Origin of the sequence: Altererythrobacter litoralis, assembly GCF_036324225.1 — a bacterium.
Classification (GTDB): Bacteria; Pseudomonadota; Alphaproteobacteria; order Sphingomonadales; family Sphingomonadaceae; genus Erythrobacter; species Erythrobacter litoralis_A.
Genome location: NZ_JAZDQV010000001.1, coordinates 55,926 through 168,698, shown reverse-complemented (window position 1 = coordinate 168,698; position 112,773 = coordinate 55,926). Strand labels below are relative to the sequence as shown.

Below are 112,773 nucleotides of genomic sequence, written 5' to 3'. Positions count from 1 at the left end.
GGGCTATCTCGCCGACATCAACGTGATCGACATGAATCGGCTCAAGCTCGGCAAGCCCTGGCTCGCTTTCGACCTGCCCGCAGGCGGCAAACGCCTGCTGCAGAAAGCCGACGGCTATGTCGCCACGATCAAGAACGGCAAGGTCACCTTCCGCGAAGGCCAATGGACCGGCGAAACGCCCGGCGGGCTGATCCGCGGGCCGCAACGGGCAGAACTGGCTGAGGCAGCCGAATGAAGGCGATCCGCACGGGCGCGACGCCCTCTACGCTCGAAGCGCTTGAACTGGTCGAACTGGACGATGCGTCGGCGCCCGGCCCCGGCGAGATCAAAGTCGCGCTCAAGGCCAGCTCGCTCAACTATCACGACTATGCCGTCGTAGTGGGCATGATCCCGTCCGCGCTGGGGCGCATCCCGATGTCGGACGGCGCCGGCGAAGTCGTGGCGGTTGGCGCTGGAGTGACAGAGTACAAGGTCGGCGACGCCGTCGTCAGCACCTTCTTCCCCGATTGGCTGGATGGAGGCCCGCCGCAGACCGCCTTTACCCGAGTTCCCGGCGACGGGATCGACGGATATGCGCGGCAGGCGGTCACAGCCCCCACCCACTGGTTCACGCGTGTCCCCAAGGGCTACAGCCATGCGGAGGCCGCTACGCTGACCTGCGCTGGGCTCACTGCATGGCGCGCCTTGTTCGTCGACAATGCAATCAAGCCCGGCGACACCGTGCTGGTACAAGGCAGCGGCGGGGTTTCGATCTTCGCCCTGCAATTCGCCAAGGCGGCCGGGGCGACTGTGATCGCAACCAGCTCGTCCGGCGAGAAGCTCGAAAGGCTGAAAGACCTCGGGGCGGATCACCTGATCAACTACAAGGAAATCCAGGCCTGGGGCGTCAAGGCGCTGGAACTGACCGGTGGCAAGGGTGTCGACTGCGTTGTGGAGATCGGCGGAGCGGGCACGCTCGACCAGTCGATGGTGGCAACCCGGGTGGGTGGCCATGTCGCATTGATCGGCGTGCTGGCGGGCTTCGCCGGGCCGGTGCAGACCGCCCTGCTGATGGCCAAGAACCTGCGCGTGCAGGGTCTGACCGTGGGAAGCCGGGCACAGCAGCTGGACATGATTGCAGGTATCGAAGCCAACGGGATCAGGCCGGTGATTTCCGATCACTTCCCGCTTGAGCGCCTTGCCGATGCTTTCCGCCACCAGGCGGCGAACAAGCATTTCGGCAAGATCTGCGTCGATATCTAGGGTTCGATCACGATCCCCTTGGCGGGATCGACCTGACCGCCAACCATATCGAGATAGGTCTGGCGCGCGGCCTCAAGCCCGTGGTGGCGCTCGACCGCGACCGACCCTGCAACGCTTGAAAGGAAGCCGTGCCAGGCCGCGGCCATGCGCTTGCCCGCCTCTTGCGGCCCCAGTTCCTTGAACAGCGCCACCGCGTGATCCGGCGCGAAGAACAGCGTCGGGGGCGGCCCCGGCAAGTCGGTCTGCGAGCCAATCCCGCCGCGCTCATCGATATGGGTCACGCCGACGAGGCAGGAGTATTTGAGGCTGTCGCCAAGATATTCATGGATCTGCCGGAGCAATCCCGCATTGCCCGCGAAATCGACCGAGACGCTGGGCGCCTTTGCGATCGAGCCAAGGTCGCCATAGGCCACGACTTCGTCATAGAGCCCGGTGCCCTTCACGAAGTCCACATTCCCTGCGGAGGTCAGCCCGATGCGCTTGATCCCCGGCGAATTCTGCCTGGCAACGCTGGCAAGCCCCATCGCGGTCTTCGACGAGGCGCTGGTGAGGATCACTTGCGAAGCGCCGAACCAGTCCTGCCCGCGCATGAAATACTCGATCAGGAAGCCGGTCTTGAACAGCGGGCCGAAGATCATCCGCTCCGCCTCATGCGCCGGATCATGCTCGGGATCGGCGGCGAGCCGCGCATACTGGTTATAGATCGGGCTCATCGGCTGGCGATAATCGGTCATGTCGGTGAAGCCGCTGGCCGAGATCTTGCCGGGGATCACATCAAGCTGCGTCCCCATCGGCAGATAGCCATAGACGCGTTCCCCCACTGCGATGTCGGGGCATTTGCTTTCGATCACGCGCGCATGCCCCCACATCGGCACGATGCCGAGGCCTGAGGGGGCCGGGAAGAAGTTCCAATAGCCAACCATCTCGCCCACCACCGCATAGGTGATGTTGTTCGAAGTGACGGAGAAACTCTCTACCGCGAGCCGCACCGCGCCATCGGCGAGCGGCCCCGGCTCGATCGAGGCCATTTCGGCCTTGCTCAGATCATCGCGGCGGACATGGACTTGCTGAACGGTCATCGGCGGCTCTCCCTTGAAAGCTGCCTAGCACCGCTATCACGGCAATGCCATCCGGTCAGGCCGGATGGCCTAGACGCGCATTGGCATCAGCACGTAGAGCGCCGGGCTCTTCTCATCCTTGCGGATCAGCGTCGGCGCACCGGCATCGGCAAGGTGCAATTCCACCATGTCGCTGTCGATCTGGCTAAGGATGTCCTTGAGGTAATTGGCGTTGAACCCGATCTCGAGGTCTCCCGAATTGTAATCCGCAGCCAGTTCTTCGGCTGCCGTACCGTTGTCGGGCGAAGTGACCGAAAGCGTCACCTTGTCCGCTTCGAGGCTCATCTTCACCGCACGGGTCTTTTCGGTGGCGATTGTCGCCACGCGGTCCACGCCTTCATAGAAGCTCTTGGGATCGAGCTTGAGCAGCTTGTCGTTGGCGGTCGGGATCACGCGGCTGTAATCGGGGAAGGTCCCGTCGATCAGCTTGCTGGTGAGAACCACGCCGCCTTCGCCGCCCAGCGTGAAGCGGATCTTGCTGGCCGAAAGGTCAACCTGGACGTTCCCGTCCATCGATTCTTCCAGCAGCTTGCGCAGTTCGGCCACGGCTTTGCGGGGCACGATCACGTCGGGCATGCCCTCTGCGCCATCGGGGCGCGGCAGGGTGAAGCGCGCAAGGCGGTGGCCGTCGGTCGCGGCAGCCTTCAGCACCGGCGTGTCGTCATCAGTCACATGCAGGAAGATGCCGTTGAGGTAATAACGGGTTTCCTCGGTCGAAATCGCGAAGCGCGTGCGGTCGATCAGTTCGGCGAGCTGCTTGGCAGGCAGTTCGAAGCTGGTCGGCAGGTCGCCTTCGACGATCACCGGGAAATCGTCTCGCGGCAAGGTCGGCAGCTTGAAGCGGCTGCGCCCGGCCTTCACGTCCATGCGGTTGTCCGCAGTCTCGAGGCTGACCTGGCTGCCTTCGGGAAGCTTGCGGGCGATGTCGAACAGCAGGTGCGCCGACACAGTGATGGCGCCCGGCTGCTCAACCGAAGCGGCCGCCATGTTCTCGACCACCTGAAGGTCGAGGTCGGTCGCCATGACCCGTAGGGTGCCGCCATCGCTGGCATCAATCAGCACGTTGGAGAGGATCGGAATGGTGTTGCGCCGCTCCACCACCGACTGAACGTGTGACAGGCAGCGCAGCAGCGTCGCGCGTTCGATTGTGGCCTTCATAGGTCCTTCTCAATCCCCTTTGGTGCGCGCTCGGGGCCGGAATCGCCCCACAGCGCCGGAATGTGGCTTTAGACCTTAGCGCAAGCGGCAGTAGCGGCAAGTTCGGGCCCGTCCCTTCCCCGATTCCTTGGGGAAAACGCAGCAATTTTCGCCATGCAGCTTGCCGCAGCGGGTCAGAGCATCGCCATGCCGCCGTTCACATGCAGCGTCGCGCCGGTGATGTAGCTGGCTTCGCGGCTTGCAAGGAAAGCGACGGCGGCACCGATATCTTCGCCTTCGCCCATGCGGCCCATCGGGATACGCGCATTGAGCGCGTCCTTCTGCGCGTCGGGCAATTGGTCGGTCATTGCGGTGCGAATGAAGCCCGGCGCCACACAATTGGCGGTGATCCCGCGGCTTGCCACTTCCTGTGCGAAGCTCTTGGTCATGCCGACAATGCCTGCCTTGGCCGCGGCATAGTTCATCTGGCCCGGATTGCCGGTCGCTCCGACCACGCTGGTGATCGAGACGATGCGGCCGAAACGGTTCTTCATCATCGGCCGCGCCGCTGCGCGCATCAGGCGGAAGGTCGATTCGAGGTTGATGCGGATCACATCTTCCCACTCTTCGTCCTTCATGCGCATCGCAAGATTGTCACGCGTGATGCCAGCGTTGTTGACGAGGATGTCGATGCCGCCCAGCGTGTCGACCGTGGCGGGGATCAGTTCCTCGACCTGAGTGGTGTTGGACAGATCGCAGGTGATCTCGACATGCGCGCCATTGTCATGCGCGAAGCTGTCGTTGAGTTCCTCACGGAAGGCCCGCAGCTTGGCGCTGTTCGAGCCCGAAATCGCGAGCCGCGCACCCTGGGCCGCCAGCGCCTTGCTGATCGACGAGCCGATCCCGCCACTTGCGCCGGTGACCAGCGCATTCATCCCCTTGAGTGAGAACATCAGCCGATCTCCTTCGCGAAATTCTCGATATCTTCCATGGTTACGAGGCTGGTAGTGCTCGCTTCGGGCGCAATGCGGCCGACCATCGGGCACAGCACCTTGCCGCCCAGCTCAACGAAATGTTCGATGCCGTCTCCGAACATCGCCAGCACGCTTTCACGCCAGCGCACCCGGCCGGTGACCTGTTCGACCAGCAGGCGCTGCTCCTCGGCCGGATCGGTCACGCGCGCGGCGGTGACATTGGCATAGACCGGCAGGGCAAATTGCCCCGGCGGCGTCGCTGCCAGCGCTTCGGCCATGTGATCGGCCGCGGGCTGCATAAGCGAACAATGGAACGGAGCCGACACTGGCAGCAATACGCCGCGCTTGATGCCATGATCCTTCACCAGTTCGACGGCGCGCTCGATCGCGCTCCTCTGGCCTGAAATCACCACCTGCGACGGGTCATTGTCATTGGCGACTTCGCAGACTTCGCCTTGCGCCGCCGCGGCAGCCAGCGCGCTCGCCTTGTCGATATCGGCCCCGAGCAGCGCCGCCATGGCACCCTCGCCCACCGGCACCGCCGCCTGCATCGCCTGCCCGCGCAGCTTCAGCAAGCGCGCAGTGTCCGCCAGGGAGAAAGCGCCGACCGCGCAAAGCGCCGAATATTCGCCAAGCGAATGCCCCGCGACGCAAGTGCCCTTTGCAGCGAGCGAAACGCCGAAATCCTGTTCCAGAACGCGCAGAGTGGCGATGGCATTGGCCATGATCGCGGGCTGGGCGTTCTCGGTCAGGGTCAGCTGGTCTTCCGGCCCGTCGCGCATGATTGCCGAAAGCTTCTGCGACAGCGCATCGTCGACTTCCTGCAACACCGCGCGTGCAGCGGCGCTGGCATCGGCCAATTCAGCCCCCATGCCGACTTTCTGGCTACCCTGCCCGGGAAAGATGAATGCCCGCATTGAATTCTCCTCTTTGGAGCCGCGCGGTTAGCCAGCGGTCGACGGACTCGCAAGGCCGAAGGGAACAATCCTGTTCTCTGGCGTGTGGCCGATCTCGGCCCGGCCGAGGTAGGGTATGCCGGCGCGCGCGCACCAGAACTTCGCGATATCCTCCACCGACTGGCCGAATTCACGGTCGTTCTCGGGCACATCGGTAACACTGCCGAGTCGCAGGCCGGCGACGCGCGGCAGCACATTGGCAAGGTGGAAGAACAGCCGGTCGACCGAATAGATATGCTCGCTGACTTCCTCGACCATCACGATATGGCCGGAAAGGTCAGGCATGAGCGGCGTGTTCGCAATCATCGCCAGCGTGATGAGGTTGAACGCCACAGCGGGCGTTTTGCCATCGAGGCTGGGCTCGAGCCCGCTGCCATCGCCCGAAAACCAGCGCAGCACGCGGCGCAAAGCCTCTCGACCGCGCTCCGAACGTGCGCTGACCGGCATCGAACCATGCACCGGCTGGCCGATGCCATTGCGATAAAGTGCGGCGAGCAGGTATCCGATGTCGGAATAGCCGACATAGGTTTTCGACCGCGCAACATGGTTCATGCGCGCCACCGCAGCTTCGGCGATCCGGTTCGAGCCATAGCCGCCCTTGGCGAACCAAATCGCGTCGAAGGCAGGATCGTTGGCAAGTTCGACAAGCGCTTCCAGCCGCTGAATATCGGTCCCGGCGAAGTGCCCCGCATTCATGAAGCACTGATCGTGGAAGGTGATGCTGTGTTCGGGGAACTCGTCAGCCACGAGCTGTTGCGCGGCATCGGCCTGCTCGCGCGTGATCGGGGTGGCGGGGGCGGAGACGGCAATACGTGTCATGGCCCCAATTAGCCGCCTTGTGCTCCAACGCACAACTCAATACCGAGCGCGCATGAGCGAATTCCCCACCTATGACGAATTGCTGGCCCGTCCTTTCTTCTTTTGCGGCATCGGCGGATCGGGCATGCTGCCGCTTGCGCAGATCCTGGCCGGGCGCGGAGCAAGCGTCAGCGGGTCGGACCGCTCCAACGACCAGGGCCGCACGCCGGAGAAGTTCGCCGCGCTTCAAGCGCAGGCTTTCACACTTTTCCCGCAGGATGGCAGCGGGATCACCTCGAAAGACCAGATCCTCGTCGCATCCGCTGCAGTCGAAGAGACCGTGCCCGAGATGGTTCGTGCGACGGAACTTGGCTGCCTAAAGCTCACCCGGGCAGAGCTGAATTCGATCCTGTTCAACACCAGCGGCGCCGGAATTGCTGTCGCCGGAACCAGCGGCAAGTCGACCGTCACCGGCATGCTGGGCTGGATCATGCAATATGCGGGGCGCGAGCCCACCATCATGAACGGGGCGGTGATGAAGAACTTCGTCACGCCGGATCGCCCGATCGCCAGCGCCGTGGTCGGTTCGCGCAGCATCTTCGTCAGCGAAGTGGATGAGAGCGACGGCTCGATCGCGCTTTATCGCCCGGCGGTGGGCGTGCTGCTGAATGTCAGCCTCGATCACAAGAGCATGGACGAATTGCGCCAGCTATTCGCCGACTACCTTGGGCGCAGCCGGATTGCCGCGATTAATGCCGACGATGCGGAGGCGCTGGCCCAGCTCCCCCATGCGAAGGAAGTGGTCACTTTCGGGATCGAGCAGCCAAAGGCGCAGATCGGGATCGTTCCGGGAAGCATAGCCAGCGGGCCGGTGCACCAGGCCGCCACGGTGATCGACCGGCACGATGGCAGCGAGCACGCGCTGGTGCTGGGCATGCCGGGCAGGCACAATCTTTCGAACGCGCTCGCGGCGATTGCGGGCGCGGCCTGCGCTGGTGTGCCGGTGAGCGTCGCGGTAGAGGCGCTGGCGAGTTTTGCGGGGCTTGCGCGGCGCTTCGACATCGTCGGAACCTCGCCGGGCGGCATCACCGTGATCGACGATTTCGGCCACAACCCCGAAAAATGCGCCGCGACGCTGCGCACGCTCAAGGCATCGCCCGGCCGGGTGATCGCTTTCTTCCAGCCGCATGGCTACGGGCCGCTGAGGCAAATGGGCCATGAACTGGCGGAAACCTTTGCGCGCGAGCTGGGCGCAGGCGACATCACAATCATGTGCGACCCGGTCTATTTCGGCGGCACGGTCGACCGCAGCGAAGGGACCGAGCGGATCATCGCCATGATCGCCGAGGCTCGCGGCATTGCGGAATATGTCCCCTCACGAGAGGATTGCGGCGACCGGATCGTGGAACTGGCTCAGCCGGGCGACAGGATCGTGGTGATGGGCGCGCGCGATGACACTCTGACGGGTTTTGCGAAGTCCATCCTGGATAGGCTTTCGTAACTAGCCTCCCGCTTGCAGCGCCTTGAGGCCGGCATCCTCGCGCGCCACGGCTCGCCGGTAGGCTTCGCGCCCGGTCAGCCGAGAGCGATAGGCCTTGAGGCTATCGGGCACGCCCTCGTCCAGCCCCACACTCTCCGCCAATATCAGTGCAAAGCCGCAGCAAATATCCGCGACGGTGAAGCGATCGGCGCAGAGAAACTCGCGGTCCTCAAGCCTTTGCTCCAGCTTGACCAGCCGCTTCCAGAACCACTTGGCATAGGCATGCCCGGCTTCCTCCAGCCCGCGCTCCTTCTCGAACAGGGCGAAGCGCATATAGACCGTCTGCGGGAAAGTGATCGTCGCGTCGGCGTGATAGGTGAAGTCGCAATAGGCGGCGTAATCGGGCTCTCCCGGTGCAATTACCAACTCGCTTGGACCGCCTTTCGACGCGAGGTAGTGCGCGATGGCGCAGCTTTCGGTCATCCGCGCGCCACCGTCTTCTGGGCCATCGACCAGCATGGGTACAGTGCCAAGCGGGTTCAGCTCGAGATATTCTGGCGCAAGGTAACGCGGCGGGAACGGCAATATCTTGAGATCGATATCAACCCCGGCTTCCTCCGCCGCCCAGGTGGCGCGCAAGCCGCGCGAACGAGCGCAGGTGTAAAGGATCGGGCGTGCGTTCATTTCAATGCGCCTCCGCATGCGCGCCGAGCTTCAACACATGGTGCAGCACGAACACGATGATTCCGCCCAATACCAGGCCAAACAGCGCGGAAATTCCGGCATAGCTCGCCCAGCCCGGCACGCCCGACAAGGCGCCGGTGGCATGCTCAACCGCGTGCTGCACGCCGTGCGCCCAGTCTGTAGGCGCGTGGAGCCCGATCTCCTCAAGCCCGTGCAGGATGATCCCGCCGCCGACCCAGAGCATTGCCACTGTGCCGATCGCCGAAAGCGCAACAAGCAGGCGCGGCATGGCATGGAGCAGCATTCGCCCGACGCGCTTCGCCAGCCCGTTGTCGCGCTCGGCAAGGTGCAGCCCGACATCGTCCATCTTCACGATCAGCGCGACCGCGCCATAGACCGCGAAGGTGATCGCGATGCCGACCGCCGCCAGCGCAGCGGCACGGATCCAGAAACTGTCTGAAATCGTCGCAATCTCGTTCAGCGAGATCGCCATGATCTCCGCGGAAAGGATCATGTCGGTGCGGATCGCGCCCTTGATCCGGTCTTTCTCGAACTCGGCCAGATCTTCGATCGGATCCTGCAAGGTCTGCCCGTGCTTGGGCTCGCCAAACTTCTCCAGCACCTTCTCCGCGCCTTCATAGCTCAAATAGCAACCGCCCAGCATCAGCAAGAAGATGATCGCCTGCGGCAGCAGCCAACTGAGCAGCAGCGCGCCCGGCAGCAGGACCAGCAGCTTGTTCCTGAGGCTACCTTTGGTGATGTTCCAGATGATCGGCAGTTCGCGCGCCGGGCTGAGGCCGGTGACATAGCCCGGGGTAACCGCGGCATCGTCGATCACGACGCCCGCCGCCTTGGTGCCGGCCTTGCCGGCTGCCACGCTGACATCGTCGATCGATGCGGCTGCGGCGCGCGCGATTACCGACACATCGTCAAGCAGGGCCATCAATCCGCCGGGCACCGCGCATCTCCATTGCTGTTGTTCGCGCAGCACTGCCCTCGCCCGCGGCGCCACGCAAGCCCCGCATTGGCCTTGCATTCTGCACCAATCCCGCTATGTGCGCGCATCCCTTGCGCCGGAACACCTGCAATTGGGGTACGAAGAAAGCCGGAGGGGCCCCCGCGATCCGCGCGGAACGGTCAGCGATCGGCAGGAAGTGAAAGGACCAAGCACATGCCGCTTTACGAGCATGTATTCTTGGCGCGTCAGGACCTTAGCCAGGCCCAGGTTGACGCGCTCGCGGCGCAAGCCACCGAAATCATCGAATCCAACAGCGGCAAGGTCACCAAGACCGAGACTTGGGGTCTCAAGTCGCTCGCGTACAAGATCGATCGCAATCGCAAGGCGCATTTCGTGCTGCTCAACATCGAAGCCCCCGGCTCGGTGGTCGAAGAGCTCGAACGCCAGACCCGTATCAACGAAGACGTCATCCGCTATATGACGATCCGCGTCGACGAGCACGAAGACGGCCCGTCGGTGATGATGCGCAAGCAGGATCGCGAGCGCAAGCGTCGCACTGACCGTGAGGAGCGTGACTGATGGCCCGCCCGTTTTTCCGCCGCCGCAAGTCGTGCCCGTTCGCAGCCAAGAACGCGCCGAAGATCGACTATAAGGACGTACGTCTGCTGCAGGGCTTCATGTCCGAGCGTGGCAAGATCGTGCCGTCGCGTATCACCGCAGTTTCGGCCAAGAAGCAGCGCGACCTCGCCAAGGCGATCAAGCGCGCTCGCCACATCGGCTTGCTGCCCTACATCGTGAAGTAAGAGGAGAAGAGACATGGATATCATCCTCCTCGAACGTATCGAGAAGCTGGGCACGATCGGCGATGTCGTGACCGTCAAGGACGGCTACGCCCGCAACTTCCTGCTCCCGCAGAAGAAGGCGCTGCGCGCCAATGAAGCGAACAAGAAGGTGTTCGAAGCCAATCGCGAACGTCTCGAAGCCGAAAACGCCGAGAAGCGCGTTGTGGCCGAGAAGCAGGGCGAAAAGGTCGCTGGCGCCGAAGTGGTGCTGATCCGCGCTTCGTCGAATGCCGGCCAGCTTTACGGCTCGGTCAGCGTCCGTGACATCGTTTCCGGCCTGGCCCAACAGGGCCACACGGTTGACAAGAAGCAGGTGATCATGGGCAGCCCGATCAAGACGATCGGCATGCACGACGTCACCATCGCGCTGCACCCCGAAGTTCACGTGACGGTGAAGGCCAATGTCGCTCGCAGCGACGACGAAGCCGAACTGCAGAGCCAGGGCGTCGACGTGCTCGCGCAGATGTTCGAAGACGAACAGCGCGAGATCGAGGAAGCCGCTGCGGAAACCCGCATCGAGCCGAATCTCGAACCCGGCGAAATCCCGGCCGAACTGCTGGAAGAGCGCAGCGAAGACGAAGCCTGAGGCTCTTCTTCAGGCTAACGCCAGAAACAAGGGGCGCGACCGCAAGGCCGCGCCCCTTCTCGTTCAGCTCAGCGCGTTATTCGGGCTTGCGCCTGAAATCGAGAACCTGCAGCTCCATCGACGTAATCGGGGCACGCTGCACCCTGCCCGCCACTGTGCCGCGCTCGCAGCTCCACTCGAAAGTGCCTTCCATCGCCGAAATCGGGCTGATGGCAGCCGAAGTGTCGCATGCGCCGACATCCCGCTTGAGCGCGGCGAGGTCCGCCCGGCGATCCGCGATGTCCCGGTCAAGCGCCACGTTCACTGCCAGCGGCGCAGACTCAGGCTCGCCGCTTGCCCACGCCGCACGAGCGAAACCATATGCTGTCGCAAGACCGGGCGAGACTGCGATCGCGCGATCCGGAGCGAGCCCGTTGTTGCGCAGCAGGTGCAGCGCCTGCCGCACTCCGCCAGAATTGCTGAAATAGGTCCGCGCGTTGAATGAAAACATGCCGATCCCCGCATCGGGGATGAACTGCATGGTGGAGCCATAGCCCGGATAGCCGCCATTGTGCTGCACCACCCGGCCAAGGTCGCAATCGTCGTAAACCACCAGCCCCATGCCATAACCCTGCCCTATCCGGCACGGCGGCCCCAGTTCGGCGGGCCTCATCATGCCCTGCCGCATGGTCACCCATTTGACCATCTCGCGGACCGATGAACGGCGCAGCGGCCCCGTTTCCGGAGCATCCGAAGGCGGCCATGCCGAAAGCAGGAAGGCCATCCATTTGGCATAATCGTTCGCGGTCGTCTCGACCCCGCCCATCGCCCCGAACGCGCCATCGGGCATGTCCGGCTCGCGGCGGAACCCGTTGTTTTCCCAGCGATAGCCGATGGCGCGGCTTTCCTTCGGGCTCTGCAGAACGTCATAGCCGGTGCTGGTCATGCCCAGCGGCAGCATGATCTCTTCGCGGATATAATCCTGATAGCGGCGCCCCGACACATTGCTCACGATCCGCCCGAGCAAGGCGAAGCCATAGTTCGAATATTCGTAGCGAATGCCGGGCGTAGTCGCGAAATCCATGCCGCTCGCGATCATCTGGCTGAACGCCTCTTCCGGAAGATATTGCTGGCGGTCGCCCCACGGGTTGTCCTCCACCAAGCCGCCGGAGTGGTGCAGCAGGTCGCCAATGGTGATCTCGGGGGCGTCGGCAGTCGGCTTCCTCCAATGCGCCATCTCCGGAACATATTTCACCGCGGGATCGCTCAAGGCGAACTTGCCTTCGTCGCGCAGCTTCAGGATCGCCGCGGCGGTGAACGCCTTCGACATCGAAGCGATGCGGAAACGGGTGTCCGCCGTGATCGGATCGACTTGTGCCGTGCCGATGTCGCGGTCGCCCATGGACCTGAACAGCACCAGTTCGCCATCCTTGACGATCCCGTAGACCAGCCCCGGAATATGGGCATCCGCCTTGGCCTGGGCGAAGATCGCATCGATCTGCGGCGCCAGATCGTCGATCGAGCCGGCCTGAGCCTTGTCCTCCGCATGTGCCGGCGCGAGCCCTGCGCAAGCCAATGCAACCAGTCCCGCGACCTCGATAACCCTGCGTGCCATCCATTCCTCCCTGCTCGATCCAATCCGCAGCATTGATCGCGCCATGCGCGCCCGTTGGCAAGGACTGCCGCATGCCCTGTCCTTGAAATGTTGCGCGAAATCGTTAGACGCCGCTCATGCAGACCTTTTCCAGAATCATTGAAGAAATTTCCGCGATCTACGACACCGCAGTGGCTACGCTGCGCGAAGACGTGCTCGAATATGCTCGCTCAGGCGCAATTCCGCCCGATCGCAAGCGCAATGACGGCAGCTATGCCTATCCCGAACTGCGGGTCCATTATTCGGGCAAAGGCACTCCAAGCGATCGCACGCGCGCTTTCGGGCGGCTCGAGGAGCAAGGCGTCTACGCCACCACCATCACCCGCCCGGCGCTGTTCGAAGAATATCTGAAGGAACAGCTTGAGCTGATCACCCGTGACCATGACGTGCGTCTCGAAGTCTCGCCCTCGCGCCAGGAAATCCCCTTCCCCTATGTGCTCGACGGTGAAGCGGGCGCGCTTATGGCGGGCATTGCCCCGCAGGAACTGGCGAAGCATTTCCCCTCGACCGACCTTGCGCTGATCGGGGACGAGCTGGCGGACGGGAGCGACCTCAGGCCCAACCTTCCCATGCCGCTCTCGCTGTTCGACGGGCTGCGGACCGATTATTCGCTGGCGCGCCTCGCGCACTATACCGGCACACGGCCGGAAGACTTCCAGGACTTCATCCTGTTCACCAACTATCATCGCTATGTCGATGAATTCGTTGACTGGGCGGCCCAGCAGGTTGGCACCGACAATTACCTTTCGCTGACCGGTGCAGGCGGGCTCGACATCAGCGAACGGACGACTGACGGGCGCGCGCAGCTTTCGGACACGGCATGGCGCAAGCACCAGATGCCCGCATATCACCTCACCCGCGCAGACAAGAGCGGGATCACGCTGGTCAATATCGGCGTCGGCCCTTCGAACGCCAAGACGATCTGCGACCATCTGGCCGTGCTGCGCCCGCACTCATGGCTGATGATCGGGCATTGCGGCGGCTTGCGCTCGACCCAGCGGATCGGTGACTTCGTGCTCGCTCACGCCTATCTGCGCGACGATCATGTGCTCGATGGTGTGTTGCCGCCGGAAATCCCAATCCCGCCGATCGCCGAAGTGCAGCAGGCACTGGCCGGGGCCGCCGAGGAAGTTTCGGGAACGCAGGGCGCCAACCTCAAGCAGCGGATGCGCACCGGCACGGTCGTCACGACCGACGATCGCAATTGGGAATTGCTCTATTCGCTAAGCGCCAAGCGCTTCTCCCAAAGCCGCGCGATCGCGATCGACATGGAAAGCGCGACCATCGCCGCGCAGGGTTATCGCTTCCGTGTGCCGTATGGCACGCTGCTGTGCGTCAGCGACAAGCCGCTCCATGGCGAGATCAAGCTGCCGGGTCAGGCAAACCAGTTCTATGAGGAAGCGATCGCAGCTCACCTCCAGATGGGGATCGTCGCTTGCAGGAAACTTCGCGACGAGGGTGACCGTTTGCACTCGCGCAAGCTGCGCGCCTTTAACGAGCCGCCGTTCAGGTGAGCGACCACACGGCACTATCGCGCTCCGTCGCGGGCCGCGTCGCCATCGTCACCGGCGCTGCCAGTGGCATGGGCAAGGCGACCGCCAAGCTGCTGGCCAGCGAAGGCGCGAAAGTGGCTGTGACCGACCTTAACCTTGCCGCCTGCGAAGCGGTGGCGCGCGAATGCGGGCTCAATGCGCGGCCCTACGCTCTCGACGTTGCAGATGCCGAAGCGATCAAGCGCGTGGTCGCACAGGTCGCGCAGGATTTCGGCGCGATCGATATTCTCGTCAACAATGCCGGGGTCTCGAGCTTCTGCGCACTGGATGACGAGGCTTATGAAGACATCTGGCACCGCGCGCTGGCGGTGATGCTGACCGCGCAGCAGCGCATGGTCCGCGCCGCCCTGCCCTGGCTGCGCCAGAGCGACGCCGCGCGCATCGTCAACATCGCCTCGACCGAAGGCCTTGGCGCTACGCCGGGCGATACGCCCTATGTCGCCGCCAAAACGGGGGTGACGGGGCTCACGCGCGGGCTGGCGGTCGATCTCGGCCCCGAAGGCATCACGGTCAATTGCATCTGCCCCGGCCCGATCCGCACCGCGATGACCGACAAGGTACCGGAGGAGCACAAGGCGATCTTCGCCAAGCGCCGCACCGCGCTGAGGCGCTATGGCGAGCCCGAGGAAGTGGCGCACATCACCCTGTCACTGGTGCTGCCCGCCGCGAGCTATATCACCGGCGCAGTGATCCCGGTCGATGGCGGGTTGATGGCGCGCAACGCGTAGTCGAGCGCTGTCCGCACAAACTGTGCGAACGGGCCAACAGTTATTGTTGCGCCAACCGAATCATGGTCAACAGTACCTGTCCGGCGTAGAACAAGGGCGAAAATGGATCGTTCCCTTCAACGAGTGCCTGCTCCGGCCTTGCCGTGCCAAAAACTCCAGCGGGCGTCGTTACATAGAAGGTCATCTCGCCTTCCGCCGGGAGAGGATAGTCGGAAACCAACTCCATCGCTTCGACATGGGATTCTGCAGTGGCCACGAACTGCCTGGCAGCGGCTGCGACCTCTGGTGACGCCGCTCCCGCACCGATGATGCCGCCACCCGTGGAGAAATAAAGGCTCGCATCTCCGGATGCGAATGCCACCATGGTCGCCGTCGCCCTTCCCCTGGGCATGTCCATGACGATACCCAAGGGTTCCTTTGACCCGGATTGCTCCAGCCCGATCTGCGCAGCATCCACTTCAAGGGCCAGGTTCCTCAAGTCGACATAGATTTCGTTTGGTTCGACGGATCCCTTGGGTTCTTCTTGCGCGGCCGCTGGCGTTGCTCCTGCAAATGCGACTGCCAAAATCATCTTGATCGCCGATACGAGCTTCGACTTCATTATGCCTCTCCCTGATACCTGCGACGCCGTTAGTGCGCCGCCCGTGATCAGCAAGAGATAGCTTGCACTAGTCCTCCACCGCGCGCCCTTTGGACTCGACCGCCATGGCGCAGTGATCCCGGTCGATGGCGGGTTGATGGCGCGCAACGCGTAGTGGCGGGAATCGGGTAAAAAGCGGGTGTAGGCGGAAAGCTTCTCAGCCGCGCCGAACCTTGCGAAAGCGCCCCAGTTTATCCCGCCGGTAGTCGAGCCTCTGCGTGGGCTTGTTCAGCCATCGAAAGAAACGCCTGAAGACGGACTGGCCGCCCTGCATGCGATCGTTCTGGGACTGTTCGTCTGCGAAATCGGCACTCAGCCAGTACACAAGCGCGCAAATGCCGAGAACGCCGACAATCGGCACCAGCCCAATCACGATCAGGAATATTGTGAGCATAGCTCGGCCCCCAACTCGAATACGAGCCTAGCCGATTTGGAGCGGTGCATCAAAGCGCAAGAGAAACGGTTCGGCCCAGCACCTGTAGTCGGGTAGTTCGCAGACACTTGCCCACCTTCGTCATCCCCATGGTTGCAAAGCACAGCCGGTGGCCGAACGCGGGGATGAAGAGTTTTAGGTCGCCAGCCGCCATTCCGGTTTTCCTACAGCGCCGCGTTCTGGCAAGAACACTCTGTTCTTTGCCATCGTTGTATCGTCGCTCAAGCCAGCCTTTTCGGTAAAATCCGGGAGGAAGGTTTTTCTCTCTAAGACCCTGTCGCATGTGTCGCATCGGTTGGGGGAAGGCCCGGAGGCCCGGCGTCTATCCCTTGCCCTTCGTCTTGGTCTTCCCAGCCCTGGCGTTCTCTTCGATGAACTTGATGATCATCCCGGCCACGTCCTTGCCGGTCGCCACTTCGATCCCTTCGAGGCCGGGCGAGGAGTTGACCTCCATGATCACCGGGCCGTGATTTGACCGCAGCATGTCGACCCCGCAGACGTTGAGGCCCATCCAGCGTGCCGCGCGCACTGCGGTGGAGCGTTCCTCGGGAGTGATCTTGATAACTTCGGCGCTGCCGCCGCGATGCAGGTTCGAACGGAACTCGTCGGGCGCGCCGCTACGTTTCATCGCCGCAACCACCTTGCCGCCGACCACCAGCGCGCGAATATCCGTGCCGCCGGCTTCCTTGATGAACTCCTGCACCAATATGTTCACATTGGCGCCGCGGAAGGCCTCGATCACCGATTTGGCGCTGGACATCGTCTCGGCCAGCACCACGCCGATCCCCTGCGTGCCCTCAAGCAGCTTGATCACCACCGGCGGTCCCTTCACCGCCTTGATGATCTCCTCCGCCTGCTTGGGATCGTTGGCATAGGCGGTGAGCGGAAGCCCGATGCCGTGCTTTGCCAGTATCTGCATCGAACGCAGCTTGTCGCGGCTGCGCCCGATCGCCACGCTTTCATTGAGCGGCCACACCCCGCCCATCTCGAACTGGCGCAGCACCGCCAGGCCGTAATGCGTGATCGAGGCCCCGATACGCGGAATGACCGCGTCGTAGCGCGCCAGCGTCTCGCCATTATAGGTCACGGTGGGGCGATGGCTGGCGATGTTCACCGTGCAGCGCAGCGTGTTGAGCACATCGATAGTATGGCCGCGCGCCTCCGCCGCCTCGACCAGCCGCTTGTGCGAATAGAGCCCGGGATTGCGGGCCAGCATGGCGATCTTCATCTGTCTATCCTTGGCTCTTCAACAGCTTGCGCTCTTGCCGGGTAGATTGGAGATAGGACCGGCCCGGATCGACCAGGAAGCGGCTTTTCAGCGCCGTCCGGCCGATCAGGATCGGGAATTTCATGTCGGACCGGTCAGCCAGGCTGAACTCGGCCCGGAAAGCATAATCGCCCAGCACCAGCCGCGTCCGGATGATGAAGCGATCCTGCGCTTCGCCGTTCGAACTGGTGATGATGCGCCGGTCGGCCCTTGGCACTTCGCAGGTTACCGCCTCGTTACGCCCCTGCCCCAGGTCGAGCAGGAAGCGGACCCAGCGCTGCCCGTCGCGGTCGAACCGCTCGATATCGGTGGCATGGAGCGAGGATGTGCGCGCGCCGGTGTCGATCTTGGCCGGGATCCGCACGGAAGCGAGGTCGGGCAAGCCGACCATTTCCCGCCAACCGACCAGTGCCGGAGGTGACTTGGCTGTCGCCACTCAGCGTGCGCCCAGGATGGCCATGCCGTCGCCACCCTCGCCCGTCGAAAGCCGGCGCAGCACCTTGCCGCTAGCAAAATCGACTTCGGCAACGGTGTCGGTGCCGGTTTCGGCAGCGTAGATCCGCTTGCCATCGTCCGACCAGATGATCGTGACCTGCTGGCGGGTTGCGGCTTCGCCAGCACCGGACAAGGCGATGCTGCGGACAAGCGTGGCGGTCCGCGTGTCGATGACCGACAGTCCGCCATCCTCGAGATCGCCGGTGACCGCGAAATCGCCCTGCGGGCGCACTGCGATGCGCAGCGGGAAGCGACCGGTCGCAACTTCATGTCGGACTTCCATCGTCACGGGATCTAGCGCGAAAGCCTTGTCGGATTCGCGGGCGGAAACCCACAGGGTCGAACCATCCGGCGCGAGCGCGATCCCTTCGGGTTCCTCGCCAACCGTCACCGAGATCGGTGCGCGGCGGGTGAGCAGGTCCACGCGCGTGACCGTCTTCGAGCCGAGGTCGGTGGTCCATGCAGTACGTCCGTCGGGAGCGACCGCGAGCATATGGCTGCCGCGCTTGCCGGTTCCGAACTCGAAAGTCTCGCCCTTGCCCAGCGGATCGCGGATCCAGAAGACCGACTGCCGCCCCTCGGCGGTCGAATAGAGGTCGCCATTGGCATGCCACACGATCCCGTGCGGGCGGGCATTCTCGCCAAGATTGATGCTGGCAACCCGGCCAAGGTCGGAAGTGCGGAATATGTCGACACTCGTGCCGCCATAGCAGGCAAGCGCGACGTGCTGGCCGTCGGGCGAAGTCGCCAATTCATGCGGGTTGGCGCAGCTTTCGACGCGCTTGGTCTCGGTGCCACTAGCAAGGTCGATCAGCGACAGCGAATTCCCGCGCTTGTTGGCGACGAACAATGTGCCATGCGTGGCGCTTGCGCCTGTCGCCGCACCATAGGTCCCGCCATTCGTTGACGCGCAGGCGGACAGCGCAAGGGTTGCACAGGCAATGCCGATCACTTGCTTCACGCATTCTCTCCCGCTTGTATCGCGTCGGTATTTGCGCCGCCTTACTGCAAGCTTGGCCACGCGCCAAAGGGCTTTCGCCTGCCGATAATATAATTTCATCTGAAACCGGAACCGATCACTCGATGCGAAGTTTCAGCAGCACGGGCCGGGCCCCTCTGGCGTGCAACATGAAAATGCACGCGATGTCGGACCGTATCGGCTCTGGTCGAGTTACGGTCCGGCACATGGCCGCCGCTCACCCAGCGTCACCCTTGTTCATCAATCGCCGTTCCCACTGAAGGGGCGGACGAATTCGTTGGAGTATTCAATGCGCAAGAATGTGATGCTTCCCGCAATCGCAGCCGCCAGCCTGGCGCTCGCGGCTTGCGGCGAAACCGCTACCGATTCCGCTGAAACCACTGAAACCGCAGTCGCGCCGATCACTTTGGAAGAAGTTGCCGCCGCCCAGCAGGCATGGGGCGAAGGTATCGTCAACATCGGCAAGGTGTTCACCGACGGTGGCGACGTGAAGGCCGCCGCCGAAGAACACATCAACAAGTTCTATGCCTATGAAGACGGCAAGGACGTGCTGTTCAAGCCCACGCTGGCCGCCGAAGACCAGTTCCGCGGTACGTTCGATGAAGCGCTGAGCTATTTCATCGGCACCGAAGGCACCGAGGACAAGGGCTTTGCGATCAAGCCCTGGACCAATGTCCGCTGGGAAAACGAAGGCACCGTGACCGATGGCGACAGCGCCATGGCGATGGGCAATTACTATTTCACCGACACCGACGGCAATGACACCAAGGTGGAATACACCTTCGGCTACATTCGTGACGGCGAGGGCAATCTGAAGATCAATCTGCACCACTCTTCGGTGCCCTTCAGCGCCAACTGAGCTCCAGTCAGCGGCCCGCCCCCGTGGCGGTATGGAACCCCCGCCGCAGCGCTTGCGGCGGGGGTTTTCAATTGTCGCGGGCGCTTACCAGCCCTTCGGCTTGCCCTTGTTCTGCTTGTCGAGCCACTTCATCAGCGGAGCGAAATATTCCATCATCGCCTTGCCGCTGATCTGCCGCTCGCCGGTGAAGGCTTCGAGGGCATCAGGCCAGGGCTTGGATGCGCCCATTTCGAGCATCGCGTTGAGGTTCTTGCCGACTTCCTCATTGCCGTAGAAGCTGCAACGGTGCAGCGGGCCCTTCCAGCCCGCCTGGTCGCATGCGGCCTTGTAGAACTGGAACTGCAGGATCCGCGCGAGGAAATAGCGGGTATAGGGAACATTGCCCGGGACGTGATATTTCGCGCCCGGATCGAAGGCATCGGGGCGACGTTCGACCGGAGGCACGATCCCCTGGTAGTCGCGGCGCAACTTGGTCCATGCCTCATTATAATCGCCCGGCTGCACAGAGCCGTCGAACAGGCTCCAGCGATAGCGGTCGACCAGCAGGCCGAACGGCAGGAAGGCAACCTTGTCCATCGCCTGGCGGAGGAGCAAGCCGATGTCCTTGTCGGCGCTCGGCACATCGTTCTTGTCGAGCATGCCGATCTGCACGAGGTATTCGGGCGTGATCGACAGCGCGATCATGTCGCCGATCGCTTCGTGGAAGCCGTCATTCGCGCCGTTGAGGTAGAGGTAGTCCTGCTTGTTGTAGGCGCGCTGGTAGTAATTGTGGCCAAGCTCGTGGTGGATGGTGATGAAGTCATCTGCCTTGGGCTTGATGCACATCTTGATCCGCAGGTCCTCGACATTGTCGATGTCCCATGCGCTGGCGTGGCAGATGACTTCGCGGTCGCGCGGCTTCACGAACTGGCTGCGTTCCCAGAAGGTTTCCGGCAGCGGAGCAAAGCCGAGCGAGGAGAAGAACTGTTCGCCCACGCGCACCATGTCGGTTTCGCTGAGGCCCTTCTGCGCGATCAAATCGGTCAGGTCATAGCCGATGTCGCCCGCGCCTTCAGGCGCGACGAGCGGGTAGATGTTGCCCCATTCCTGCGCCCACATATTGCCAAGCAGGTCGGCGCGGATCGGACCCTTCGCGGGTTGGACCGCATCGCCGTACTTCTCGTTCAGCTTCGAGCGGACATAGGTGTGCAGCGCGACGTAAAGCGGCTTCACTTCCTGCCACATCCGCTCGGTCTCGGCGGCGAACTGGTCAGGGTCCATGTCGTAGTTCGAACGCCACATCGCACCCAGATCGGCAAAGCCGAGGTCCTTCGCGCCATCATTGGCTATCGAGATCATGCGGGTGTAGTCATCGCGCATCGGCGCACCGACATTATCGTGCCAGCTGGCCCACATTTCGGCCAGCTCGGCCGGAGTGCGGTCGAGATTGCCCATTTCGGCTTCGATGTCGGAGCCGTTGATTTCCTGGCCGTTGAGCGTGCCGCGGCCCTTGCCGTACATCGAGCCCAGCTTGGTGGCGATTTCGTTCAGTTCGGTCGCCGCGTCTTCACGCACCGGGGCGGGCATGACGATGCCGTTGCGCAGGATGTCGAGCTTGCGCGCAACTTCCGGGTCGAGCCCTTTGACGCGGGCATAGCGCGCCGCTTCATTGGCATAGGCAACCGATTTTTCGGTGGCGATCGCGCCGTACTTCGCCGCCAGCGTATCGCTGTCATGGTTGATGTAGGTCGCGTTGATCCACGACACATGGCCGAACTCGACCGAGAAGCCGAAAAGGTCCTTTTCGACCATTGCGATCCACGCCGCGGCGCCTTCGGGCGTCAACGGATAGGCGTCAGTAGAAGCGGCCGACGGCGTTGTGCCCGCATCGTCTGCAAGAACGGGGGTGGTGGTGGCAGCCAGCGAAATCGCCAGCGCCGAAAGCGCGACCTTCGAAAATTTCATGGGTGCGATCCCTAAAATGTCAGCAAGAATTTTGCGCCAAAGCGACTGGCTGCGTAGCAGCGGTTAATCAAGCGGCACCGAGGGATTTTCGACGAACAGCGATCGAAGGCGGATCAACCGAGCAGAAAGGTGACAATCGCTTCGCCCATTTCGGGCTTGGTGGCAGAGATCAGGTGATTACCCGGAGTCTCGACATAGGTCGCATTGGGCAGCAAATCCGCAAGATCGCGAGCCGAGCCATTGTCCCGATCCTCGTCTCCGCACACCACCAATGTCGGCATGGTGACATTGGCAAGGAGGTCCAGCGAAAGGTCGGGCATCGTGTCGAGCAGCATTCGCGCCGCAAGCCGGTCGACACCCTGCGATTTGAGGAACTGGCGCGAGTAATAGGCTGGATCGCCTGGCCCGATCGCATCGAATTCGTCGATCACGCGGCGGAAATGGCTCGCGCGCTTCTGCCACTCGCCCAGGCCGGCAGTGCCCATGCCCCCGACAATGAGGCGCGAAGGCGCAAGCACTCCTTTCGCCACAGCATGGAGCGAGGTACGCGCGCCCAGCGAAAAGCCACCCAGGTCGTATTCGTCGAGACCCAGATGCACGACCAGCGCCACGACATCGCGCACCAGCACGTTGGTCGGGTATTTCGCCGGATCGGTCGGGCTCTCGCTTTGGCCATGAACACGGAAATCGAGCATGATCGCTTCGAATCCTGCATCGGCGATCCGCTGGGCATGGCCCCATTTGATCCAGTTCATCTCAGCGCTGGAAAACAGGCCGTGCAACAGCACGACCGGTCGACCTTCGCCGCAGCGATGCACCGCCAGCCGCGTACCGTCGAAGCTGGCGAAGAATTCGGTCCTGACTTCGCTCACCGCTCGGCCAGCCCTTTTTGCTCCATGCGCCACTTGGCCGTTTCGATCCGGTCCTGCCCGAAGAACGGCTCTCCTTCGAAGACGAGCGTAGGGACGCCCCAATGACCTGCAGCGGTGAGCGCGTCCTGGTTTTCAGAGATTTCGGCATCCAGCGCGTCAGCCTGGGCTGTCACCTCGGCATCCAGTTCCGCCAGGTCAAGCCCGGCACGGCTGACCGCCTCCGCGAGGTGCTCACCTTCATGCCAATCGTCAACTGCGCCTGACCAGATGACTTTCGAAACCTCGTCGGCAAATGCAAGACCCTTGCCTCGCTTCTGCGCGGCCTGACCCATCCGCGTCAGCCGATGAATGTAAGGCTGATCTTCCGACACCTTGCGCGTCATCATGTCCTGCACAACCGGATCAGGTCGCGGCCAGCGATAGGGAATGCCAAGCATTTGCGCCGAACGCGCCGCATCGATGAAGATGTAGCGTCCTTGCAGCGCATTGGTGAACAATATGTCCGGGTCGCGAATCGCAATCGGATAGACCGGCCTCAGTGCGATATCGACCGTGTGCGTTTCCGAGAGCTCGCGATATCGCCCGATGGCGAGGTAGCTGTAGGGCGAACGGAAGCTGAAATAGAGATCTGCGTTAAGTGCCATTAAACCAAGCTAGTCGCGATTTCTCCGGACCGCCAGAGCCTGCTTGCACATAGTAAGTGTGCTTATTATATGCTCGCGTATGATTCCCGAGCTTGGCTACCGAATGTCCGACAACTCGCGCCTTTTGCGACGCCTCTTCGACGAGCGCGTGCGCGACCTTGGCCTGACTGCAGCACAGGCCCGGCTGCTATTGTCGCTCGACCATTTCCCCGACCAGAACCAGTGCTTCCACGCCGACCGGCTGGAGATCGAACCGATCACCCTCACACGGATCGCCGACAGGATGGAAGAAGCCGGCTGGCTCGAACGGCGCAGCGATCCGGCTGACCGGCGCGCGCGCATTCTTCACCTGACGGGCAAGAGCCGTGACATCGTCGACAAATTGCAATCGACGGTCGAGCATTTGTTCGAGGATACGCTGCGAGGATTGAGCGCGACCGAACGCGATACGTTGGGCAAGCTGCTCGATCGTATCGGCGAAAATCTGGCACGCGCACGCGAGCAGGAGCCCGTCCATGGCTGATATCGACGCACAGTTCGAAACGTCCAACGGGACCGAACCGCCTGCCGCGAACGAAGTGAACGCACGCCCGCGCCGCAACTGGCGGCGGCTTGCGCTGATGCTCTCCGTTCCGTTCCTGCTGCTGGTCGGCGCGGGGATCTACTGGATCGGCCTGATCGGCAAGGTCTCGACCGACAATGCCTATGTGCAGGCGGACAAGGTCTCCGTAAGCGCCGAAGTCGGTGGCCGCATCGTCGAGACTTACGTCAAGGAAGGCGATTTGGTGACGGCGGGGCAATTGCTGTTCCGGATCGATCCCGAGCCCTACCAGCTGGCGCTCGACGAAGCCCAGGCCGACCTCGCCCTGGCACAAGCCAATGTGATTGCACTGTCCAATTCCAGCGATCTCGCCGGGGTCGATATCTCTGCCGCGCGCGAGGACATCGCCTTCGCCCAATCGCGGTTAGAACGCGTGAGTACTCTGCGTGACAGAGGGTTCAGCACCAAGGCCGATTTCGAAGCGGCCGAGCATGCCGTGACTCAAGCGCGCGAAGGGCTGCGCCAGGCCGAAGCGAAACAGCGTGAGGCCCGTGCCAAGCTTGCCACAGCTCCGGCGGTCCCCGGCGAGAACCCGCAGGTCGCCCGCGCCCGCGCGCGAATTGCCGATGCCGAACTGGCGCTGCGCCGCACCGAGGTTCGTGCGCCCGCACCCGGACAGATTGCACAGGCCGATCGCCTTCTCGTTGGGCAACAGGTGGTCGCAAACCTGCCGGTGGTCACGCTGGTCAAATCCGATGCCAGCTATGTCGAGGCCAATTTCAAGGAAACCGACCTCACCGACATGCGCGAGGGCCAGCGCGCCAAGGTCACGCTCGATGCCTATCCGGGTCTTGAACTGAAAGGCAAAGTCACTTCGATCGGCGCAGGCACCGGCTCCGAATTCTCGGTCCTGCCCGCGCAAAACGCCACCGGCAATTGGGTCAAGGTAACCCAGCGCGTGCCAGTGAAGATCGAGATCGAAGGGAAGAGCCCACGGCGGCTGATCGCGGGGCTTTCCGCCGACGTAACGGTCTATACCGCCGACCGCGACGAATAGGCATGGCAAGCGCGGCACAACCGGCCGGAAGTGCTGCCGGTCACCCGCACCAGAGCGACGAAGCGCACCTGCACGCCGACAATTACTGGCTGCTGATTGTCGGGATCATGGCGGCGTCGCTGCTGCAGATCCTTGACACCACCATCGCCAATGTAGCCATCCCGCACATGCAGGCTTCGCTCGGAGCGACCATCGACAGCGTCACCTGGGTACTCACCAGTTATATCATCGCTTCGGCAGTGGCCCTGCCCATCACCGGCTGGCTGGCCGATCGGATCGGTGCCCGGCGGTTGTTCATAGGTTCGGTAGCGGGCTTCATTTTCACATCGATGTTGTGCGGCATGGCGCAGAACCTCGAAGAGATGGTGATCTTCCGCGCGATGCAGGGCGTGGCCGGCGCCTTCATCGCTCCGCTCAGCCAAGCCTTCATGCTCGATATCACCCGCCCCAGTCGCCATCCGCAGGTGATGGCGATCTGGAGCATGGGGATCATGATCGGCCCGATCCTCGGCCCAATTCTTGGCGGGTGGCTGACGGAGAGCGCTAACTGGCGGTGGGTCTTCTACGTCAATTTGCCGATCGGCATACTCTCGCTCGCTGCGTTGATCGCCTACCTGCCCCAGCCAGAGCAGCGTCGCCGCCCGTTCGACCTTACCGGTTTCATACTTCTGGCGATCGCCCTGTCGGGGCTTCAGCTGATGCTCGACCGTGGCGGGCATCTCGACTGGTTCGACGCGACTGAAATCTGGATCTACGCACTGCTGGCACTTTCCGCGGGCTGGATGGTGGTGATTCACCTCTCCACAGCCAAGCATCCCATGTTCGACACCGCACTGTTCCGCGATCGCAATTTCGCTTTCGCCATGCTGTTCATGCTGGTGATCGGTGTAGTGATGTTCGCCACCATGGCGCTGTTGCCGCCGATGCTCCAAAATCTCTTCGGCTATGGCGTGATCGACACCGGCATCGTGCTGATGCCGCGCGGCATAGGTATCCTTATCAGCATGCAGGTTTCTAGCTGGCTGATGCGCCGCGGCTGGGATGCAAGGCCAGTAGTGGCGATGGGCTTCCTGATCTGCGGATTCTCATTATGGCAAATGGCACACTGGTCGCTCGCGGTTGACCAGTTCCACATCATCGCGACCGGCCTTACGCAGGGCCTTGGCATGGGGCTGGTGTTCATCCCGCTCCAGGTTAGCGCCTTCGCCACGCTTGCGCCGCGCCTGCGGACCGAAGGGTCAAGCCTGCTCAACCTCTTCCGCTCGCTTGGGGCCTCGGTCGGCATTGCCCTCATGACCGTGCTGCTGGGCAGTAACATCCAGACAAGCCACAGCGTCCTTGCCGGGCATATTACCGCTGCAACCGGTAGCGTGATCGACGTCTCGACTATCGACCGGTTCCAGGCGCTGGGCGACATGGCGCTGCGCATCATGGATGCCGAAGTCAACCGGCAGGCTACGATGATCGCTTACATCAACGATTTCTGGCTGATGATGTGGATCACCATCGCAGCAGCGCCACTCGCCTTCTTCATGCGCAGCAATCCGCACATGCAAGGCAAGCTGCCTCCGCCAAGCGAATAGGCTGGATCAGCCCTTCTTGAGGTGTCGACGGCCGAGCAGTTCGGCAATTTGCACCGCATTGAGGGCTGCGCCCTTCCTGAGGTTGTCAGACACGCACCACAGGTTGAGCCCGTTCTCCACGGTCGGGTCGTCACGCACGCGGCTGATATAGGTCGCCCCGTCGCCCACGCATTCGATCGGGGTGATGTAGCCACCGTCCTCGCGCTTATCGACGAGCATGACGCCGGGCGCTTCGCGCAGGATATCCTGCGCTTCGGCTGCCGACAGTTCCTTTTCGAACTCGATGGTCACCGCTTCGGAATGGCCGACGAACACCGGCACGCGAACGCAAGTTGCGGTGAGCTTGATCTTCGGATCGAGGATCTTCTTGGTCTCGACCGTCATCTTCCATTCTTCCTTGGTGTAGCCATCGTCCAGGAAGACATCGATATGCGGGATCAGGTTGAAGGCGATCTGCTTGGTGAACTTCTTCGCTTCCACCGGGTCACCGACGAAAATCGCACGGCTCTGTTCGAACAACTCGTCCATCCCGGCTTTGCCTGCGCCCGAAACTGACTGATAGGTCGATACGACCACGCGCTTGATCGTCGCGGCATCATGCAGCGGCTTCAGCGCCACCACCAGCTGCGCAGTCGAGCAGTTGGGATTGGCGATGATGTTCTTCTTCGAATAGCCGTCGATCGCATCCGGGTTCACCTCGGGCACGATCAGCGGCACGTCCGGGTCCATCCGCCAGTACGAGCTGTTATCGATCACCACGCAGCCCTGCGCCGCCGCCTTGGGTGCGTATTCCTTGGCCGGGCCACCGCCTGCAGAAAACAGCGCTATATCGTAGCCGGTGAAATCGAAATGCTCGATGTTCTTGCATTTGAGCATGCGGCCCGTGTCGCCGAATTCCACTTCGGTTCCAGTGGAGCGCGACGAAGCAACCGCTGCGACTTCGTCACAGGGGAACTCGCGCTCGGCAAGGATCTGCATCATCTCGCGCCCGACATTTCCGGTCGCGCCGACAACGGCAACACGATAGCCCATCAAACCAGCCTTTCTCACGGCGTCAGGGACGCCTCGGAGCCGGCCAGTTAGCCGCCCTGAGCCATTAGCGCAACGTCATACAAAACCGGCAAGGTAGAGCACCAGCATCACCGCGCCGCCGAGCGATCCGGCGAGGCCGAACATCGCGATTGCGCGGGCACCCGCGCGGCAATGGATCGCCAGCCCGTTCACCAGGGCAAAGATCAACAGGAACACGAGACTGGCTGATTCAACGAGGCCCGAAATGGTCCCGAACAGGACAAAGATCGCCGCCACGCCCGAGATCACCAGCGTGCCAAACCAGGGGACATCGCGCGCGCCGCGACGAGCGAAAAGTTCAGGCAATTCCCCGTCACGGGCGGCGCTTTCGGCAAGGCGCGCGGTGGCGAAGACTGTGGCGTTGATCGCGGAACTCGCGGAGAAGGTCGCAGCGATCGAAACGGCGATGAAACCGAACGTGCCGAGCGCATCGCGGCCGGCAATTGCGAGCGCGATCTCCTCCTGCTCGACGATGGACTTTGCGCCCGCCAGCATTGTCGCACCCAATGCGACCAGCACATAGGTAGCCATGGTCACAAGGATGGCGGCAGGCATCGCAATATGGATCGTACGCGGTGCGTCGCGCATTTCCTCATAATCGTAACTCAGCAGCTGGAAGCCCTCATAGGCCATGAAGACCACGCCCATCCCCACCAGCGCCGCGCCCAGGCCCAGCGGCTGAGCGGTGTCGAGCACAAGCCTCTCCGGCGCCCAGTGCCACAGGCCAAGCCCGGCGAGCCCCAGCAGGATGACCAGCTTGCCCCACACTGCGACCTCTTCGAGCAAGGTGGCCTGCACCGCGCCCAGTAAATTGACCCCGGCCAGAACCACGATCGCCGCAATCGCCGCGAACAGCGCAACCCATTGCGGCGCGCCGAAGGCGTTTGCGGCATAGGCTCCGAAGGTCACGGCATAGACCGATACAGTCAGCGTATATCCGGCGATGAGTATCCACACGACCGCCAGTGCCAGCCGGTTCCAGCCGAGATAGCGTAGATAGGCATAAGACCCGCCCGATTTGCCGATCTTTCGCGTCATGGCCGAATAGCTGTGGCCCGAAGCGAGCGCGACGATCCCGCCAAGCAGGAAGCTTAGCCAGGCCCATTCGCCCGCGACGGCAATCACCACTCCCAGCGTCGAGAAAATCCCGCCGCCGATCATACCCCCGACCGCCATGGCCCAGGCGCCTGCCAGGCCAAGTGCATGGCGGTGTTCGTGGGTATCCTGGGTCATGTCACTCCGGTGGCGTTACACCATGCCGCTCGAGGAAATTGAAGATCGTGTTCCACAGATGCGGCGACACTTGCTCTCCGGCGACGCGGTGGGTGTAGCCAGGATATAGCATCATTTCGAACGGTACGTTGTTGCCCTGCAGCTTGGCGATCAGTTCGGATGAATTCTCGAACACGACGTTGTCGTCGGCCATGCCGTGGATCAGCAGCAGAGGATCGGTCATCTTCGTCGCATCCTCCATCGCATTGGCCTTGGTATAGGCTTCCGGCACTTGCCGGGGATCGCCCATGAAACGCTCGGTATAGTGGGTGTCGTAGAGTTCCCACTTGGTCACTGGTGCGCCGGAAATCCCGGCCGCATAGGTGCCGGGTTCGGCCTGCAGCCGCTTGAGCGTCATGTAGCCGCCATAGGACCAGCCGTAGATCGCGATCTTGTCCGGATCGACGAAATCCAGCGTCTTGAGGAACTCGGTGCCCTTGGCCTGGTCCACAACTTCGACCCCGCCCATGGCATGGTAGAGCGGCTGTTCGAATTCGACCCCGCGATTGGCCGAGCCGCGATTGTCGAGCACGAACCAGATGTAGCCCTTATCAACAACCGCTTGCGCCAGTGCACCTTCCCATGCCCGGTCGACCATTTGAGGGCCCGGCCCGCCATAATGCATCACGAACACGGGGTATTTCTTGCCCGCTTCCATCTGGGGCTTGAGCATCATCCAGTGCAGCGGCGTGCCGTCATCTGCAGCGACCGTGCCGAACTCCGGCGAAGCGTGGCCAGCTAGATAGGGCGCGTAAGGATGGCTGGTGTCCAGTGCATTTTCCTCGACCCAAGCGATACGGTTGCCCGCCGTGTCGGCAAGGTACGCCTGCGCCGGCTGCACCGGCGAAGAACGCGTCACCAGCAGCGATTGCGCTTTCTTGTCCATGACCGAGGCATTGACGTAGCCGGGCTCGGTCAGCCTCTGCCACTCACCGGGCTTGGCCAAGTCCAGCGCATAGACATGCCGTTCAAGCACGCCTTCGGCATTGCCTTCGAAATAGACCCGGCCAAGCTCTTCATCGACCCCGGCGAGGCGGGTGACGACCCACTCCCCGCTGGTCAGCTGAGTCCATTCGCCGTCCTTGAAATGGTAGAGATGGCCGAAGCCATCGCGCTCGCTCCACCAGATGAGCGAGCCATCCTCCATGAAGCGATAGTCATTGCCGAGATTGATCCAGTAGTTCTCGCGCGCGGCCCGCTCGGTGAACCAGACTTCGCTCTTGCCGGTCTCCGGATCGACCCTGAGCATGTCCAGCACGGTCTGTTCGCGGTTCTGCCGCTGGACATAGATCGCGCTGCCATCGGGCGCCCAGTCGACCCGGGCTAGGTAGATGTCGGTCTCAGGCCCCAGATCGACCTTCACGCGACGCTTCCCGTCGGGATCCATCACATACAGCTCGACAATCGCATTGTCGGTGCCAGCCGCCGGATAGCGTTGCTCGAACACCTTGGTTCCGGTGGCGCCGATCGCCGCGCGGGTGACGATGCCGACCGGGCTTTCGTCCGTGCGCTGCACCACGATCCGGCTCTCGTCGGGCGACCACCAGAAGCCGTCCATCCGCGCCATTTCCTCTTGCGCGACGAATTCGGCTTCACCCCAGCGAATGGTATCCGCTTCCCTGGGAGTGATGGGCTTGGCCTCTTGCCCGACCTTGCCAACCCAAAGCTGGCGGTCGCGCACGAATGAGATGAAACTGCCCTCGCCGCTCAGCGTCGGGTTGAGCTCGGTTTCCTCAGTATCGGTGAGCCGCTGGACAGTGCCGTCGAGTCCCGCGAGGTAGAGGTCACCATCGAGGGGAACCAGCACCGCCTTGCCGTCGCTGGCCCATTGATAGCTGATGATGCCGCGCAGATTTCCGACCCGCATGCGCTCGCGCTGCATCTTCTCGTCTTCGCTCAGCTCGCGGCCCGTACCGAGCTTCGCCGAATCGACCAGCATGGTCCACTCGCCGCTCTCGCGGTCGAAGCCCCACAGATCGTAGCGGTCGCGTTCGTCCTCGCGGTTGCGCAGCAATGTCAGGTAGCGCCCGTCGGGCGAAAGCTTGGGTTGGCGCGGGCTCGGCCCGTCGAGCGAAGGCGAGGCAAAGACCCGCTCGAAAGTGAGTTGGGGCGCTTCGTTCACCGAAGGGTCCTCGGCAAGGGCCGGAGCGGAAAGTGAAAGCAGGGCGGCGGCGGTTGAAAGAAGAAGGCTGCGCATGACAATGACGAATTTCCCGAATTGATTGCGACCAAAGAAAAAGGGCGCCCCGGCATATCGCCGAGACGCCCTTCGTCAAAACTTTTCAGGCGAAAGCCTTACGCGTCGGCCTTCACATTGTCGCGACGTTCGGCAATGCGAGCGCTCTTGCCGGTGCGGCCACGCAGGTAATAGAGCTTGGCGCGACGCACCACGCCGCGGCGAACCACGGTGATGCTGTCGACGATCGGCGAGTAGAGCGGGAACACGCGTTCCACGCCTTCGCCGAAGCTCATCTTGCGGACGGTGAAGTTCGAGCCCATGCCACGGTTCGAGCGGGCAATCACAACACCTTCGTAATTCTGGATGCGCTCGCGGTTGCCTTCGACAACCTTCACGCCAACGCGCACGGTGTCACCGGCACGGAATTCGGGAATGGCCTTGCCAGCCTTGGCAATTTCTTCCGCTTCGATCTGCTGGATCAGGTTCACTGGTCCAAGTCCTTCTTCTTTCGCCGCGCGCCAGAGGCAGGCTGGGCCCGAGCGCCACTATAGCGCTCCCAAAGGTCCGGCCTGCGTAACCGAGTGTCGTCTTCGCTACGCGACTTGCGCCATGCAGCGATTTTCGCATGATCCCCCGATCGCAGCACTTCAGGGATCGTGCGCCCTTCCCATTCCTGAGGTCGGGTATATTGCGGATATTCCAGCAGCCCTTCCTCGAAGGACTCCTCGTGCCCGCTATCGGGCGCGCCCATTACGCCGGGAAGCAGGCGAATGCAAGCGTCAAGTATGGCGAGAGCGGCGGGCTCTCCCCCCGAGAGAACGATGTCGGCGAGCGATATTTGCTCGATATCCGGCCGCGCTTCGAAGAGTCGCTCGTCAAAGCCCTCGAACCGGCCGCAGATGATGGTGACACCGGGGCCGGATGCGATCTCGCGAATGCGCTCCTGCGTGATCGGTTTTCCGCGCGGGGTCATGGCGAGGATCGGGATCGCTCCGCTCCCCATTCGTGCTGAGTTTGTAGAAGCATGAACTGGCCGTTCGTGAGACCCTTCGACAGGCTCAGGGCGAACGGCCTCCCTTGTATCGCCTGCTTTTGTATCCGTTCCTGCTGAGCCGGTCGAAGTACCAACGGATTGCTTCTGGACGACGTAATCCAAAGCAGCCGCCAGCACATCTGGCTTGAGTACCATTCCCGCCCCGCCGCCTGCTGGCGTATCGTCGACCGTGCGATGCTTGTCGGTGGCGAAATCGCGGATCTGCACAGTCTGGCAGGACCAGTCGCCACGTTCGAGCGCCTTGCCCGCGAGCGAAACACCCAGCGGCCCTGGGAACATCTCCGGATAGAGCGTGAGGATGGTAGCAGAGAAGGTCATTGGGATTTAGCGCCCAAAATGCGCGAGTTGATCCGGAATCCAATTGGCCAAGCGACAAATAGCAGTCCCGCCAAGACGACGACTAAAAAAAGTAGGCCTTGCGCTTCCGGCCCAGAATCGCAGCACCCATCCGGAACGAAACCGGCAACGGTCCACAGAGTGAGAAGAATCGGAAGTACGCCCGAAGTTGCCAAGGCTATTTTGGCGTGAGAAACATCGCGAACCAGTCGACTACCAATCCATGCAAGGCCCGCAGAGAATCCTAGCGCAATTGCCCCAGCCAAGAGAGCGACCAAGAAGGCAGCTAATATTAGCGCTCCCATATGACGCCACCTTTGTTCTGCGTGTCGACATGAAGCTGAAACACGTCAGGCCGCGAATAATGGCCATCGGTGTCGAGGCTCGCTAGCCCCTCGCCAATCGCTGCCAGGTCAAACTCGGCATGGAGAGTTTCTTCACCCTCGCCCGCCTGCGCGATCACACCGGCATCGGGCGCGGCGATCAGCGATCCACCTCGATTGAGCTTCTCGCCCTCGATCGCATTGAGAAGCCCCAGCGCGTCAGCATTGCCGCCCACGCGCTCCAACCCATCGAACAGGTCGTCGCGGCTTTGCACCAGCCCTGCTGCAAGGACGAAACAGCGCCCCTCCATCGCATAGTGCCGCGATGCGATGGCATATTGCTCGCGCACGGTCGGCCAGGCGGCCACATGCACGCACTCACCCAGATTATGCATCGCCGCGCGGGCAAGCGGCATCCAGTGTTCCCAGCATATCAGCGAGCCGAGATTGCCCCACTCCGCCTCATGCACATTGAGCGTCGAGCCGTCACCGCGCGCCCACACCAGCCGCTCGCCATGCGTCGGCACGAGCTTGCGGTGCGGCAGCGGCCTGGCGCCGGGGCGAATGGTGAACTGCGTGTTGGTGAGGCTGCGACGCACGCGCTCATGGGCGCCGATAGAGATGATCGCGCCAGTGGCGTCGACAAGCTTCTGCAAGGGAGCAAGCCGCTCGTCATTCTCGACCAGCGCCTGTTCGAGCAGGATGTTGTGCAGCGCGCGCGTGCCGGGATGATCCCACAATGCCGCTCCGGGCGCTTCGTCGAGCCACAGCGGATAGCCGCCAAGGAAGGTTTCGCCGAATGCAACGACCTGCGCCCCGCCTTCGATCGCTTCGCGCGCGAGGCGCGCGGCCTTGGCTATCCCGTCTGCAAAATGCAGCGGAACCGGTGCAGCCTGGCAAATGGCGACGTGAAGCGTGCTCATGCGCTCACTCGTCGGCGAAATCGGCCGATATCACAAGCCGTTCGCCATTCCATTCGGGCACGGCGGCCTCGATCATCGGCACCATGAAGGTCTTGGCGCCCTTCTCGGGCGCGGGGAGCTTCTCGATCTCGATGATGTCGGTGGCACCAAAATTGTGGACCGCAATCGTGCGACCCACCGGTTCGCCTGCATCGGTGACCACTGGCAGACCGATGATGTCGGCGTGGTAAAACTCGCCTTCGTCCAATGACGGGAACTGGTCGCGCTCGACGGTAAGTGCAGTGCCGCGCAATTTCTCGGCATCGCCGCGGCCCGACACCTCGGCAAATCGGGCGATCGCACCACCCTTGTTGTCAGGGCGGATTTTCTTGAGGGTCAGCGTACCCCCATTGAAGCTGGTGAAACGGGAGAGCGCATCAGCGCCTTCTCCAAACAGCTTCAGGCGGACCTCGCCCGTCACACCGTGCGCGCCGGTGATGGCCGCAAGCGTGACGGGCTTGTCCGACATGGAAAGGCTTACTCGGCCTTTTCTTCGGCAGCTTCTTCAGCCGGAGCTTCTTCAGCTGCTGCTTCTTCAGCCGGAGCTTCTTCAGCTGCTGCTTCTTCGGCCGGTGCTTCCTCGGCAGCAACTTCTTCAGCCGACGCTTCTTCAGCAGCGGCTTCTTCGGTCACGGCTTCGACTTCAACGGCTTCGGCAGCTGCTGCGGCTTCTTCAGCCTCGGCCAGCTTGGCAGCCTTTTCCTCTGCGCGTTCCTTGGCGGCATCGCCCGGTTCGCCCTTCTTCGGGTTGTTGCGCGGCGCACGCTCGAGGATGCCGGCGGCATCGAAGAAGCGATGGACGCGGTCGGTCGGCTTGGCACCAACCGAAAGCCAGTGACGCGCACGGTCTTCGTTGAGCTTCACGCGCTCGCCGCTGTCCTTGGGCAGCATCGGATTATAGGTGCCGATCTGCTCGAGATACTTGCCGTCACGCGGGCTGCGCGTGTCCGACACGACGATGCGGTAGTAAGGGCGCTTCTTCGCGCCACCGCGCGAGAGACGGATTGCAACTGCCATTGTACTTTACCTTTCCAGTCTAAATTCTTGAAATCACTTCTTGTTCAATAAATCGCGAAGTTCGGGTGGGAGCGTGTCCGGATCGACGGTGGGGCCTTTCGGGCCGCCTAGGCCGGGCATTCCTGCACCGGGGCCACCGAGCCCCGGCATGGCTGCACCCAAACCGCCACCGCCGAACAGGGCGCCAAGGCCCTTGAGCCCGCCCATCTTCTTGATCTGCTTCATCGCGCGGGACATTTCCTGGTGCATCTTCAGCACCTTGTTCACTTCCTGCACTTCGGTCCCGCTGCCCGCCGCAACACGTTTCTTGCGCTTGGCGTTCAGCAATTCGGGGCGCGCGCGTTCCTTCGGCGTCATCGAGCCGATGATCGCGTCCATATGGACCAGGACCTTGTCGTCCATGCCGCTTGCAGCGAGCGCGGCCTTGGCCTTCTTCATGCCCGGCATCATGCCCGCGAGCATGCCCAGCCCGCCCATGCTCTGCATCTGGCGCAGTTGGGTGCGCAGGTCGTTGAGGTCGAACTGGCCCTTTGCCATGCGCTTGGCGAGCGCTTCGGCATCTTCTTCCTTGATCGTCGCCGCGGCTTTTTCGACCAGGCTGACGACATCGCCCATGCCCAGGATCCGGCCGGCAACGCGCTTGGGATCGAATGCCTCAATCGCGTCGAGCTTTTCGCCCGTACCCGCAAACTTGATCGGCTTGCCGGTGACATGCCGCATCGAAAGCGCCGCACCGCCACGGGCATCGCCGTCCATGCGGGTCAAGACCACGCCGGTCAGCGGCACTTCGCCACTGAAGCTTTGGGCCACGTTGACCGCATCCTGGCCCGTAAGGCTGTCGACGACCAGCAGCACTTCCTCCGGCGCCGAAACGCCTGCCACAGCCTTCATTTCGGCCATCAGCGCTTCGTCGACATGCAGGCGGCCCGCGGTGTCGAGCAGCAGGACATCGACCGCCTGAAGCCGTGCGGCTTCCATCGCGCGGCGAGCGATATCGACCGGCTGCTGGCCAGGGACGATCGGCAGCGTTGCGACTTCGACCTGCTCGCCCAGCACCTTGAGCTGTTCCTGCGCGGCGGGCCGCTGCACGTCGAGCGACGCCATCAGCGCCTTCTTGCCGTGCTTTTCCTTGATCAGCTTGCCGAGCTTGGCGGTGGTGGTCGTCTTACCCGAGCCCTGCAGGCCGACCATCATGATCACGACCGGCGGCTTGGCGTCGAGTTGGAGACCCTCCACCTCGGCACCGCCGAGCATCTCGACCAGTTCGTCATTGACGATCTTGACGACTTGCTGGCCCGGCGTGATCGAGCGCAACACGTCCTGGCCCACGGCCTTTTCGGTAACGTTGTCGATGAAACGGCGGGCAACCGGCAGGGCGACATCGGCTTCAAGCAGCGCAACGCGCACTTCGCGCATCGCATCGCGCACGTCCTGCTCGGACAGCGCGCCGCGCCCGCGCAAGCGGTCGAACACATTGCCAAGGCGATCTGACAGATTGTCAAACATGCCTGCCCGTCACTCCTTCCGCCGGCCAAAACCGGCTAAACGCGAAAAACGCCGGCGGACGAAACCTCGTCGGCCAGCGTGCGGAATTGTTTATCTGGTCGCTTCCCGAGCCGAAAAAGTGATGCCCACTTTTTCTGAGAAACTCCCGGATCGAAATCCGACTTTGTTCAGTCTCGAGTGGTGGAGCCTAGCGGGATCGAACCGCTGACCTCTACAATGCCATTGTAGCGCTCTCCCAGCTGAGCTAAGGCCCCGAGCACTCGATATATGCAGGCGTTCCGGCCTGCGGGAAGCGCCCTTTATAAAGCGCGCCTCCCCTTTGCAACAGCTAAATCAGCTATCGTCTTCGTCATCGTCGCCCGCGCCCGTGCTCACGCCCAGGTCGTCGTCGCCGCCAAGGTCGACGTCGTTGTCCGGCGAATCATCATCTTCGTCGATGTTCTCCAGATCCTCCAGATCGTCGTCGCCGCCCAGATCGGCGTCGGCATCGGCTTCTTTCTTCTTCTCTTCTTCCTCGAACGGAATCGGCTGCTTCGGCTTGAGCACCGGCTCAGGATACCATTCTTCGCCGCATTCGATGCAGGCGACGGGCTCGGACTTGCCCAGATCGTAAAAGCGTTCCCCACATTTGGGGCAGGAACGCTTGGTGCCCCATTCTGGCTTTGCCATGATTTCGTATTCCTTCGGTCGGGCCCGGTTTGGACGGTCGCGGGCCACGCAAAAAATTCTCTTTCTTGATGGGTAGCAAATCAGCCCGAATCAAGAGCGCGGCGCGCCTTGCCATAGGGGCATGGCGCTGTCAAAAGCCCCGCACATCCATTCTGCTCCAGACATACCGGATCAAAGCTTGACCAGCCATCGTTTCCAGCCTCAGGGCCCGCTCTCCGGCCGCCTGCGCGTGCCCGGCGACAAGTCGATCAGCCACCGCTCGATCATGTTCGGCGCACTTGCCGTGGGTGAGACGTGCGTGACAGGCCTGCTCGAAGGCGAAGACGTGATGGCCACCGCAGCGGCGATGCGCGCGATGGGCGCGACGATCACAAAGCAGGGCGACGAATGGCGTATCCATGGCGTTGGCGTCGGTGGCCTGCTCCAGCCCACCGGCGCACTCGACATGGGCAATAGCGGCACTTCAACCCGCCTGCTGATGGGCCTCGTTGCGAGCCATGCCATCACGGCGGCCTTCACAGGAGATGCCAGCCTGTCGAAGCGCCCGATGGGCCGGGTGATCGAGCCCCTCAGCCGGATGGGTGCGAGTTTCGAGGCGAGCCCCGGCGGGACATTGCCGCTGCTGATGCGCGGAGCCCAGCCTGCAGTTCCGATCGAATACCGCCTGCCCGTGGCCAGCGCGCAGGTGAAGAGCGCGGTGCTGCTGGCGGGGCTCAACACGCCCGGCATCACCACTGTAATCGAACCCGTGCCGACCCGCGACCATTCCGAACGGATGCTGCGCGGTTTCGGCGCGGAACTGGATGTCGAAGAGATCGGTGGCGAGCGCATTATTCGCATTCACGGCGAAGCGGAACTGAAGCCACAGCAGGTCGTGGTGCCAGGCGACCCCTCTTCGGCCGCCTTCTTCATCGTTGCCGCGCTGATCACGGAAGGCAGCGACCTTGTGATCGACAACATCGGATTGAACCCGACCCGGGCCGGCCTGATCGAAGTGCTGCGCCAAATGGGCGGCAACATCGAGGAACTGGACCGGCGCGAAGTGGGCGGTGAGCCTGTGGCGGATCTTCGTGTGAAGCACTCAGCGCTAACGGGCATTGAAGTCGATCCGGCAATCGCGCCTTCGATGATCGACGAATTCCCTGTGTTGTTCGTGGCTGCCGCATTGGCGCAAGGCACAACCGTGACCAGCGGTCTCGACGAATTGCGCGTGAAGGAATCGGACCGCCTGTCCGCCATGGCCGCCGCTCTCACGCTGGCCGGCGCAAGGGTCACGGAATGCGAGGATGGACTAGTTATCGAAGGCACCGGCGGCGAACCTTTGGCGGGCACGACGGGCGAACCCGTCACCACCCATCTCGACCATCGCATCGCAATGAGCATGGCCGTCGCCGGACTCGCGAGCCGAGGCGGGGTCGAGGTCGACGACACATCCCCCATCGCAACCAGCTTCCCCAATTTCATGGCGCTGCTTGAGGGGGCTTCGCAATGATCATTGCAGTCGATGGCCCCACCGCCTCAGGCAAAGGCACGATCGCCAAGGCGCTCGCTGCGCACTTCGGATTGCCGCATCTCGACACCGGCCTGCTCTATCGCGCGGTCGGCTACCAATGCGGCGAAAGCGGCGGCAATCCTGACGATCCCGCCGATGCGCTGGCAGCCTGCGGATTTCCCGACAGCCTGCTCGACAATCGCGAACTGCGCTCCGAAGCGACCGGCGGCTTCGCCAGCCGCGTCTCGACCCATCCTGAAGTGAGGAAGGCGCTGTACGAACGCCAGCGAGCATTCGCCACGCAGCCCGGCGGTGCAGTGCTCGACGGGCGCGACATCGGCACGGTGATCGCGCCTGAAGCCGAAGTGAAGCTGTTCGTCACCGCCAGCGTGCAGGAACGCGCGCGGCGGCGCTGGCTCGAGATGCAGGATCGGGAGATCGAACTCCCGCTCTCCGCAATCGAGCGCAACATTATCGAGCGAGACGCACGCGACATCAATCGCAAGGACGCCCCGCTTCGCGCAGCGCGGGATGCGCTTGTGATCGACACCACCAGCATGGGCCGCGATCAGGCGATCGCAGCCGCTATCGAAGCGGTAGATACTGCGCTGGAACGCTAAAACCGCTGTCCTACATCGGCGGCTTTCGCCAGATTGGCCGCATGTTCCAGGCCCCGGTACTTACCCCTGAGGATTCTAGTCATTGGACTGTGTCGCATGTGTCGCATCGAGCCGGGCCAGGACAGCAACGCCGCATCGCATTTCCCTTGCTTTTGAGCCTGCTTTCCCCTAGGCGCCCGCCCGTCCCGGACATCCCCGGATTGAAAGGACCTTCGCGACGGCGTCCGGCCACGCGGAGATGTCGGCCTCTTGCCCCGCCAGCCTGCGCAATGGTGCACAGGAAGCGGTAAAAGACCCCGGAAAAACCGGTGGCCGGTAGCAAACATGTGAACAGGATACCCTGAACTATGGCAACTTCTGCCAATCCCACGCGCGCCGATTTCGAGGCGCTGCTTAACGAACAGCTCGGCGGCGCCGGCGAAGAAGGCTTCGAAGGCCGCGTCGTCAAGGGCACCGTTACCGCCATCGAAAACGGCATGGCGATGATCGATGTTGGCCTGAAGAGCGAAGGCCGCATCCCCCTCAAGGAATTTGCACGCGGCGAAGACGAGCATGGCCTGACGGTCGGCTCGGAAGTCGAAGTGTTCGTGGACCGCGTCGAAAACGCTGACGGCGAAGCGATGCTGAGCCACGACCGCGCCCGCCGCGAAGCCGCCTGGGACAAGCTGGAAAGCGAATTCGGCGAAGGCAAGCGCGTCGATGGCCGCATCTTCGGCCGCGTGAAGGGCGGCTTCACCGTCGATCTCGACGGCGCCGTGGCCTTCCTGCCCGGCTCGCAGGTCGATATCCGCCCTGTGCGCGACGTCACTCCGCTGATGGACGTGCCGCAGCCCTTCCAGATCCTCAAGATGGACCGTCGCCGCGGCAACATCGTCGTTTCGCGTCGCGCAGTGCTGGAAGAAACCCGCGCCGAGCAGCGCAGCGAACTGATCGACAAGCTGACCGAAGGCCAGGTGATCGACGGCGTCGTGAAGAACATCACCGACTACGGTGCCTTCGTCGACCTCGGCGGCATCGACGGCCTGCTCCATGTCACCGACATGAGCTACAAGCGCGTCAACCACCCGAGCGAAGTCATCAATATCGGTGACGTCGTGACCGTGCAGATCGTTCGCATCAACGAAGATACGCAGCGCATCAGCCTGGGCATGAAGCAGCTCGAAAGCGACCCGTGGGATGGCGTGGCGGCGAAGTATCCGGTGGGCCTGAAGCTCAGCGGCACTGTCACCAACATCACCGAATACGGCGCATTCGTCGAACTCGAGCCGGGCATCGAAGGCCTGGTCCACGTGTCCGAAATGAGCTGGACCAAGAAGAACGTCCACCCGGGCAAGATCGTTTCGACCTCGCAGGAAGTCGAAGTGATGGTACTGGAAGTCGACAGCGACAAGCGCCGCATCTCGCTCGGCCTCAAGCAGGCACAGCGCAACCCGTGGGAAGAGTTCGCCGAAAAGCACCCGGTCGGCAGCGAAGTCGAAGGCGAAGTCAAGAACGCCACCGAATTCGGCCTGTTCATCGGCCTCGACGGCGATGTGGACGGCATGGTGCACATGTCGGACATCGCTTGGGGCATCTCTGGCGAAGACGCGCTGGCGCTTCACCGCAAGGGTGAAATGGTCAAGGCTGTCGTGCTCGATGTCGACGTCGACAAGGAACGCATCAGCCTGGGCATGAAGCAGCTCGAAAAGGGTGCTCCTTCGGCTGCTGGCGCAGACTCGGGCTCGCTCCGCAAGAACCAGACCGTCACCGTCACCGTGCTCGAAGTGCGCGACGGTGGCCTCGAAGTCCAGGTTGGCGACGATGGCGCTACCGGCTTCATCAAGCGTTCGGACCTCGGCCGCGACCGCGACGAGCAGCGTCCTGACCGCTTCCAGGTCGGCTCGAAGGTCGACGCCATGGTGACCGGCTTCGACCGTTCGAAGAAGCCGAACTTCTCGATCAAGGCGCGTCAGATCGCCGAAGAGAAGGAAGCGGTGGCACAGTTCGGTTCGTCCGACTCGGGAGCATCGCTCGGCGACATCCTGGGCGAAGCGCTAAAGAAGAAGGATTGATCCTACGGCACCGACTGCGTGAGGGCGTGATAACAATCGTCCTCAAGCAGTGAAGCGTTAGGACAGAAAAGAAGGCCCGCCCTCCAATCGAGTGGCGGGCCTTTCCTATTCAGCCTGCTGTCCCTAAGTAGGCTGCATGCTCGAAATCCATCAGTTCCCCTGCCTGTCCGACAATTACGGATACCTCGTCCACAACCCTGCCAGCGGCGAGACCGCTGCAATCGATACGCCTGACGGCAATGAGTATTTGCGCCAGGCCGAGGCGAAGGGATGGCGCATTAGCCAGATCTGGAACACCCATTGGCATCCCGATCATGCCGGGGGCAACGCGGCGATCGTCGAAGCGACCGGCGCGAAGGTGATCGCGCCGCAAGAGGTCGAGCGAATTTCACCGATCGATCGTATGGTGTCGCAAGACGACACGGTACAGCTGGGCGATTTTACTGCCGAAGTGATCGATGTAAGCGGCCACACCAACGGCCACATCGCCTATTACCTGCCCGCAGCCGGTGTCGCTTTCGTTGGCGACAGCGTGTTCGCGCTCGGCTGTGGCCGCATGTTCGAAGGCGAGCCGAAGCAGTTCTGGAGCAGCCTTGAGCGGATCAAGGCGCTGCCGCCCGAAACCACGCTCTATTGCGCGCATGAATACACCCAGTCGAACGCCAAGTTCGCGCTGCATGCCGATCCCGAAAATGTCGCGCTGCAGGATTATGCAGCGGAGATCGACGCGAAGCGCGCCAAGGGCGAATGGACCGTGCCGATGGGCCTGGCACGCGAGCTTGCCACCAACCCCTTCCTGCGAGCTGACGATCCCGCCATGCAGGCGCGCTGGGGCGGAACCAGCCCGAGCGATACCTTTGCAGCACTGCGGGCTGCGAAGGACAATTTCTGAACTCTATGCAGGCACTGCGCGTCGAAAACCTGTCGGATGATTTGTCAGGCGTAAGCCTTGTCGACATGGCTGTGCCCGAGCGAGCGGAAGGCGAAGTGCTCGTTCGCGTGCGCGCGGCATCGCTCAACTTCCCTGACCTGCTGATGACGCAGGGCAAATACCAGTTCAAGCCCGAGCCTCCTTTCACCAGCGGCCTTGAGCTCGCGGGTGAAGTGGTCGAGGCTGCCCCTGACAGCGGTTTCAAGCCCGGCGACAGAGTGATCGGCGGCAACAAAACGGGGGCTTTCGCCGAATTCATCAGCCTCCCGACCCGCGTACTCAGCCCCCTTCCCTCAGGCCTGAGCTTTGCAGAAGGGGCATCGATGGGGGCGGCCTATGTCACGGCCTACACCGGCCTCGTCGAGCTGTGCGGGCTGACGCCGGGCCAATGGGTGCTGGTCACTGGGGCGAGCGGCGGCGTGGGCCTCGCGGCAGCCGACCTCGCCCGAACGCTGGGCGCAAAGGTGATTGCCGCAACCGGTGTGAGTTCCAAATGTGCCCGCATCGAGGAATTGTGCCATCCCGACGCTGTAATGGTGAGCGAAGGTCGCTTCCGCGAGCAGGTGGCGGAAATCACCGGCGGCAAATTGTGCGACATCGTGTTCGATCCGGTGGGTGGCGACGTATTCGACGAATGCACGCGCTGCGTTGCCTTCGGCGGCAAACTGGTAGTGGTGGGCTTCACCTCGGGCCGGATCGCAGGGATCGCCACCAATATTCCGTTGATCAAGGGCTTCTCGATCGTTGGACTGCGCGCGGGCGAATATGCCCGACATTTCCCCGAGCGAGGCGCCGCGATTCGTGCAGCCGTAGCGGAGCTGGCCGAGGCAGGCCGGATAAGCCCGGCGATCGATCGTGCCCTGCCACTATCGCGCTGGCGCGAAGGCTTCGAGGCAATGGCCAATCGCGAACTGGTGGGCAAAGTGGTGTTCGAGCCGGGCAGTTAGCCCATCAGCACGAAACCGAGGAACGCCACGACACCAGCGACACCACTCCCAATTGTCAGGCGCCGGAACGGCTTGACCTGAAGCCCCAATATCACGCCGCTTGCCACAAGCACAAAGAGCACGAACGCAAGGAATGTCGCGTAGACCTTGAAGATGGTGCTGCCCTTGGCCTTGTGCAGCTGCACCAGCCAGCGATGGAAGGACGCCTCTTTGATCGTGACTTCCGCCAGGCGCGGATCGTCCGTGGCCTTGACGGTCGCCTCGCTCCGCGCGCCCGTCCAGGAAAGCGCGATGTCAGCCCCTTCACCACTCACGCTCGCCTCGCCGCTTGGCGCGGGCAGACCGCGCTTCGCCAGTTCGGCAAGCGCGATAATTTCGAGTCCCCGCTGATCCGCAGCCAGCGGCTGGTCGAGCACAACGCTCACCGTCTCTTCGTGCCACTCCCCTTTGCTGCCCCACGTGTAGAGCGCCCCGGTCGCGAGAAACATGAGCATGGCGGGGAACATGAAACCGGCCAGGATGAGATGGAGCTTGGTCAGGAAGAGTCTATTCACGTGATTGAAAACCTTGACTTGATACTTGCGAGTGCCTCGCATTAGCGGGTTTTAAGTTCCTGCCAAGCCCCTTTCTCGACACAAAAAAGGCGGCCCACCTGGACCGCCCTCTTTATCGCTTGGCCAAAGCCGGGATCAGATCGAGGCGATGACCTCGTCCGCAAGCTTGCGGTCAGCATCGGCACCGTGCTTGTCGGCAATCAGCTTCCGCGCAGCACTTGCTGCAGCAGCGACTGCAGCCGCCTTGACCTGGTCGATCGCTTCGCGCTCGGCAGCGGAGATCTTGTCTTCCGCCATGCGCTTGCGGCGTTCGACCATCAGCTTGCTGTCGGCTTCTGCCTTTTCAAGGATCGCATCCGCATCACGCTGGGCGTTTTCCATCATGGCTTCCGCATGCTTTTCAGCTTCGGTCATCTTGGCGGCATATTCGTCGCGCAGTGCTTCGGCTTCGGCGCGCAGTTCCTTGGCTTCGTCAAGCTGTTCGCGGATCGCCTGGATCTTGGCGTCGAGACCGCCGGTGATGAGGCCGGGGACCTTCTTCCACACGATGATGCCGATCAGGATCAGCATCGCCACCGAAACCCACTGGTAGTCTTGCAACCACAGCGCTTCGGGCCCGGCGTGTCCGCCCTCTTCGGCAGCTCCGGCGAGGATCGAAAGGATGTCAGCCATGAGCCAGAGCCTCCTTCACGGCAGCCTTGGCTGCAGCAGCATCGACCTTGGCACCGGCGAGCCGGGCCACGATGTCCTGCGCCGCTTCGGCAGCAACAGTCTCAACTTCGGACATTGCCGCCGAACGCGCTTCGGCGATGCGGCTTTCGGCCTCGGCGAGCTTGGTGTCGAGCCGCTTCTGCGCAGCAGCCACCTTCTTGTCGGTCTTGGCCGCGGCATCCGCCTTGGCCTTGGCGATCACCGCCTGAGCCGTGGCATGGTTGGCGTTTTCACGCTGGCGCCAGATTTCTTCCTGCTCGTTCGCAGTGTCACGCGCAGCCTGTGCGGCCGCGAGATCGTCTGCGATCTGCTTGTCGCGCATCGCCACGGTATCCATCACCTTGGGCACCATCCCGCGCCCGATGACGAAAAAGGTGAAGCCGAAGAAAATCAGCAGCCAGAAGACCTGGCTGGCATAGGTATCGGCAAGCTGCGCTATCTGAGGCATGCGTCGGGTCCGAAGTTCAAATCAGCAAAGACATTGCCCGGCCGGCCTTTAGGCCGACCGGATAATGCAAAACGTCGTTAGGCGACGAAGATCAGGATCATCGCGACGACGAAGGCCAGCAGGCCCAGAAGTTCCGCCGCGGCGAAGCCGATGAACAGGCGGCCCTGCTGGCCGTCGGCTGCACCCGGGTTGCGCAGTGCCGATTCAAGGAACGAACCGAACACGTTGCCCACGCCGATGGCGGCCATGCCGGCACCGATCGCTGCGAGGCCAGCACCGACGAGCTTGGCTGCTTCTGCTTCCATTTGAAAAACTCCTTTAGGTAGAAACTGTTGAATGAACGGATGAGATTAGTGAAGGTTCTCTGCGTCGTTGATGTAGAGCGACGTCAGCAGAGCGAAAACATAAGCCTGGATGCCCGCAACCAGGATCTCCAGCGCGCTGATCGCAACCATCAGCACAAGGCTGGGCACGCCGATAAAACCGCCGAACACTGCGCCTGCATTGACGCTGTCGATCACGAAGCTGGCGAGCACCTTGAGGAGAACGTGGCCGGCCATCATCGCCACGAACAGTCGCAGAGCGAGGCTGAACGGGCGCACGAGAAAGGAAATCAGTTCGATTACGGGGATCAGCCAGATCAGCCACAAAGGCGTGCCATGCGGCACGAACAGGCTGAAGAAATGCAGTCCGTGCTTCCAGAAACCGACGACAAGGACGATCGAGAAGCTCAGGATCGCCAGCACGCCGGTAACGGTGAAGTGGCTGGTGAAAGTGAACGGGTGCAAGCCGAAAATGCCGATCGGCAGCAGGCCCAGCAGGTTCGCAAACAGGATGAACATGAACAGGCTGAAGATATAGGGCACATATTTGCGCCCTTCCTTGCCCACGTTCGCTTCGAGCATGTCGTCGATGAAGCCGGTGAAGGTCTCCACCATCATCTGCCAGCGACCGGGCACCAGCTGGCGCTTCATGCCGCCAGCAACGAATGCCCAAAGCAGCACGGTGGCAATCAGCATCCACAGCGCCGAGTTGGTGAAAGCGATGTTGTAACCGGCCAGTTCCCATCCGCCAGAGCCGAACAACGGCTCAATGGCGAATTGCTTCATCGGGTCGACCTTGCCTTCTGCGGCTGTCACGATCGTTCTTGTCCCTAACGCTCTAAACTCGACCCGCCGCTATTGATCCGCAGGCGGATCGTCAGGGCGCGTGTTCGCTGCACGAATGATGTTCCTGAAGGCGACGATGATCCCAAGGAACAACATCACCAACAGACCCCAGGGCGCTGTCCCGGCAAAGCGATCAATCACCCAGCCGATGACAAAGCCTCCGAAAATCCCGCCGATCAGGTCCGCAAGTGCCCGGTTGCCGCTGCGATAATTCGCATCAACGCCCTTCACTTGCGGCCGGTTGCGCTCTTCTTCACGCTCGCGTGCGGCCCTGAGCCGCTCTTCGAGCGCGTCGATACGCGCATCCTCAGCAATGGGTTCTCGTGCGGACTTATCGTCGCTCATGCCAGCCTCCATGTAGTGGAACGCGCAGCACGGGCAGATGTGCCCGCCGAGGGCGCCGCCCCCTTAGGCGGCAGCCATAGCCGAGTCAACCGGTGGATGGGGTGTAATCGGCGCATTTTGCCGCAGTGCGGCAAACACCCGGTCAGGGGCAGCGCGAGTCCCGTTGAGGCGGGGCCGAAGTGCGGGTTTCCCATGCACCGCCGGGAGCCTGGTATTTTTCTCCGGGCACGGTTTTCATGATCAGCTGGCAACCGGCGGAAAAGGCATATTCTTCAAGCGTTACATTGTTCTGCTGCGCCTGCTCGGCATAAACCGCGCGCCGCTTGATATTGATATCGTTGACTAGGCGGCGAAGGTCCGCGTTTTCAGCACCGACTATGCCGATATAGCCGTCCATCTTCTCGCCGATCTGGCCTGCGCTGCGGGCGGCGGCATAGGCCGGATCGCGCTGCGCCATGACCGGCGAGGCGAATGCGCCCAAGGCCAGTGCAGCAGCGGCACCCGATATTGCAATGTTGCGCAATTTCATCATCTCACTCAGCCTTCCCATCAGAAGATATCCGCATTCTCTTCGATCGTCGCAGCCGCATCTTCGGCCAGGCGATAGATCACTTCCTGCCGGATATTGATGTTAAGCTCGATCACGATGGGCTTGTCGGGCGCAGCGACATTGATGCACCCGGCCAGCCCTGCGGCGATCAGACCCGCCATCCCGGCCCTCGCCCACCTTGTGCCAATTGCGTGCCCGTTTTGCATGGCACTGGCTTTGGCATTACCGGAAGGCTTGGTCGATTTGCGTACGATCATGGCTTGGGCTCGCTTTCCTGCTCAAGCAACGGATCGAGCGCGCCAAGGCTGAATTTGCCGTCGCGATAAGAAGCCCGTAGCCGAGGTCGCACCACGGTTACCGATCCAATCCCGGCTCCCCACCAGCGCACGGTCGGCACCAGCTCGATCCGCTCTACTGACAGGTCGGGCCGCGCCGGGTCGCCGATGACGACATTGGTCAGCACCTGCCGCGTCGGGCCGATCGACTCGATGTCGTAGGTGGCCTCGATGCCCAACTGCTCGAGCTGCGACGCAATCAGGTTATCGGCAATTTTTTCGCGCGAGCGCCAAGCCACGATGCTGGTGACGACCAAGACGATAAGCAGCACGAGCAATACTTGCCATCGCCTGCGGCGCGGCCAGTACCGGCGCGTTGTTGCTGTGTATTCGGAGGGGGCTTCGGCGTCCGCCATCAGGGCGCACTCTTGCGCCTTTCGTATTGCGAAGGCAATGCTGTCATCATTGGGTCGTAGCGGAGGCATTCTTGCCGCAAGCTGAGGAAAATTCGAAGAAAGATTCGCCGGATCACGCAGGTGCGGGGCATCGTGCGAGGCTGCGCGAGAGGCTGCTCAACGGAGGGGCCGAAGCGCTGGCCGATTATGAGGTGCTCGAATATTTGCTGTTCGCCGCCGTCAGGCAGGGGGATACCAAGCCGGTCGCCAAGGCGCTGATCAAGCGCTTCGGTTCGCTCGCCGGGGTGCTCAACGCTGATCCGGGCGCTTTGCAGCGGGTCAATGGAGTCGGGCTGACCAGTGCAGCCGCGCTCAAGAGCGTGGCGCTGGCGGCGCGGCGCATGGCGCGCAGCGAAGTGCGCGACAAGCCGGTGCTGGGCAGCTGGCAGGCCTTGCTCGATTATCTCGCGATCGACATGGCCCACCTTACGGTCGAGCGCGTTCGGGCGCTCTATCTCGACACGCGCAACCGGCTGATCGACGATCATCACGTTGGCGACGGCTCGATCGACGAAGCCGCGATCCACCCGCGCGAAGTGATCCGCCGGGCACTGGATATCGGTGCAAGTGCGCTCATCCTGGTCCACAACCATCCGAGCGGTTGCCCCGAGCCAAGCCGGGCCGACATCCAGATCACCAATCGTATCGTCGAAGCCGGCCGCCTGTTGGGCATTACAGTGCACGATCATGTGATCATCGGCCGCGAAGGCCATGTCTCACTACGCTCGAAAGGGCTGATCTGACCGTGTGCGTCGCGGCAATCGCCTGGGAGGCTCACCCCAAGTGGAGACTGGTGGCCCTCGGCAACCGGGACGAGTTCCACGAACGACCCGCAGCCCCGCTCGGCCGTTGGAACGGCGATAGCGGCATCATCGCCGGTCGCGACCTGCAATCGGGCGGGACATGGCTCGGCGTCTCAGAACTCGGCAATTTCGTGCTGGTCACCAATTTGAGGGGTTACGGTGCACCCGACCCTGCTCGGACATCGCGTGGCGAACTTGTCGCGCGGTTGCTTGAGGGACGACAGTACCCCATGGAGCTTGACCGCTACAATCCATTCAACTTGATACACGCTGATAAGAGTGATGCGCGCTTCATCACCAACCGGCCTGATGCGACGAGTGCGCGCCTCGCCCACGGTGTCTACGGCTTGTCCAATGGCGCTTTCGACGTGCCCTGGGCCAAGACCATGCAACTTAAATCCGCCTTGCTCGATTGGCTGGTCACCGGCGAGCATGTAGAGGAACCCCTGTTTGAGGCTTTGGCACGAAAGGATCTCGGCGATTTCGGCCTGCACCCGCTGCTTCCATCGGATGTCCCGATCGAAGCGAAGGAAACGCCAGTCTTCATCCGCAATCCGGTCTATGGAACGCGCTGCTCCACCGTCGTCATGATCGATCGCGCTGGGAATGGCCGCATCATAGAGCGCCGATTCAGCCCTGAGGGAGAAAAAACAGGCCAAACCGCGATGGAATTCGCCTGGCCGGGTTGACCGCTGCGGCTTCCGATCCTAGCCGCGCCGCATTGCCGCAATACCCTTTTGGAGTTGTCGATGGTCCCCCGTTACGCCCGCCCCGCCATGACTGCGATCTGGGAACCCGAAGCTCGCTATCGCATCTGGTTCGAGATCGAAGCGCATGCGACGCAGAAGCTGGCGGAACTGGGCGTTGTCCCGATGAGCGGCGCTAAGGCGCTTTGGGACTGGTGGGCGACCAATCCAGCGATCGACGTCGCTGCGATCGACGCCAAGGAAGCCGTGCTCAAGCACGACGTGATCGCCTTCCTCGATTGGGTGGCGGAGCAGGTTGGCCCGGAAGCGCGCTTCATGCACCAGGGCATGACCAGCAGCGACGTGCTCGACACCACTCTGGCGGTGCAACTGGCGCGTGCGACCGACATCCTGCTTGCCGAGATGGACGATCTTCTGGCCGCGATCCGGCGCCGCGCAGAAGAGCACAAATACACGCCCACAATCGGGCGCAGCCACGGCATCCATGCCGAACCGACCACTTTCGGGCTCAAGCTGGCGCAGGCCTATGCCGAATTCGACCGTTGCCGTGCGCGGCTGGTCGCAGCGCGGGCCGAGATCGCAACCTGCGCCATTTCGGGTGCGGTCGGCACCTTCGCCAATATCGACCCCGCGGTAGAAGAATATGTCGCCGCGCAGCTCGGGCTCGCGGTCGAGCCGGTCAGCACGCAGGTGATCCCGCGCGATCGCCACGCGATGTACTTCTCGACGCTGGCGGTGATTGCCAGCTCGATCGAGCGGTTGGCAGTCGAAATCCGCCATCTCCAGCGCACCGAGGTGCTGGAGGCCGAAGAATACTTCTCGCCGGGGCAAAAAGGCTCATCGGCCATGCCGCACAAGCGCAACCCGATCCTTACCGAGAATCTGACCGGCCAGGCTCGCATGATCCGCGCCTATGCGATGCCCGCGCTCGAAAACGTGGCGCTTTGGCATGAACGCGATATCTCGCACTCTTCGGTCGAGCGTTTCATCGGGCCCGACGCAACGATCACGCTCGACTTCGCGCTCGCCCGCCTCACCGGCGTGGTCGACAAACTTCTAGTCTATCCGGAACGCATGCAGAAGAACCTCGACCGGATGGGCGGCCTCGTTCATTCGCAGCGCGTCTTGCTGGCACTGACCCAGGCCGGGATCACGCGCGATAACGCCTATCGCCTGGTCCAGCGCAACGCCATGAAGGTGTGGGAATCGGACGGCGCGCTGTCGCTGCTCGACCTGCTCAAGGCGGATGAGGAAGTCGCCGCCGCGCTTTCTCCCGAAGAGCTGGAAGAGAAGTTCGACCTCGCTTACCACTTCAAGCAGGTCGATACGATTTTCGCGCGGGTCTTTGGCTAGACTCGCACGCCAAATGCCTTAGTTTCGAACCCAAGGCGCCACAAACCGAGGGGAAAAGAACATGCAGATCCTGCGCACGGTCATCTGGGTACTGATCCTGTTCGGATTGCTGGTGTTTTCCTTCTTCAACTGGGACCCGGTTGAAGTGATCCTGTGGGACAATCTGGTGCTCGAAACCAAGGTTCCTGTGCTTGTGATCGTCGCTTTCCTGCTCGGACTCCTGCCCATGTGGCTCTATCACCGCGGCGCCAAGTGGAACCTCAACCGGCGGATCACCTCGCTTGAAAATGCCGTGCGCTCGAATGCATTGAGCGGTCGGCACCAGCCCACGGCATCGCCAGCCCCTGTGGCCGGAGACAGCCTTTCACCATCTTCTGACGAGCAACCATGACCAACCCCGTATACCTCGCGCTCGATGTACCGAAGATCGACGCAGCCAAGGCGCTGCTGAACAAGGTCAAATCGCATATCGGCGGGGTCAAGCTGGGGCTCGAATTCTTCTGCGCGCATGGCCATGCCGGAGTGCATGAGATCGCGCATATGGGCCTGCCGATCTTCCTCGACCTGAAGCTGCATGACATCCCCAACACCGTGGCGGGCGCCATGCAGGCGATCCATGTGCTCGAACCGGCCATCGTGACGATCCATGCCAGCGGCGGGCGCGCCATGATGGAAGACGCCAAGGCCGCCGCAGCCGACGGGTGCAAGGTCGTGGCCGTTACCATGCTCACCAGCCTCGACGAGCGCGACATGGCGCGCACCGGCATCGGCGGCAGCGCGCATGACCAGGTGATGCGGCTTGCCGAACTGGCGCATGACGCCGGGCTCGACGGGATCGTGTGTTCGGGCCACGAAGTGAAGGCGGTCCACAAGCAGTGGAAAGACGGATTCTTCGTGGTTCCCGGCCTGCGCCCCGGAGGCAAGGCCACTGGCGACCAGAAGCGCGTCGTGACCCCGCGCCAGGCACGCGACGACGGCGCCAGCGTGCTGGTGATTGGGCGCCCGATCAGCCGCGCGGATGATCCGCTCGCCGCTGCTCGCGCGATCGAGGCGACGCTGTAGTCCAGCCATGAGCATTCAGATAAAGATTTGCGGGCTGTCGACGCCCGAGACAGTAGATGCCGCTATCGCTGCGGGCGCCACGCATTTTGGCCTCGTCCACTTCGAACCGAGCCCGCGCCATGTTTCGCTCGAACAAGCTGCTGCTTTGCGCGCGCATGCCGCTGGTCGCGCTAAGGCAGTGCTGCTGCTGGTCAATGCGGATCCGCAGCTGACTGCTCGGGCGATCGGAACGGTCAGGCCGGATATCGTCCAGTTCCACGGCAACGAAACACCGGAATGGTGTGCGCTTGTCCGCGAGAAGGCCGGGATCGAGGTATGGAAGGCGCTCGGTATGCGAGACGCCGGAACGCTGGAACACAGCGCCGACTTTATCGGCAAGGTTGACCGCCTGCTGTTCGATTCGCCGGCGAAGGCGCTGCCCGGCGGCACGGGGGAGACCTTTGCGTGGGGCCTACTGCATGGGCACAGGCATGTAATCGACTGGGGCCTTGCTGGCGGGCTTAGCCCTGCCAATGTCGCCGAAGCGATCGGGCAGACCGGCGCTCCGCTGGTAGATACGTCATCGGGCGTGGAAAGCGCTCCCGGTGTCAAGGATGCGGGCTTGATTCGCGCCTTCTGCGAAGCGGCGGCCAGCGCCTGAATCGAAAAGGGCGGCCCAACCGGACCGCCCTTCCCGTTTGGTTGTCGACGCGATCAGAAGGTGACGCCAAGGCCAACTGCAGCGGTGTTCAGGTCAACGAAGTCGCTGAAGAAGTGCTGGTATTCGGCCTTCAGGTAGACCTTGTCATTGATCTTGTGCTGGTAGCCGCCGCCGAGGTGCGGCACATCTTCGCCTTCACCGAAGCTGTAGCCGACAGTGGCGAAAAGCTTGCCGCTCTGGCCGATCTTGGCGCCGAGGCGTGCGGTGGTGCCAAAATAGACGTTCGCGCCGTCGACAAGGACCTTGTCGGCCGAGCCTTCGACGCCGAAGAAAACGCTGCCGTTCTCGCTGTCGCCAAGGTCGAAATCATAGCCTGCTGCAACGCCGGCTACCGCTTCTTCAACGCCGTTCGCCCAGGCGATGCCGCCGCGAGCTTCGACGCGCGCTTCGTTGGCCGAAGCGGGAGCAGCAAAGGCGAGAGAGGTGGCAACTGCCGCAGCGGCGAAAATTGTCTTGTTCATTATTGTCATTCCTCAGCGGTCGCGGATGTGATTATCCGTCGATCCGGCGCGCCAATTGCGCATGCCCGCCTGAACAGACAATTTGCCGTCGACTAATGATGTATTCATGTCGCGTAACATCGTTGCGCGTCGACCAACGGCATATGCAAGCCGCTAGACAACCAATCGCCCCTCTGCCAATCGCTTGCCGCGATGAACCAGCCCAATTCTTTCCGCACGATGCCCGACGAGCGCGGGCACTTTGGCCAATTCGGCGGGCGCTATGTCGCCGAAACGCTGATGCCGCTGATCCTCGACCTGGAGCGAGAATATCGCAAGGCGCAGCAGGATCCGGCGTTCCAGGCCGAATTCGACGATTTGCTCGAACACTATGTCGGCCGCCCCAGCCCACTCTATTTCGCGCCGCGACTGACCGAAGAGCTTGGCGGCGCGCAGGTCTGGTTCAAGCGCGACGAGCTCAATCACACCGGCGCGCACAAGATCAACAATTGCATCGGGCAGATCCTGCTCGCGATGCGCATGGGCAAGACGCGCATCATCGCGGAAACCGGTGCAGGCCAGCACGGGGTTGCGACTGCCACGGTCTGCGCGCGCTTCGGCCTGCCCTGCGTGATCTATATGGGCGCGACCGACGTGGCGCGGCAGGCGCCCAATGTGTTCCGCATGAAGCTGCTCGGCGCCGAGGTTGTGCCCGTCACCGCCGGTGCAGCGACGCTCAAGGATGCGATGAACGAAGCCCTGCGCGACTGGGTCGCGAATGTGCATGACACCTTCTACATCATCGGCACTGCTGCCGGGCCGCATCCCTATCCGGAGCTGGTGCGCAATTTCCAAAGCGTGATCGGCAAGGAAGCGCGCGCGCAAATGCTCAGCCGCACCGGGCGCCTGCCTGACCTGCTGGTGGCCGCGATCGGCGGCGGATCGAATGCGCTGGGGCTGTTCCATCCCTTCCTCGACGATCCGGACGTGAGGATGCTGGGCGTGGAAGCGGCTGGCTATGGCCTCGACGGCGACCAGCATGCAGCATCGCTGCTGGGCGGCTCACCCGGCATCCTCCACGGCAACAAGACCTACCTGCTGCAGGACGAGGACGGCCAGATAACCGAAGGCCATTCGATCAGCGCGGGGCTCGACTATCCGGGGATCGGGCCGGAACACGCCTGGCTGAAGGAAAGTGGTCGCGTCGAATATACCGCCGTTACCGACGACGAAGCGCTCGACGCATTCCAGCTGCTCTGCCGTACCGAAGGCATCATCCCGGCGCTTGAGCCCAGCCACGCCATCGCGGCAGTGGCGAAGGTCGCGCCGACCATGCCGAAAGACTCGATCATCCTCGCGAACCTCTGCGGACGCGGCGACAAGGATATCTTCACCGTAGCCGAAAAGCTGGGAGTGGAGATGTGAGTCGCAGAAACAACCGCACCTCAAAGAGGAGTAAGGTTGAAAAGATCGCCGACCCGCGAACCGTAGCATTTGTTCGCTGGAATTTGCCCTATCAGCCGAGGAAGGGACTCTTCTGGCTGGTTTTTGGCTTCCCGATCTTTTTTGTTGTTCGACTGGTCTTATCCGGAGGCACTGAAACCTCTACCGAAATTAGCCATATCGCAATTTGGGCAGGATTGATGGCCGTAGCGTTCGCTGTACTTGCGACATTCACGAAGATCCTCAAATGACCCGCCTCTCCTCAGCCTTCTCTAAGCCCCACCCCGCGCTCGTCTGCTTCATCACCGCAGGCGATGGCGACACCGCTGCCAATCTCGACGCGCTGGTCGCGGGCGGCGCTGACGTGATCGAGCTGGGCATGCCCTTCACCGACCCAATGGCCGACGGCCCCGCTATACAAGAGGCCAATCTGCGCAGCCTTGGCAAAGGCACAACCACGCACGACGTGCTGCAGATCGCCAGTGTTTTCCGCACACGGCATCCCGATGTTCCGCTGGTGCTGATGGGCTATGCCAACCCAATGGTGCATCGCGGGCCCGAATGGTTCGCCAGCGCCGCCAGCAAGGCCGGCGTCGACGGCGTGATCTGCGTCGATATCCCGCCGGAGGAAGATGCCGAACTTGGCCCCTACCTGCGCAGCGCAGGAATCGCGCCGGTCCGCCTTGCCACGCCCACCACCGATGCCGCGCGGCTTACCGCCGTGCTCGAAGGATCGGACGGCTTTCTCTATTACGTCTCGGTCGCCGGGATCACCGGCAAGCAGCAGGCCGCGGTCGAATCGATCGAAGCCAATGTGGCCCGCATCAAGCAATCGACCGACCTGCCCGTGGCGGTAGGCTTCGGCGTGCGCACGCCCGAACAGGCAGGTGCGATCGCCAGGGTAGCGGACGGCGTTGTGGTCGGCTCGGCCCTGGTCGAACTGGTCGGCGAATATGGCAATGCGGCCCCGGCCAAGCTAAGGGAGCTGACTTCGGCTCTCGCCCAGGCGGTTCGCTCCGCTCGCTAGGAAGACAGAAATGAACTGGTTCACACGCGTCCGCAAATCCTTCGGCTTCGGCGACAAGCGCACGACCGAGAAGGACCTCTGGGTCAAATGCCCGTCGTGCTCCGAAATGCTGTTCCAGCAGGAATACCAGGAGAATTTGTCGGTTTGCCCGCGCTGCGACCACCACGGCCGCATTGGCGCCGACGAGCGGCTGGCGCTGCTCCTCGATGCAGGATTCGAGATGCTGGCCCAGCCGCAGGTCGAGGAAGACCCGCTCAAGTTCAAGGACAGCAAGAAATACACCGACCGTCTGAAGCAGGCGCGCGCAAAGAGCCCGCACGCGGATGCCTTCAGCGTCGGCTCGGGCACGATTGACGGGCGTGCAGCCGTGGTCGGCGTGCAGGATTTCGGGTTTATGGGCGGATCGATGGGCATGGCGGTTGGCGCTGCCTTCGTCGAAGGCGCGCAAAAGGCGCTCGAACGCAAGGCCGCCTATATCGTCGTGACCGCGGCAGGTGGCGCACGCATGCAGGAAGGCATCCTCAGCCTGATGCAGATGCCGAAGGCGACCGTGATGACGCGTCGCCTGAAGGAAGCGGGCCTGCCCTATATCGTGGTGCTGACCGACCCCACCACCGGCGGCGTCACCGCCAGCTATGCCATGCTGGGCGATGTCCATATCGCCGAGCCGGGCGCACTGATCGGCTTTGCCGGCCAGCGCGTGATCCAGGACACGATCCGCGAAAAGCTGCCCGAAGGGTTCCAGCGCGCCGAATATTTGCACGAGCACGGCATGGTCGACATGGTGGTGCACCGCGCCAACCTCAAGGAAACGCTGGCGACGCTGCTCGGATACCTCCAGCCGCGCAAGGCGGCATAAGCAGGCATCATGCGCGACTTCGGGCGCTCGGACGACCCGCGCGTCCAGGCGCAACTCGACCGGCTCGGCCAGCTCAGCGTGCCCCAAGGGCGACTGGGGCTGGACACGATCACGGCCTTACTGGCTCGCCTCGGCGATCCGCATCTGCGCCTGCCGCCGGTGTTCCATGTCGCCGGGACCAACGGCAAAGGCTCGACCTGCGCCTTCCTGCGCGCGATGCTGGAGGCCGAGGGCTACAAGGTCCACGTCACCACCAGCCCGCATCTGGTTCGTTACAATGAGCGCATCCGGCTTGCCGGTAAGCTGATTTCGGACGAAGCGCTGGCGGACGTGCTGGCCGAAGTGCTCGATGCTGGCGAAGACCTCAGCCCCAGCTTCTTCGAAGTCACCATTGCCGCCGCCTTCCTCGCTTTCAGCCGAACGCCTGCCGATGCCTGCGTGGTCGAAGTTGGCATGGGCGGGCGGTTCGATGCGACCAATGTGCTGACGCCCGAAGTGCTGGCTGCCTGCGGGATCGCCGCACTGGGGCTCGACCATGAGCGCTTCCTGCTTGCGCCTGAGGACGGCGTGCCGACCGAACCGATGGCGCGGATCGCATTCGAGAAGGCTGGGATTGCCAAGAAGGGGGTGCCGCTGGTGACACTTGGCGACGAATATCCGGAGCAATCCAGATCGGCTATCGCCGATGTCGTTCGATCCTCCGGTGCCCAACTGCTGGAAGCAGGCAGCGATTGGTTTTGCGACTATCTACATTCCGGCAGTGACGGTTTGGTCTATAGCGAGAGTCGATACGAGCTGGAGCTACCCGCTCCTGCCTTGCCCGGCGCTCACCAAGGCGTAAACGCTTGCCTTGCGGTTGCGATGCTGCGGACGCAGGTAAAGCTGCCGATCACAAAAGCCGCTCTGCGCCATGGTATCAAGACGACGACCTGGCCTGCCCGAATGCAACGATTGAGCGATGGTCCGCTAACATCGCTAGTCGGAGAACAGACCATCTGGCTAGATGGCGGTCACAACCCAAGCGCCGGCAAAGTGATCGCCGAAGCCTTGGCGGATCGGCCTAACTCACTCCACCTCGTCCTCGGCATGCTCGACAACAAGGACCCGACCGCGATCACAGGTCCGCTCGGCGACCGCATTCGCACGTTGACGATTGTTCCGGTCCCGCACCACGATAGCCATCCAGCGAAGGCGTTCGGTCCCAACGCCAAGGCTGCCGTCGATGTCGAAGAAGCGCTGCTGGGCCTGCCTTCGGACGACTATCCTGTGCTGATCGCAGGCTCGCTCTACCTTGCGGGCGAAGTGCTGCGGCTCAACAACGAGCTGCCGGACTGATCATTCCGCGGGCTGAGCTGCAATATCCGGCGTCACCACGCCCGACGCCTTTCCAGCGCGCCGCTCGCGCCACCACTCGCAAAACACCAGCACCACTGCGCCCAGCCCGATGATGGTCGTCAACACGAAGACGTCGAAGAAGCCCTGGTTCTCGATCATTTCGCCCAGCGCGCCGCGCCCCAGCGTGCCGACCAGCAAGGTAAGCGAGGATAGCAGCGCATATTGCACCGCGCTGAATTGCTTTGACACGATCGAGCTCAGCCACGCGATATAGGCTGCACCGGCAATGCCGATCGCCAAATTCTCAAACCCGATGGTGATAGTCAGCTTGGCCAGCTTGGCGCTGCCGATTGCGGGGATCTGCTCGATCAGCCAGGTGAATCCGACCGCATCGCTCAACGCCTGCATGTAGTGTCCGCCGACCGCCAGATCGGCGTAAAGCAGGTTCGTGAGCGCAGCGAGCAACCCGCCGATCACCAGCGTGAACATGCGGCCCAGCGCCGTCAGCATCCAGCCCCCCAGCGCCAGCCCCAATATGATCGCGCCGACGCCGAAGAATTTGGACGCAAAGGCGACTTCGTCATTCGTGTACTGCAATTCGCCAAGGTAGAACGGATAGGCGAAAGTGCCCCAGATCGCGTCGCAGATGCGGTAAGTCAGCACCACCGCCAGGATCAGCACCAGCGACCAGCCCATGCGCCCGACGAATTCGACCAGCGGCAGCACCAACGCGCGATAGAGGTGGTCGAGCGCATAGGCCCCGCCGGTGGCGGGAGCCGCATCCTCAGCCAGCAAATTGCGACCCTGCTTCTTCTGCGAAGCAAGCCAGCCAGCGATCAGCGCCGGCAGGATGATCGTGGCCACGATGATCCACGGGCCGAAATTGAGCGTGAACTCGGTCGGATTGGGCCGGTCTTCGGGCGCATTGGCCAGCGACATGACCATGAAGGTCAGCACCACACCGATTGCGCCCGCCCACAGCAGGCCCACGACCGCCAGCGCACGGTTGCGCACATGCGGAACCAACTCACCCGCCCGGCGCAGCTCGCGCACCTGCGCGTCGCTGGCCGCACTGGTCTGCGTATGGTCCCCCTCCGCATTGGGAGCGAACAGGCCGAACGCGCCGGTTGCAAGCAGGATCGCCCCCATCATCATGTAGGTTTCGGGCCAGCCAATCCGTGCGGCGATGACCAGGCCCAGCGCACCCCCGACCAGCGAGGAGAAGCGATATCCCATCTGGTAGATTGTCGAGAGGATATCGAGCGTCGCTTCCTCGTCCGCAACGTCGATGCGCCAGGCGTTGATCGCGATGTCCTGCGTGGCACTGGCGAAGGCGCCAATCCCCGCCAGCAGCGAGAACATCCCAAGTTCCGACTTGGGATCGAGCAGACTCAGGGTCACGAGGATCGAACCGAGCAGCACCTGCATCGGCACGATCCATTGCTTGCGCTTGCCAAGCTTGCGCAGCAGCGGGAGATCGACCTTGTCGATCAGCGGCGACCACAGGAACTGGAAAGCATAAGCAAGCCCGATGAGCGAGAAGATGCCCATCGTCTCCAGTTCGACTTCGGCCTCTGTCAACCAGGCGAACAGCGTCCCCAGGAACAATGCGAATGGCAGGCCGCTGGCGAATCCGAAGATCAGCATGAAGCCCGTCTTGCGGTTGGTCAGCGCCAATCCGAGCGTCCGCCACGACGATTTCTTCTTTGCCGCAGCAGTTTGAGCCATTCCGTAGCGTCCTTCCTAAGATCGCAAATTTCTGCGACACTAGCCGCCGGATGAGGAGATAGGAACGCCCCGATGACCGCGGTCGACACGAAATCACCACCTTTGCGCCCCACCGAAGGCCAGCTGGCCCTGGCCCGTGCGATCGAGCGGGGCGAACAGCGCAGCGAAAGCGGGATCACCCGCATACCGGCCAGCCTCTATACCGATCCCGATCACTTCGCGCGCGAGAAGGCGGCGCTGTTCGATCGAATGCCGCAAGTGCTGTGCCCCTCGGCGGTATTGCCTGAGCCCGGCATGGCGCTGCCGCATGACGCCACCGGGCGCCCGCTGCTCATCACCCGCGATGCCGACGGCAAGGCACACGTCTTCCTCAACGTCTGCAAGCATCGCGGCACGCGGCTTGTCGAAGGTCAGGACGTGCAATGCGCCAAACGGCTCGTCTGCCCCTATCATGCGTGGACCTACAAGCTCGACGGCAAGCTGCTCGCCCTGCCCCGCCCTGAAACCTTCCCCGGGATGGACAAGGCCGACTATGGCCTGGCCGAACTGCCCAGTTGCGAAGCGGGCGGGCTGATCTGGTTCGCCCCCGCCGAAGGCGCCGACTTCACTCACGCGCGCCAAATGGGCGAGGATTTCGACGCTTTCGCAATGCGCGACCTGCACCTGTTCCGCCGCAAGACCCATTCGGTGAAGGGCAATTGGAAGCTCATCATGGATGCCTTTCTAGAAAGCTACCATGTCACCAGGCTTCACGCGAAGACGATCGGGCCTTTCTTCAAGGACGGCGTGACCAGCGGCGACCAGATCGGGCCGCACCAGCGCGCAGCGGTGGGCAGGCTCGAGGAAATGGAGGGCGTCGACCTCAACGACATGGCTGCGCTCAGACGCGTCGTGACTTTCGCCTACCAGTTGCTGCCGGCCACGATCATCATTCCCAGCCCCGATTACGTCAATGTGATGGTGCTGATGCCGCAAGCGGTCGACCATACGCTGGTCGAGGACTTCATGCTGATCCCCGAACCGCCCGTGACCGAGAAGGCACGCGACCATTGGGAACGCAGCTGGGCACTTCTCGACGGCGGAGTCTTCGCTAGCGAGGATTTCCGCGCTGCAGAACTCGGCCAGCAGGGGCTCTCCACCGGCGCAGTCGAGCATTTGACGCTGGGAACGCTCGAAGGCGGTATCCATCGGTTCGACCGGATCGTCGAAGAAGCGTTGCGCGGGGTCAATTGAACGCCTACTCGGCATGGCATGAGTTCCGAACCGCGCCCCGAGGGCGAACGCATTGCCAAACTGCTCGCGCGCGCAGGAATCGCCAGTCGGCGTGAAGTCGAGCGCATGATCGCAGCTCGCCGCATCGCGATCGGCGGGCTGATCGTGGAAACCCCCGCGACGATCCTGAAGGATCTCACCGGTGTCACGGTCGACGGCAATCCTGTCGCAAAGCCCGAACCCACGCGACTTTATGCTTTCAACAAGCCGACCGGGCTGATCACCGCCGAAAGCGACCCCAAGGGGCGCCCCACGATCTACACCGCGCTGCGCAATGCGCTTCCCAAGAAGACGCCGCGGCTGATGCCGATCGGGCGGCTCGACCTCAATACCGAAGGCCTGCTGCTGCTGACCAATGACGGCGAGCTCAAGCGCCAGATGGAGCTGCCTTCCAGCGGCATCCCGCGCACCTATCGCGCGCGGACCTTCGGCGACATCACGCAGGAGCAGCTCGAAGATTTGATCGACGGGATCACTATCGACGGCATCCACTACGGCAGCATCGACGCCAATCTGGAACGGCGCACCGGCCGCAACCAGTGGATCGAAGTGACCATCACCGAAGGCAAGAACCGCGAAGTGCGGCGCGTGCTCGAACATCTCGGCCTGCAGGTCAGCCGCCTGATCCGCACAGCCTATGGCCCGTTCGAACTCGAAGACCTGCCCCGCGGCATGGCGCGCGAGATCCGCACCGACGAGTTGGGGCGCTTCCGTAGCTGGCTCAAACGAGCAGGCGGCAATCATTGAGGATCATCGCGGGCGACTGGCGCGGGCGCAAGCTGTCCGCGCCAAAGGGGGACGCCACTCGTCCAACGGGTGATCGCACGCGCGAAACGCTGTTCAGCATGCTCGCGAGCCGCCTTGGCACTTTCGAGGGGCTCAAGGTTGCGGACCTTTTCGCCGGCTCGGGTGCTTTGGGGCTCGAAGCACTGTCGCGCGGTGCGGCGCATTGCCTCTTCGTCGAGCAGGACAAAGCCGCAATCGATGCCATCCGCGCCAATATCCAGACGCTTGGCGCACGCGAACGCAGCGCGGTTCAGCACGGTTCGGTCCTGTCGCTCGGCCCTGCGAAGGAACCATACGACCTGATCCTGCTAGACCCGCCCTATGACACCGGCGCCGGGGCGGTGGCGCTCGACCGGATGCTGCGGCTCGGCTGGATCGGCCCGGCCAGTTGGATCGCGGTCGAGACGGGCGCGAAGGAAACAGTCGAAGTCAAAGGCCTGTCGCTCGATGCCGAGCGCAAGGTCGGCAAGGCGAAGCTTACACTGTTAACCCGCGTCGACTGAGCCTTGCGGGGGACGCCAACGTTCTCTATCCGTTCACTACGTCCATGCCCGATCCGAACACCCTCCCCGCCCCTGCCGGCGATGCTTCCGTCCCGTCCTATGCAGCGCGGCTGAACCCGCCGCAGCGCGAAGCTGTGCTGGCCACCGAAGGACCGGTGCTGATGCTGGCTGGCGCGGGTACCGGCAAGACAGCTGCGCTCACCGCCCGCCTCGCGCATCTTGTGGCGACCGGGCGTGCGTGGCCCAGCCAGATTCTCTGCGTAACCTTCACCAATCGCGCCGCGCGCGAAATGCGCGAGCGGGTCGCCGGGCATCTGGGCGATATGGCCGAGGGCATGCAGTGGCTCGGCACTTTCCATTCGATCTGCGCCAAGATGCTGCGCCGCCATGCCGAGCTGGTGGGGCTGCAGCAGAATTACACGATCATCGATACTGACGACCAGTTGCGCCTGCTCAAGCAGCTGATCACCGAAAACGACCTCGACGAGAAGCGCTGGCCCGCGCGCCAGCTTGCCGGGTTGATCGACCGCTGGAAGAACCGCGGGCTCAACCCGGAAGATCTCGATGCGGCCGAGAACGAATCCTATGCCAATGGCCGCGGCCAGCAATTCTACCGGCTGTACCAAGAGCGGCTGAAGGCATTGAACGCCTGCGACTTCGGCGACCTGATGCTGCACATGCTCAACATCTTCCGGCGCCACCGCGAGGTGCTGGAGGATTACCAGCGCCGCTTCAAATACATCCTGGTCGACGAATACCAGGACACCAACGCCGTGCAGTATCTGTGGCTGCGGTTGCTGGCGCAGGCGCACAAGAACATCTGCGTAGTGGGCGATGACGACCAGTCGATCTATTCGTGGCGCGGGGCGGAAGTCGCCAACATCCTCAAGTTCGAGAAGGACTTCCCCGGCGCGAAAGTGGTGAAGCTGGAGCAGAACTATCGCTCCACCCCGCATATCCTTGGCGCGGCTTCAGGGCTGATCCGCGCAAATAGCGAGCGGCACGAGAAAACGCTGTGGACCGAAGTGAACCATGGCGAGAAGGTGCGGGTGATCGGCGTGTGGGACGGGCCGGAGGAAGCGCGCCGGGTGGGCGAGGAGATCGAGCGGCTCGAACGCGAAGGCGCCCGGCTGGACCAGGTCGCCATACTGGTGCGCGCGCAATACCAGACGCGCGAGTTCGAGGACCGCTTCATCCAGATCGGCCTGGGCTATCGCATCGTCGGCGGTTTCCGTTTCTACGAGCGCGCCGAAATCCGCGATGCGCTCGCTTATCTGCGGGTGATCGCCCAGCCGCAGGACGATCTGGCCTTCGAACGTATCTACAACCAGCCCAAGCGCGGGCTCGGCGCGAAGACGCTCGAAAAGATGCACCTGCACGCGCGCCGCACCGGCATGCCGCTGGCCGCTGCATCGTTGCAACTTGCCGATAGCGACGAATTGCCCGCGCGCGCCGCGGCCACGATCGGCGCACTGCTGCGCCAGTTCCTCCACTGGCGCGAGCAGGCCGAGCAGGTAACTCCGGCTGACCTGTTGCGCATGGTGCTCGACGAAACCGGCTATAGCGAGATGCTCCAGAAAGAGCGCACCGCAGAGGCCGCCGGGCGGCTCGAAAACCTGTCCGAACTCGCGCGCGCGATGGAGGAATACGAAACGCTTGGCGATTTCCTCGAGCATGTCAGCCTCGTGATGGACAATGACGCGGCCGACGATGGCGAGAAGGTCACCATCATGACCATGCATGCCGCCAAGGGGCTCGAGTTCGACCATGTCTTCCTGCCCGGCTGGGAAGAAGGCGTGTTCCCCTCGCAGCGCGCGCTCGACGAAGGCGGGCTCGCCAGCCTCGAAGAGGAACGCCGCCTCGCCTATGTCGCGATCACGCGCGCACGGCGGCGCTGCACGATCCTCCACGCCGCCAATCGCCGCATCTACGGCCAATGGACCAGCAGCATTCCCAGCCGCTTCATCGAGGAGCTGCCGGCCGAACATATCGACCAGCACACCACGCTGACCGGCGGCGCTTCGCTGTGGCGCGCCAACTGGACCGAGAGCGAGGACCCCTTCGCGCATGTCAGCCGCGACCGGCCCGAGCGATCCTCGCACCGCGGCCCCGGCTGGCAACGCGCGCTTTCGACCGGATACGAGACCAAGCAAGTGCGGGTCCGCGAGAACACTCGAAGCGCGGCCAGCTTCGCCGCCAAGCCGCGCAGCGACATCGTCATCGGCGCGCGCGTGTTCCACGAGAAGTTCGGCTATGGCACGGTAACGGACCAGGAAGGCAACAAGCTGGAGATCGAATTCGAGCATTCGGGCACGAAGCGGGTGATCGACAGCTTCGTGAGCCTGGCGGACTGACTGGCGCAAGCTTCAGGTAGCGATTCAGGATTCGTCGTTCCCGCGCGCCGGGTCCCCGGCCCATGCGACACATGCGACACTGTCTTAAAGGAAAAATTTCTCCTCCCGCATTTGGGCGCAAAGGGTGGTTCCTGGGTGATGCGACGATGACAAAGAGCCCCGTGCTCTTGCCAGAACGCAGCCATGTAGGAAAATCCGAATGGCTAGAATGACCCAGAACTCGTCATTCCTGCAGTTGCGAAGCACAGCCGGAGGCTGAACGCGGGAATCCACGGAGAGTCGGCGCCAGTTTGCTTCTGGATTCCCGCGTTCGCGGGAATGACGGTGGGAGAGGTTTCTCATAGATGTCTGCTAACGACCCAATTGCAGACATTGCGACCAAACAGCTAGTCTGCTGGCTTCATGAGAATTTGGAGGGTGTTTGATGGAATTTCCGAAGGGGTCGCTCAATCTCTATATTACAAATCTTGGCGAACCATCAGAGAATGCACTTCGGATAGTGGTGGCAGAGGGACTGCTTGGGGAATCCACCGCCATAGAGTTTGCGGGTCACGACCTGGGTGAAGGGCGACCGATAGAAATTACAGATGCCTCCCGCCACTTCGAAATTTGGTGGGACAGCTATGTGGCCTACGCGGTTAGAGATGAAAGCTATTGGAAGGAAGAGAAGGGCGAACCGCCCTTAGGCGACCACCTTGACAGACGGTATGGCACCGCCTTTCAACGCTACGTCTCTGAGACAACCTTCGCAGATGACGAATACCCTGGCCCACTAGAGCACTGGTGCCTGACAACCCTAAATCACATTGTCGATGTGATTAGCGTCGGCCCTCCCAGAGTAATCCAGCGGAGCTAGCGTCCGCTTTCCACCCAAACGCAGACAAATTGCCAGCCACCACGCAGGCACCCTGGCCTCCGCGCGTTCGGCTTATCGGTAGTCTTCGAGGCGCTTGGGATCGGCGCGCGCACCAGCCCCTAAGCAGGCCGACAGCGCGCCTTAGCCTACTCCGATTTCGAGGAAGCTCGGCTTCGGGCCGTTCCATTCGCCTGCGGGGATCGGCTCGTCGTCCTCGTCGCGCTGGCGACGCGGGCGTTCTGCGCGTTCGGGCTTCGCTTCCCGCTCGCGGCGCGGCTTCCTGGGGCGCTCTTCGCGCGGTGCCTCGTCGCGACGGCGCGACTGCCGTTCCGGCTTCGCTTCCGGCTGCGGTTCGGGCTTCGCCTCTTCGGCAGGCTTTTCGACCAGCTCGACCCGCACGTCCTTCTTCCCGAACACGGGAACTTCGGCCTTGGTCAGCTTCTCGATATTGGCGATCGCTTCGGCATCGTCTTCGCCCACCAAAGTGAAGGCGCGGCCCTTCGCCCCGGCGCGGCCGGTGCGGCCGATGCGGTGGACGTAATCGTCCGGATGCCACGGCGTGTCGAAGTTGAAGACGTGGCTCACGCCCTTGATGTCGAGCCCGCGAGCGGCGACATCGGATGCCACCAGGATGTTGATCTCACCCTTCTTGAACCGGTCGAGTTCCTTGAGGCGCGAATTCTGGTCCATGTCGCCATGGATTTCGCCGCTGGCGAAGCCGTGCCGCTGCAGGCTCTGGTTGAGCTCGCGCACGGTCGTCTTGCGGTTGGCGAAGATAATCGCAGTCTCGACCAAATCGTGCTGCAGCAGCCAGCGCAGCGTTTCACGCTTCTGGCGGTTCCTGACCGGAATCTTGAAAGCGGTGATGTTCTCATTGGTGCTCGCCGCGCGGGTCACCTCGATCCGCTTGGGATTGCTGAGGAACTTCTTCGACAGCTTCTCGATCGGCGGCGGCATGGTGGCGCTGAACAGCAGCGTCTGGCGCGTTTCGGGCAGCTTCGAGCAGATGAATTCGATGTCGGGGATGAAGCCCATGTCGAGCATGCGGTCGGCTTCGTCGATCACCAGCAATTCGCAGCCATTGAGCAGGATCTTGCCGCGTTCGAACAGGTCCATCAGCCGCCCGGGAGTGGCGATCAGCACGTCGACCCCTTCGTCGAGGGCCTTGACCTGGTCGCCCATCTGCACGCCGCCGATCAGCAGCGCCATCTTGAGGTCGTGGTTCTTTCCGTATTTCTCGAAATTCTCGGCCACTTGTGCCGCGAGTTCGCGCGTCGGCTCGAGGATGAGCGAGCGCGGCATCAGCGCGCGGCGCCGGCCGTTGGCCAGCACGTCGATCATCGGCAGCACAAAGCTTGCGGTTTTCCCCGTGCCGGTCTGGGCGATGCCGATGATGTCTTTCATCATCAATACGGCGGGGATGGCCTCTGCCTGGATCGGCGTAGGCTCGCTATAGCCCGAGGTTTCGACGGCCTTGAGCAATTCGGGGGACAGGCCGAGATCGGCGAAAGTCATGCGTGGTTCGGTTTCCGGGTAATGGGCGCCTTGGGGCGCCGGTCATTGTGCAACCGCGAAGAAACTCCACAGCCCACGTCGCGCCCTTTGCCGAAAACCCTCTCAAAGTCAAGAAAACGCCGTCTGCGCGCACGCGTGGCGAGCCTGTGCGATCACTCGTAAACCGGCACCAGTTCGCGCAGCCGGTTGAGTTCGCAATTCGCCCCTGCCCGCGACTGCAGCTTGTCGCGGTCAATGCAGAGCTTCCCGTCGCGGTTCCGCTCGAGGTAGAAGCCCGAGTAGAAGTCCTTCGACCGGCAGGATTTTTCGAGCCGTGCGCTCACCATCCGGCGGTCGCGCATGAACAGCACCAACCGGTCCCCGCTGCCCGTCTGCACACCGGCGATCTCGTCGATCGACACGCATTTGCCGATCTTGCGCTCTTCATAGCGTGTGGGGCGCTGCACCTCGGCGAATTCGGCCATCAAATTCTGCCGCTCGGCCGCGCTGCGTGGCGCAATCCTGACCGTAACCCGGCGTTCGATCCGAACCTGGTAGGAAATCTGCGGAGGAAGCGGCGCCGACGCATCGAGCAATTCGCGAAAGGTGCTGCCCGGCGCTTGCGGCTCAACCGGAACGTCCGCCGGGGGCGCACCAAGTGGCAGCAAGAGCGCAAAGGGCGCAAGATAGGCAAATATGCTGGGCATGTCGTATCGATCGTGCCGACATTGCCGGCAAACTTCCCTGACCCCTTTGTCACCTCGTCATGCCGCTCTAGCATGGCGGCTTGAACGGAGGCTTAATCCGTTTTGCTATCTGCGCAAGCGCTGGCCATGCCCCACGCCGCTGTGGCATAGGCGCGGCATGTCATCGCTTTCCGATTTTGCACGCCGCGCCACCGAACTGCTTGGACCTCGCGGGTTTACCTGCGATCCCGACCTGCTCGAACCGTGGCTGACCGACTGGCGCGGACGCTATCACGGGCAGGCGCTGGGCCTTGCTTCGCCTTCAACACGCGAGGAAGTAGCCGCCTTCGTGAAGCTTTGTTCCGAATTCAACGTGCCGATCGTGCCGCAAGGCGGGAACAGCGGAATGTCGGGCGGCGCCACGCCCGATGAAAGCGGCAAATCGGTGCTGCTGTCGCTGAGGCGCATGGACCGGATCCGCAGCCTGAACCCTGCTTCGCGGCAAGCCGTTTGCGAAGCCGGGGTGATCCTGCAGACGCTGCATGAAGCGGCGGAGGAGCACGGCCTGCGCTTCCCGCTGACACTTGGCGGCAAGGGTTCCGCGACCATCGGCGGCCTCGTTTCCACCAATGCCGGGGGCACGCAGGTGCTACGCCACGGCACCATGCGTGCGCAGGTGCTGGGCATCGAGGCGGTGCTGGCCGACGGACAGATCTTCGATAGCCTTACCGCGCTGAAGAAAGACAATCGCGGTTTCGACCTCAAGCAATTGCTGATCGGATCGGAAGGCACGCTGGGGATCGTGACCGCGGCCAATTTGCGGCTGCTTCCAGCGATCGGCGATCGCGTGGTCGCATGGTGCGGCGTTGCTTCGATCGGCGATGCGCGGAAGCTGCTGCTGCATTTCGAGCAGGCGCTGCCCGACGAGCTCGAAGGCTTCGAAGTGGTCCCCGAGCATTGCCTCGACGCGGTGCTGGCGCATCTGCCCGGTTCGCGCGCGCCGCTGGCCGAACGCTATCAATGGCACGCGCTGGTCGAACTCGCGACCACGCCCGCAGACGCGGCTGCGCTGCGCGACAAGGCCGAGGCGGCGCTGGCCGAAGCGATGGAAGCGGGCATATTGCTCGACGCGACTATCGCCGCCAACGAGACGCAGGCCGACCAGTTCTGGCAGCTGCGCGATTCGATCGCTCCGGCTGAGCGCGCGATCGGGCCCGCGATTCAGCACGATATCTCCGTGCCGGTCGAACGCATGCCCGATTTCATCGAAGCGGCGATCCCCGAAGTCGAGGCGCGCTTCCCCGGTGTTACCGGCGTCGCCTTCGGCCACCTTGGCGATGGCAATGTCCATTTCCACGTGCTCGCGCCAGCTGGAGCGGCGCGCGGCGAATGGGAAGAAAGCCAAGGCAAGGCGGTCAGCCGCCACGTGCATGACCTTGTGGCCGAATGGGGCGGCTCGATCAGCGCGGAACACGGCATCGGCCAGATGAAGCGCGACGAACTGGGCCGCTTGGGCGACCCGGTGGCGCTGTCGCTGATGCGCAGCGTGAAGCACGCGCTCGACCCAAAGGGGCTGCTCAACCCGGGCAAACTCGTCCCGCTTGCCTCGCAAGCCGCTAGCGCCTAAAGCGCCTTCGTCCGGCCCGCTGGCTGTCCAGCGCGGCCGTTTTTTGAGTTTATAGCCACCTATTTCGGAGAGTTTCCATGGCAAGCGCGCCGCAGCCCCGTCTGCCCCTGTTTTTCAACGATTTGATGCCGCTCAACAGCCGCGATCACAAGAACTGGAAGAGCACACAGTTCACCAATCTCGACTTCCTCGGCAAGACGCACGCCGTCCCCGTGACCGTGGACGAATTCGTCGACGCGCAGCGCCATTTCCCGATCGTTTTCAGCTCGGGCGACAACCCCGTTCCGCTGGCGCTGATGGGCCTCAACGAAGGCGTGAACAGCTTCGTCAATGACGAAGGCATGGTCACCGAAAACGTCTATATGCCGGCCTATGTCCGCCGCTATCCCTTCATGCTCGCCAGGCTGAACCCCGACAGCGACGAACTGTCGCTCTGCTTCGACCCGAGCGCGGGCGTGATCGGCGATTTCGCGGAAGGCAACGCGCTGTTCGAAGGCGAAGGCGAACCCAGTGAGTTCACCAAGAACGTTCTCGATTTCTGCCAGAAGTTCGAGGAATCGGGCGCACGCACCAAGGCGTTCATGGATGAAGTGATCGCGCTCGACCTGCTGATGGAAGGCGAAATCGCCATCACCATGCAGGACAACCCCGACAAGCCCTTCATCTACCGCGGCTTCAAGATGGTCGATGAGAACAAGCTGCGCGAATTGCCGATTGAATCGGTCGAAGGACTCCACCGCAGCGGCATGATGATGCTGCTGCACGCGCACCTGTTCTCGATGAACCTCATGCGCGTGATTTTCGGGCGCCAGTCGCAGCAAGGCAAGGTCCCGGCACAGCAGGCGGAAGCCTGAGCAGACAGGTCGGCGAACCCGGAAATTCGCCGCGAAAGGCGGGGGGCTTGAATTGGCCCCCGCCAACACTTAGATTTCAGATGTTCGGGCACGGTTTCCCTCATAGCCTGCCCGGATGTTACGTCCCTGCGGGGGCGTATCCTCCCTGAACCTTGGCCACCTCGTGCGTTACGTACGAGGTGGTTTTTTATGGTTCGGGACGCTATTCGGCGGCCTGCCTGAACGATGCCTCGCCCGCCATCCGCGCAACCGCAGCACCCAATTCGCGAACGAATCCGGCGATTAGCCGCGCGAGTGGCACAATCCGCGCAGTCGGCTCCACCAATTGCGCATCGAGATAGGTCGACCGGCAAACTTCGAGCTGAACCGCATGCAGCCCATTCGCAGGCGCGCCATGCGTATCGAGCACGAAACCCCCGGCATAGGGTCGATTGTGAGCGACCACCCTGCCCTTCGCTTCGAAATATCGATAACCGTGGCTCACCAATCCCGCATCGCATGACGTGCCGAACCGGTCACCCAGCACGAAATGCGGTGGCTCGGGCTGGCCGGGCGAGCGGCGCAATGGCGGCATCGAATGCATGTCGACCAGCAAGGCCGCGCCCCATTCATCGCGAATGCGGGCCAACTCGCGCGCGGTCGCAGCATGATAGGGCCGATGGATACCCTCGATCCGCTGCTCCAGCTCCTCGCGGCCGATCTGGCCGCGCCAGATCTCTCCGAAGCCTGCCAGGCGGCGCGGGATCAGGCCCAGCCCGCTTCGCGCTCGCCTGTTCGCCTGCGAATGACGGACCGGATGCGGCCGCTGGCCCGCGATCATGTCCCAGTCGATATCGTCGCGCGCGCGATTGAGATCGAGCATGGCACGCGGCGCATGGGCGACGATCAGCGCTGCACCCGTCTGCCGCGCCACTTCCTGCGCGACCAGGTCGATCATCCGGTCTTCCAGCCTCAGGCAGGCGTAGTCTGCGTCGCGCATCTCGGCCAGCAGCGCGGAGGGATAATCGCGTCCGGCATGCGGCACGGTGATCAGGACCGGTATGGGCGAAGATGCGGGCGATAGCAGGGTAAAGGCCGGCCGCTGCTCGAGCCCGGCGATGAAACCGCCGCTCTCTGACCGCATGTTCGGTGATTCGTGCCCCTCTGGCGCCATGGCTCCAGTGCTGCCCTTTCGCGCCGCGCCTGTCAAAGCGATCCCGCCAGAAAGGAATGCTCCACCGACTGTCTCAATTCCGGGCACCCCCGCCGACGGGTAAGATTTCTTAAGCGGTGACCGGTATGACGCCCGTATGACTGTTGCATCCACCTTGCGGATTCTCCTGGCCGAAGACGAGGAAGCCATGCGCACCTATCTGGAGCGCGCCCTCACCAATGCCGGCTATGAAGTGGTCGCGGTAGAACGCGGCACGGCGGCCGTGCCCTTACTGGAAGAACAGCATTTCGACCTGCTCCTGTCCGACATCGTCATGCCGGAAATGGACGGGATCGAACTGGCGCAGCGTTGCGCCGAACTTTCTCCGCGCACCAAAGTGATGTTCATCACCGGGTTTGCGGCGGTTTCGCTCAAGGCCAGCCGCGAGCAGCCGCACGCCCGCGTGCTGTCCAAGCCCTTCCATTTGCGTGACCTCGTGCTCGAAGTAGAGCGCATGTTCGAAGATCAACGCGAAGCTTCGCTCTGAATTTGGGCCGAATCGCTTGATTGGCGGCAAGGCTCAAGCTAAAGGGCCGCCTCCGCCGCCCACAAAGCGGCGTTTCGATGGTGCGGGCGTATAGCTCAGTGGTAGAGCACTATGTTGACATCGTAGGGGTCGGAAGTTCAATCCTTCCTACGCCCACCATCGGACTTTCCTTGACTCTCAGACATTCGGCGCGGCCCATCCGGGCCGCTTGGCCTTCGCGGCAAGAGCTGCGGCGCGCTGTCGCGCTCGCGCACTGCTGACGGCAGTCCGTTTCCCCCAAGCCCCGCCAAGCGGACCGCAAGGCCGACCGGCCGCCCGCAGCGAAGCGACCGCCAGGTCGCGTGAGCGAGGAAATCGCACGTCGGATGGCGTGCGCAAACACAAACGCCCCCTGACTTGCACCCGCGCGCCCCTCTGCTAAAGCGCCCGCATATTTCCATTCCCCAATTTTCAGCGAACAGGGACATCATGCAGAAAATCCAGGTCAAGAACCCGGTCGTCGAACTCGACGGCGACGAAATGACGAGAATTATCTGGCAGTGGATCCGCGAGCAGCTGATCCTGCCTTACCTCGATGTCGACCTGAAATATTACGACCTCTCGATCGAGCACCGTGACGAGACGGACGACCAGGTTACGGTCGATGCCGCCAATGCCATCAAGCAGTATGGCGTGGGCGTGAAGTGCGCCACGATCACTCCGGACGAAGCGCGCGTCGAGGAATTCCACCTCAAGAAGATGTGGAAGAGCCCCAACGGCACGATCCGCAACATCCTGGGCGGCGTCGTGTTCCGCGAACCGATCGTGATCGAGAACGTGCCGCGGCTCGTGCCGGGCTGGACCGATCCGATCGTGGTCGGCCGCCATGCCTTTGGCGACCAGTATCGCGCCACCGACACGCTGATCCCCGGCCCGGGCAAGCTGCGGCTGGTGTTCGATGGCGAAGACGGCACCAAGCTCGACCTCGACGTGTTCGATTTCCCGAGCGCGGGCGTCGCCATGGCGATGTACAATCTCGACGATTCGATCCGCGACTTCGCACGTGCCAGCTTCAACTATGGCCTGAACCTCGGTTGGCCGGTCTACCTCTCGACCAAGAACACCATCCTCAAGGCCTATGACGGCCGCTTCAAGGACCTGTTCCAGGAAGTGTTCGACAACGAAGGCTTCGCCGAGAAGTTCAAGGAAAAGGGCATCGTCTACGAACACCGCCTGATCGATGACATGGTCGCTTCGGCGCTGAAGTGGAACGGCAAGTTCGTTTGGGCCTGCAAGAACTACGACGGCGACGTGCAGTCGGACACGGTGGCGCAGGGCTTCGGCTCGCTCGGCCTGATGACTTCGGTGCTGATGACGCCCGACGGCAAGACCGTCGAAGCCGAAGCCGCCCACGGCACAGTCACGCGCCACTATCGCCAGCACCAGCAGGGCAAGGCGACCAGCACCAACCCGATCGCTTCGATTTTCGCCTGGACCCGCGGCCTGATGTATCGCGGCAAGTTCGACGGCACGCCCGACGTGGTGCGCTTCGCCGAAACGCTCGAACGCGTCTGCATCGAAACGGTCGAAAAGGGCCAGATGACCAAGGACCTGGCGCTGCTGATCGGCCCCGAACAGAACTGGCTCACCACCGAGCAGTTCTTCGAGGCGATCGTGCAGAACCTCGAAAAGGAAATGGCCAGCTGGGCCTGACCCGGAACTGCCCTGCAGGGCTTGCGTAAGTAAAGGGCGGGCCATCGATGCGATGGGCCGCCCTTTTCGTTTCCGAGGAGGAATTGACGCAATGACCGAAACCCGCCGAAAGGCCCGGCTCGAAGTCCGCCAGGCAAAGCCCAAGGATGTCCGTGCGATCGCCGACCTCGTGCGGCGCGCCTATGACGATCTGCCCGCCTACACGCATGGCGAGATCCGCGGGCAGCTGAACAACTATCCCGACGGCTGTTTCATTGCGAAGCTCGATGGCAAACTGGTCGGATATTGCGCCTCGATCCGCTTGAGCCAGCAGCTCGCCCTGTCGGACCACAGTTGGGACGAAGTGACCGGCAACGGCTTCGGCAGCCGCCACAATCCCAAGGGCGAATGGCTCTACGGCTATGAAATGTGCGTCGATCCGAAGGTGCGCGGGACGCGGATCGGGCGGCGGCTTTACGAAGAGCGTCGCGCGCTGGCCGAGCGGCTCGACCTGAATGGAATTGTGTTCGGCGGCAGGATGCCCGGCTATGCCCGCGCGCTTCGCCGCAAAGTCAATCGGGCCGAGAACCCGCAGGACTATCTGCAGAAGGTAATCGACGGGAAGATCCACGATCCGGTGCTGCGCTTCCAGCTCGCCAACGGGTTCGAGCCGCAAGGGATCATTGCCAACTACCTGCCCGAAGACAAACCTTCGCTGGCGAATGCCGTGCGCATGGTGTGGCGCAATCCCTATGTCGACGGCGATGCACCGATCAAACACCGGCTTCCACGCGGCGTGGAAAGCGTGCGGATCGCGACGTGCCAGCTGCAATCGCGCGCCGTTTCGGGGTTTGACGAGTTCATCAAACAGATCGAATATTTCGTCGATGTTGCAGCCGATTACGAGGCAGATTTCATAGTCTTTCCCGAGCTGTTCACACTGATGCTGCTCAGCGCCGAACCCAAGGAATTGCCGCCCGCCGAAGCGATCGCGGCATTGAGCCGATACACGCCGCGCATCCGCACCGCGCTCAGCGAAATGGCGCTCAACTACAACATCAACATCATCGGCGGTTCGCACCCGACCCAGATGGACGATGGTGACATCCACAACGTCGCCTATGTCTGCCTGCGCGACGGATCGATCCACGCGCAGGAGAAGATCCACCCCACGCCCAACGAAGCCTATTGGTGGAACATCAAGGGCGGCGACAGCATCGACGCAATCCAGACCGATTGCGGGCCGATCGGGGTACTGATCTGCTACGATAGCGAATTTCCCGAACTCGCCCGCCGCCTGGTCGATGAAGGCGCAAGGATCATCTTCGTGCCCTTCTGCACTGACAGCCGACAGGGCTATATGCGGGTGCGCTATTGCTCGGCAGCGCGTGCGATCGAGAACCAGTGCTATGTCGTGCTGAGCGGCAATGTCGGAAACCTGCCCAACGTTGCGAACATCGACATCCAATATGCGCAGAGCTGCATCCTGACGCCTTGCGACTTCCCCTTCGCGCGAGACGGGATCGCTGCGGAAGCGAGCGAGAATGTGGAGACGCTGACGATCAGCGACGTCAATCTGGCGGATTTGAGCTGGGCGCGGGCCGAAGGCACCGTGCAGAACCTGGCCGACCGCCGCTTTGACTTGTACCGCATCGAATGGGACAAGCGGGTGGGCAAGATCAGCCCTTCGATTGGCGAAGACGGAGAGACTTCGGCCCCAATCACCGGCCCGCATGCGGGCCGCGGCGGATAAGTCCCCTAAACGGGTGACGAAGGCGGTTCGCTCGCTATAGAGGAGCCATGGCCGGAGAACTTGCCCCATCCCCCATGCTGTCCGATGCGCTGGTGATCCTCGGCGCTGCCGGGATCGTGATTCCGGTCTTCGCGCGCTTCCGCATCACTCCGATCATCGGCTTCATCCTGATCGGCATCGCCGTGGGGCCATACGGCCTCGGCAAGCTGGTGCCGCAAGTGCCGTGGCTGGAACACGTCACCATCACCAATGCCGAAGGGCTCAAACCCTTTGCCGAATTCGGGATCATCCTGCTGTTGTTCGCAATCGGGCTTGAGCTGAGCTTCAACCGATTGTGGCAATTGAGGAAACTCGTGTTCGGGCTGGGCGCGCTCGAGCTGCTGATCATCGGCTCGTCGCTGGCCGCATTCCTCGGATTCGTGAACGGGCAGGCCTGGACCGGGGCGATTGCGCTGGGCTTTGCGCTCGCCTTCTCCTCGACTGCAATCGTGCTGCCGATTTCGGGCACCAAGACACCGGTCGGACGCGCGGCGCTGTCGATGCTGCTGTTCGAGGACATCATGATCGTGCCGATCGTGTTCATCCTCGGCGCGCTGGCGCCGCATGCACAGGAAGGCGGGCTGGAAGGCCTGGTCGACACGCTGTGGCAAGGCGGGCTCGTCGTGCTGGCGCTACTCGTATTGGGCCGCCTCGCCCTGCCGCGCCTGTTCGCGCAGGCAGCACGGACCAAGAGCCCCGAACTGTTCCTCGCTGCGTCATTGCTGGTGGTGATCGGCGCGAGCCTGGCGACCGCCGCCACCGGCCTTTCGCCGATCGTCGGGGCGCTGATTGCGGGGCTGCTGATCGCCGAAACCGAATATCATGCCGAAGTCGAAACGATCATGGACCCTTTCAAGGGCCTCGCACTTGGCGTGTTCCTGATCACGGTCGGCATGAGCATCAACCTGCTGACGATCTGGGAAAACCTCGGTCCCATCATGCTCGCCGTGGTCGGTGTGCTGGTGTTCAAGGCCATTGTCACCGGGACCCTGCTGCGCCTGATGGGCGCGCGGCGCGGCACCTCCGCCGAAACCGGCGTACTGATGGCCAGCCCCAGCGAAACCACGCTGATCGTGCTCACGGCCGCGAGTTCGGCGCTGCTGATCGACGCCGAAACCGCGCAATTCTGGCAAATCGTCACGGCAATCGGCCTGACCGTCACGCCGCTGCTGGCCCGCCTTGGCCGCGCGCTGGGGCGGCGGGTCGAGCCTGTACCCGAACTGGTTGAGAGCGATGGCGACGAACCGCGCACCATTATTGTCGGCGCGGGGCGTGTCGGGCGGCTGGTGGCCGACATGCTGTCGCGGCACAACAAGCCCTATGTGGCGATCGACTCAGACTCCGACCTGATCGAGCGGGCCAAGCGCGAAGGCTATCGCGCGACATTCGGCGATGCCGCTCGCGGGGACGCGCTGTCGCGGCTGGGGATCGAGACGGCGCCGGCGGTGGTGCTGACCATGGACGAGCCGGTGCTGGCACAGCGGCTGGTCGCCAAGTTGCGCGCCGCCTATCCGGAACTGCTCATCGTGGCGCGCGCGCGCGATCCCGAACATGCCGCCGCACTCTATCGTGCGGGCGCAAGCCATGCCGTGCCCGAAACGCTTGAGGCGACGCTGCAGCTATCCGAAGCGGTGCTGGTAGACATCGGGGTTGCCATGGGCCCCGTTATCGCTTCGATCCACGAGAAGCGCGACGAGTTCCGCGTCCAGCTCGAACGAGATGGCGAGCTGGACTATCGCCCGAAACTGCGGACTACCACCAACGAAGCCTAGCTATGGGCGTCAGGCGCTGACCTTGGCCAGCGCATCCTTCACCGCAGCCAGCGCTTCGGCCGCCTTGCTGCCATCCGGCCCGCCGCCCTGCGCCATGTCGGGGCGGCCACCGCCGCCCTTGCCGCCAAGCGCTTCCACGCCAACGCGCACCAGCTCGACCGCATTGAAGCGGCTGGTCAGATCGTCGGTCACTGCCACTGCGAAGGCGGCCTTGCCATCGTTGACGGCAACCGCTGCCGCGATGCCGGAACCGAGCCGCTGCTTCACCTCGTCGAGCAAGGGGCGCAGGTCCTTGGGGTCGAGCCCTTCGAGCACCTGCCCGCTGAACTTAACGCCCGCAATGTCTTCGTCCGCGTTCTGTGCAGCACCGGCAGAGCCGCCACCGCCCAGGGCAAGCGCCTTCTTGGCATCGGCCAGTTCCTTCTCGAGCCGCTTGCGCTCCTCGAGCAGGGCCGCGAGCCGCGCCGGGACTTCCTCGGGCGTCGCGCGGATTTCGCTCGCTGCTGCCTTGAGCGCTTCTTCACGATCGACCAGCCAGCGCCGCGCTGCTTCGCCGGTGAGCGCTTCGATCCGGCGGACGCCAGAGCTGACTGCGCCTTCGGACACGATGCGGAAAATGCCGATATCGCCGGTCGCCTTCACATGGGTGCCGCCGCACAGTTCGACCGAATAGTTGCGCCCGCCATCGCCCTTGCGGCCCATCGAGAGCACGCGTACTTCGTCGCCATATTTCTCGCCGAACAGCGCCAGTGCACCCGCAGCGACGGCATCGTCCGGGCTCATCAACCGCGTGCCGACCGGCTCATTGGCGCGGATTTCGGCATTCACTTCGGCTTCGATCGCAGCAATCTCTTCCGCGGTCAGCGGCTTGGGATGCGAGAAGTCGAAGCGGAAACGGTCGTCTGCTACCAGCGAACCCTTCTGCGTCACATGTTCGCCCAGCGTGTTGCGCAGCGCGGCATGCACAAGGTGCGTCGCCGAGTGGTTGGCGCGGATGCGATCGCGTCGCGCGGTGTCGACCGCGAGATGCACCGTATCGCCCAAGGCGATCGCGCCCGCCATCACTTTCGCATGATGCGCATGCAACCGGCCAAGCGGCTTGGAGGTGTCGGTGACTTCAGCCTTGAGCCCGGCAGCGGTGGTTATGGTGCCGACATCGCCGGTCTGGCCGCCGCTTTCGCCATAAAAGGGCGTCTGGTTGGTCAGGATGATGACCTCGTCGCCCGCCTCGGCACGGTCGGTTTCGGCACCGTCCTTGACCAGCGCAACCACGCGCCCTTCCCCGTTGGTCGAGGCATAGCCGGTGAATTCGGTGGCGCCTTCGCGCTCGGCAATGTCGAACCAGACTTCGCCTGCGGCGGCATCGCCCGAACCCTTCCACGCAGCGCGCGCGGCGGCCTTTTGACGCGCCATGGCGACATCGAAGCCCGCGCGATCGACACCGATCCCACGTGATCGCAGCGCATCTTCGGTCAGGTCGTAGGGGAAGCCATAGGTGTCATAGAGCTTGAAGGCGGTCTCGCCGTCGAGTTCACCGCCCTCGCCCATCGTGCCGGTGGCTTCGTCGAGCAGGCGCAGGCCCTTTTCGAGCGTGCGGCGGAACTGGGTTTCCTCACGCTGCAGCACTTCCTGGATCAGCGCCTGGCCGCGCACGAGTTCCGGATAGGCCTGGCCCATCTCGGTCACCAGCGCGGGCACGAGCCGGTGCATCAGCGGTTCGCTCGCACCCAGCAAGTGCGCGTGGCGCATCGCGCGGCGCATGATCCGCCGCAGCACATAACCGCGCCCTTCGTTCGACGGCAGCACGCCATCGGCCATCAGGAAGCTCGTCGAACGCAAGTGATCGGCGATCACCCGGTGGCTCGCCTTGTGTTCGCCAGCGGCCTTCACTCCGGTAAGGTTCTCCGAAGCGGCGATCAGCGCCTTGAAAGTGTCGGTATCGTAATTGTCATGCACGCCCTGCATCACCGCAGCGATGCGTTCGAGCCCCATGCCGGTGTCGATCGAGGGCTTGGGCAGTTCCCCGACGATCTCGTCCGCCGCCTGTTCGAACTGCATGAACACCAGGTTCCAGATCTCGACGAAGCGGTCGCCATCCTCGTCCGGGCTGCCCGGAGGGCCGCCGAAAATGTGCTCGCCGTGATCGTAGAAGATTTCCGAACACGGTCCGCACGGACCGTCAGAACCCATCGCCCAGAAATTGTCCTTGGTCGGGATGCGAATGACACGCTCTTCGGGCAGGCCCGAAATCTTGCGCCAGAGGTCGAACGCCTCATCGTCCGTATGATAGACGGTGGCCGTAAGGCGATCAGACGAGATGCCCCAATCCTTCGTCAGCAGCGTCCATGCATGCAGGATCGCCTGCTCCTTGAAATAATCCCCGAAGGAGAAATTTCCGAGCATCTCGAAGAAGGTGTGGTGACGCGCGGTATAACCGACATTGTCGAGATCGTTATGCTTGCCCCCTGCGCGAACGCATTTCTGCGAGCTGGTGGCGCGCGGTGCAGGCGGCGTTTCGAGCCCGGTGAAGGCATTCTTGAACGGTACCATGCCCGCGTTGACGAACATCAACGTGGGATCGTTATACGGAACGAGCGGTGCGCTCGGGATCTCGGCATGGCCGGCGCCCGCGAAATAGTCGAGGAAGGACCGGCGGATATCGTTGGTCGACGTCATGCAAGCGCAGTTAGGGCTTAGCTGCGCCTGCGGCAAGGCGTTATCGCCGCCTAATTGTGCGTTGCGGAAACGATCCAGACGCCTGCGCCAAGGCTGACGATACCGTCCTTCAGATTGCGCCCCGCGAGTTCGGCCAGTTTGCCCTGAACTTCAGCGCGCGCCGCATCGTCCATTCCCGCCAGCGCGCGGGCTGCCGGGCCGATCCGGCTGAAATAGCTGACGGCGTCTGCAATCGGATCGTCACCCGCACCCGCGATCATGGCAAAGTCGAACGGCTCGAAGCGGATATCGCGCCAACCTGCATCGGAAAGTACGCTTTCTACCCGCGCATTGTCGGCAAAGGCAAAGGGCCCGGGTGCATGAGGATCGGGCGGCGGAGTACCGGGTTCTGCGGGAATGAGCCGACCGGCTTCGCCGAAGAAGGGATTCTCCGAAACCTCGCGGAAGCAGGAGAACAGCATCTGCGCGCCGCTGGCCGTGGCCGCACGCAGGTTGGCAAATGCCGCAACCGGATCGGGGAAGAACATCACCCCATGGCGCGACATGAGCAGGTCGGGCCGGGCACCGGCATCAGGCTGCCATGCAGCCGCATCGGCAAGTTCAAAGCTCAAATTCGGCGCATTGCCGGCTCGTTCACGCGCCACTTCGATCAAATCGGGCGAAACGTCGACCCCGATTACATCGGCGGCGGGCCGTTGCCTTGCCACCTTGAGGGAAAGTTCCCCCGCACCGCACCCGACATCGAGTGCATGGGTGAACTCCAGTGCAAGGATTCGTCGTTCGAGCTCGGCAGTGAGATGCGAGAAGCTACGATCAGTCCGCTGCCATTCGTGCGCCCAGGATTTCCCCACGCGCCCCTGCCATTCCTGCGCATCCATTCCCGCCATGTCGACTTCCACTCCATTGCTTTGACGCCGCCCGGACCTTGCCGGTGCCGCCGCGCGAGCCATGCGCGCTGGCATGGCGGAATGCAACATATGGTGCAGACAGCGAAAAGCCGGCGCAGCCTTTCAAGGGGGAGAGGCGCACGCCGGCTTTCCGGGTTTCCGGGCGCCAGTCCGAAAGGACCGCCTGCGCCCGCTTGAGGGTCAGTCTTCTGGGTCCGCGTCCGGGCCCGTCATCATCTCCTCGGCGACCTTGTCGGTTTGGCTGCGAATGGCAGCTTCCAACTTGTCGCAAAGCTCGGGATTGTCCTTGAGGTATTGCTTGGCATTCTCGCGGCCCTGGCCGATCCGGATACTGTCATAGGAGAACCAGCTACCGGACTTCTCGACCAGCCCTGCCTTGACGCCCAGGTCGAGGATCTCACCAATCTTCGAAATGCCTTCGCCATACATGATGTCGAATTCGACCTGCTTGAACGGCGGGGCGACCTTGTTCTTGACCACTTTCACGCGAGTGGTGTTGCCCACGATGTCATCGCGGTCCTTGATCTGGCCGGTGCGGCGGATGTCGAGCCGGACCGAAGCGTAGAACTTGAGCGCATTGCCGCCGGTCGTGGTTTCGGGGTTACCGTACATCACGCCAATCTTCATGCGCAGCTGGTTGATGAAGATCACCATGCACTTCGAACGGCTGATCGAACCGGTCAGCTTGCGCAGCGACTGCGACATCAGGCGGGCCTGCAGGCCGACATGGCTGTCACCCATCTCGCCTTCGATTTCGGCCCGCGGCACCAGCGCGGCCACCGAGTCCACCACCAGCACGTCGATTGCATTCGAGCGCACGAGCGTGTCGGTGATTTCGAGCGCCTGTTCGCCCGTATCGGGCTGCGACACGATCAGCTCGTCGATATCGACTCCGAGTTTCTTCGCGTAAACCGGGTCAAGCGCGTGTTCGGCATCGACGAAGGCAGCAGTGCCGCCGGCCTTCTGCGCTTCAGCGATGACATGCAGCGCCAGCGTGGTCTTGCCCGAACTTTCGGGGCCATAGACTTCGATCACGCGGCCCTTGGGCAGGCCGCCGATACCCAGCGCAATGTCGAGGCCGAGCGAGCCGGTCGAAATCGATTCGACATTCATCGCTTCCTTCGAGCCCAGCTTCATCGCCGAGCCCTTGCCAAAGGCCCGGTCAATCTGGGCAAGCGCGGCTTCGAGCGCCTTCTGACGATCCACGGATGACTCCTTTTCAACCAGTTTCAGATTCGTCGCCATCGCATGGCCTCCCTTGCTTGCCTAGGGCCGTTAGCCGGTTATCGACTGCCCTGTTGGGAGGTTATGTATCTGCTTTGTTCCATAAGAACAAGTGGGGAACGAAATTTTTCCTACAAGCCCGATTTTCAGTCGTTGTGGCGGATCCAGAAGCGCTGTTCGGCCGCCTCGCCCGGCTTCACCTTCACTACAATCACCTGTCCGCCATCCTTCAGTTCGAGCCCACGCACCGGGCGCACCTGCCAATCCAAGGCCGACCCGATCTCAAGCCGGACAGTGGCGCTTTCGCTGCCTGCATTGGTCAGCACCGCGCGCATTTCCTGCCAGTCCGACTTCTGCGCACCTGCCTTCTCGATGGCACCGGTCAATCCGCATTGTGCAAACACCTTGGTGCTCGCACCCAGCCCGAACTCGACCTCCTGCCCCACGGCATAGTCGCGGATGCCGTCTTCGCCGATAAGGAGATCGCCGTAGGATGACGGCTCGAACACGGTCACCCCGCCACGCGGCAGCGAAACGCCCAGCCCGTTCCTACTCTCGTTGTCGGTACGGAAGAAGAGGCGCGCGGGCCCGAATGCCTCATCCGGCTCCAGCGGGCGATAGAGCGCGCAATCGGCTTTATAGATGAACTCACCGCGCACCTCGTCCCTGGCGAGGAAGGCGACCTGCTTCAGCCCCTTGGCATTCACCGTAATCGGTTCGGGCACTCGGAACAGCTTGAGGTCGCCAAGGTTCTCTTCGCCGGCAAGCACCGCAACCGGCGAGGCCGCTTCGAAGCTTTCCCGCTGCATGCGCGCGCCGGTGACGGTGATCATGTCTGCCATGGCCGGTGGCATGGGCGGCGGCGCGGGATAGGGTTCGGGATAGGTCCCCGTCGCGGTGCTGCCGATCGGCCAGCATTCGAGCCGCAACGGCTCGCCGCGCGGCGGCGCGGCCAGTTGCTCGAAATCGCTCTCGACATTGAGCGTGCCCGCCACCACCAGCAATTCGGCATTCTCGAAGCTCTGGCCATTGTCATTCACCAGCGTCAGCCAGCTGAGCATGCGCATCTGCTTGCGCCCCTTGGCGCCGCCCTCGGCAAGCGTCGCGACGTAGTGCGCCTGCCAGTCGAAGCCCCATGCAAGATAGGTCAGCCGCACCTGATAGGTGCCGCCTGTGGCATCGCTGGTGTCGATACTGAACACCGGCTGCGACGAGAGCCCCGGCGGCACGCCATCGAAACTCAGGCGTTCGGGCAGGCCCGCGCAACGCACCGCTTCATAGCCTTGCGAGGTCTGCAGCACGATGCCGCCATCTGCACGGGTCCGCACAATGGCGCGCTCGCTTTGCTCCGTCCCGGTTGCAGGGTTGGTGCGCGTAATGGTGACGCGATTGCCAAGCGTGCCGTCGACCAGCGCCGCCGGAGAGAGCAACGCGGCATTGCGGTTCTTCTCGATTTTCCCGCCCGGCAGGCCGGTCACGATCGCCGACACGGCGATCATGCCTTCCGCCACCCCGGTGAAGCGGATGGTCGATTCGCCCGGCGGCAAGGTAACGGTCCGCGTCTCGCTGATCATGGCGAACCCGCGCGGGTCGTTACGGTCGAAGGCCCCGCCATCGGGGTCGCGATAGATCGTGACGGCGACCTGCTGCGGCGCCGAAGCGTCGACCGCTTCGCGCGCAGCCAGCGGCGCGCCGAGCAGAGCCAGCAAAGCGGTCAGAACGGCGCGAAGCCGAAGCATCGGATCAATACCGGGTTGCGTAGCTGACGCGCACCACGCGCTCGCCATTGGCGGGCACAGTGATCACATATTTGCGCTTGTCGGCATTGAGCTGTTCGCCCGGCAAATCCTCGCTGAGGATACGATAGTCGCGGCTCCACCAGCCCCGGTCGAGCCCCGCCTGCACCAGTTCGACCTCGACCTGCGAGGATTTCGCATTGGTCAGCGTATAGCGCATGGTGGTGACCCAATATTCGGACTTGTTGACCCGTTGCGTCGTGCCGGTCACTGCCTGCCCATCGGGCAGCTTGACCGTGAAGCGTTCGAAATCTTCCCATTGCCGTTCGGTGATCCGGTCGCGGTTCAAGACTTCGGATTTCACGAAGATGTCGAAGGCATCGCCGGTGCGCAGCGTCAATTCGCTACCCATCGGGGTATGGTCAATGCCGCTTTCGCCGATGAACTGCGGGCTGCCCTGCCGGTCGCGCTGGTAGAACCGCACCGTTCCTGCAGGCAAGGCATCGCCCAGCCCGCCCGATTTCGATGAACTGAAAGCGATCTGGCTGCTGACGTTCTGCGGCTGGTCGTAATTCGCCAGCCAGCCGACCGTGTGGCCATAGACCTTGCGCGCAGCAACGCCCTGCACATCGAGGAAGCTCACCTGCTTGGTCTGCGCATTGGCGATCGTGGTGCGCGCGGCGATCGGATAGAGATAGAAATCGCCCACCTGTTCGCGGTTTGCGCTTTCGGTGCCCGGCCTCACCTGCGGCGTGCCTCGCGGCACAGGGCGATAGGGGTAGCCATTATATTGCTGCTGGCTTGTCGCCGGGTTGCCCGCCACCAGCAGCGTATCGGCGTTGTTGAAAGTGGTGCCGGTGTTGTTGGTCAGCGTGACCCAGCCCTGCATATCGATGGTGCCGCGCGCCTCATCGAACAGCGCGACATAATCCGCATTCCAGCCCAGCCCTGGCGTGAGGTAGCGGATCGAGGCCGGCCGCACGCCCGCCCGCTGGCTTTGCACATTGACCGACAGCGTGGGCCGCGCGCGCAAGTTTGGCGGAACCCCGTCAAACACGACACGCACCGGCAAACCGTCATCGCGGAGGACCTCGATACGGTCGCCTATCTGGATCACCACGCCCCCTGCCGTGGAGAGTACCTTGGCGCGTTCGCGCGTCTCGACCCCGGTGGCGGGATTGGTGCGGATCAGCGTTACGGTCTGACCGATCGCCTTTTCCATCATCTTCTGGGGTGTGAGCAGGTCGAAATCGAAATTCTGTTCGACGATCGCGGCGCCACTGGCAGCGAAGCTCAGCGTTTCAGGACGGATACGGGCCGACACATCGGGAAATTCGATGCGGCTGCGCCCGGCTGCAATGGCGATCTGCCGCACGTCCTGCACCAGCGCCAAGTCGTTATTGTAGATGGTGACCGAGACGTCGCCCTGCGCGCTGTCGCCGGATTGCGAAAGGACCGCTGTGCTCGTCGCCAGCAGGCCGCCCGCAAGCAAGGCCCGCTTCCACTTGCGCAAATTCGCCATGATTTCCTCCTCCCGGCTTACCAAGTCACTGTTTCACCATACGAAGGTGAACGAATGCTGGCCGGCGAGGAAAACCGGGCTAGCGCTTGGCCAATCCGCGCATGATCCCGGCCACCTTGTCGCTGATGTCCTGCACGCTGAAGGGCTTCGCCAGGAAGTGCATCTTGGGAATGTCGATATCCTTGCGCAGCTGCTCTTCGGCATAGCCCGACATGAACAGCACCGGCAATTCAGGATGCGACTGGCGGATTGCGCGCGCCATCGCCGGGCCATCCATGCCGGGCATCACCACGTCGCTCACGACCAGGTCGAACTCACCCCCGGCAGTGATCGCGGAAAGGCCCTCTTCGCCATCGCTGCAGGCGGTGACGACATAGCCTGCGCGGCTGAGCGCGCGTTCGGCCACAGCCCGCACCATGTCTTCATCCTCGACCAGCAGGATCCGGCCGCCGCCCGACCATTCGCTAGCTTCCTGCTCGACCGGCGCCTGCGGAGCCTGCGGCACGGCGCCATGATGCGCGGGCAGATAGACCGAGAAGCGCGCGCCGATCACGCGGCCGCCCGTGCCCTTCACATTGTCCGCGAACAGGAAGCCGCCCGATTGCTTGACGATACCATAGGCGGTTGAAAGGCCCAGCCCGGTGCCCTTGCCCTGCTCCTTCGTGGTGAAGAAAGGCTCGAACAGCTTGGGCATGACCTGCGGCGGGATTCCGCCGCCGGTGTCCTCCACAATCAGCACTGTATAGTCGGCCGCAGGCAGGATCTCCGAGCCCATCTGCTCGACCTGCCGCATGTTGATGCGGCGCGTGGTGAGCGTGATCTGTCCGGCACCGCCACGGTGCGACTGGATCGCATCGCGCGCGTTGACCGCCAAATTCATGATCACCTGTTCGAGCTGCTGCGGGTCGGCCCGCACCGGGCTAAGGTCGCGATCATGCTTGACCTTGTATTCGATCTTCTCGCCCAGCAGCCGCTTGATGAGCGGAGCCACTTCGCTGACCACATCAGGCAACTGGATGATTTCCGGCCGGAGCGTCTGCTGCCGCGAGAAAGCGAGCAATTGCCGAGTCAGCGATGCCGCGCGGTTCGAATTGTTCCGGATCTGCTGGATATCGTCATAATCGCTGTCGCCCGGGGTGTGGCGGAGCAGCATGAGGTCGCACGTGCCGATGATCGCGGTCAGCACATTGTTGAAGTCATGCGCGACGCCGCCCGCGAGCTGCCCCACCGCCTGCATCTTGGTCGCTTGCGCCACCTGCCGCCGCAGCTGGGCCTCCTGGGTCGAATCCGCCAGGCTCAACAGCACAGCTGCCTCGCCTAGCCCGCGCACTCCGGCGAGCCCCAGCGACACCGTGTCATCGGGCGCGCTGGCCAGCCGGATCGCCATATTGCCGCTGGTGGCGGGGCCGCGCCCGTGGCGACGGACGGCGTCCGACAGCGCCGCCTTGTCTTCGCGCACGACGAGGTCGGTCGGGAATGCAGGCAGCCCACGCTCTTCGCGCTCGACCGCGCGCAGGAAAGCATCGTTCGAGAACAGGAAGCGCCCGTCGCGGTCAGTCATGGCAAGGCCCAGCGGCAATTGCCCCAGCAGCGATTCGAGTTGCGCCACCCCTTGTGAGGATGCTTCCCAGCCTGCGCCGATCCCGACGCCGCTGTCGACCAGCAGCATCAGCGATTGTGCATCTTCGGGCCCTGTCGTGGCTGGGCTATCCGGATCGTCGAGCGGAACATGGATCAGCGTTTGCGGCGTACCGGTGCGGCCTTCGCGTGCGAAGAAAATCCGGTCGCGATCGTCCGAGCGCAGGAAAGAGACGAAGTCCTGCCCGGCAAGGGTGGAATTGGGATCGCCCACCGCACGCTCGGCAAAGCCCGCGCTGGCGCTCTTGATCATGCCGTCCGGCCCGGTAATCGCCGCTTCGATGCCGGCACGCGCAAGCATGCGCCCGAACGGCCCCGTCACATCATAGCTGACCAGCGGATCGGCGATCTTCGGCTCGATCTTGTGGAAGCGCCAGATCAGGTGGTCGTCGCCTCGCCCGGCCCGTTCCGCGCTGACAGTCCAGTGCTGTTGCCCGCCCTCGCTTTCAAGCCGCTCGGTCTTGGCGAAGCCATCGCGCCACGCGCGCCGGACGAGCCGCACCAGTTCTTCCAGTCCGGCACGTTCGAGCGGCAGATTGGGCGGAGCCGTGTCAGCGCCGAACCATTCGGCATAGGCGGAATTGGCGCAGGTGAGCCGGTTGGCGCGATCGGTGATCGCCACGGCTTCGCCCGCCTGCTCGATTGCCGCCACGGTCACCGACCAGTCGGGCGCCGCAAGCTGGTCAGTCTCTGGCCGTTCCTGCAGGCGCTGGAAAGCCAACCCGCCCGCGAGCAGCACGACCAGCCCCAGCGCATAGGCCAGCACTACCAGCACTTCGCCGGTCGCAAGCCAGAGCACGCCGGTGCTGGCGAGCAAAGCCACTGCAATGCCGCCGAACAATCTGGTCGATTCGCTTATCGCCCCACCCTGCAGCAGTCCCCCAGCCGGTTTCATCCGTGGTGTGCCCCCAGCCGCTGGTCGAGCCGCGCTTCCATCTTGCGCAACCGTTGCGCCCTGCGGCGCGAGACGATGACCCGCCACACCGCACCGGATACGACATAGCCCAGCGCCGAAGTCACGATCGCCAGCACCACGAAGCCGAAGGCGGTGACTCCGGCCAGCTCGAACAGTTCGAACAGCCAGGTGAACCGGCCGCTTTCAATGCTTTGGTTCGCGACGCCAACAGTCACCGCGTCGACCTTGAGCGTGAAGGCGCCGACCTTGTTGCCCACCACCAGCCAGAACGGCAGGGTGAAGGGATTGGTCACGAAGGTGACTGCGGCAGCCAAGGGCATGTTGGCGCGCATCGGCAAGGCCAGGAATGCCGCGAGAAAAATCTGCCCGATCGGCACGATAAACGCGGCAAACAGGCCAAGCGCAACGCCGCGCGGCACCGAACGGCGCGTGAAGCGCCACAACTCGGGCGACAGGAAACGATGCGCGATCGGCGCCAGATAGCGGTTGCGCGCCATTTCCTCACGCTTCGGGAAAAATCCGCGCAGTTTGTCAGCCAGCCAGGTTTTCGATCGTGTCGCCATGTCTTTTCCGCCGCCGCCTTGCTCCTCAACCCGTCGATCCGCAAGGGGGACTAAGGGCTATTTCGGCGAAGCGGTTGTTCCGGTCGATATGGGTATCAGGATTTCCCTGACAATATGGTGAATCGCAGGCCTAAAAACGTCCGATCAGCCGCGATCGCGCATCAGCCGCGCCTTGTCGCGCTTCCAGTCGCGATCCTTGATCGACTGGCGCTTGTCATGCGCCTGCTTACCCTTGGCCAGCGCCAGTTCCACCTTCGCGCGCCCCGTGCGGTTGAAATAGATCGACAGCGGAACCAGCGTCATCCCCTTGCGCTCGACCGCGCCGAACAGCTTTTCGATCTCACGTTCATGCAGCAGCAGCTTGCGCGGACGCCGCGGCTCATGGTTGAGCCGGTTGCCGTGGCTGTACTCGGGAATATTGGCGTTGATCAGCCAAACCTGGCCATCGCGCACTTCGGCATAGCTTTCCGCGATCGAGGCCTCACCCGCGCGCAGCGCCTTCACTTCAGTGCCCTGCAGCGCCAGCCCGGCCTCGAACTTGTCCTCGATCGAATAGTCGAAGCGCGCGCGCCGGTTCTCGGCGACAACTTTCAGCTTGTCGAAGGTTTCGGGCTTGGGACGGGCCATAGTGGCGCGCCATGTAGGGGGATGCAGCCGGTTTGGGAAGCTCCGTCGGGCGACTATGCGATCAGCGTGCCCAGCCCAGCACGTCGAAAGCGAACGGGCCGAGGAGCAGCGAAGCCAATGCCAGCAGCAAGGCCAGCCAGATCAGCAATATCCCGGCCGTCATGCGCCAACTCTTGGGCGGGAGCCCTTGCATCAGGAATGTTCCGATCCCGACCACGTTCACACTCACAAGGTTGATCGCAAATAGGTGTATCGCGCCAGCCGCGCGGCCGAAATCCGCCAGGGCAAGGAAAACCCCGCAGGCGGCCAGCGGCGGAACCAGCGCCACTGCGATCATCACCCCCACCAGCGAGAGCGATCCGCCCCGGCTGAATGCCAGCACGCCGGCCATGCCGCATGCCAGCGCCAGCACGACGTCTGCGGCGTTCACCACGGTGCGATTGGAGAGCTCCGCGATCTCCGGATGAATCGTGGCGAGACTTCCCACCAATGCGCCCGCGCCAATCGCCAGCAAGGCACCGATTCCCAGCGTTCCCGCAGCCCTTGCCCCAAGCCGCCCGTCACCGAGCGTCGCCGCCAGCGCGAGCGCCATTGTAGGCCCGAGCAGCGGTGCAATGACCATCGCCCCAATCACCACTGCGGTCTGGCCACTGTTCATTCCCAGCGCCGCGATCAAGGCGGAGAGGACGACTGTCAGAAGGTAGTTCGGCTGGACCCGAAGGCTGTCATCGAGGTCCTCATAGAGTTCGTCCGTGCTAAGCCGGTCACGGCTGAACCAGCGTTCCAGCGCATTCGGCGGCGGTGCGTCTTCGACCGGCAGCGCTGATGCGGCATCTTCGGCCACGGCAGGGATCGAGGCCGCAATGTCGGACACAATCACCATCAATGACGGATTGCCAATGAAGGTCTTTTCGACGTCTTCGATCAGCCGCTCGGTGTAGCGGCGCTGGACAAGGCAGGTCAGCTTCTCGATCTCGCCGGGGACGCTTTCGCGCCAGAAACGCCGGCAATGCCGCGCCACCACCTGTTCAAGCCGGGCGATCTCGCTTTCGGAAAGGAAGATTTCAATCCGTTGCGCCGACAATCGCCCGTCCCTTCAGGCAGCTAGACCAAACCCGCCAGTACCAGCGCTTCGTCGACAGCCTTCTTCGATGCATCGCTGCACTCGACCAGCGGCAGGCGCACGCCCGGTTCGATCCACTCATGCACGCGCGATAGCGCATATTTGACCGGCGCCGGGCTGGCGTCGCTGAACATGGCATAATGCAGTGGGTAAAGCAGGTCGTTGAGGCGGCGCGCTTCGACCAGGTCGTTGGCGGCACAGGCCGCCTGGAACTCGGCGCACAGCGCCGGAGCAACGTTTGCCGTGACCGAGATGCAGCCCCTGCCGCCCGCGGTATTGTGCGGCAGCCACAACTCGTCGTCTCCGCACAGCTGGACGAACTGCTTGCCGATTCCCTTGCGGTGGTCGGTCACCCGCGACAGATCCCCGCTGGCGTCCTTGATCGCCACGAAGCGGTCAGGATAGCGATTGACCAGATCGATCACCGTTTCGGGCAGGATATCGGTCACGGTCCGCCCCGGAACGTTATAAAGAACGATCGGCAAATCGCTGTTTTCGGCAAGAAAACTGAAATGCGCGATCAGGCCCGCCTGGCTCGGGCGATTGTAATAGGGGGCAACGCAAAGCCCCGCCGCGGCCCCTGCCTTGCGGGAGAAATTCATATGCAGCAGCGCGTTGCGCGTGTCGTTCGAGCCGCAACCGGCAATCACCGGCACCCTTCCGGCTGCCTGTTCGATGCACACTTCGATCACGCGATGGTGTTCGGCATTCGAGAGCGTCGAAGCCTCGCCGGTCGTGCCGCATGGAACCACTGCAGCGCTGCCTTGTTCGATTTGCCAGTCCACCAGCTTGCGAAACGCTGCCTCGTCGAACACTCCGTCGCGAAAAGGAGTCACCAGGGCCGGAATGGAGCCACTAAACATTGATTTCATACCTTTCTCGATGGCATTCTATCACGCGAGGGGAAAACCGATACGTCGTGGGCTTCATGCGCTGTTCACGGCCTGATAAGGAGCGGGCAGGCAATATGTCCAGCATGCATAATTTCCCCGGCAACAAATATGTCTTTGGCGGCCTTTTTCTCGCCACAGCGGGCCTCGCGCTGGGCGCGCCCGCGGCCACGCGCGATGCCGCAGCGTGGGACATGGCGCGGGTGCAAATGGTGGCGCAGCAACCGACCAACATCTCGCTTGCGATCAGCCGCTGGGAAGAACTTACCCGTAACGACCGGCTCGGTTTCGCAGACTATTCGGGCTTCCTGCTGGCCTATCCCGATTTCCCGCGCGACGGGCGCCTGCGGACGCTGGCGGAAAACTCGCTCGATCGCGAAGCACCCTCGTCCGATGCGCTGGTCGCCTTCTTCGACCAGCACCCGCCGCTCACCAATACGGGCCGCGCCCGGTATGCGCTGGCGCTTGCGGCCTTGCAGCGGCCCGAAGCGGGCGAAGTCGCTCGCGCCGCGTGGCGCTCAGGCCCGATGAGCGAAACCTCCGAAGCCTATCTGCTGGGCCGCTATGCCGGTATCTTCACGCAGGAAGACAACGACGCAAGGATGGAATCGCTGCTGTGGGAAGGCGCAGCCGACGCGGCCGAGCGGCACATGCTGATGACTTCGCTCGGCAAGCGTGACCTGTTCACCAAGCGACTGGCGTTGCTGCGCGACCATCTGCCCGAGGACGAAGGGATTGCCATCCCGCGCGCCGCGCTCGACCAGCCCGGCGTGGTCTACAATCTCGTGCGCTATTACCGCAAGAAACAGCAATTGCCGCAGGCGATTTCGATCCTCACCAGCCGCCCGAAATTCACATCCCTGCCGCATGACCCGGCCGATTTGGTCAATGAAATGCTGATCGCGGCGAAGGGCACGAGCGCTCGCAATGCCGTGACGATCGCCGCTTCGGTCGACGATCTGTTCGCGCCCGACGAGGACGTCAGCGACGGCTCCTTCGCTCTGCGCGACAAATATACCGATCTGATGTGGCTCGGCGGCACGGAAGCGCTGTGGAAGCTGGGCGACGGTGCAGCGGCCGCTCCGCTATTCTATCGTTATGGCGCAGCGGCCAAGACCCCGCTGACGCGCGCCAAGGGTTTCTATTGGGCAGGCCGCGCCGCGCGGCAGGTCGGCAATACGAACGACGCCAACCGTTATTTCGACATGGCGGCGCAATATGCCGACCAGTATTACGGCCAATTGGCGTTGGGAGCTTTGGGTCGCCCGATGCCGTCCTTCGCCGCGCTGCCCACTGCCGAACCGAGCGCCGAGCAGCGCGCAGCCTTTAACGAACAGCCGCTGATCAAGGCGCTCCGCGCGATCGCGTCTGCACGGCGCGACTGGCGCACCGAGCGCGCCTTCTTCGAAGCAATCGCGCAGCGCGCCGATACGCCAGAGGAACTCACGCTCCTATCCGGGCTTGCATCCGAATTGCGGCTCGAGGAATTCGCCGTCGTCGCCGGTGCAACCGCGCCCGAGCACGGGCTTTCCGGTTTCGAGCGGCTCGGACACCCGACTGTGCAGGTGCCCCTCACTGCGGACTGGACCATGTCGCATGCGATCATGCGGCAGGAAAGCGAGTTCGACCAGCACCGCGTCAGCCATGCTGGCGCGCGCGGGATGATGCAGCTGATGCCCGGTACGGCGCAGGAACAGGCGGGCAAGATGGGCATGAACTATCTGTCGGCCGACCTCACCGCCGACACGCAGTACAATATCAGCCTGGGCGATGCCTATTTCCGCCGCCTGCTCGACTATTATGGCGGTGCCTACCCGCTTGCCATCGGCGCCTATAATGCCGGGCCGGGCCGCGTGAACCAGTGGCTCCGCGCCAATGGCGATCCGCGCACCGGGGAGATCGACTATGTCACCTGGATCGAGAAGGTCCCGGCCAATTTCGAGACCCGCTATTACATCATGCGCGTGCTGGGCAATGCGGTCGCCTATGACAATATGCATCCGGAACGCGCGCCGGGCGGCAAGCCGCGTACCATTTCAGATTTCCTCCGCCGCTAGGCCGCATTCATGGCGCAGACTGGCGATCCGATCTCCCCGGCAGGGATGGCCGCGCTCAAGGCGCGTTACGACCATCTGCTTGGCACCGAACGGCCAGAAATCGTCGAGATCGTCAGCTGGGCGGCGGGTAATGGCGACCGCAGCGAGAACGGCGACTACCTCTACGGTCGCAAGCGCATGCGTGAGATCGACCGCGAACTGGCGCATCTCGCGCGGCGGATGAAGGCGCTGCGCGTTGTCGATCCGCGCGAACAGCCGGACAAGGCGCGGGTCTTCTTCGGTGCGACCGTTACGCTCGCCGATGATGACGATGACGAGCGGCGCGTGACCATTGTCGGCGATGACGAGCAGGATGCCGGCGCCGGTCGGATCGGTTGGAACTCGCCGATGGCTCGCGCGCTGCGTGGCGCATCATTGGGGGATTTGCGCACCGTCAGGCTTCCCTCTGGCAGCAAGGAATGGGAAGTTATAGCGATAAGCTATGACTAGCCGCTCCCGCCCTTCCCTGCTGATCCTCGCTTGCGCCATGGTGCTGGCTGCGCCGCTCGCCGCCAAGGACAGCCTCGGCGTGTTTTCCGGCTGGGCCGCCTTCCGCGATGCGCAAGTGCCGCGCTGCTATGCGATCGCCAAGCCAGAGCCGACCGGCCCCCAGGCCATGCGCGCCCGCGACTACGAACCCTATGCCAGCGTCGCGACCTGGCCCACGCGGCAGATCAGGGGCCAGCTCCACTTCCGCCTCTCGCGCGAATTGGTGCAGGGCGCACGGATCTCGCTGCGCCTCGGCGGGCTCAGCTTCGCCCTCACCGGCGGCGGCGGCGATGCTTGGGCAGTCGATCCGGCGATGGATGCCGCGATCATCGCCGCGATGCGCTCTGCCGACAGCATGACCGTCAGTTCGCTCGCGAAGACGGGCCGCCGTTTCTCCGATCGCTACCTGCTGGCGGGAGCGGCTACTGCAATGGACGCCTCCACCGTTGGATGCGCCCCGGCGGCGCTGCGCGGCAAGCGCTAGCCAAACCCTCGCCTGCGCACTATATGCGCGCGCTCCATGGCCGATACCGCTCTCATGCCGATCCCCGGACAGGTGGATCCCGTTCCCGTCGCGCGTGACATCACGCCGCGCGCCGATGGCCGTATTGACCTGATCGGCCTGCCCAAGGAACGTATTCGCACGTTGTTCGAGGAAGCCGGGCTCGAGCCGAAGCAGGCCAAGCTGCGCGCCAAGCAGGTGTTCCACTGGCTATACCATCGCGGCGTCACCGCCTTCGACGCGATGACCGACATCGCCAAGACCATGCGCCCCTGGCTGGAGGAACGCTTCGTCATCGGCCGACCGGAAGTGGTCGAAGCGCAGCATTCGGTCGACGGCACCCGCAAATGGCTACTGCGCACCGCCGACGGGCACGATTTCGAGATGGTCTTCATCCCCGATGCGGATCGCGGCACGTTGTGCGTTTCCTCGCAGGTCGGGTGCACGCTCAATTGCCGCTTCTGCCACACCGGCACGATGAAGCTGGTGCGCAACCTCACGCCGGGCGAGATCGTGGGCCAGGTCATGCTGGCGCGCGACGCGCTGGGCGAATGGCCCAAGGGAAGCATGGCTGGCCTCGAAGATGACGAGGACAGCGCGCATTACACCGCCGACGGGCGTCTGCTGACCAATATCGTGATGATGGGCATGGGCGAACCGCTCTACAATTTCGACAATGTCCGCGATGCGTTGCGGCTGGTGATGGATGGCGACGGTCTGGCGCTGTCGAAGCGCCGCATCACGCTTTCGACCAGCGGCGTCGTGCCGATGATGGAAAAGTGCGGTGAGGAAATCGGCGTGAACCTGGCGGTGTCGCTCCACGCGGTGACCAAGGAAATCCGCGACGAGATCGTGCCGATCAACAAGAAATACGGCATTGAGGAACTGCTCTCGGCATGCGCCGCCTACCCCGGCGCGTCGAATGCTCGGCGGATCACATTCGAATATGTGATGCTCAAGGACAAGAACGACACTGACGAGCACGCGCGCGAGCTGGTCCGGCTGATCCGCGAGTACAAGCTGCCCGCCAAGGTGAACCTGATCCCGTTCAACCCCTGGCCCGGCGCGGTCTACGAATGCTCAACGCCCGAACGGATCAGGCGCTTCTCAGACATCGTGTTCGAAGCGGGGATCAGCGCACCGGTGCGCACGCCGCGCGGCCGCGACATCGATGCGGCCTGCGGCCAGCTCAAAACGGCAGCCGAGAAGAAGAGCCGCGCCGAGCGGGATCGCGAAGCGGCCGCTACTGTCGCCGAATGAGCGATCCGGCGACCCTCGCCTTCTACGAGAAACGCGCGCCGCACTACACCTTGAGCTTTGGGCAGGCGCCCAGCCGCCATCTCGACGGTTTTCTCGACCGCCTGCCCGCAGGAGCAACCATCCTCGAACTCGGCTGCGGCGGCGGGCGTGACAGCGCGCGCATCATCGAGCGCGGGTTTGCGCTCGACGCGACCGATGGCGTGGCGGCTATGGTCCGCAAGGCCAATGAGCGCTTCGATGTCGGCGCACGCCAGATGCGCTTCGACGAACTCGATGCCGAGAATAGCTGCGATGCCGTGTGGGCACATGCATGCCTGCTCCACGTAGCGCGCGCGGACTTGCCCGAAGTGCTTCGCAGAATCCACCGCGCTCTGCGCCCCGGCGGCTGGCACTTCGCCAATTACAAACTGGGTGCTGGCGAAGGGCGCGACCTGCTGGGCCGGTTGCACAATTTCGCGCCTTCTGACTGGCTGCTCGACCGCTATCGCGATGCAGGATTTGCCATCGTGGAGACCGAGGAATATCCCGGCATGGCGGCGGATGGCACACAACGCGACTGGCTGGCGCTGACCGCACGGAAAGGTTTCGCATGAAAACCACGGTAGAAGCGCTTTGCGTGGGCCAGCCAAAGCCGTTCCGCGACGGTGAATTGAGCGCCTTTGCCAAGGATCCGGTCGATGGGCCGGTCCGGATTACGCGCGAAGGCCTCAGCGGAGACGCACAGGCCGATCGCAAGCATCATGGCGGCGAGCACATGGCGCTGCACCTCTATCCGCTCGATCACCACGCCTTCTGGCACGAGGCATTGAGCGGACATGAACTGCTCGACCTTCACGGGGCATTCGGCAGCAATGTTTCCGCCCGCGATATCGACGAAGGATCGGTCTGGCTCGGCGATCGCTTCCGGCTGGGCCGCGCACTGATCGAGATCAGCCAGCCGCGCATGCCGTGCTGGAAGATTGAACATCGCTTCGGCGTTCCGGGAATGGTCAAGACGATCCTGCGAACTGGGCGCAGCGGCTGGTATTTCCGCGTTATCGAGGAAGGAACGGCGCAGGCCGGCGACGCGTTGGAGCGCATCGAGACGGGTCGCACGCCGTGGACGATTTCCGAAATCTTCTCCGAAATCGCCAACCCCGCCGCGCCTTCGACCCGCGAGCGCCTTTCGGAAATGGCTCTCTGCGAACTGCTTTCTCCGTCATGGCGTGGCGCCGCCGAGAGAGCCTTAAGCAACCTCAGATGAATTCCGGCGATTCGTCCCGCTTTCTGCCTCGATTCACCGCATAATTTCCGTTTACCTTGCCCGTTCAGGTGGCGTTGTGGTCCAATGAACGAAATCGATGTCGGTGTCCGTAAGAACAACGGAAAGGTTCGGATAATGAGGAAAATCGCACTCGCATTTGCCGCTGCAACCGTGGCGGTTACCGGTCTTGGGACAGCTGCTCCGGCTGCGGCTGACCCGCCGCCATGGGCCCCCGCACACGGCAAGCGCGCCAAGGATCGCGCGGCAATCTATGATTCACGGGGTTATTACATCGAGCCGCGTCGCATCACGCGCAACAGCTATATCTGGCGCGGCAAGGACGGACGTTATTACTGCAAGCGCGACAATGGCACGACCGGCCTGATCATCGGAGCAGGCGTGGGTGCACTAGCGGGCCATGAACTCGCCGGGCGCGGCGACAAGACGCTGGGCGCGCTGCTCGGCGCAGCAGTCGGTGGCGTTCTGGGCCGCGCGATCGACCGCGGCGATTTGCAGTGCCGCTGACCTGAGGCCCAAGAGGCAAGTCCAGGGCGCGTCCGCATTGCACGGGCGCGCCCTTTCTCATGGTTCAGGCAAAAGCGGTGAGATCGCCTGCTTGCGACACCGTGGCACAGCGCCCGCCAATCCAGACATCGCCCGCTGCATCCTGCTGGCAGTAAACCAGTCCGTCGGCGCCGGTCTTGCGCCCCTGCGCGGCGCGATAGCTGCCGCTGGCCAACCCCGTTTGGAAGAGATGCATCGCAACCCCGGCGTTGAAACTGCCGGTTACGGGATCTTCGACGAAGCGCCCGATCGCATTCGCGAAGAACGCTCGGATCTCCCAATCGATATCTCCTCCGGCGGGACAGGGCCCGGCCAGCCCGATATCGGTGCCGGGCGCTGCCTTGGCCGCGGGCTCTGCGGCAAGGACATCGTCAGCCGAACGCAGGCGAAGGAGCTGCCACTTGGGCCCATTGGCGACGTGCACGGCCTCGACCACCGCCGCCGGGTCGACGCCCGCCAGGGCAATCGCCTCGGCCCGCTCTGCGTCGTTCAACGGTTCGTTGCGCGTGAACGGCGGAGCGCAAAAAGCCAGCCGATCGGCTTTCTGCCGCACCTCGACCAGCCCCACGCCACATTCCTGCACCACCTTTCCGGCGATCTTGGGAGTGCCGCCAGCGGCCAGCCATGCGTGGCACGTGCCGAGCGTGGGATGCCCGGCGAAGGGCAGTTCGCCGGCCGGATAGAAGATGCGGACACGATAGTCTGCAGCCGGATCGGTCGGGGGCAGCAGGAAGGTCGTTTCCGAAAAGCCCAGCCAGCGCGTCAGCGCCAGCATCTGGGATGCGTCGAGGCCGTCGGCGCCATGCACCACCGCCAGCGGGTTGCCGCTCAAGGGGCCTGAACCGAATACGTCGACAAGTTCGAGTTTCATTGCAATTCTCCATCCCCTCGCCGGTGGGCCGCTATCAGCCCAATCTAGCCAAGCCAGCGCGAATCTGCTGAATAGAAAATATGGTCCTACCAACAGCATTGGTAACGGGAGGTGCGGCGCGGATCGGCGCGAAGATCGCCGAGGCCTTCGCGGCAGACGGCTGGCATGTGGTGATCCACTATCGCGGGTCGGACGACGAAGCGGGGGCGCTTGCCGATCGCCTGCCCTCGGCGGAGATCGTCCATTGCGACCTCGCCGATGGCGATGCGGCAGTGGCGATGGTGCGGCAGCTGGCGGATCGCCTGCAGGATTGGCGCGTGCTGGTGAACAATGCCTCGATCTTTCCCTATGATTCGGCGACCGATCTGGATTCGGAAATCAACAAGCTGGCGATGCAGATTAATGCCGAAACCCCTGCCCGCATGTCGCAGGTCTTTCTTGCCCATGCCCGCGCAAAGGCCGGCAAGCGCGTGATCCACATCACCGACCAGAAGCTGGAAAACCCCAATCCGGACTTCTTCAGCTACACAATGAGCAAGCATGCGCTGGCCGCGACCATTCCCATGCTGGCTGAATTGCGCGAAGAAGGCGGAGCGGCCGGGCCGGAAGATCACGTCTATGGCCTCGCGCCGGGCGCAATCCTCGCCAGCCATGACCAGAGCGAGGAAGAGATAGAAATCTCGCACCGGCTCAATCCGCTCAAGCGCAAGACCGGGCCTGACGAGGTTGCTGCGGCTGCATTGATGCTTGCCAAGGGGCTTTTGCGAAGCGGTGAGACGATCTTCGTCGACAGCGGGCAGCACCTGCTCGACCAGAAGCGCGATGTGATCTGGCTGGCGCGGGCGATGGCAGCCGCGAAATGAAGCGCCACTCGCTCCTAACCCGCCTGTGGCACTGGCTCAATGCGCTGTGCGTGATCGTGCTTTTCATGAGCGGGCTGAACATCTCTAACGCGCACCGCTATCTCTATTGGGGCAATTACGGTTTCGATCCTGCCGATGCGTGGCTGGTGGTGCCGCGCTTCCCGGGCTGGATGACCATCCCCGGTTATTACGATCTTGCGGGCGCACGCGGGTGGCACATGCTGATAGCCTGGCCCTTTGCGCTGGGCCTTCTGGCAATGTGGATCGCCATGCTGCTGAGCCGCCACTTCTGGCGCGACCTGCGCACCACGTGCGCGGAATGGAAGCCCGCGGCGATCTGGCGCGACATCGTGCAGCACATGAAGCTCGATTTTTCGCATCCGGGCGCGAAATACAATTTCCTGCAGAAGCTGGCCTATGGCCTCGTGCTGGGCGTGTTCCTGCCGCTGATGATCTTCACCGGCATGGCGATCAGCCCGGGACTCGAGCCGGCTGCGCCCTGGCTGGTCGAAATCTTCGGCGGGCGGCAAAGCGCGCGCTCGATCCATTTCATTGTCGCCTGGGGAACTTGCGCCTTCTTCCTCGTCCATATCGCGCTGGTGCTGCTGTCGGGGCCGGTCGGACAGTTGCGAGACATGATCACGGGAGGGCGCCGTGAAGCGTAGGAACCTCATCGCCGGCATGGCGGGGCTGTTTGCCGCGGGCTGTTCGAAAGTAGCCGACAGCAAAGCGGGCAGCGCGCTGCTTTCCGCCGCCGAGGACTGGCACCGCAAGGCGCATCGCGCGCTCGCCAACCGGCAGGCGCTGGCGCCGGAATTCACCCGCGCGGACCTTTCGCCGACCTTTCGTGGCAATGGCTCGCTGACGGTCGACACGCCGTTTTACCGCGAGCAGCTGGCCAGCGGCTTCCCTGACTGGCGGCTGGAAGTGACGGGTTTGGTGGCGACGCCGCTTACGTTCAGCCTCGAGAATATCCGCCGCTTGCCTCAGCGCACGCAGATCACAAGGCATGACTGCGTCGAGGGATGGAGCGCCATCGGCGAATGGACGGGCCCGCAGCTATCGCTGTTGCTCGATGCGGCAGGAGTGCTTCCGGAAGCGAATTTCATCCTGTTCCGCTGCGCCGACACGCTCCACGGCCACCGCTATTACGAAAGCATCGACATGGTCGATGCCTATCACCCGCAGACCATTGTGGCGCACATGCTCAATGGCGAACCTTTGCCTGAGAAGAACGGCGCGCCGCTGCGCATGCGGGTCGAGCGCCAGCTCGGTTACAAGCACCCGAAGTACCTCACGGCGATCGAAGCGGTCGCGACCCTCGACGGGATCGAGGGTGGCAAAGGCGGCTTCTGGGAGGACCAGTATGGCTACCAATGGTACGCCGGAATGTGACCCGGATTGCCAGCAGGGCCAGGCTCAGTGCTTGTGGCCGAGATAGCGTGAAATAACATCGGGGTTGTGCAGCATTTCCTGCGAATCGCCTGAGAAGATCACTCTGCCCTCGGCCATCACATAGGCGCGATCGATCACATCGAGCATTTCGGGCACGTTCTGGTCGGTCAGCAGGATACCGATGTTCCTGCCCCGCATGTCGGCAATCATCTGCTTGATGCTGGCAATAGTGAGCGGGTCGATCCCGGCGAAGGGTTCGTCCAGCAATACGATGCGCGGATCGAGCGCCAGTGCGCGGGCAACTTCGCAACGACGACGCTCACCACCCGACAGCGAATTTGCAGGTGAGTCTCGCAAGCGGACAAGGTCGAGCGCTTCGAGCAGTTCCTCCAATCGCTCGTCGCGCAGTTCCGGCGAAGGCTCCACCACTTCGAGCATGGCGGAGATGTTCTGCTCCACCGTCAGCCCGCGAAAGATCGAAGGCTGCTCTGGCAGATAGGCGAGTCCCAGAACTGCGCGGCGATAAAACGGCAGCCGCGTCACATCCTCGCCATCGAGGACCACGCGCCCCATATCGGGCCTCACCAGACCCAGCAGGCAATAGAAGGTGGTTGTTTTGCCCGCGCCGTCCGGACCAAACAGGCCAACAACCTCACCCTGATCGATGCTCAGCGACACGCCGTCGAGCACCGGACGTGCACCGAAGCGCTTGCGCAGCTCGACAGCTTCCAACCGCGAATTACCGCCTTCTGGCGTCAAGCCACTCAATTGGTTGTTCACTCCGGCTATTACGGGAACCTGCGTGTCATTGCTTCCCAGTCGGACGCAATCATTTCTTCCAGCACGCTCATGTCCACATCGGCAAGCTTGTTGATGTAGAGGCAACTCTTGCCAGTCGAATGCTTGCCCAGCCTCTTGCGCAACTCGTCTCGCTGTTGCCCCGCCAGTTCATCGCAATATCCGCCCATCAGATAAAGCGAATGCTTGGCCTTGCGAGGTGAGAAGCCGGCGCGCATCCAGTGGGCATCGCGTCCGCTGGCATAGGTGGTGCGATATTCGCCATAGCCGATGATCGTAGGCCCCCACATGCGTGGCTGTTCTCCCGTCACCTTTCGGAAAAGCGCATCGAGCACTCGCGCTTCCTCGCGCTTGGCTTCCGGATCCACCGTTGCGATGAAATCGGCGGGATCCTGCTCAGTGATCTGGGTCTTGGGCTCGGTCATGGTGCCAGTGCCTCCGCAATTGACAGCTTAGCGTGCAACACGCAGTCTGTCAGTGAGAGAAGAATGGGGGGCGCAAATTAATGTGGTTGCTGGACAAATTCCTGACAAAGGTAATCAAGCACGGGCAATTGATAATAACGGACCACGATGGGAAGGAATATGTCTACGGCAGGGATCCGGGAAGCTATCCGGCCGAGATCGGCGGCAAGCCTGGCCCCGTAAGAATCCGCCTGACCCACCCCAAGGCCGCGCATCATATCGCCCGCTATCCGCAGCTCGGCGCGGGCGAGGCATTCATGTGGGAATGGCTGGTCGTCGAGGACCCTCACGACATCCGCGACATGATCCTGCTCGTGACAATGAACGCCAAGCGATTGGGCGAAGCATCGCTGAAGCCGCAGGGGCCGATCCGGCGAACACTCCAGCGAACGCTCGCCAAGCTCGACGGGATCAATTTGCGCGCCTCCGCCCGCAAGAACGCCGAACACACATACAATCTCACGCGCGAACTCTACGAGCGTTTCCTCGATGAGGATCGCCAATACACCATGGCCTATTACCGCGACGAAGACCCGTCCTCGACGTCGCTCGAACAGGCGCAGATGGACAAGAAGGCACATCTCGCGGCCAAGCTGCATCTGAAGCCCGGCATGAAAGTGCTCGATATCGGCTGCGGCTGGGGCGGTTTCGCACTGTATCTCAACAAGATGTATGGCGTGGAAGTAACCGGCGTCGCGCTCGCGCCAGACCAGATCGCCTTCTGCAAGGAGCGCGCCGAGGCCGAAGGCGTCGCCGACAAGGTGCACTTCCACCTGATGGATTATCGCGATGTCGAGGGTGAATTCGACCGCATTTCCTCGGTCGGCCTGCTCGAACACGTCGGCACGATCCACTATCCGCAGTTCTTCGCGCATACCCACCGGCTGCTGAAGCCCGACGGCGTGATGATCAGCCATTGCTGCGGCCGCGCCGGCCCTCCCGGCTTCACCGATGCCTGGACCCGGAAGTATATCTTCCCGGGCGGTTACATCCCCGCACTGTCCGAACTTGTGAGCGAGAGTGAAAAGGCCGGATGGCAGGTGATGGATGTGGAGGCGATGCGCTTCCATTACTCCTATACGCTTGAGGAATGGTACAATCGCACTGTCATGCACCGCGAGGAGATCACGGATATGTATGACGAGCAATTCTATCGCATGTGGCTGTTCTATCTCGCCGGAGCCGAGCAAAGCTTCCGCAACGGCACGATGGTGAACTGGCAGGTCCAATATGTGAAAGACCGTGCAGCCATCCCGATGACTCGCGAGTATATTGGCGAAGAATCAGCCCGACTTCGCGCAATGGGCGAAGTGCCGCAATGGCGTTTCGATCCGGAGCTGAAAGAAGCGGCTGAATAGGGGAAAGTAAGAATGGGCGAAATCTACCGCACACCGGACGAGCGTTTCGCCCAGATTCCCGACTTTCCCTTTGAGCCGAATTATTTCGAGCTGACGGGCGGCCTGCGGCTGCACTACCTCGATGAAGGCCCGCGGAATGGCCCGATCGTGCTCATGCTGCACGGCGAACCGAGTTGGTGCTTCCTTTATCGCAAGATGATCCCGCCAGTGGTCGCGGCTGGCTATCGGGTACTTGCGCCCGACCTGATCGGTTTCGGCAAGTCCGACAAGCTGACCCGCAAGAGCGACTATACTTACGCCAAGCACGTTGGATGGATGCGCGAGTGGTTCGAGGCACTCGGGCTCAAGAATGCGATACTTGCCTGCCAGGACTGGGGTTCGCTGGTCGGGCTGCGCATGGTCGCCGAAATGCCTGACAAGTTCTCGGGCGTCGTGCTGTCGAATGGCGGACTGCCCGAGGGACAGGAGGCTCCCAAGGCATTCGCAGCATGGCGGCGCTTCTCAAAATACAGTCCGGTGTTCCCGATCGGCAGAATCCTTCAGCGAGCCACGAAGACCGAACTCAGCGCGGCCGAAGTTGCGGCCTATGATGCGCCCTTCCCCACCCGCGCCAGCAAGGCCGGGGCGCGGATCTTCCCATCGCTGGTGCCATTGGGCGAAAATGTCGCCGTGCCCGACCAGAAGGCCGCGTGGAAAGTGCTCGAAGCATTCGAGAAGCCCTTCACCTGCGCCTTTTCCGACGGGGATCCGATAACGCGCGGCGGCGATGCCAATTTCGTCAATCGCATTCCGGGTGCTAAGCTGGGATCGCACCGGACACTGAAGGGTGGGCACTTTATCCAGGAAGACGATCCCGAAGGCTTTGTGAGCGCGATCTTCGACACCGCAAGAACGGCAGGAGTTGCACCGCAAGCCTAGCACCGAAGGGGGAAAGGCTGTGGCACGATGTCGGAATCGCTGATCGACCGCTTTCTTGGCAAGGCTATCGCAAAAGGCCGATTGTCGGTCACCTTCCCCTCAGGCAAGCGCCACGAGCTTGGCCAACCGGCCGAGGGTTTCCCCGAAGTCGCCATCCGCCTGACCGACAGCAAGGTCGCGCGCGACATCTTGCTCGATCCCAGGCTGGGCGCGGGCGAAGCCTATATGGACGGGCGCATCGTGATCGAGCAGGGCGACGTGATGCAGCTGGTCCAGCTGCTGCGCATGAACAAACCGTGGGAACGCGGAGGAGAACTGAGGCCGCCGTCGCCGCTACGCCGCATCCGGGATGGCCTGAAATTCGCCGCGACTTCCTTCAATGAAGCCCGCTCCTCAAAGCGGAACGTCTCGCACCACTATGACATCGGCAATGAGCTCTACCGGCTCATGCTCGATCCCGCGCACATGCAATACAGCTGCGCCTATTGGGCGGAAGGCGTCACCACGCTCAACGAGGCGCAGGAAGCCAAACTGGCTCACATCGCGGCAAAGCTGGCGCTGTCGGAGGGCCAGCGTGTCCTCGACATTGGCTGCGGATGGGGCGGAATGGCGATCTACCTCGCCCGCCACTTCAATGTCGGCGTCCACGGTATCACCCTGAGCGAGCAGCAATTGGCGCTGGCAGAAGAGCGCGCCAAGGCGGCGGGTGTTTCGGGCCGTGTGAGCTTCGAACTGGTCGACTATCGCGACCTCGCAGGCCGAGGCGAGAAATTCGACAGGATCGTCTCGGTCGGGATGTTCGAGCACGTCGGCCGCCCGCAGTTCGAAACCTTCTTCCGTTGCTGCGCCAATTTGCTCACCGATGAAGGCGTGATGCTGTTGCATACGATCGGCCGCTTCGGCGGGCCCGGCACGACCGACGCCTTCACTGCCAAGTACATCTTTCCCGGCGGCTATATCCCCGCACTTTCGGAGACGCTGGCAGCATCGGAAAAGTCACGCCTGATCCACACCGATATAGAGACGCTTCGGCTGCATTACGCAAAGACGCTGCGCGCCTGGTATGCCAATTGCCAAGCGAACCGCGACGCGATCGTCAGCCTGTTCGACGATCGCTTCTATCGCATGTGGACTTTCTACCTCGCGGGGGCGACCGCAGCCTTCGAATATGGCGGAATGGGCAATTACCAGATCCAGTTCGCCCGAAACCGGCGGACCCTGCCGTTGACCCGAGACTACATTCAAGGAATGGAGACTTCGCTCAGGCCGCACTGATCGCCATTGCTCCATGGGCCTCTGCCTGTTAGCGGGCGCGGCAAGAATCTCAGGAGCGGCCCAATCATGTCCGATATCAAGCGTGTCGTCCTCGCCTATTCCGGCGGCCTCGATACTTCCGTGATTGCCAAGTGGCTTGAGGTGGAACGCGGCCTCGAGGTCGTGACTTTCACCGCCGACCTTGGCCAGGGCGAGGAAATCGAGCCGGCCCGCACCAAGGCACGCGCGATGGGCATCCCGGACAAGCACATCTTCATCGAGGATTTGCGCGAGGAATTCGTGCGCGATTTCGTGTTCCCGATGATGCGCGCCAACGCCCGTTACGAGGGCGATTACCTGCTTGGTACCTCGATCGCCCGCCCGCTTATCTCGAAGCGGCTGGTCGAGATTGCGCATGAAACCGGCGCTGACGCCATCGCCCACGGCGCGACCGGCAAAGGCAATGACCAGGTCCGCTTCGAACTTTCCGCCTATGCACTCGATCCCGACATCAAGGTGATCGCGCCATGGCGCGAGTGGGACCTTACCAGTCGCACCGCACTGATCGCCTGGGCCGAAGCGCACCAGATCATGGTGCCAAAGGACAAGCGCGGCGAAAGCCCCTTCTCGACCGACGCGAACCTGCTTCACACCTCATCCGAAGGAAAGGTGCTGGAGGATCCCTGGAAGGAAACGCCCGACTATGTCTATTCGCGCACCGTCAATCCCGAGGACGCGCCGGACGAGCCCGAATACATCACTATCGACTTCGAGCAGGGCGATGGCGTTGCGCTGAATGGCGAAGCGATGAGCCCGGCGACATTGCTTGCCGCACTCAACGAGCTCGGTCGCAAGCATGGCATCGGCAGGCTCGACCTGGTCGAGAACCGCTTCGTCGGCATGAAGAGCCGCGGCATGTACGAGACGCCGGGCGGCGAAATCTATGCCCGCGCGCATCGCGGCATCGAGCAGATCACGCTCGATCGCGGGGCGGCGCACCTCAAAGACGAGCTGATGCCGCGCTACGCCGAGCTCATCTACAATGGCTTCTGGTTCTCGCCCGAGCGCGAGATGCTGCAGGCTGCCATCGACCACAGCCAGGCGAAGGTTACCGGCACCGTGCGCCTCAAGCTCTACAAGGGGCTTGCCAGCGTAGTGGGGCGCAAATCGCCGAACTCGCTCTACTCGGAAGCGCATGTGACCTTCGAGGACGATGCCGGCGCCTATGACCAGAAGGATGCGGCGGGCTTCATCAAGCTCAATGCGCTGCGTTTGCGGCTCCTCGCGCAGCGCGACCAAGGCAAGTGATCACGCATTCCTGATCCCGAATTGCGGGATCGGAGCAAGTATGCGCGGATTTTTGCGATGAACCGTTGAGTTATCCACTCTCGTCCACAGGTGATCTGCGGAAAAGTGGAAAACTCGGGGTTGTCAAACTTGCGCGACTCAGCCGGAAGGCGCAGTCTCAAAGCATCGGAAGGGAGCGAAAAATCCGCGAAAATCTGGCTCTAACGAGTTGATTTTCAAGAGTTTCTCAAACCAGTCCGACGCGGTGGTGATTGTCCACGCGGTCTTTGAGACCGGACATGCAGAAGGTGCAAACTGGAAGCAAGTGCGGTTGTTTGAGGAGAACGCGATCGCAGATCCACCGGTAAGGCCAGGAACCTGGTTGCCGATCGATGGAGGGAGGACGCCGAGGCGAAATCCAGCCGCTTGAGTGAGGTGGCCGCCAAAAGGGGAATGGTCTCGGTATCGCTGGAAGGCAGGCACCGCTTGGAAGGGCTTCGGCCAGGAAGAGTAGGACCGGTTGGAAAGCGGAACCGGATGCCGGCGCGAGCGCCGGTGACGATAGCCTCCAACCCGTTGGAGGCAGCGGCATCGGGCGCCAAGCGCTTCTTGAAGGTTCGCCGGAAAAGAAGACCACGCGTCGGTGAGAGTGGGGTCGGCAGCAATGCCGGCCCCATTTGCTTTGATCCTTCCGAATCGCAAGTAACACTACGGAAAGCGGTATTTCCTGCTCCTCGATGCGCTAGCGAACATCGCCATTCACTCAGTTCGCCGCAAATTCGGCACCGCTTTCGTCAGTTTGGCCTCATATGCACAGCGACGAGTTGCCCGCACTCCGAACATGCCTGTAAAGCGCCGCGCATGGAACGGGATCGTCCCTTGCGCGGCTTCTCGGCCGTCTGCACCTGGCTCCTGCCGCTGGCGCTGGCTTCGTCAGCCGCCTTGGCGCAGGATGGAGAGGCGGCCGGCGAGATCCCCATTGCCGAAGAAGCCCCTGCAACAAGCCCCGTCGAAGTTATTCAACACCTCGGCAGCGGGCGCGCATCCTATTACGGCCGCCGCTTCCACGGCCGCCCCACGGCCAGCGGCGAGTCATTCGATATGCACGCGATGACCGCGGCGCATCGCACCCTCCCCTTCGGCAGCCTCGTTCGAGTAACCAATGTCGCCAACGGGCGCAGCGTTGTGGTCCGCATCAACGATCGCGGCCCCTTCCACGGCAACCGCGTGATCGACGTCAGCCGCGCCGCAGCGACCGAGCTCGGCCTGATCGCGCCGGGCAGCGGCGAAGTCGACCTCGAACTTCTCGCCAGCTGAACCTCCTGCGCGCAAGCGTTTGACATCACACCGGCAACGCTTCACCCTCGCTCTTCGCCTGTCGCAAGGGGAGGACAAGCATGAACCGCCAGCCACACCGTTTAGTCACCACCGCCGCACTCGCGCTCGCGCTCGCGCTCGCCGCCTGCTCCGGGCCGGGCGAGGAACCCGCCGCACTCGCCACCGACACGATCACCGATGCCACCTTCGGCTGCATCAGCCAGCTGACCCCGGTCGACCGCTTCTTCGTTGGCAATCTCGAAGGCGACCTCGAGGCCACGCTGGCAGTCGCGCAATCGGAGACCGGCGGCACCTATCCGGTCGGCTCGATAATCCAGCTCGTCCCCACCGAAGCGATGGTCAAGCGCGCGCCGGGATACAGCGCGGCGACCAAGGACTGGGAATTCTTCGACCTCGACATTTCGCCCACCGGCACCAAGATCCTCACGCGCGGCCATGCCGACGTGGTCAACCGCTTCGGCGGCAATTGCCTCGAGTGCCACGAGAAGGCCGAACCCCAGTGGGACATGATCTGCAGCACAGACCATGGCTGCGACCCGATCCCGCTCAACGACGCGATGATCCGCGCCTTGCAGAAGACCGATCCACGCTGCGAAGCGACCGAGCTCACCACCGAGGAGCAGGAGGGCCTCGCCCAGCTCCAGGCGATGATGGGCGGCTAGTGGAGTCCTGTCCGCCCTACCGCTTCGCTACTTGAGGGCGTCGGTCACTTCCCCAGCTGGCCGCGCACCGCGCCTTCGGGGAAGGCCTTGGTGTGGACATTGACGTAATATCCGTCAGACCTGCGCGCGATACGCTTCAGCAGTTCCTTGTCGGCATCGACGCAAACGTCGTCGCCATTGTCGCTCGCCAGCTGGAGCGACATCACCGGCGCGCCATTACTGCCCTCGCGCCCCTCGTGGATATGCGCCGCGACCACCTCGTCCAGCCCCTCCACCTCAAGCAGATAGCAGATCTTGCCGTTGGTCAGGTCGAGCTCGGCATTGAAATCGCCGCTCACATCCTCTCCGGCCCCTTCATGTCCCACTTCATTCTCGCCGAACAGCGTTGCGCCCACATAGGCATAGTCGGCATCCTGCGCCGATGCGGCGCCCGCCGCCACCAGCCCTGCCCCCAGCAATAACGGCGCCAGCGCGCCCGCAAGTCCCGTCACATACCGCATTGCGTCTCTCCTGCGAGCCACAGGCGGCCCGGCAGCAGCGATTTACGCCTGTGCCGCGAGTCGCGGAAACGAATTCGCATGCGCGCCGGACAGGCCCGCTACCACTCGATCTTCGAGAAGGTGAACACCACCATTTCCGGTTCGCAGGCGACGATCTGCGCATCGAGTATGGTGCGCGTGCCGCCGGTCGTGTCATCGCGCATCGGCACCGGCCCGCCAACAGGGCCAAGCCTGCAACTGCTGCCGGGGCTCCTGCGCGCTGCCGCCTCTCGCACTTTCTGCACCGCCGGAAGCAGCAGCGCCACGGCAGTCGGTTCCTTGCCCGGAGCCGCGATATCGCCCGGGCCGCCGGTATGGTCGCCCTTGGGCTTGATCGTGATCACCGGGCCATAGGTGGTGGTGCTGCCCCCCGCCTGCTGGCCGCTGGTATCGGCCACCCCGCGCTTGAGCGTGATGTTCGAGAATTTGCGCGGCGCGGGGGCGGGAGCGGCTTCCGCGGCCGCAGCGGCATCGTCCGGCGCTGCCCCTTCAGCAGAGGATTTGTCGATCCGCTTGCGGATAACGATCGGCTGGTAGGTGCGCCTGCCGGTGGCCATGCCCGACGAACCCTCTGCCGATGCCTCGGGCGCGAAATCCAGCGCGACCAGCTCAACCCAGACTTCGCCCGAACTGTCGGCCGCGGCGGCGCGCGCGTCGATCTCGTCCGGTTCGATCCCGGCAGTCGCGAGGCCGCTCTCGCCCTTGATATCGCCCAGCTTGATATAGGCCGCCGCCTGCGCCGCGCAGGGCACCGCCAGCGCCGCCAGCGCTATCGCACAATTCCTGATCTGCATGTTCCTTCCCCTTCCACCGGAGAGGGTACCCCATGCGACACATGCGACATAGTCCAGAATGAAAATTCTGGTTTTGTTTTCCGCACGCCCTCCGGCGTGCGATATCCTCGCGCGTTACGAGCAAAGCTCGACGCGCTGCGGGTGGCCGGTCGCCCTTGCGGCTCGCTGGGCGCTCGCCGAACCAACCCTACTCGGCTGCCTCTTGCTGACGTTCGAGCATGGGTTTGAGGTACTGCCCAGTGAAGGAGCGTGAAACCTCCGCCACGTGTTCGGGCGTGCCCTGCGCCACCACTTCCCCGCCCCGCACGCCGCCTTCCGGCCCAAGGTCCAGAATCCAGTCGGCGGTCTTGATCACGTCGAGGTTGTGCTCGATCACCACCACCGAATTGCCCTGGTCCACCAGCCGGTGGAGCACTTCGAGCAGCTTGCGCACGTCCTCGAAGTGAAGGCCGGTGGTCGGCTCGTCCAGTATGTAGAGCGTCTGCCCGGTGCTGCGCTTGCTGAGTTCCTTCGCCAGCTTCACCCGCTGCGCCTCGCCGCCTGACAGCGTGGTCGCCTGCTGGCCCACCTTGACGTAGCCCAGCCCCACCTCGTTCAGCATATGCATCTTGTCACGGATGGGGGGGACGGCCTTGAAGAACTCCTCCGCATCCTCGATCGTCATGTCGAGCACGTCGGCGATCGAGTGGCCCTTGAACTTCACCTCCAGCGTTTCGCGGTTGTAGCGCTTGCCGTGGCATTCCTCGCACGTGACGTAAACGTCGGGCAGGAAGTGCATCTCGATCTTGATCAGCCCGTCGCCCTGGCACTTCTCGCACCGCCCGCCCTTGACGTTGAAGCTGAAGCGGCCCGGCTTGTAGCCGCGCGCCTGCGCCTCGGGCAGGCCGGCGAACCAGTCACGGATCTGGGTGAAGGCGCCGGTGTAGGTCGCGGGGTTGGAGCGCGGGGTGCGGCCGATCGGCGACTGGTCGATCTCGATCACCTTGTCGCAATATTCGAGCCCGGTGATCTTGTCATGCGCACCCGCGATCACCCGCGCGCCGTTGAGCGCGCGGGCCGCGCCGGCGTAGAGCGTGTCGATCGTGAACGAGCTCTTGCCGCTGCCGCTGACGCCGGTGATGCAGGTGAAGGTGCCGAGCGGGATGCTGGCGGTGACCTGCTTGAGGTTGTTGGCGCGCGCGCCGTGGACGGTGATGTGCTGGCCGTTACCCTTGCGGCGGGTGGTTGGCACGTCGATCCGGCGTCGGCCGGTCAGGTAATCCGCGGTGAGCGAGCCCTTGGCGCGCTCGATATCGGCAAGCTTGCCCTGCGCCACCACTTCGCCGCCGTGGACGCCCGCGCCGGGGCCAAGGTCGACAATATGGTCGGCGGCGCGGATCGCGTCTTCATCGTGTTCGACCACGATCACGGTGTTGCCAAGGTCGCGCAGGCGCTTGAGCGTTTCGAGCAGCCGGTCATTGTCGCGCTGGTGCAGGCCGATGCTGGGCTCGTCGAGCACGTAGAGCACGCCCGAGAGGCCGCTGCCGATCTGGCTGGCGAGGCGGATGCGCTGGCTCTCGCCGCCGGAAAGCGTGCCGCTGGTGCGATCAAGGTTGAGGTAGTCCAGCCCGACATTGTCGAGGAAGCCCAGCCGCTCGTTGATTTCCTTGAGGATCGCGCGGGCGATCTGCTGCTGCGTGTCGTTGAGCTTGGCCTCGAGCGCGAGGAACCACGCCTTCGCGTCGGCCACGCTCATCCTGACCGGCGTGGCGATGTCCGTTCCTGCGACCTTCACCGACAGCGCCTTCTCGTTGAGGCGCTTGCCGCCGCAGGTCTCGCACGGCTGCGCCGTCTGGTACTTGCCCAGCTCCTCGCGCATCCACGCGCTCTCGGTCTGCAGCATGCGGCGGTTGAGGTTGCCGATCACGCCTTCGAAGGGCTTGCGCACGGTGTATTCCTTGCGACCGTCCTTGAAGGTGAGCTCGACCGGCATGCCGCCCGTGCCGTGGAGGATGATCATCCGCTGGTCGGGCTCAAGCTCGTTCCACGGCGTGGTCAGGTCGAAGTCGTATGCCTTGGCGAGGCTCGCCAGCACCTGCATGTAATAGGGCGACGGCGGGTTGGACTTCGCCCAGGGCACCACCGCGCCCTGCTTCAGGCTGAGCGCCTCGTTCGGCACGACCAGCTGCGGATCGAACAACAGCTTCTCGCCGATCCCGTCGCAAGTGGCGCAGGCGCCCTGCGGCGCGTTGAAGGAGAACAACCGCGGCTCGATTTCCTCGATGGTGAAGCCACTGACGGGGCAAGCGAACTTCTCGCTGAACACGATGCGGTTGGCGGGGATGCCCGCGCCCTTCATCGCGCCGCCCGCTTCGCCCTCACTCTCGCGCCCGGGCACCACGCCATCGGCCAGATCGACATAGGCCAGCCCGTCGGCAAGCTTGAGCGCGGTCTCGAAAGAGTCGGCAAGGCGCGTCTCCAGCCCCTCTTTCACCGCGACGCGATCGACCACCACTTCGATGTCGTGCTTGTACTTCTTGTCGAGCGCGGGGGCTTCCTCGATCGCATACATCTCGCCATCGATCCGCACGCGGGTGAAGCCGGCCTTGTGCCACTCCGCCAGTTCCTTGCGGTATTCGCCCTTGCGCCCGCGCACCACCGGCGCCAGCAGGTAGAGCCGCGTGCCTTCGGGCAGCGCCATCACCCGGTCGACCATCTGGCTGACGGTCTGCGCGCTGATCGGCTCACCCGTGGCGGGAGAATAAGGCACCCCCACCCGCGCCCACAGCAGGCGCATGTAGTCGTAAATCTCGGTAACGGTCGCCACGGTCGAGCGCGGATTGCGGCTGGTGGTCTTCTGCTCGATCGAGATGGCTGGAGAAAGCCCGTCGATATGCTCGACATCGGGCTTTTGCATCATCTCGAGGAACTGGCGCGCATAGGCGGAAAGGCTCTCGACATAGCGCCGCTGCCCCTCGGCATAGATCGTGTCGAAAGCGAGCGAAGACTTGCCCGAACCCGACAGGCCGGTGATCACGATCAGCGCATCGCGCGGCAGATCGATATCGATCCCCTTGAGGTTGTGTTCGCGCGCGCCGCGGACGGAAATCTTGCTAAGGGCCATGGAAATTCGTGTTCCGCAAATGTTCCGGATAGTCAAGTGAAGCGCAGGTGCAGCCCACTGGGATCGGATAGATGTGGGGGCAAATGCGCCGGATGCAAACGGGTTTCGCGCTTCGCTTCATGGCTGGCGCTCCGAAGGGCACCCGATGCTTAATTGCTCAATCGCACTTCACTTTTTCTGCCGCCCCGCCTGCTTGAAGCCAGCCTACAGGAAAACTGAAGGCCAATCTCTATCCCCAAATCGCTAGCAAGAGCTTCTCTTTGCAAGTCTATCCCTCCTGCCCTTCGGGTCGCACCAGGGCCGCAGATTGGAAATGCAAGGACGGGCCGGGCATGCACCTCTCCGCATGTCCGGCCTTACGCTGTTATGCAGGGTTCAGTGAAGCTTTCCGCAAGCCTTCGCTTCAGGCCTGATCGCCCACCAGAGCGCGTGCTCCTTGATCCCCGATCCAGCGCATCGAAACGCCCCAGGCCGACTTGATATTACCCGACGACAAGGCATCCGGCGGCGGGCCATCCGCTAACAGCTTCCCCTCGCGCAGCACCAGCACGCGATCGGCATGGTTCATCGCGGTGGCAAGGTCATGCACGACGAGCACCACCCCTGCCCCTGCCCGCGCGGCTTGCCCAAGATGGCGCAACAGAGCCTGCTGGTGCGCGAGGTCGAGCGCGGCGAATGGCTCGTCGGCCAGGATCCAGCGGGGCTCCCCCGCCAGCACCCGCGCCAGCAAGGCCCGCGCCTTCTCGCCGCCAGACAATTGCGAGACGGGGCGGTGCCGCAACCCCTCAAGATCGAGAGCGGCGATAGCGCTTTCGACCGCCTGCTCCCCGCGATCTCGATGCGGCATCCGCCCAAGCCGCACGAGGTTCTCTACCGCGACATCCCATGCCACTTCGGCCTCTTGCGGAAGGTATCCGATATACTGCGCGCGAATACGCGGATGCATCGCGCCCAGCGGCTCGCTGTCCAGCGTGACCGCCCCGGCAGAAGTTTCGAGCAGCCCTGCCAGCGCCATCAATAGGCTGGACTTGCCTGCGCCATTTGGGCCGCAAATAGCCATGACCTTCCCCGGCTCAAGCGCCGTGCTCAGCCGGTCGAGCACCTGCGCCCCTCCACGCACCAGCGAAAGCCCTTCAGCGGCAAGCATCACAGCCTCCCCCGGCGCATCCGCACCAGCAGCCACAGGAAGAACGGCGCGCCAAGCAAGCTCAGCGCGATCCCGAGCCGCAGTTCAGTGACGAGCGGCAGTATGCGGACCAGGCTGTCCGCCGCGAGCACCAGGCAGGCGCCAGCCAGCGCGCTTGGCAGGATCAGGCTCGACGGCAACCGGTCAGTCAGCGGGCGGACAAGATGCGGCACGATCAGGCCGACGAAGCCGATGATCCCCGCCACCGCCACGCTTGCGCCAA

112 protein-coding genes and 2 tRNA genes (2 of these 114 running past the window's edge) are annotated in these 112,773 nt (G+C 63.1%); 55 read left to right on the top strand and 59 right to left on the bottom strand.

Annotated elements, in window-relative coordinates; genetic code table 11:
* Together VRS74_RS00865 and VRS74_RS00860 are read left to right on the top strand one after the other, a co-directional pair.
* On the top strand, positions 1–235 hold the 3' end of the coding sequence (locus tag VRS74_RS00865) for an N-acyl-D-amino-acid deacylase family protein (RefSeq protein ID WP_354143343.1). The gene continues 1,517 nt to the left of window position 1, outside the view; 235 of the gene's 1,752 nt are visible here — the last part of the coding sequence; the start codon falls outside the window, past its left edge; its stop codon occupies positions 233–235.
* Positions 232–1,242 carry a zinc-dependent alcohol dehydrogenase family protein gene (locus VRS74_RS00860; RefSeq protein ID WP_354143342.1) on the top strand — a complete coding sequence of 337 codons (1,011 nt, stop codon included), beginning with the start codon at positions 232–234 and terminating at the stop codon, positions 1,240–1,242. The genes VRS74_RS00865 and VRS74_RS00860 overlap by 4 nt, the downstream gene beginning before the upstream one ends.
* Here VRS74_RS00860 and VRS74_RS00855 read toward each other — a convergent pair.
* The 5 genes from VRS74_RS00855 to VRS74_RS00835 form a co-directional block, all read right to left on the bottom strand.
* Complete coding sequence (locus VRS74_RS00855; RefSeq protein WP_354143341.1) at positions 1,239–2,321, bottom strand: DUF2855 family protein; 1,083 nt, start codon at positions 2,319–2,321, stop codon at positions 1,239–1,241. The two genes, VRS74_RS00860 and VRS74_RS00855, sit on opposite strands and share 4 nt — an antisense overlap.
* Before the next feature lie 69 nt (positions 2,322–2,390).
* A complete protein-coding gene (dnaN, locus tag VRS74_RS00850) occupies positions 2,391–3,518 on the bottom strand; it encodes a DNA polymerase III subunit beta (protein ID WP_354143340.1) in 1,128 nt (375 codons plus the stop codon).
* Between the two features lie 173 nt (positions 3,519–3,691).
* Positions 3,692–4,450, bottom strand: coding sequence for a 3-oxoacyl-[acyl-carrier-protein] reductase (gene fabG / locus VRS74_RS00845; RefSeq protein WP_354143339.1), 759 nt, complete (start codon positions 4,448–4,450; stop codon positions 3,692–3,694).
* Entirely contained in the window at positions 4,450–5,388 is a 939-nt protein-coding gene (fabD, locus tag VRS74_RS00840; protein ID WP_354143338.1) for an ACP S-malonyltransferase, read from the bottom strand. The genes fabG and fabD overlap by 1 nt, the downstream gene beginning before the upstream one ends.
* A gap of 27 nt (positions 5,389–5,415) precedes the next feature.
* Positions 5,416–6,246 (bottom strand): LD-carboxypeptidase, encoded by an 831-nt coding sequence (locus VRS74_RS00835; RefSeq protein WP_354143337.1) that lies wholly within the window; start codon positions 6,244–6,246, stop codon positions 5,416–5,418.
* 52 nt (positions 6,247–6,298) lie between these two features.
* Here VRS74_RS00835 and VRS74_RS00830 point away from each other — a divergent pair, with 52 nt between their 5' ends.
* Positions 6,299–7,726 (top strand): glutamate ligase domain-containing protein, encoded by a 1,428-nt coding sequence (locus VRS74_RS00830; protein WP_354143336.1) that lies wholly within the window; start codon positions 6,299–6,301, stop codon positions 7,724–7,726.
* On the opposite strand, the gene VRS74_RS00825 is transcribed toward VRS74_RS00830, so the two are convergent.
* Positions 7,727–8,389 carry a glutathione S-transferase family protein gene (locus tag VRS74_RS00825; RefSeq protein WP_354143335.1) on the bottom strand — a complete coding sequence of 221 codons (663 nt, stop codon included), beginning with the start codon at positions 8,387–8,389 and terminating at the stop codon, positions 7,727–7,729.
* Position 8,390: 1 nt separating this feature from the next.
* A complete protein-coding gene (locus VRS74_RS00820) occupies positions 8,391–9,347 on the bottom strand; it encodes a DUF808 domain-containing protein (protein ID WP_354143550.1) in 957 nt (318 codons plus the stop codon).
* Positions 9,348–9,560: 213 nt separating this feature from the next.
* Here VRS74_RS00820 and rpsF point away from each other — a divergent pair, with 213 nt between their 5' ends.
* Genes rpsF through rplI form a run of 3 tightly spaced genes read left to right on the top strand, consistent with a single transcriptional unit; the run spans position 9,561 to position 10,775 of the window.
* Complete coding sequence (rpsF, locus tag VRS74_RS00815; protein WP_354143334.1) at positions 9,561–9,926, top strand: 30S ribosomal protein S6; 366 nt, start codon at positions 9,561–9,563, stop codon at positions 9,924–9,926.
* A complete protein-coding gene (gene rpsR / locus VRS74_RS00810; RefSeq protein ID WP_354143333.1) occupies positions 9,926–10,150 on the top strand; it encodes a 30S ribosomal protein S18 in 225 nt (74 codons plus the stop codon). Before rpsF ends, rpsR begins: the two co-directional genes overlap by 1 nt.
* 13 nt (positions 10,151–10,163) lie before the next feature.
* Positions 10,164–10,775 carry a 50S ribosomal protein L9 gene (gene rplI / locus VRS74_RS00805; protein WP_354143332.1) on the top strand — a complete coding sequence of 204 codons (612 nt, stop codon included), beginning with the start codon at positions 10,164–10,166 and terminating at the stop codon, positions 10,773–10,775.
* 76 nt (positions 10,776–10,851) lie between these two features.
* On the opposite strand, the gene VRS74_RS00800 is transcribed toward rplI, so the two are convergent.
* Positions 10,852–12,369 carry a serine hydrolase domain-containing protein gene (locus VRS74_RS00800; protein ID WP_354143331.1) on the bottom strand — a complete coding sequence of 506 codons (1,518 nt, stop codon included), beginning with the start codon at positions 12,367–12,369 and terminating at the stop codon, positions 10,852–10,854.
* A 116-nt stretch (positions 12,370–12,485) separates the two neighbouring features.
* Here VRS74_RS00800 and VRS74_RS00795 point away from each other — a divergent pair, with 116 nt between their 5' ends.
* Together VRS74_RS00795 and VRS74_RS00790 are read left to right on the top strand one after the other, a co-directional pair.
* Positions 12,486–13,922 carry an AMP nucleosidase gene (locus tag VRS74_RS00795; RefSeq protein ID WP_354143330.1) on the top strand — a complete coding sequence of 479 codons (1,437 nt, stop codon included), beginning with the start codon at positions 12,486–12,488 and terminating at the stop codon, positions 13,920–13,922.
* A complete protein-coding gene (locus VRS74_RS00790) occupies positions 13,919–14,689 on the top strand; it encodes an SDR family NAD(P)-dependent oxidoreductase (RefSeq protein WP_354143329.1) in 771 nt (256 codons plus the stop codon). The genes VRS74_RS00795 and VRS74_RS00790 overlap by 4 nt, the downstream gene beginning before the upstream one ends.
* A 40-nt stretch (positions 14,690–14,729) precedes the next feature.
* Here VRS74_RS00790 and VRS74_RS00785 read toward each other — a convergent pair whose 3' ends face one another.
* The 5 genes from VRS74_RS00785 to VRS74_RS00765 form a co-directional block, all read right to left on the bottom strand.
* Complete coding sequence (locus VRS74_RS00785) at positions 14,730–15,290, bottom strand: hypothetical protein (protein WP_354143328.1); 561 nt, start codon at positions 15,288–15,290, stop codon at positions 14,730–14,732.
* A 196-nt stretch (positions 15,291–15,486) separates the two neighbouring features.
* Positions 15,487–15,723: a hypothetical protein gene (locus VRS74_RS00780; RefSeq protein ID WP_354143327.1), complete on the bottom strand. Its 237-nt coding sequence runs from the start codon at positions 15,721–15,723 to the stop codon at positions 15,487–15,489.
* 361 nt (positions 15,724–16,084) lie between these two features.
* Positions 16,085–16,990 carry a 30S ribosomal protein S6--L-glutamate ligase gene (gene rimK, locus VRS74_RS00775; RefSeq protein ID WP_354143326.1) on the bottom strand — a complete coding sequence of 302 codons (906 nt, stop codon included), beginning with the start codon at positions 16,988–16,990 and terminating at the stop codon, positions 16,085–16,087.
* A 4-nt stretch (positions 16,991–16,994) separates the two neighbouring features.
* Positions 16,995–17,465 carry an ATP-dependent zinc protease family protein gene (locus VRS74_RS00770; RefSeq protein WP_354143325.1) on the bottom strand — a complete coding sequence of 157 codons (471 nt, stop codon included), beginning with the start codon at positions 17,463–17,465 and terminating at the stop codon, positions 16,995–16,997.
* Positions 17,466–18,485 carry a YncE family protein gene (locus VRS74_RS00765; RefSeq protein WP_354143324.1) on the bottom strand — a complete coding sequence of 340 codons (1,020 nt, stop codon included), beginning with the start codon at positions 18,483–18,485 and terminating at the stop codon, positions 17,466–17,468.
* A 307-nt stretch (positions 18,486–18,792) separates the two neighbouring features.
* Between VRS74_RS00765 and VRS74_RS00760 the strand changes: the two genes are divergently transcribed.
* Complete coding sequence (locus tag VRS74_RS00760) at positions 18,793–19,362, top strand: metal-independent carbonic anhydrase family protein (RefSeq protein WP_354143323.1); 570 nt, start codon at positions 18,793–18,795, stop codon at positions 19,360–19,362.
* Positions 19,363–19,446: 84 nt separating this feature from the next.
* On the opposite strand, the gene VRS74_RS00755 is transcribed toward VRS74_RS00760, so the two are convergent.
* The 3 genes from VRS74_RS00755 to VRS74_RS00745 form a co-directional block, all read right to left on the bottom strand.
* On the bottom strand, positions 19,447–21,306 hold the full coding sequence (locus VRS74_RS00755; RefSeq protein WP_354143322.1) for a M2 family metallopeptidase: 1,860 nt from the start codon (positions 21,304–21,306) through the stop codon (positions 19,447–19,449).
* Positions 21,307–21,419: 113 nt separating this feature from the next.
* Positions 21,420–22,178: an alpha/beta fold hydrolase gene (locus VRS74_RS00750; RefSeq protein WP_354143321.1), complete on the bottom strand. Its 759-nt coding sequence runs from the start codon at positions 22,176–22,178 to the stop codon at positions 21,420–21,422.
* Entirely contained in the window at positions 22,175–22,822 is a 648-nt protein-coding gene (locus VRS74_RS00745) for a 2-hydroxychromene-2-carboxylate isomerase (RefSeq protein WP_354143320.1), read from the bottom strand. Before VRS74_RS00745 ends, VRS74_RS00750 begins: the two co-directional genes overlap by 4 nt.
* 79 nt (positions 22,823–22,901) lie before the next feature.
* Here VRS74_RS00745 and VRS74_RS00740 point away from each other — a divergent pair, with 79 nt between their 5' ends.
* From VRS74_RS00740 to VRS74_RS00730, 3 genes are read left to right on the top strand one after another with little or no spacing between them, the layout of a single operon-like run.
* Complete coding sequence (locus VRS74_RS00740) at positions 22,902–23,345, top strand: MarR family winged helix-turn-helix transcriptional regulator (RefSeq protein ID WP_354143319.1); 444 nt, start codon at positions 22,902–22,904, stop codon at positions 23,343–23,345.
* Entirely contained in the window at positions 23,338–24,420 is a 1,083-nt protein-coding gene (locus tag VRS74_RS00735) for an HlyD family secretion protein (RefSeq protein WP_354143318.1), read from the top strand. The genes VRS74_RS00740 and VRS74_RS00735 overlap by 8 nt, the downstream gene beginning before the upstream one ends.
* Positions 24,421–24,422: 2 nt before the next feature.
* Complete coding sequence (locus VRS74_RS00730) at positions 24,423–26,003, top strand: DHA2 family efflux MFS transporter permease subunit (RefSeq protein WP_354143317.1); 1,581 nt, start codon at positions 24,423–24,425, stop codon at positions 26,001–26,003.
* A 6-nt stretch (positions 26,004–26,009) separates the two neighbouring features.
* Here the strand turns inward: VRS74_RS00730 and VRS74_RS00725 are convergent, their stop codons facing one another.
* The 11 genes from VRS74_RS00725 to VRS74_RS00675 form a co-directional block, all read right to left on the bottom strand.
* Positions 26,010–27,035: an aspartate-semialdehyde dehydrogenase gene (locus VRS74_RS00725; RefSeq protein ID WP_354143316.1), complete on the bottom strand. Its 1,026-nt coding sequence runs from the start codon at positions 27,033–27,035 to the stop codon at positions 26,010–26,012.
* 75 nt (positions 27,036–27,110) lie between these two features.
* The gene (locus VRS74_RS00720) at positions 27,111–28,307 is read right to left on the bottom strand and encodes an APC family permease (RefSeq protein ID WP_354143315.1); all 1,197 of its coding nucleotides are present in this window, start codon (positions 28,305–28,307) and stop codon (positions 27,111–27,113) included.
* A 1-nt stretch (position 28,308) separates the two neighbouring features.
* The gene (locus tag VRS74_RS00715) at positions 28,309–30,543 is read right to left on the bottom strand and encodes a S9 family peptidase (RefSeq protein WP_354143314.1); all 2,235 of its coding nucleotides are present in this window, start codon (positions 30,541–30,543) and stop codon (positions 28,309–28,311) included.
* 98 nt (positions 30,544–30,641) lie between these two features.
* On the bottom strand, positions 30,642–31,013 hold the full coding sequence (rplS, locus tag VRS74_RS00710; RefSeq protein ID WP_354143313.1) for a 50S ribosomal protein L19: 372 nt from the start codon (positions 31,011–31,013) through the stop codon (positions 30,642–30,644).
* Positions 31,010–31,897: a tRNA (guanosine(37)-N1)-methyltransferase TrmD gene (trmD, locus tag VRS74_RS00705; protein ID WP_354143312.1), complete on the bottom strand. Its 888-nt coding sequence runs from the start codon at positions 31,895–31,897 to the stop codon at positions 31,010–31,012. The genes rplS and trmD overlap by 4 nt, the downstream gene beginning before the upstream one ends.
* A 310-nt stretch (positions 31,898–32,207) precedes the next feature.
* Complete coding sequence (locus VRS74_RS00700; RefSeq protein ID WP_354143311.1) at positions 32,208–33,161, bottom strand: carbon-nitrogen hydrolase family protein; 954 nt, start codon at positions 33,159–33,161, stop codon at positions 32,208–32,210.
* Positions 33,162–33,165: 4 nt separating this feature from the next.
* Complete coding sequence (gene rimM / locus VRS74_RS00695; protein ID WP_354143310.1) at positions 33,166–33,669, bottom strand: ribosome maturation factor RimM; 504 nt, start codon at positions 33,667–33,669, stop codon at positions 33,166–33,168.
* An 8-nt stretch (positions 33,670–33,677) separates the two neighbouring features.
* Positions 33,678–34,217: a 30S ribosomal protein S16 gene (gene rpsP / locus VRS74_RS00690; protein WP_354143309.1), complete on the bottom strand. Its 540-nt coding sequence runs from the start codon at positions 34,215–34,217 to the stop codon at positions 33,678–33,680.
* Positions 34,218–34,250: 33 nt separating this feature from the next.
* Positions 34,251–35,723, bottom strand: coding sequence for a signal recognition particle protein (gene ffh / locus VRS74_RS00685; protein WP_354143308.1), 1,473 nt, complete (start codon positions 35,721–35,723; stop codon positions 34,251–34,253).
* Between the two features lie 178 nt (positions 35,724–35,901).
* Positions 35,902–35,977: transfer RNA gene (locus VRS74_RS00680), tRNA-Ala, on the bottom strand.
* A 79-nt stretch (positions 35,978–36,056) separates the two neighbouring features.
* Entirely contained in the window at positions 36,057–36,392 is a 336-nt protein-coding gene (locus VRS74_RS00675) for a TIGR02300 family protein (RefSeq protein ID WP_354143307.1), read from the bottom strand.
* Between the two features lie 121 nt (positions 36,393–36,513).
* On the opposite strand from VRS74_RS00675, the gene aroA reads away from it, so the two are divergent.
* The 5 genes from aroA (at position 36,514) to VRS74_RS00650 (ending at position 42,433) form a co-directional block, all read left to right on the top strand.
* Positions 36,514–37,884 (top strand): 3-phosphoshikimate 1-carboxyvinyltransferase, encoded by a 1,371-nt coding sequence (aroA, locus tag VRS74_RS00670; RefSeq protein WP_435521358.1) that lies wholly within the window; start codon positions 36,514–36,516, stop codon positions 37,882–37,884.
* Complete coding sequence (locus VRS74_RS00665) at positions 37,881–38,504, top strand: (d)CMP kinase (protein ID WP_354143305.1); 624 nt, start codon at positions 37,881–37,883, stop codon at positions 38,502–38,504. Before aroA ends, VRS74_RS00665 begins: the two co-directional genes overlap by 4 nt.
* A 347-nt stretch (positions 38,505–38,851) precedes the next feature.
* A complete protein-coding gene (rpsA, locus tag VRS74_RS00660; protein ID WP_354143304.1) occupies positions 38,852–40,555 on the top strand; it encodes a 30S ribosomal protein S1 in 1,704 nt (567 codons plus the stop codon).
* Between the two features lie 136 nt (positions 40,556–40,691).
* A complete protein-coding gene (gene gloB, locus VRS74_RS00655) occupies positions 40,692–41,447 on the top strand; it encodes a hydroxyacylglutathione hydrolase (protein ID WP_354143303.1) in 756 nt (251 codons plus the stop codon).
* A 5-nt stretch (positions 41,448–41,452) separates the two neighbouring features.
* Positions 41,453–42,433, top strand: coding sequence for an NADPH:quinone oxidoreductase family protein (locus VRS74_RS00650; RefSeq protein WP_354143302.1), 981 nt, complete (start codon positions 41,453–41,455; stop codon positions 42,431–42,433).
* On the opposite strand, the gene VRS74_RS00645 is transcribed toward VRS74_RS00650, so the two are convergent.
* The 9 genes from VRS74_RS00645 to VRS74_RS00605 all read right to left on the bottom strand — a co-directional run bounded on the left by VRS74_RS00645 (position 42,430) and on the right by VRS74_RS00605 (position 46,901).
* Positions 42,430–42,987 carry a PepSY domain-containing protein gene (locus tag VRS74_RS00645; protein ID WP_354143301.1) on the bottom strand — a complete coding sequence of 186 codons (558 nt, stop codon included), beginning with the start codon at positions 42,985–42,987 and terminating at the stop codon, positions 42,430–42,432. The two genes, VRS74_RS00650 and VRS74_RS00645, sit on opposite strands and share 4 nt — an antisense overlap.
* A gap of 135 nt (positions 42,988–43,122) precedes the next feature.
* Positions 43,123–43,659 (bottom strand): F0F1 ATP synthase subunit B family protein, encoded by a 537-nt coding sequence (locus VRS74_RS00640; protein ID WP_354143300.1) that lies wholly within the window; start codon positions 43,657–43,659, stop codon positions 43,123–43,125.
* The gene (locus VRS74_RS00635) at positions 43,652–44,146 is read right to left on the bottom strand and encodes a F0F1 ATP synthase subunit B family protein (RefSeq protein ID WP_354143299.1); all 495 of its coding nucleotides are present in this window, start codon (positions 44,144–44,146) and stop codon (positions 43,652–43,654) included. Before VRS74_RS00635 ends, VRS74_RS00640 begins: the two co-directional genes overlap by 8 nt.
* 77 nt (positions 44,147–44,223) lie before the next feature.
* The gene (locus VRS74_RS00630) at positions 44,224–44,451 is read right to left on the bottom strand and encodes a F0F1 ATP synthase subunit C (protein WP_027442220.1); all 228 of its coding nucleotides are present in this window, start codon (positions 44,449–44,451) and stop codon (positions 44,224–44,226) included.
* Positions 44,452–44,496: 45 nt separating this feature from the next.
* Complete coding sequence (locus VRS74_RS00625; protein WP_354143549.1) at positions 44,497–45,255, bottom strand: F0F1 ATP synthase subunit A; 759 nt, start codon at positions 45,253–45,255, stop codon at positions 44,497–44,499.
* A gap of 69 nt (positions 45,256–45,324) precedes the next feature.
* A complete protein-coding gene (locus VRS74_RS00620) occupies positions 45,325–45,660 on the bottom strand; it encodes an AtpZ/AtpI family protein (protein ID WP_354143298.1) in 336 nt (111 codons plus the stop codon).
* Positions 45,661–45,802: 142 nt separating this feature from the next.
* On the bottom strand, positions 45,803–46,192 hold the full coding sequence (locus VRS74_RS00615) for a YdbL family probable chaperone protein (RefSeq protein WP_354143297.1): 390 nt from the start codon (positions 46,190–46,192) through the stop codon (positions 45,803–45,805).
* A 17-nt stretch (positions 46,193–46,209) separates the two neighbouring features.
* The gene (locus tag VRS74_RS00610; protein ID WP_354143296.1) at positions 46,210–46,371 is read right to left on the bottom strand and encodes a YnbE family lipoprotein; all 162 of its coding nucleotides are present in this window, start codon (positions 46,369–46,371) and stop codon (positions 46,210–46,212) included.
* 92 nt (positions 46,372–46,463) lie between these two features.
* Positions 46,464–46,901: an intermembrane phospholipid transport protein YdbH family protein gene (locus VRS74_RS00605; protein ID WP_354143295.1), complete on the bottom strand. Its 438-nt coding sequence runs from the start codon at positions 46,899–46,901 to the stop codon at positions 46,464–46,466.
* A gap of 71 nt (positions 46,902–46,972) precedes the next feature.
* Between VRS74_RS00605 and radC the strand changes: the two genes are divergently transcribed.
* From radC to VRS74_RS00575, 6 genes are all read left to right on the top strand, one after another.
* A complete protein-coding gene (gene radC, locus VRS74_RS00600) occupies positions 46,973–47,683 on the top strand; it encodes a RadC family protein (protein ID WP_354143294.1) in 711 nt (236 codons plus the stop codon).
* A 2-nt stretch (positions 47,684–47,685) separates the two neighbouring features.
* A complete protein-coding gene (locus VRS74_RS00595) occupies positions 47,686–48,432 on the top strand; it encodes an NRDE family protein (RefSeq protein WP_354143293.1) in 747 nt (248 codons plus the stop codon).
* 60 nt (positions 48,433–48,492) lie between these two features.
* Positions 48,493–49,803 carry an adenylosuccinate lyase gene (gene purB, locus VRS74_RS00590; RefSeq protein WP_354143292.1) on the top strand — a complete coding sequence of 437 codons (1,311 nt, stop codon included), beginning with the start codon at positions 48,493–48,495 and terminating at the stop codon, positions 49,801–49,803.
* Positions 49,804–49,864: 61 nt separating this feature from the next.
* A complete protein-coding gene (locus VRS74_RS00585) occupies positions 49,865–50,194 on the top strand; it encodes a LapA family protein (RefSeq protein ID WP_354143291.1) in 330 nt (109 codons plus the stop codon).
* Positions 50,191–50,865 (top strand): orotidine-5'-phosphate decarboxylase, encoded by a 675-nt coding sequence (pyrF, locus tag VRS74_RS00580; protein WP_354143290.1) that lies wholly within the window; start codon positions 50,191–50,193, stop codon positions 50,863–50,865. Before VRS74_RS00585 ends, pyrF begins: the two co-directional genes overlap by 4 nt.
* A gap of 7 nt (positions 50,866–50,872) precedes the next feature.
* Positions 50,873–51,505 (top strand): phosphoribosylanthranilate isomerase, encoded by a 633-nt coding sequence (locus VRS74_RS00575; protein ID WP_354143289.1) that lies wholly within the window; start codon positions 50,873–50,875, stop codon positions 51,503–51,505.
* Between the two features lie 53 nt (positions 51,506–51,558).
* Here VRS74_RS00575 and VRS74_RS00570 read toward each other — a convergent pair whose 3' ends face one another.
* Positions 51,559–52,026 carry an outer membrane protein gene (locus VRS74_RS00570; protein WP_354143288.1) on the bottom strand — a complete coding sequence of 156 codons (468 nt, stop codon included), beginning with the start codon at positions 52,024–52,026 and terminating at the stop codon, positions 51,559–51,561.
* A gap of 192 nt (positions 52,027–52,218) precedes the next feature.
* Between VRS74_RS00570 and trpB the strand changes: the two genes are divergently transcribed.
* The 4 genes from trpB (at position 52,219) to VRS74_RS00550 (ending at position 56,669) form a co-directional block, all read left to right on the top strand.
* Positions 52,219–53,430 (top strand): tryptophan synthase subunit beta, encoded by a 1,212-nt coding sequence (trpB, locus tag VRS74_RS00565; protein ID WP_354143287.1) that lies wholly within the window; start codon positions 52,219–52,221, stop codon positions 53,428–53,430.
* A gap of 265 nt (positions 53,431–53,695) precedes the next feature.
* Positions 53,696–54,475 (top strand): tryptophan synthase subunit alpha, encoded by a 780-nt coding sequence (gene trpA / locus VRS74_RS00560; RefSeq protein WP_354143286.1) that lies wholly within the window; start codon positions 53,696–53,698, stop codon positions 54,473–54,475.
* 10 nt (positions 54,476–54,485) lie between these two features.
* Positions 54,486–55,334: an acetyl-CoA carboxylase, carboxyltransferase subunit beta gene (gene accD / locus VRS74_RS00555; protein WP_354143285.1), complete on the top strand. Its 849-nt coding sequence runs from the start codon at positions 54,486–54,488 to the stop codon at positions 55,332–55,334.
* A gap of 9 nt (positions 55,335–55,343) precedes the next feature.
* Complete coding sequence (locus tag VRS74_RS00550; RefSeq protein ID WP_354143284.1) at positions 55,344–56,669, top strand: bifunctional folylpolyglutamate synthase/dihydrofolate synthase; 1,326 nt, start codon at positions 55,344–55,346, stop codon at positions 56,667–56,669.
* Here VRS74_RS00550 and VRS74_RS00545 read toward each other — a convergent pair whose 3' ends face one another.
* Positions 56,670–58,397: an AmpG family muropeptide MFS transporter gene (locus tag VRS74_RS00545; RefSeq protein ID WP_354143283.1), complete on the bottom strand. Its 1,728-nt coding sequence runs from the start codon at positions 58,395–58,397 to the stop codon at positions 56,670–56,672.
* Positions 58,398–58,469: 72 nt separating this feature from the next.
* On the opposite strand from VRS74_RS00545, the gene VRS74_RS00540 reads away from it, so the two are divergent.
* From VRS74_RS00540 to VRS74_RS00520, 5 genes are all read left to right on the top strand, one after another.
* Positions 58,470–59,630: an aromatic ring-hydroxylating oxygenase subunit alpha gene (locus VRS74_RS00540; RefSeq protein ID WP_354143282.1), complete on the top strand. Its 1,161-nt coding sequence runs from the start codon at positions 58,470–58,472 to the stop codon at positions 59,628–59,630.
* 18 nt (positions 59,631–59,648) lie between these two features.
* The gene (locus VRS74_RS00535) at positions 59,649–60,416 is read left to right on the top strand and encodes a pseudouridine synthase (RefSeq protein WP_354143281.1); all 768 of its coding nucleotides are present in this window, start codon (positions 59,649–59,651) and stop codon (positions 60,414–60,416) included.
* Positions 60,413–60,958, top strand: a complete 546-nt coding sequence (rsmD, locus tag VRS74_RS00530) for a 16S rRNA (guanine(966)-N(2))-methyltransferase RsmD (RefSeq protein ID WP_354143280.1) — start codon at positions 60,413–60,415, stop codon at positions 60,956–60,958. Before VRS74_RS00535 ends, rsmD begins: the two co-directional genes overlap by 4 nt.
* Before the next feature lie 44 nt (positions 60,959–61,002).
* Positions 61,003–63,312: an ATP-dependent helicase gene (locus VRS74_RS00525; RefSeq protein WP_354143279.1), complete on the top strand. Its 2,310-nt coding sequence runs from the start codon at positions 61,003–61,005 to the stop codon at positions 63,310–63,312.
* A 424-nt stretch (positions 63,313–63,736) separates the two neighbouring features.
* Positions 63,737–64,168, top strand: coding sequence for a hypothetical protein (locus VRS74_RS00520; RefSeq protein WP_354143278.1), 432 nt, complete (start codon positions 63,737–63,739; stop codon positions 64,166–64,168).
* Positions 64,169–64,309: 141 nt separating this feature from the next.
* Here the strand turns inward: VRS74_RS00520 and VRS74_RS00515 are convergent, their stop codons facing one another.
* The gene (locus tag VRS74_RS00515) at positions 64,310–65,683 is read right to left on the bottom strand and encodes a DEAD/DEAH box helicase (protein ID WP_354143277.1); all 1,374 of its coding nucleotides are present in this window, start codon (positions 65,681–65,683) and stop codon (positions 64,310–64,312) included.
* Between the two features lie 152 nt (positions 65,684–65,835).
* Complete coding sequence (locus VRS74_RS00510; RefSeq protein ID WP_354143276.1) at positions 65,836–66,369, bottom strand: hypothetical protein; 534 nt, start codon at positions 66,367–66,369, stop codon at positions 65,836–65,838.
* A 157-nt stretch (positions 66,370–66,526) separates the two neighbouring features.
* On the opposite strand from VRS74_RS00510, the gene VRS74_RS00505 reads away from it, so the two are divergent.
* Positions 66,527–67,975: an FAD-binding oxidoreductase gene (locus tag VRS74_RS00505; RefSeq protein WP_354143275.1), complete on the top strand. Its 1,449-nt coding sequence runs from the start codon at positions 66,527–66,529 to the stop codon at positions 67,973–67,975.
* A gap of 77 nt (positions 67,976–68,052) precedes the next feature.
* Positions 68,053–68,829, top strand: a complete 777-nt coding sequence (locus VRS74_RS00500) for a SapC family protein (protein WP_354143274.1) — start codon at positions 68,053–68,055, stop codon at positions 68,827–68,829.
* Positions 68,830–69,031: 202 nt separating this feature from the next.
* On the opposite strand, the gene VRS74_RS00495 is transcribed toward VRS74_RS00500, so the two are convergent.
* The gene (locus VRS74_RS00495; protein ID WP_354143273.1) at positions 69,032–69,982 is read right to left on the bottom strand and encodes an N-formylglutamate amidohydrolase; all 951 of its coding nucleotides are present in this window, start codon (positions 69,980–69,982) and stop codon (positions 69,032–69,034) included.
* 136 nt (positions 69,983–70,118) lie between these two features.
* Between VRS74_RS00495 and cpdR the strand changes: the two genes are divergently transcribed.
* From cpdR to VRS74_RS00470, 5 genes are all read left to right on the top strand, one after another.
* Positions 70,119–70,508 carry a cell cycle two-component system response regulator CpdR gene (gene cpdR, locus VRS74_RS00490; protein WP_354143272.1) on the top strand — a complete coding sequence of 130 codons (390 nt, stop codon included), beginning with the start codon at positions 70,119–70,121 and terminating at the stop codon, positions 70,506–70,508.
* An 84-nt stretch (positions 70,509–70,592) separates the two neighbouring features.
* Positions 70,593–70,667: transfer RNA gene (locus tag VRS74_RS00485), tRNA-Val, on the top strand.
* 309 nt (positions 70,668–70,976) lie between these two features.
* Positions 70,977–72,200: an NADP-dependent isocitrate dehydrogenase gene (locus tag VRS74_RS00480; protein WP_354143271.1), complete on the top strand. Its 1,224-nt coding sequence runs from the start codon at positions 70,977–70,979 to the stop codon at positions 72,198–72,200.
* A 91-nt stretch (positions 72,201–72,291) separates the two neighbouring features.
* On the top strand, positions 72,292–73,932 hold the full coding sequence (locus VRS74_RS00475) for a GNAT family N-acetyltransferase (RefSeq protein WP_354143270.1): 1,641 nt from the start codon (positions 72,292–72,294) through the stop codon (positions 73,930–73,932).
* 47 nt (positions 73,933–73,979) lie between these two features.
* Positions 73,980–75,743 carry a cation:proton antiporter domain-containing protein gene (locus tag VRS74_RS00470; RefSeq protein WP_354143269.1) on the top strand — a complete coding sequence of 588 codons (1,764 nt, stop codon included), beginning with the start codon at positions 73,980–73,982 and terminating at the stop codon, positions 75,741–75,743.
* Between the two features lie 9 nt (positions 75,744–75,752).
* On the opposite strand, the gene alaS is transcribed toward VRS74_RS00470, so the two are convergent.
* From alaS to dapA, 10 genes are all read right to left on the bottom strand, one after another.
* Positions 75,753–78,419 (bottom strand): alanine--tRNA ligase, encoded by a 2,667-nt coding sequence (gene alaS / locus VRS74_RS00465; protein WP_354143268.1) that lies wholly within the window; start codon positions 78,417–78,419, stop codon positions 75,753–75,755.
* Positions 78,420–78,469: 50 nt separating this feature from the next.
* The gene (locus VRS74_RS00460) at positions 78,470–79,306 is read right to left on the bottom strand and encodes a class I SAM-dependent methyltransferase (RefSeq protein WP_354143267.1); all 837 of its coding nucleotides are present in this window, start codon (positions 79,304–79,306) and stop codon (positions 78,470–78,472) included.
* A 201-nt stretch (positions 79,307–79,507) separates the two neighbouring features.
* Positions 79,508–80,572, bottom strand: a complete 1,065-nt coding sequence (gene recA / locus VRS74_RS00455; protein ID WP_354143266.1) for a recombinase RecA — start codon at positions 80,570–80,572, stop codon at positions 79,508–79,510.
* Positions 80,573–80,697: 125 nt separating this feature from the next.
* Positions 80,698–82,290, bottom strand: coding sequence for a DUF4139 domain-containing protein (locus VRS74_RS00450; protein ID WP_354143265.1), 1,593 nt, complete (start codon positions 82,288–82,290; stop codon positions 80,698–80,700).
* A 4-nt stretch (positions 82,291–82,294) separates the two neighbouring features.
* Positions 82,295–83,809, bottom strand: coding sequence for a DUF4139 domain-containing protein (locus VRS74_RS00445; RefSeq protein WP_354143264.1), 1,515 nt, complete (start codon positions 83,807–83,809; stop codon positions 82,295–82,297).
* A 79-nt stretch (positions 83,810–83,888) separates the two neighbouring features.
* Positions 83,889–86,342 carry a PAS domain-containing sensor histidine kinase gene (locus VRS74_RS00440; RefSeq protein ID WP_354143263.1) on the bottom strand — a complete coding sequence of 818 codons (2,454 nt, stop codon included), beginning with the start codon at positions 86,340–86,342 and terminating at the stop codon, positions 83,889–83,891.
* Entirely contained in the window at positions 86,339–86,926 is a 588-nt protein-coding gene (locus VRS74_RS00435) for a DUF2062 domain-containing protein (protein WP_354143262.1), read from the bottom strand. Before VRS74_RS00435 ends, VRS74_RS00440 begins: the two co-directional genes overlap by 4 nt.
* 144 nt (positions 86,927–87,070) lie before the next feature.
* Complete coding sequence (smpB, locus tag VRS74_RS00430; RefSeq protein ID WP_354143261.1) at positions 87,071–87,553, bottom strand: SsrA-binding protein SmpB; 483 nt, start codon at positions 87,551–87,553, stop codon at positions 87,071–87,073.
* A 61-nt stretch (positions 87,554–87,614) separates the two neighbouring features.
* Complete coding sequence (locus tag VRS74_RS00425; RefSeq protein WP_354143260.1) at positions 87,615–88,637, bottom strand: TIGR00341 family protein; 1,023 nt, start codon at positions 88,635–88,637, stop codon at positions 87,615–87,617.
* A gap of 20 nt (positions 88,638–88,657) precedes the next feature.
* Positions 88,658–89,539, bottom strand: coding sequence for a 4-hydroxy-tetrahydrodipicolinate synthase (gene dapA, locus VRS74_RS00420; protein ID WP_354143548.1), 882 nt, complete (start codon positions 89,537–89,539; stop codon positions 88,658–88,660).
* Positions 89,540–89,643: 104 nt separating this feature from the next.
* Here dapA and VRS74_RS00415 point away from each other — a divergent pair, with 104 nt between their 5' ends.
* From VRS74_RS00415 to VRS74_RS00385, 7 genes are all read left to right on the top strand, one after another.
* Positions 89,644–91,623: a lytic transglycosylase domain-containing protein gene (locus VRS74_RS00415; RefSeq protein WP_354143259.1), complete on the top strand. Its 1,980-nt coding sequence runs from the start codon at positions 89,644–89,646 to the stop codon at positions 91,621–91,623.
* A gap of 9 nt (positions 91,624–91,632) precedes the next feature.
* Positions 91,633–92,112 (top strand): transcription elongation factor GreB, encoded by a 480-nt coding sequence (greB, locus tag VRS74_RS00410; protein WP_354143258.1) that lies wholly within the window; start codon positions 91,633–91,635, stop codon positions 92,110–92,112.
* On the top strand, positions 92,105–92,635 hold the full coding sequence (locus tag VRS74_RS00405) for a hypothetical protein (protein ID WP_354143257.1): 531 nt from the start codon (positions 92,105–92,107) through the stop codon (positions 92,633–92,635). Before greB ends, VRS74_RS00405 begins: the two co-directional genes overlap by 8 nt.
* A gap of 36 nt (positions 92,636–92,671) precedes the next feature.
* Positions 92,672–93,913, top strand: a complete 1,242-nt coding sequence (gene rlmN, locus VRS74_RS00400; RefSeq protein ID WP_354143256.1) for a dual-specificity RNA methyltransferase RlmN — start codon at positions 92,672–92,674, stop codon at positions 93,911–93,913.
* Complete coding sequence (locus VRS74_RS00395; RefSeq protein ID WP_354143255.1) at positions 93,910–94,506, top strand: class I SAM-dependent methyltransferase; 597 nt, start codon at positions 93,910–93,912, stop codon at positions 94,504–94,506. The genes rlmN and VRS74_RS00395 overlap by 4 nt, the downstream gene beginning before the upstream one ends.
* Complete coding sequence (locus tag VRS74_RS00390; protein WP_354143254.1) at positions 94,503–95,156, top strand: MOSC domain-containing protein; 654 nt, start codon at positions 94,503–94,505, stop codon at positions 95,154–95,156. The genes VRS74_RS00395 and VRS74_RS00390 overlap by 4 nt, the downstream gene beginning before the upstream one ends.
* 135 nt (positions 95,157–95,291) lie before the next feature.
* On the top strand, positions 95,292–95,681 hold the full coding sequence (locus VRS74_RS00385) for a glycine zipper 2TM domain-containing protein (protein WP_354143253.1): 390 nt from the start codon (positions 95,292–95,294) through the stop codon (positions 95,679–95,681).
* Between the two features lie 64 nt (positions 95,682–95,745).
* Here the strand turns inward: VRS74_RS00385 and VRS74_RS00380 are convergent, their stop codons facing one another.
* A complete protein-coding gene (locus tag VRS74_RS00380; protein WP_354143252.1) occupies positions 95,746–96,591 on the bottom strand; it encodes a PhzF family phenazine biosynthesis protein in 846 nt (281 codons plus the stop codon).
* A gap of 80 nt (positions 96,592–96,671) precedes the next feature.
* Between VRS74_RS00380 and VRS74_RS00375 the strand changes: the two genes are divergently transcribed.
* Genes VRS74_RS00375 through VRS74_RS00365 form a run of 3 tightly spaced genes read left to right on the top strand, consistent with a single transcriptional unit; the run spans position 96,672 to position 98,849 of the window.
* The gene (locus VRS74_RS00375) at positions 96,672–97,454 is read left to right on the top strand and encodes an SDR family oxidoreductase (protein WP_354143251.1); all 783 of its coding nucleotides are present in this window, start codon (positions 96,672–96,674) and stop codon (positions 97,452–97,454) included.
* On the top strand, positions 97,451–98,119 hold the full coding sequence (locus tag VRS74_RS00370; RefSeq protein WP_354143250.1) for a cytochrome b/b6 domain-containing protein: 669 nt from the start codon (positions 97,451–97,453) through the stop codon (positions 98,117–98,119). The genes VRS74_RS00375 and VRS74_RS00370 overlap by 4 nt, the downstream gene beginning before the upstream one ends.
* A 16-nt stretch (positions 98,120–98,135) precedes the next feature.
* Complete coding sequence (locus VRS74_RS00365; protein ID WP_354143547.1) at positions 98,136–98,849, top strand: molybdopterin-dependent oxidoreductase; 714 nt, start codon at positions 98,136–98,138, stop codon at positions 98,847–98,849.
* Between the two features lie 24 nt (positions 98,850–98,873).
* Here VRS74_RS00365 and lptB read toward each other — a convergent pair whose 3' ends face one another.
* Entirely contained in the window at positions 98,874–99,581 is a 708-nt protein-coding gene (gene lptB, locus VRS74_RS00360; protein WP_354143249.1) for an LPS export ABC transporter ATP-binding protein, read from the bottom strand.
* 56 nt (positions 99,582–99,637) lie between these two features.
* Complete coding sequence (locus VRS74_RS00355) at positions 99,638–100,072, bottom strand: DUF1801 domain-containing protein (protein WP_354143248.1); 435 nt, start codon at positions 100,070–100,072, stop codon at positions 99,638–99,640.
* 80 nt (positions 100,073–100,152) lie between these two features.
* Here VRS74_RS00355 and VRS74_RS00350 point away from each other — a divergent pair, with 80 nt between their 5' ends.
* The 6 genes from VRS74_RS00350 (at position 100,153) to VRS74_RS00325 (ending at position 106,928) form a co-directional block, all read left to right on the top strand.
* Complete coding sequence (locus VRS74_RS00350) at positions 100,153–101,469, top strand: class I SAM-dependent methyltransferase (RefSeq protein ID WP_354143247.1); 1,317 nt, start codon at positions 100,153–100,155, stop codon at positions 101,467–101,469.
* Between the two features lie 12 nt (positions 101,470–101,481).
* On the top strand, positions 101,482–102,387 hold the full coding sequence (locus VRS74_RS00345; protein WP_354143246.1) for a haloalkane dehalogenase: 906 nt from the start codon (positions 101,482–101,484) through the stop codon (positions 102,385–102,387).
* Positions 102,388–102,414: 27 nt separating this feature from the next.
* Positions 102,415–103,662 (top strand): class I SAM-dependent methyltransferase, encoded by a 1,248-nt coding sequence (locus VRS74_RS00340; RefSeq protein WP_354143245.1) that lies wholly within the window; start codon positions 102,415–102,417, stop codon positions 103,660–103,662.
* Positions 103,663–103,728: 66 nt separating this feature from the next.
* Complete coding sequence (locus tag VRS74_RS00335; protein ID WP_354143244.1) at positions 103,729–104,949, top strand: argininosuccinate synthase; 1,221 nt, start codon at positions 103,729–103,731, stop codon at positions 104,947–104,949.
* Positions 104,950–105,789: 840 nt separating this feature from the next.
* Positions 105,790–106,245: a septal ring lytic transglycosylase RlpA family protein gene (locus tag VRS74_RS00330; protein ID WP_354143243.1), complete on the top strand. Its 456-nt coding sequence runs from the start codon at positions 105,790–105,792 to the stop codon at positions 106,243–106,245.
* A gap of 80 nt (positions 106,246–106,325) precedes the next feature.
* Complete coding sequence (locus tag VRS74_RS00325) at positions 106,326–106,928, top strand: hypothetical protein (protein ID WP_354143242.1); 603 nt, start codon at positions 106,326–106,328, stop codon at positions 106,926–106,928.
* A 44-nt stretch (positions 106,929–106,972) separates the two neighbouring features.
* Here VRS74_RS00325 and VRS74_RS00320 read toward each other — a convergent pair whose 3' ends face one another.
* From VRS74_RS00320 to VRS74_RS00300, 5 genes are all read right to left on the bottom strand, one after another.
* The gene (locus VRS74_RS00320) at positions 106,973–107,428 is read right to left on the bottom strand and encodes a CHRD domain-containing protein (protein ID WP_354143241.1); all 456 of its coding nucleotides are present in this window, start codon (positions 107,426–107,428) and stop codon (positions 106,973–106,975) included.
* A 98-nt stretch (positions 107,429–107,526) separates the two neighbouring features.
* Positions 107,527–108,261, bottom strand: a complete 735-nt coding sequence (locus VRS74_RS00315; protein ID WP_354143240.1) for an Hcp family type VI secretion system effector — start codon at positions 108,259–108,261, stop codon at positions 107,527–107,529.
* Positions 108,262–108,448: 187 nt separating this feature from the next.
* Complete coding sequence (gene uvrA / locus VRS74_RS00310; protein WP_354143239.1) at positions 108,449–111,364, bottom strand: excinuclease ABC subunit UvrA; 2,916 nt, start codon at positions 111,362–111,364, stop codon at positions 108,449–108,451.
* Between the two features lie 403 nt (positions 111,365–111,767).
* Entirely contained in the window at positions 111,768–112,511 is a 744-nt protein-coding gene (locus VRS74_RS00305) for an ABC transporter ATP-binding protein (RefSeq protein ID WP_354143238.1), read from the bottom strand.
* Positions 112,511–112,773 carry the final stretch of a FecCD family ABC transporter permease gene (locus VRS74_RS00300; RefSeq protein WP_354143237.1) on the bottom strand. The gene runs 691 nt beyond the window's last position, so only the last 263 of its 954 coding nucleotides appear in the window; its start codon lies off the right edge, out of view; the stop codon is at positions 112,511–112,513. Before VRS74_RS00300 ends, VRS74_RS00305 begins: the two co-directional genes overlap by 1 nt.

Bases quoted from the DNA above. Each gene is read 5' to 3' on its own strand.
- VRS74_RS00575 (WP_354143289.1), top strand. From the start codon at position 50,873: ATGAGCATTCAGATAAAGATTTGCGGGCTGTCGACGCCCGAGACAGTA.
- VRS74_RS00305 (WP_354143238.1), bottom strand. From the start codon at position 112,511: ATGCTTGCCGCTGAAGGGCTTTCGCTGGTGCGTGGAGGGGCGCAGGTG.
- VRS74_RS00735 (WP_354143318.1), top strand. From the start codon at position 23,338: ATGGCTGATATCGACGCACAGTTCGAAACGTCCAACGGGACCGAACCG.
- VRS74_RS00570 (WP_354143288.1), bottom strand. From the start codon at position 52,026: ATGAACAAGACAATTTTCGCCGCTGCGGCAGTTGCCACCTCTCTCGCC.
- VRS74_RS00720 (WP_354143315.1), bottom strand. From the start codon at position 28,307: ATGACCCAGGATACCCACGAACACCGCCATGCACTTGGCCTGGCAGGC.
- pyrF (WP_354143290.1), top strand. From the start codon at position 50,191: ATGACCAACCCCGTATACCTCGCGCTCGATGTACCGAAGATCGACGCA.
- VRS74_RS00365 (WP_354143547.1), top strand. From the start codon at position 98,136: ATGGCGGGGCTGTTTGCCGCGGGCTGTTCGAAAGTAGCCGACAGCAAA.
- rimK (WP_354143326.1), bottom strand. From the start codon at position 16,990: ATGAAGATCGCCATGCTGGCCCGCAATCCCGGGCTCTATTCGCACAAG.
- trpA (WP_354143286.1), top strand. From the start codon at position 53,696: ATGACCCGCCTCTCCTCAGCCTTCTCTAAGCCCCACCCCGCGCTCGTC.
- recA (WP_354143266.1), bottom strand. From the start codon at position 80,572: ATGGCGACGAATCTGAAACTGGTTGAAAAGGAGTCATCCGTGGATCGT.
- VRS74_RS00780 (WP_354143327.1), bottom strand. From the start codon at position 15,723: ATGCTCACAATATTCCTGATCGTGATTGGGCTGGTGCCGATTGTCGGC.
- VRS74_RS00470 (WP_354143269.1), top strand. From the start codon at position 73,980: ATGGCCGGAGAACTTGCCCCATCCCCCATGCTGTCCGATGCGCTGGTG.
- VRS74_RS00795 (WP_354143330.1), top strand. From the start codon at position 12,486: ATGCAGACCTTTTCCAGAATCATTGAAGAAATTTCCGCGATCTACGAC.
- VRS74_RS00330 (WP_354143243.1), top strand. From the start codon at position 105,790: ATGGAACGGGATCGTCCCTTGCGCGGCTTCTCGGCCGTCTGCACCTGG.
- VRS74_RS00380 (WP_354143252.1), bottom strand. From the start codon at position 96,591: ATGAAACTCGAACTTGTCGACGTATTCGGTTCAGGCCCCTTGAGCGGC.
- VRS74_RS00630 (WP_027442220.1), bottom strand. From the start codon at position 44,451: ATGGAAGCAGAAGCAGCCAAGCTCGTCGGTGCTGGCCTCGCAGCGATC.
- VRS74_RS00785 (WP_354143328.1), bottom strand. From the start codon at position 15,290: ATGAAGTCGAAGCTCGTATCGGCGATCAAGATGATTTTGGCAGTCGCA.
- VRS74_RS00335 (WP_354143244.1), top strand. From the start codon at position 103,729: ATGTCCGATATCAAGCGTGTCGTCCTCGCCTATTCCGGCGGCCTCGAT.
- VRS74_RS00755 (WP_354143322.1), bottom strand. From the start codon at position 21,306: ATGAAATTTTCGAAGGTCGCGCTTTCGGCGCTGGCGATTTCGCTGGCT.
- VRS74_RS00355 (WP_354143248.1), bottom strand. From the start codon at position 100,072: ATGACCGAGCCCAAGACCCAGATCACTGAGCAGGATCCCGCCGATTTC.
- VRS74_RS00860 (WP_354143342.1), top strand. From the start codon at position 232: ATGAAGGCGATCCGCACGGGCGCGACGCCCTCTACGCTCGAAGCGCTT.
- rpsF (WP_354143334.1), top strand. From the start codon at position 9,561: ATGCCGCTTTACGAGCATGTATTCTTGGCGCGTCAGGACCTTAGCCAG.
- VRS74_RS00350 (WP_354143247.1), top strand. From the start codon at position 100,153: ATGTGGTTGCTGGACAAATTCCTGACAAAGGTAATCAAGCACGGGCAA.
- VRS74_RS00415 (WP_354143259.1), top strand. From the start codon at position 89,644: ATGTCCAGCATGCATAATTTCCCCGGCAACAAATATGTCTTTGGCGGC.
- VRS74_RS00445 (WP_354143264.1), bottom strand. From the start codon at position 83,809: ATGGCGAATTTGCGCAAGTGGAAGCGGGCCTTGCTTGCGGGCGGCCTG.
- VRS74_RS00665 (WP_354143305.1), top strand. From the start codon at position 37,881: ATGATCATTGCAGTCGATGGCCCCACCGCCTCAGGCAAAGGCACGATC.
- VRS74_RS00625 (WP_354143549.1), bottom strand. From the start codon at position 45,255: ATGAAGCAATTCGCCATTGAGCCGTTGTTCGGCTCTGGCGGATGGGAA.
- VRS74_RS00740 (WP_354143319.1), top strand. From the start codon at position 22,902: ATGATTCCCGAGCTTGGCTACCGAATGTCCGACAACTCGCGCCTTTTG.
- VRS74_RS00825 (WP_354143335.1), bottom strand. From the start codon at position 8,389: ATGAACGCACGCCCGATCCTTTACACCTGCGCTCGTTCGCGCGGCTTG.
- VRS74_RS00520 (WP_354143278.1), top strand. From the start codon at position 63,737: ATGGAATTTCCGAAGGGGTCGCTCAATCTCTATATTACAAATCTTGGC.
- VRS74_RS00435 (WP_354143262.1), bottom strand. From the start codon at position 86,926: ATGGCGACACGATCGAAAACCTGGCTGGCTGACAAACTGCGCGGATTT.
- VRS74_RS00390 (WP_354143254.1), top strand. From the start codon at position 94,503: ATGAAAACCACGGTAGAAGCGCTTTGCGTGGGCCAGCCAAAGCCGTTC.
- cpdR (WP_354143272.1), top strand. From the start codon at position 70,119: ATGACTGTTGCATCCACCTTGCGGATTCTCCTGGCCGAAGACGAGGAA.
- VRS74_RS00550 (WP_354143284.1), top strand. From the start codon at position 55,344: ATGCGCGACTTCGGGCGCTCGGACGACCCGCGCGTCCAGGCGCAACTC.
- VRS74_RS00525 (WP_354143279.1), top strand. From the start codon at position 61,003: ATGCCCGATCCGAACACCCTCCCCGCCCCTGCCGGCGATGCTTCCGTC.
- VRS74_RS00385 (WP_354143253.1), top strand. From the start codon at position 95,292: ATGAGGAAAATCGCACTCGCATTTGCCGCTGCAACCGTGGCGGTTACC.
- VRS74_RS00510 (WP_354143276.1), bottom strand. From the start codon at position 66,369: ATGCCCAGCATATTTGCCTATCTTGCGCCCTTTGCGCTCTTGCTGCCA.
- VRS74_RS00535 (WP_354143281.1), top strand. From the start codon at position 59,649: ATGAGTTCCGAACCGCGCCCCGAGGGCGAACGCATTGCCAAACTGCTC.
- VRS74_RS00715 (WP_354143314.1), bottom strand. From the start codon at position 30,543: ATGCGCAGCCTTCTTCTTTCAACCGCCGCCGCCCTGCTTTCACTTTCC.
- uvrA (WP_354143239.1), bottom strand. From the start codon at position 111,364: ATGGCCCTTAGCAAGATTTCCGTCCGCGGCGCGCGCGAACACAACCTC.
- smpB (WP_354143261.1), bottom strand. From the start codon at position 87,553: ATGGCCCGTCCCAAGCCCGAAACCTTCGACAAGCTGAAAGTTGTCGCC.
- purB (WP_354143292.1), top strand. From the start codon at position 48,493: ATGGTCCCCCGTTACGCCCGCCCCGCCATGACTGCGATCTGGGAACCC.
- VRS74_RS00800 (WP_354143331.1), bottom strand. From the start codon at position 12,369: ATGGCACGCAGGGTTATCGAGGTCGCGGGACTGGTTGCATTGGCTTGC.
- VRS74_RS00745 (WP_354143320.1), bottom strand. From the start codon at position 22,822: ATGGCACTTAACGCAGATCTCTATTTCAGCTTCCGTTCGCCCTACAGC.
- accD (WP_354143285.1), top strand. From the start codon at position 54,486: ATGAACTGGTTCACACGCGTCCGCAAATCCTTCGGCTTCGGCGACAAG.
- trmD (WP_354143312.1), bottom strand. From the start codon at position 31,897: ATGACCTTCTCTGCTACCATCCTCACGCTCTATCCGGAGATGTTCCCA.
- VRS74_RS00500 (WP_354143274.1), top strand. From the start codon at position 68,053: ATGGCAAGCGCGCCGCAGCCCCGTCTGCCCCTGTTTTTCAACGATTTG.
- VRS74_RS00340 (WP_354143245.1), top strand. From the start codon at position 102,415: ATGTCGGAATCGCTGATCGACCGCTTTCTTGGCAAGGCTATCGCAAAA.
- fabG (WP_354143339.1), bottom strand. From the start codon at position 4,450: ATGTTCTCACTCAAGGGGATGAATGCGCTGGTCACCGGCGCAAGTGGC.
- VRS74_RS00345 (WP_354143246.1), top strand. From the start codon at position 101,482: ATGGGCGAAATCTACCGCACACCGGACGAGCGTTTCGCCCAGATTCCC.
- VRS74_RS00395 (WP_354143255.1), top strand. From the start codon at position 93,910: ATGAGCGATCCGGCGACCCTCGCCTTCTACGAGAAACGCGCGCCGCAC.
- rpsR (WP_354143333.1), top strand. From the start codon at position 9,926: ATGGCCCGCCCGTTTTTCCGCCGCCGCAAGTCGTGCCCGTTCGCAGCC.
- VRS74_RS00495 (WP_354143273.1), bottom strand. From the start codon at position 69,982: ATGGCGCCAGAGGGGCACGAATCACCGAACATGCGGTCAGAGAGCGGC.
- aroA (WP_435521358.1), top strand. From the start codon at position 36,514: ATGGCGCTGTCAAAAGCCCCGCACATCCATTCTGCTCCAGACATACCG.
- VRS74_RS00835 (WP_354143337.1), bottom strand. From the start codon at position 6,246: ATGACACGTATTGCCGTCTCCGCCCCCGCCACCCCGATCACGCGCGAG.
- VRS74_RS00405 (WP_354143257.1), top strand. From the start codon at position 92,105: ATGACTAGCCGCTCCCGCCCTTCCCTGCTGATCCTCGCTTGCGCCATG.
- VRS74_RS00635 (WP_354143299.1), bottom strand. From the start codon at position 44,146: ATGCCTCAGATAGCGCAGCTTGCCGATACCTATGCCAGCCAGGTCTTC.
- alaS (WP_354143268.1), bottom strand. From the start codon at position 78,419: ATGACGTCGACCAACGATATCCGCCGGTCCTTCCTCGACTATTTCGCG.
- rpsA (WP_354143304.1), top strand. From the start codon at position 38,852: ATGGCAACTTCTGCCAATCCCACGCGCGCCGATTTCGAGGCGCTGCTT.
- VRS74_RS00760 (WP_354143323.1), top strand. From the start codon at position 18,793: ATGCGCAAGAATGTGATGCTTCCCGCAATCGCAGCCGCCAGCCTGGCG.
- VRS74_RS00830 (WP_354143336.1), top strand. From the start codon at position 6,299: ATGAGCGAATTCCCCACCTATGACGAATTGCTGGCCCGTCCTTTCTTC.
- VRS74_RS00375 (WP_354143251.1), top strand. From the start codon at position 96,672: ATGGTCCTACCAACAGCATTGGTAACGGGAGGTGCGGCGCGGATCGGC.
- VRS74_RS00440 (WP_354143263.1), bottom strand. From the start codon at position 86,342: ATGAAACCGGCTGGGGGACTGCTGCAGGGTGGGGCGATAAGCGAATCG.
- greB (WP_354143258.1), top strand. From the start codon at position 91,633: ATGGCGCAGACTGGCGATCCGATCTCCCCGGCAGGGATGGCCGCGCTC.
- VRS74_RS00650 (WP_354143302.1), top strand. From the start codon at position 41,453: ATGCAGGCACTGCGCGTCGAAAACCTGTCGGATGATTTGTCAGGCGTA.
- VRS74_RS00460 (WP_354143267.1), bottom strand. From the start codon at position 79,306: ATGGCGGGAATGGATGCGCAGGAATGGCAGGGGCGCGTGGGGAAATCC.
- VRS74_RS00320 (WP_354143241.1), bottom strand. From the start codon at position 107,428: ATGCGGTATGTGACGGGACTTGCGGGCGCGCTGGCGCCGTTATTGCTG.
- VRS74_RS00610 (WP_354143296.1), bottom strand. From the start codon at position 46,371: ATGGCGGGTCTGATCGCCGCAGGGCTGGCCGGGTGCATCAATGTCGCT.
- VRS74_RS00480 (WP_354143271.1), top strand. From the start codon at position 70,977: ATGCAGAAAATCCAGGTCAAGAACCCGGTCGTCGAACTCGACGGCGAC.
- VRS74_RS00505 (WP_354143275.1), top strand. From the start codon at position 66,527: ATGTCATCGCTTTCCGATTTTGCACGCCGCGCCACCGAACTGCTTGGA.
- VRS74_RS00475 (WP_354143270.1), top strand. From the start codon at position 72,292: ATGACCGAAACCCGCCGAAAGGCCCGGCTCGAAGTCCGCCAGGCAAAG.
- rimM (WP_354143310.1), bottom strand. From the start codon at position 33,669: ATGTCGGACAAGCCCGTCACGCTTGCGGCCATCACCGGCGCGCACGGT.
- VRS74_RS00725 (WP_354143316.1), bottom strand. From the start codon at position 27,035: ATGGGCTATCGTGTTGCCGTTGTCGGCGCGACCGGAAATGTCGGGCGC.
- VRS74_RS00700 (WP_354143311.1), bottom strand. From the start codon at position 33,161: ATGAGCACGCTTCACGTCGCCATTTGCCAGGCTGCACCGGTTCCGCTG.
- VRS74_RS00325 (WP_354143242.1), top strand. From the start codon at position 106,326: ATGAACCGCCAGCCACACCGTTTAGTCACCACCGCCGCACTCGCGCTC.
- VRS74_RS00545 (WP_354143283.1), bottom strand. From the start codon at position 58,397: ATGGCTCAAACTGCTGCGGCAAAGAAGAAATCGTCGTGGCGGACGCTC.
- VRS74_RS00370 (WP_354143250.1), top strand. From the start codon at position 97,451: ATGAAGCGCCACTCGCTCCTAACCCGCCTGTGGCACTGGCTCAATGCG.
- dapA (WP_354143548.1), bottom strand. From the start codon at position 89,539: ATGTTTAGTGGCTCCATTCCGGCCCTGGTGACTCCTTTTCGCGACGGA.
- VRS74_RS00315 (WP_354143240.1), bottom strand. From the start codon at position 108,261: ATGCAGATCAGGAATTGTGCGATAGCGCTGGCGGCGCTGGCGGTGCCC.
- VRS74_RS00605 (WP_354143295.1), bottom strand. From the start codon at position 46,901: ATGGCGGACGCCGAAGCCCCCTCCGAATACACAGCAACAACGCGCCGG.
- rplI (WP_354143332.1), top strand. From the start codon at position 10,164: ATGGATATCATCCTCCTCGAACGTATCGAGAAGCTGGGCACGATCGGC.
- VRS74_RS00855 (WP_354143341.1), bottom strand. From the start codon at position 2,321: ATGACCGTTCAGCAAGTCCATGTCCGCCGCGATGATCTGAGCAAGGCC.
- VRS74_RS00730 (WP_354143317.1), top strand. From the start codon at position 24,423: ATGGCAAGCGCGGCACAACCGGCCGGAAGTGCTGCCGGTCACCCGCAC.
- VRS74_RS00585 (WP_354143291.1), top strand. From the start codon at position 49,865: ATGCAGATCCTGCGCACGGTCATCTGGGTACTGATCCTGTTCGGATTG.
- VRS74_RS00675 (WP_354143307.1), bottom strand. From the start codon at position 36,392: ATGGCAAAGCCAGAATGGGGCACCAAGCGTTCCTGCCCCAAATGTGGG.
- trpB (WP_354143287.1), top strand. From the start codon at position 52,219: ATGAACCAGCCCAATTCTTTCCGCACGATGCCCGACGAGCGCGGGCAC.
- VRS74_RS00620 (WP_354143298.1), bottom strand. From the start codon at position 45,660: ATGAGCGACGATAAGTCCGCACGAGAACCCATTGCTGAGGATGCGCGT.
- ffh (WP_354143308.1), bottom strand. From the start codon at position 35,723: ATGTTTGACAATCTGTCAGATCGCCTTGGCAATGTGTTCGACCGCTTG.
- VRS74_RS00640 (WP_354143300.1), bottom strand. From the start codon at position 43,659: ATGGCTGACATCCTTTCGATCCTCGCCGGAGCTGCCGAAGAGGGCGGA.
- VRS74_RS00615 (WP_354143297.1), bottom strand. From the start codon at position 46,192: ATGATGAAATTGCGCAACATTGCAATATCGGGTGCCGCTGCTGCACTG.
- dnaN (WP_354143340.1), bottom strand. From the start codon at position 3,518: ATGAAGGCCACAATCGAACGCGCGACGCTGCTGCGCTGCCTGTCACAC.
- VRS74_RS00450 (WP_354143265.1), bottom strand. From the start codon at position 82,290: ATGCTTCGGCTTCGCGCCGTTCTGACCGCTTTGCTGGCTCTGCTCGGC.
- fabD (WP_354143338.1), bottom strand. From the start codon at position 5,388: ATGCGGGCATTCATCTTTCCCGGGCAGGGTAGCCAGAAAGTCGGCATG.
- rlmN (WP_354143256.1), top strand. From the start codon at position 92,672: ATGGCCGATACCGCTCTCATGCCGATCCCCGGACAGGTGGATCCCGTT.
- VRS74_RS00515 (WP_354143277.1), bottom strand. From the start codon at position 65,683: ATGACTTTCGCCGATCTCGGCCTGTCCCCCGAATTGCTCAAGGCCGTC.
- rpsP (WP_354143309.1), bottom strand. From the start codon at position 34,217: ATGGCAGTTGCAATCCGTCTCTCGCGCGGTGGCGCGAAGAAGCGCCCT.
- VRS74_RS00540 (WP_354143282.1), top strand. From the start codon at position 58,470: ATGACCGCGGTCGACACGAAATCACCACCTTTGCGCCCCACCGAAGGC.
- gloB (WP_354143303.1), top strand. From the start codon at position 40,692: ATGCTCGAAATCCATCAGTTCCCCTGCCTGTCCGACAATTACGGATAC.